This is a genomic window from Acinetobacter sp. CAU_H_60 (assembly GCF_058599385.1).
Genome location: NZ_CM178653.1, coordinates 115,343 through 230,685 on the forward strand (window position 1 = coordinate 115,343; position 115,343 = coordinate 230,685).

Below are 115,343 nucleotides of genomic sequence, written 5' to 3' on the forward strand. Positions count from 1 at the left end.
CCACAAACCATCAGCCGGATTGAACTGACTGAAATTATCATGGCGCGTTATGAAGAAATCATGGGTCTGGTGCGTGATGAACTGGTAAACCATGGCGCGATGCAGGGACTGTATCATGGTGTGGTGCTGACTGGTGATGCCAGTCAGATTGAAGGTATGGTCAGCTTTGTACGCCGTACCTTGGGTGTATCTGCACATCTGGGCAATCCGCCGGTACAGGTCTATGCGGATGAACAGCACCAGGCGGCTTTACGTCGTTCCCAATACGCAACAGTGGCTGGTTTGCTGATGTTTAGTCAGAGTGATACCCAGGAAACCCTCGTTGAAACCGAAGACGGGGACAAATTATCAGTAACACAGCGCATTAAACGGGCATGGTCAGGTTTTAACGAAACGTTAAAAGCGATCTTTTAAGCGATTTTTATTGTGAATATTGTTGGGAAGTTGTAGTTAATCGGGCTTGTACTTGACAAGTGCCTGCTTGAGCAGCATTCTTAAAAACAATTTTTATCAAGATTAAGGCAGTATACGGGCTTAGTGACTGCCAATTATGAATTAGGAATTTTATAGGTCATGGCCTCATTTGAATTTTTCGAAGAAGATCATAGCGATAGCAATGGTCAAGCCCGTTTCACTGTATTTGGTGTAGGTGGTGCGGGTGGTAATGCTGTACAGCATATGTTGCAGTCCGATATCCAGGGCGTAAAGTTCGTCTGTGCCAATACAGACAAACAGGCACTGGATCGCATGGAAGCCGAATTTAAAATTCAGCTGGGCGAGCAAAGTACACGTGGTCTGGGTGCTGGAGCAAATCCACAGGTCGGTCAAGCGGCAGCAGAAGAAAGCCGTGAACTGATCCGCCAGCAGCTTGAAGGTACCGATATGGTATTCGTTACTGCCGGTATGGGTGGCGGTACAGGTACCGGTGCTGCGCCAGTCGTTGCTGAAATTGCCAAAGAAATGGGTATCCTGACTGTTGGTGTCGTGACTACGCCATTCAACTTTGAAGGTAAACGCCGTTTGCAATCTGCCGAGAAGGGGATTGAAGCGCTAGAACAGCACGTAGATTCTCTGATCATCATTCCAAACCAGCGTCTATTGAAAGTCTTCCGTGATATTTCAATGAAGGATGCGTATAAAAAAGCGGATGATGTACTGTTGAATGCAGTACGTAGTATCTTTGATCTGGTGGTACGTCCTGGTCACATTAACCTTGACTTCGCCGATCTGAAAACTGCAATGAGTACGCGTGGTTATGCCATGATGGGTGTAGGCTTGGGTCGTGGTGAAAACCGTGCACGTCAGGCAGCAGAGCAGGCGATTCGCAGCCCATTACTGGATAACGTCACTATCATGAATGCCAAAGGTATTCTGATTAACGTGACTGGTGGTGATGACGTAACCTTCGGTGAAATTGAAGAAATTACTGATGTTGTAAACCAGATCGTGGATCTGGACGAAGGTCAGGTCTTCTACGGTACAGTATTTGATCCGGATGCACGTGATGAAATCAGCGTAACAGTGATTGCGACTGGTTTGACTCGCCATGCTGCAGATTCGGTTGAGCCGACTAAACGCGCGAATGTACAGGCAGCACGTCCATCATCATCACAGGCAGTAGTTGAAGATGATGATGTACCGGCAATTCAGCGCCAGCAAAATGAAGCAGGTGCAGCAGCTAATCCTGCCGCTTCAGTTTCTAGTCCGCGTCCAACGCCAATGAGCATCCAAGATTATCTTAAAAATCAACAGCGCAAATAATATGTAACAGCATGTGTTTACGATGATTGCACAGAAAAGGTGGCTTTAGAGCCACCTTTTGTTTTTTATCAATGGCCAAATATGCTAACGTATAGCGGTTTTATTGGTGAACAGATGATAAAAAGCATGTTGAAACAACGTACCCTGCAACGTATCGTGAAAGCGAGCGGAATCGGTCTTCATAGTGGGCAGAAGGTTATGATTAACTTTGTGCCACACCACGCCGATGGGGGCATTGTGTTTCGTCGTATTGATCTGGATCCACCTGTCGATATTCCTGCGGATGCCTTATTGATCCAAGAAGCTTTCATGTGTTCGAATCTGGTTCAGTCAAATGCCAAAGTGGGTACGATTGAGCATGTGATGAGCGCCATTGCGGGACTGGGCATTGATAACCTGATTATTGAAGTGTCAGCTTCAGAAGTTCCCATTATGGATGGTAGTGCCGGACCTTTCATTTATCTGCTCATGCAGGGCGGCTTGCAAGAACTAGATGCACCAAAGAAATTTATTAAAATTATTAAACCTGTTGAAGCCCTGATCGATGATAAACGGGCGATTTTCAGCCCACATGACGGCTTTCAGCTAAATTTCACTATTGATTTTGATCATCCTGCCTTTAAAAAAGAACATCAGTCTGCCAGCATCGATTTTTCTACAGAAACCTTTGTTTATGAAGTCAGTGAAGCGCGTACATTTGGCTTTATGAAAGACCTTGACTACTTGAAAGCCAATAATCTGGCTTTGGGTGCAAGCTTGGAAAATGCGATCGGTGTAGATGAAACCGGCGTGGTCAATGAAGAAGGTTTGCGTTTCTCGGATGAGTTTGTACGTCACAAGATTCTGGACGCAGTAGGTGATTTATACCTGCTAGGCCACCAGATCATTGCCAAATTTGATGGTTACAAATCAGGGCATGCTTTGAATAATCAACTATTGCGTAACGTGAAAAGTGACCCAAGCAGCTATGAAATTGTAACATTTGATGACGTAACTCAATGTCCAATTAGTTATGTAACTGTGACATAAGTCCTTGTCTTTGTGTCTTTGTGTTATAACTTAGCTGCATCTAATGTGACACCTGTCACATAAAAACAACATTGGAATTTATTACATCTCATTGCAATGTTACTTTTTATTGCTTGCCAAACGTAGTAAAGCTTGGCTAAGCTTAGGGTCGCTTATAAAGTCAGCAGCACCGCGAAGTAATTCCTGTGTTTCTGGACTCAAGGCTCTTTCAGATTTTTCTGGAACCGGTTGAACAGGGGATGGATTCCTTAAGCAAACCTGGATTTTAGTGAGATCTTTTAATTCGTTTATTTGAGAGAGTTGTGAGATGTATTGCTTTTGAAGATAAGCCAATTGAGAAATCATGGCTTGGTTTTCACCAGTAATCGTTAACACACCATTTTGATAGCAGGCAACTTGCCATTGTTCGGGTTGAGGCAATAGCGGTTGTACGAGTTTCGTAAGCTTCTGCCATGCAGAAACTTGTGATGAGAGAAACGAAAAGTTTCCTATTTTTATCTGTTTTCTTGTTTTTTGAAAGACGTTGACAGGTTCCGACATACATAATTCCTACATGTTTATGTCTTAATCTTATGCGCTTCTTAAAGTGGATATCAAGGAAGAGATCTTCAAGAAACTCGATTAGCAGTTTAGAGAGGTTTTTTATGCATATGCCTATGCGACGTATCCTATTGGCATTTTCTATTTCGGTTTCAGCTGCTTCAGTAGCTTTTGCAGATTTAGTGGATCTGAATCAACAAGATGCTACACCTGACCGTCTTGAGCAGTTAACACGTACTTTATCGCAGGGTTCTTATACCCATCCTGAAGATATTGATATTCCCGCACAAACCAAATTAAATGTTCAGCTACGTGAAAAACCGGTTGAACTGAATAATCAGACCATTGCTCAAAAATATAGCAATTCTTCATCCAGCAAAGTTGCATCTTCAAATAACCCTTATTCATGGTTAGTAGCTCATCCATTACCCGACATGAAACGTGTCAGCTCAAATTTTGGCGGCCGTACCATGGGTGGTCGTGCTGAAAATCACTCAGGCCTAGATCTGGCTGCTGCAAGCGGTACCCCGATCTACGCAACTGGTCCTGGTATCGTAACCAAATCGGGTTGGGGTACAGGTTATGGTCAGTATGTCGAAATTAACCATGGTAATGGATACCTTACTCGTTATGCCCATGCTTCACGCTTGATTGCACGTGTGGGAGATCAGGTGCAAGCTGGTGATCATATTGCGAATGTAGGTTGTACAGGTCGTTGTACAGGTCCTCATCTACACTATGAAGTAGTAAAAGACGGTCAACGTAAAAATCCTTCAACTTATTTAGCAATGTTGCCTTAAGCGTAGCTTTGCTCAAAATAACTGAAATACTTTAATACGTCTGATACTTGATACTCATAAAAAATCAATCAAAACGCTTTTAAGGCAATTAGGCTGAACATTTCTTCCAGGGAGTAGAGAAGGAGTTCGGTCTAATTGCTTTTAGATATTATATTATCACCCGGAATTATAACTGTCGTATAAAAAATCGCCATTATTGACTTCTTTTTGTTACTTTGTGTAATAAAGTGTCAATGGATATTTAGATAATAAATAGTACTCCAGAACCGCATTCAGCCAGAGCCATACCTGCATAAGCCGTAAATATGATACATATAAGTGATCAATTTGGCTTTCAGGAACTGTAGATTATGGCGTTTTATGGAGATACCGACGCTCAAGAAACCCAAGAATGGCAAGACGCTTTTGACTCTGTTTTGCAGCACATGGGAACCGAGCGTGCCGCCTTTTTACTTGAAAAACTTTATCAACGCGCAATTGCCAAACATGTTCCTATTCAGCGTTTAAATACTCCCTACTTAAACACTATTTCTGTAGAAGAACAACCTGCGATGCCGGGCGACCAGGATATGGAGCGCCGTATTCGCGCGCTGATTCGCTGGAATGCTTTGGCAATGGTGCTTCGCGCAAATAAAACCGGTGATGACCTGGGTGGTCACTTGGCCAGCTTTGCTTCATCTGCCACTTTATATGATGTGGGTTTTAACCATTTCTTCCGTGCCAATAACGACAGCTTCGGTGGCGACCTGATTTACTATCAAGGTCACTGTGCACCGGGGATTTATGCCCGCTCATTTTTAGAAGGTCGCTTAACTGAAGAGCATCTGAATAATTTCCGTCGTGAAGTCGGCGGCAAAGGCTTACCCTCTTATCCTCATCCTTACTTGATGCCAGATTACTGGCAGTTCCCGACGGTATCGATGGGTCTGGGTCCAATCATGTCGATCTATCAGGCGCATATTCAAAAGTATCTGATGAACCGTGGCTTGATTAAGGAAGAAGACCGTAAAGTCTGGGCATATCTGGGCGATGGCGAAATGGATGAGCCGGAAAGCTTGGGCGCGATTTCACTGGCGGGTCGTGAGAAGCTGGATAACCTGATCTGGGTGGTGAACTGTAACTTGCAGCGTCTGGATGGTCCGGTACGTGGTAATGGCAAGATCATTCAGGAACTTGAGTCATTGTTCCGTGGTGCCGGCTGGCGTGTCATTAAAGTCGTCTGGGGTCGTCATTGGGATCCACTACTGGATAAAGACAAATCTGGTGCACTCAAAGCGATTATGGAAGAAGCAGTGGATGGTGATTACCAGCGCTATCAGGTGAAAGGTGGTGCCTACGCACGTGCACATTTCTTTGGTAAATATCCAGAAGCAGAAGCTTTGGTTAAAGACCTGAGCGATGAAGATATTGATAATCTGAACCGTGGTGGTCATGACCCGTACAAAGTCTTTGCTGCCTATGCAGAAGCGACCAAGGCCAAAGGTCAGCCAACGGTGATTCTGGCGAAAACCGTAAAAGGTTATGGTCTGTCTGATGAAATTGAAGCGGTGAACAAGACCCACCAAATCAAGAAAATGCAGCTGGAATCATTAAAATATGTACGTAACCGTTTCAACCTGCCATTTACTGATGAACAACTGGAAGAAATTCCATTCTACCGTCCAAGTGAAAACTCGCCTGAAATTAAATATATGAAGGCACGCCGTGAGGCACTGGGTGGTTATCTGCCGGCACGTCGCAAAGAAAGCGAATCTTTACCGATTCCTGAGCTTTCTGTTTTTGATGCTGTGCTTAAAGGTTCAAACGGTAAAGAACAGTCCACCACCATGGTCATGGTCCGTCTCATCTCTGCCTTGTTAAAAGAGAAAGCAATCAAGGACCGTGTAGTACCGATTGTTCCGGATGAAGCACGTACCTTTGGTCTGGAAGGGATGTTCCGTCAATTGGGGATCTATGCAGCGCATGGTCAACAATATACCCCTGAAGATCAGGAACAGTTGATGCATTACCGTGAAGCCAAAGACGGACATATGCTGCAGGAAGGGATTAATGAAGCCGGTGCGATGAGCGCATGGGCAGCCTTGGCGACCAGTTATTCAACCAATAACCTGCCAATGATTCCGATGTACATGTACTACTCGATGTTCGGCTTCCAGCGTATTGGCGATATTGCCTGGGCCGCAGGTGATGCACAGGCGCAAGGCTTCTTGCTGGGCGCAACCGCTGGCCGTACTACCTTAAATGGTGAGGGCCTGCAGCATCAGGATGGTCATTCACACATTCTGGCCAATACCATTCCGAACTGTGTCTCTTATGACCCGTGCTTTGGCTATGAGCTTGCCGTGATTGTGCATGATGGTCTGCAACGTATGTATGTGAATCAGGAACGTGTGTTCTATTACCTGACCCTGATGAACGAAAATTATGAACATCCACCAATGCCGCAAGGTGCAGAAGAAGGCATTAAGCGTGGTATGTATCTGTTGGAAGAAGACGAGAAAGCTACGGTTCAGTTAATGGGTTCAGGTGTGATTCTGCGTGAAGTCATCAAGGCCGCGAAAATCCTGCGTGAGGAATATCAGATTCATGCCAATGTCTGGAGCGTGACCAGCTTTAATGAACTGGCTCGTGATGGTATGGCATGTGAGGAATATAACCGCCTGCATCCACTGGCCGAAGAAGCCAAAGAGCCATGGGTATCTCAGCAGTTACGTGACAAGGACGGTATCGTAGTATCGGCCACCGATCACATGCGTGCCTATAGCGAACAGATCCGTGCCTATCTTCCAGATAGCCGTCCGTTCGTAGCCTTGGGTACTGATGGTTATGGCCGTTCAGATACGCGTGGCAACCTGCGTAGCTACTTTGGTGTCGATGCCGCACATATTGTCGTGGCAACCTTGAAGAAGCTGGCAGATGAAGGCGAAGTCGATGCACGTTTAGTGAAAGACGCGATCTCTAGCTTTGAGTTAGATACTGATCGTCCGGTGGCTTGGGCACCTCAGGCGACTCCTGAATTGCATCCAGTTGCTGACTACAAAGAGGAGAACTAATCATGCAAATTACGACTCCAGATATTGGTGTAGATAAGGCAACTGTGGCAGAAATCCTGGTGAAGGTGGGTGACACCATTGCTGTAGATGAAAGTATTGTACTGCTGGAATCAGATAAAGCCTCTGTTGAAGTGCCAAGCACTTCAGCAGGTGTAGTTAAAAGCATCCTGATCAATCAGGGTGATGAAGTATCTGAAGGTACTGTCTTGATTGAACTGCAGGCTGAAGATGATGCCAGTACGGTAGAAAGTCAGGAAGCTGATGCTGCTGACAAAACTTCGGAAAATACTCCAACTGAATTACCTGATGAAGAAATCCTGCAGGAAGTGGCGACACATCAGCCTAAAGCCTCTAATCAAAATGAACAGTCCTCTCAATCGGCTTCTACATCTACTATAGAAGTGAAATTGCCAGATATTGGCGTAGAAAAAGCCCTGGTGGGTGAAATTCTGGTTCAGGTTGGCGATGAAGTTGAGGTAGATCAAAGCCTAGTCGTGGTTGAATCGGATAAAGCGACAGTTGAAGTACCAAGTACAGTTGCTGGTACTGTAGAGGCGATTCATATTCAGGAGGGCGATTCAGTCAAAGAAGGAGTGCTGATTCTAACAGTGAAAACTGCAGATTCGACACCAGCTGCTGAGCAAGCAGCGCCTCAAGCGGAAGAAAAGCCAAAAGCTCAAGCAACACCTGAAGCCAAAACTGAAACAGTGCCACAACAGGCGGCATCCCCTACAGGTAATATTGAAGTAAAAGTACCTGATTTAGGTGTAGACAAGGCTGCTGTAGCAGAAATTCTGGTACAGGTCGGTGATACGGTGGAGAAAGACCAGAGCATCATCGTGGTCGAGTCAGATAAAGCGACAGTAGAAGTGCCAAGCACGACTGCCGGAGTGATTAAGGCGATTCATGTTGAACTGGGTCAGAATGTTTCTGAAGGCGTGGCACTGATTACGATTGAAGCCGAAGGGCAGGTAGCACCTGCTGCTGCTCCAGCGGAAAAATCAGAAGCACCTACAGCTAAAGCTACGCCTGTACCAGTGGCAGCTCCAAAAGCTGACACTGCTGCTGCGACGCCTGAAACGCATAGTGCAGACAAGCTTAGTAAAGAGCAGAACGCTGCCAATGCCAAAGTTTATGCTGGTCCTGCTGTGCGTAAACTGGCTCGTGAACTGGGTGTGGTATTGGCAGAAGTGAAAGCTTCTGGTCCGCATGAGCGTCTAATGAAAGAAGACCTGTTTGCGTATGTGAAAGATCGTCTGACTGCACCGCAAACAACAGCCGCACCTGCGGCAACTGCAGCTCCTGCTGGCTTGCCAAAACTGCCTGATTTCAGTGCTTTTGGTGGGATAGAAGAGAAAGCTTTGACGCGTCTGCAACAGGTTTCGATTCCGCAGTTATCGCTAAATAACTACATCCCACAAGTGACCCAGTTTGATGCAGCCGATATCACTGAGCTGGAAGCTTGGCGTAATGAGCTAAAAGGCAATTTCAAGAAAGAAGGTATTGGCCTGACCATCATGGCTTTCATTATCAAGGCTGTGGCTTATCTGCTCAAAGAAGAGCGCGAGTTTGCCGGTCACCTGTCTGATGACGGTAAATCGGTATTGCTACGTAATGAGATCCATATGGGCATTGCGGTTGCGACGCCAGATGGTCTGACTGTTCCTGTATTACGTAACCCGGACCAGAAGTCGATCAAGCAGATTGCCATTGAGCTGGGTGAGTTAAGCCAGAAAGCGCGTGATAAGAAATTGTCACCTAAAGATCTGCAAGGTGCGAACTTCACGATTACCAGCTTGGGTTCAATTGGCGGTACAGCATTTACACCGTTGGTGAACTGGCCGCAAGTGGCGATCCTGGGCATTTCTCCAGCCACCATGCAACCGGTATGGAATGGGGAGGGCTTTGATCCACGTCTGATGCTGCCACTGTCACTGTCTTATGACCATCGCGTGATTAATGGTGCCGATGCTGCACGCTTTACCAATAAGCTGACCAAGCTGTTAAAGGATATTCGTACGCTCTTGATCTGATTCATGAATGTATGAAAATAAAAACCCTGCTCCGGCAGGGTTTTTTTATATGACAATTTGTAAATATAAACACGGTTGGCTATAATGGGCGCACTTCATTGGGGAGTAGCCGCCTTTTGCGCAAAGCAGAAGGGTGATGGTCAACATATTTGCTCAACAGGGCATGGTCATCATAGCAAAGAACCAAATGAGCTTCTCGAAGCTTTCTTTTGTTGGCAAGACCTTTGATTTACCATTCTGCAGATTTTGGCTGGCGGGAAGGGTGAATCATCGGTAGAAAATGCCAGCCAGAGAAAGACCGCATGTACGAATTCCTGCTTTCCACGGCCATCGTTGCACTTGCCGAAATGGGTGATAAAACCCAGTTACTGGCTTTGCTTCTTGCAGCACGTTTCCGTAAACCAACATCGATTTTAATTGCAATTTTACTGGCAACCCTGATTAACCATGGTCTTTCAGCAGCCCTGGGGCAATGGGTCACTACCGTTATTGGGCCAGAAATTTTACTGTGGATTGTGTCAGTCGGTTTTATTGGGATGGCGATCTGGATGCTGATTCCGGATGAACTAGGGGATGAAAACGACAGTATCAATAAATGGCAAAAGTACGGCGTGTTTGGTGCGACTTTTGTGCTGTTCTTCCTGGCTGAAATTGGCGATAAAACCCAGATTGCGACAGTGGCACTGGCAGCACGTTTTGACAGTGTGCTTTGGGTGATGATGGGTACTACCGTCGGAATGATGATTGCCAATGCACCTGCGGTATTTATCGGTGACAAACTGGCGAATAAACTTCCAATCGGTCTGATTCATAAAATTGGCGCCAGTATTTTCTTGATCATCGGTGTGGGCACCTTGGCACAACATTATTTATTTTAAAAATAAAAATCAATTTCGTATAAATCCTGAGCTAAAAACTCGGGATTTTTTATTAATAAATTGTGCTCAATTTACTGATAAATAAAGTGATATATCTAGTTTTATTGATTGTAAGTTCATTTAATTCCCTATATGTTATATGCCTATAGAAAAACCATCCTAAACGAAAAAAATTGGGGATTACTGATGGCCTTCGAGCGCACCACATCGCAAGTCTTGTTTGATAATGGGACACATAAATGTATTAGTTTTACCAGTCTCGTTAAAGGTGAAGGCGTCCAGGCAAACCAGTTTCTGATTTTAGACAATGAGCGTGCTGCAGTACTTGATCCGGGTGGTGATTTAACCTATGTACCGTTGACCATGGAACTGAACCGCTATACCCGGTTGAGCAATCTGGATTATGTGATGGCATCGCATCAGGATCCGGATATTATTACGTCCATGCCGCGCTGGCTGGTCTATACCGAAGCCAAAGTCGTCGCTTCCAAGCTATGGGCGCGATTCTTGCCACATCTGAATTCAGCCTTTATGAGTGACCGTATGAAAGGTAACTGGCTGGATCGTCTGGTTGAATTGCCGGATCATGGTCAGATCATTCCACTCGGTCAATCCAGCATTATTGCCATTCCAGCGCACTTTTTACATTCAGTCGGTAATTTCCAGTTTTATGACCCGATTGCCAAGATCCTGTTTTCTGGTGATATGGGGGCGTCAATGGTCGAGGATGCTTCAAAACCACTGGAAAATTTTGCAGCGCACATTCCGAAAATGAAAGGATTTCACCAGCGCTACATGTGCAATAACAAGGTGATTCGTTTATGGGTACAAATGGTACGTACCATGGATGTAGATATGATTGTGCCACAACATGGAACACCATTCGTGGGTAAAGAACAGATTAACCAGTTCCTGGACTGGATTGAAACACTAGAATGTGGCACTGATTTAATGGATGAAACTGTTTTTACTTGTCCTGAATAGTTCAAGAAAATTTTAAATTTTTTCTTGAGTAGAAAAACAACATTTTTTATATTTTCCGCCTGCAAAAAACTGTTTTTGATGACGAGAATTTATAAGAAATGTTGTCTCAAGTTCCTACACAAGATGCATGTTTAAGTTGTGGCGCATGTTGCGCCTATTTCAGGGTTTCATTCTATTGGGCAGAGGGGATTCCCATGCCTGAGCACTATATTGAACCTGTCACCTCGGTCTATTCATGTATGGCGGGAACCAATCAAAAAAATCCACGCTGTATAGCACTTGAAGGTAGCATTGGCGAACAGGTGAGTTGTGGCATGTACGAACTACGTAGCTCATCCTGTAAAGAAGTTCAGATCGCTGATGCCCAGTGCAATAAAGCACGAATGGCACACAATATGATTCCATTCATCCAGATTGAGCCGGATGAAGCCGAAAATAATGATAATTTCGAACGGGTGAGCTAAATTCAAACTCAAGATTTAAAAAGCAGGGTATGGACTCTGCTTTTTTTATGGGAGAAAAAATTAGTAAGGGATTTTGTAAACCGAATAAATATGATGACTGCTCTGGCATATTTAAATTGTTGATTGAATAGTCAAATTTACAGGTTTAGATATTCGGATTAAATCTAAGTCCAGATTTAGACAAAATAAATTTTGCAATTGCAATGAAATTTAGAGCTAAATTTGTTTATAATAGCGCACGGAAATTACCAGTGAGACTGTTATGTTGACCATCGTTCAAGACGCGTTAACCTTCGATGATGTCCTATTACTCCCTGCCTACTCTACTGTTCTCCCAAAAGATGTCTCTCTAAAGACACGCCTGACTCGCGGCATTAACCTGAATATCCCACTTGTTTCAGCAGCTATGGATACTGTGACTGAGTCACGTATGGCAATTGCGATGGCACAAAATGGCGGTATCGGTATTCTGCACAAGAACATGGATATTGCTGCCCAGGCCGCAGAAGTACGCCGTGTGAAAAAATTTGAAGCCGGTATGGTGAAAGATCCGATCACAGTTACTCCAGAAACTACAGTACGTGAACTGATCGCTGTGACTCAAGCGAATAACATCAGCGGTGTACCCGTGGTTAAAGACGGTAAAGTGGTTGGTATCGTGACCGGTCGTGATACACGCTTTGAAACCAATCTGGAACAACCAGTCAGCAATATCATGACTGGCCAAGACCGTCTGGTGACTGTGCGTGAAGGCGAATCGAAAGAAAACATTCAGGCCTTATTGCAAAAAAACCGTATTGAAAAAGTGATCGTTGTTGGCGAAAACAATGAATTAAAAGGCTTGATCACGGTAACTGATTTCCGTAAAGCGGAACTTTATCCAAATAGCTGTAAAGATGATTTAGGTCGTCTACGTGTAGGTGCAGCAGTCGGTACTGGTGCTGAAACGCCAAGCCGTGTAGAAGCACTGGTTGATGCTGGTGTAGACGTGATTGTTGTGGACACTGCACATGGTCACTCTGCGGGTGTGATTGAGCGTGTACGCTGGGTCAAACAGAACTACCCACAAGTTCAAGTGATTGGCGGTAACATCGCTACTGGTGATGCTGCGCTTGCATTGCTTGATGCGGGTGCGGACGCAGTAAAAGTAGGGATCGGTCCTGGCTCAATCTGTACAACTCGTATTGTGGCTGGTATTGGTATGCCACAAATCTCTGCAATTGATTCTGTTGCGCGTGCATTGAAAGAGCAGATTCCATTAATTGCTGATGGTGGTATCCGTTTCTCTGGTGATATGGCCAAAGCGATTGGCGCTGGTGCAAGTACCATCATGGTGGGTTCATTAATGGCCGGTACTGAAGAAGCACCAGGCGAAGTTGAATTCTTCCAGGGTCGTTACTACAAAGCTTACCGTGGTATGGGTTCTTTGGGTGCGATGGCAGGTGCGACTGGTTCTGCTGACCGTTATTTCCAGGACTCTAAAGCTGGTGCTGAAAAACTGGTTCCAGAAGGTATTGAAGGTCGCGTACCGTACAAAGGCCCAATGGGCAATATCGTGCATCAGATGATGGGCGGTCTGCGTTCTTCTATGGGCTATACCGGTTCTGCAACGATTGATGATCTTCGTCAAAATGCGAAATTCGTAAAAATTACATCTGCGGGTATGTCTGAATCACACGTGCATGATGTAACCATTACCAAAGAAGCACCGAACTATCGTATGGGTTAATTCCTAAAATAAATCGTTCGTATGAAAAAAGCCGTCATGCAAATGACGGCTTTTTTGTTTTGGTGTAAAGTGTGACTCATTGTAAAAATGGATGATGCAAATCACCCCATAAGAAGTGAGATAATGATGAGTTATTTTGGCACCGATGGTATCCGTGGCAAGTTTGGTGAGTTGCCGATTACGCCTGAGTTTGCATTGAAATTAGGTTTTGCAGCAGGAAAAGTATTAAAACGAAATAGTAAAAAAAACAAACCATTGGTGGTACTGGGTAAAGATACCCGTTTATCTGGTTATATTCTGGAATCTGCGCTACAGGCAGGGCTGAATGCGGCAGGTGTCTATGTGCACTTGTTAGGTCCATTGCCAACTCCTGCGATTGCCCATTTAACTCGTGCTCTGCATGCTAATCTCGGGATTGTGATTTCAGCATCGCATAATCCATACTTTGATAACGGCATTAAATTCTTTTCGAGTGAAGGCAAAAAACTGCCTGATGCTTTGCAGGATGAGATCAACCAGGAACTGGAAAAAGAACTGGTGATTGAAGATACAGCGAACTTGGGTAAAAGCTTCCGTGTCAAGGATGCTAATGGCCGTTATATCGAATTCTGTAAATCGACCTTCCCATACCATTTAGACCTGAATGATTTAACCATTGTCGTTGACTGTGCCAATGGTGCAGCCTATAGCGTAGGTCCTGCGGTTTTCCGTGAGCTGGGTGCTAAAGTCATTTCCATCTATGATGAACCGACCGGTCTGAATATCAATGAGAACTGTGGTTCGACTCATCCGGAAAATCTGCAAAAAGCAGTGGTTGAGCATGGTGCTGATTTAGGCATAGCCTTTGATGGTGATGCTGACCGCGTGATTATGGTCGATAAAAACGGTGAGCAAATTACTGGTGATCATATTCTGTATATCCTCGCGACCCAGAGCAGTAAAAAACCAGTAGGTATTGTTGGTACCTTGATGAGCAATATGGCACTAGAACTGGCCCTCGAAAAAGCCGGAGTAGAATTGTTGCGCGCTAAAGTCGGTGATCGTTATGTACTGCAAGGTCTGGAAGAAAAAGGCTGGTCGATTGGTGGCGAGCCATCAGGTCATATCCTGACTTTAGACAAGAGCACTACAGGCGATGCGATTATTGCTGCGCTGCAAGTCTTAACCGTGATGGTCGAGCAGAAGAAAGCACTGCACGAGTTAGTGGCTGACTTTAAATTATTGCCGAATGTGTTGGTGAATGTACGTCTGAATACCATGTTTGACCCGTACTCAGTGCCTGCTTTGACTGCAGAATTTAACAAAGCTGAAGAGCAGCTCAAAGGTCGTGGCCGTTTACTGATCCGTAAATCAGGGACTGAACCGGTGATCCGTGTCATGGTGGAAGGCGAGGATCTTGCTGAAGTGACCACACTGGCAAATTCATTGGCTGATGCGGTACGTGCCAACGCCGCTTAAATGGGGGAAGAGTGAATGAGCGATCTGATTAAGGATCTGAGTGAACTGCGTCTGAACTACCAAAAAGGCGAGCTACATGAAGATCAGGTCAATCCCAATCCGCATATGCAGTTTTTGCAGTGGTTTAACCATGCACTTGCTGCACAGCTGCATGAACCTTATGCCATGTCATTGGCAACCGCAAATGCACAAGGTCGTCCGCATGTGCGCACAGTGTTGCTGCGTGGTGCGACTGAAGCAGGGTATGATTTCTATACCAATTATGATAGTCAAAAAGGTCTGGATCTGGCCGAAAACCCGTATGCTGAACTGCTGTTTTACTGGCAGGAACAGGAACGTCAGATCCGGATTAGCGGTAAGGTAATTAAAATTTCGGAAGAAGAATCAACTGACTATTATCATAAACGTCCGCGCGAAAGTCAGATCGCTGCGCATATCAGTACCCCGCAAAGCGGTGTGGTTGCGAGTCGTGAAGAATTACAGCAACGTTTCTGGGATCTGCATCAGCAGGTCGCTAATCAGGAAGAACTGGATAAGCCGGGATTCTGGGGCGGCTATCGTTTGCAGCCGGATTATTATGAATTCTGGCAGGGCCGTCCCAACCGTTTACATGACCGCCTGAGTTATGAAAAAATCGATGGGGCGTGGAAACTACAACGATTGATGCCATAACAATGCCTAAACTTGAAATCAAGCAAAGACCTTTACTGACACGCCCTGAATCTTTTCAGGGCGTGCCTTCATTCGTAGCCGAAATTTTGGCACGCCGTGGTGTGGAATCTGAACAGGAGCTGGAGCTTAAACTCAAGCATCTACTGGCACCGACCATGAAAGGCTTAACAGAAGCGATCCAGCTGATTGATCAGGCTATAGATACTGGCCAGAAAATCGTAATCGTCGGTGACTATGATGCTGATGGGGCGACCAGTACAACACTAATGGTACTCGCCCTGCGTGATATGGGTGCCCATGTTGAGTATCTGGTTCCTGACCGGTTTAAGTATGGTTATGGCCTGACACCTGCGATTGCGGATCTGGCTTTTGCCAATTTTACGCCGGATCTTTTAATTACAGTGGATAACGGGATTTCCAGTCATGAAGGTGTGAAGCAGGCGCAGGATCATGGCATGCAGGTGATTATTACCGATCACCACTTAACTACCAAGCCTACCCCTGCAGCAGAGGCTGTGGTCAATCCCAATCAGCTGGGCTGTGATTTTCCAAGTAAGGCCTTGGCGGGAGTGGGGGTAGCTTTTTATGTCTTGGCGAATCTATCGACTCATCGTAAAAAGCTCGGTAAATCTTCAACGGTTATTACCAATTATCTGGATCTAGTCGCTTTAGGCACTTATGCAGATGTCGCAAGTCTGGATTATAACAACCGTATTCTGGTGGATGCCGGCTTAAAACGGATTCAGCAGCATCTTTGCCGACCTGGCATCAGTGCCTTGCTGGAAATTGCTGGTCGTGATGCTGCCACGCTCAAAGCGCAGGATCTGGGTTTTGTGCTTGGTCCACGTATTAATGCGGCAGGTCGTATGGAAACCATGGATATCGGGATTGAGTGTCTGCTCGCTCCGGATCTGGCAACCGCTTATCCACTCGCAGAACAGCTGAATCAGCTCAATGTCGAACGCCGTCAGGTAGAAGGCAAAATCAAACAGGAAGCTCTGACTGAACTGGAAAAAATCCAGCTGGATGAGAATACTTTGCCAGCCGCACTGATCATGTTTGAACAGCACTGGCATCAGGGCGTGATCGGGATTGTAGCGGGGCGCTTAAAAGAACAGTTTCATCGTCCAAGTATTGTTTTCGCAGCAGATGAAGATGGGATTCATATCAAAGGTTCGGCACGTTCCATCGAAGGGATTCATATCCGGGATAGCATTGAACGGATAGCAGAGCAGTATCCGCATCTGGTCAGCCATTTTGGTGGGCACGCGGCCGCAGCGGGATTAACCATTAAAAAGCAGCATTTTGCTGAATTTAAACAGGTCTTTGAACAGCTGATTGCAGAGATGGATGAAAGCCTATTTACCGCTACGCTGTGGACTGATGGGGAACTACCGGCATCAGCTTTCCAAATTGAAACGGTCGATTTACTGCAAAACTTAAGTCCATGGGGACAAAAGTTTCCTCAACCGATTTTTGAAGGCATCTTTAAGATTCTGGATTACCGCTGGCTTAAAGATGTACATCTGAAACTACGTGTTGCTTTAGAAAATGGACAGGTTGTGGATGCGATTGCCTTTAGTGCCATCGATAAATACAAATTTGATCCAATGAAACAGCACGTTCGTCTGGTCTATGAACTGGATAAAAATGTCTTTAACGGCAATGTTAGCCTACAAATGCGAATTGCTTATCTGGAACAATAAATTATTCAAATAAAAAACCGCTCAATTGAGCGGTTTTTTTGGACTTTTAATCTTACAGATTAGAAGCGGTAAGCAGCTCGTATATTGAATACATCAGCATTATCACCAAAATCAATAGAACCTTCTAGGCTAACTTGTTGGTTAAAGAATTTCTTGGCACGAATAGTAAAAACATCCTTACCTTCTAGATCTGAGTCAGAGAATCCTAAGCCAACACTGAAAGTCTTGTCTAAATATAAATCTGCACCGAGATTATAGGCATCAATGTCACCAAAGCTTGCGCCCCCCTCAAAATTCATATCATATTGACCAACTTGAGTAACATATTTGGCACGTAAGGTTGGATCAATTTCATCATCTGCATCATCTTGAGAAATGCCAATAAGACCGATCGCAACTAAGAAGCCAGGCACAGGTAAATAACCGACTTCAGCTGTATAACTAGTCTCATCAACAGCATCATTATCAAAATGAGAAATATTGCCGCTCAAATAAAAATCTGAGTTCGGAACAAAGTATTCAATGCCTGCGCCGATGCCAAAAGTGTCAGAATCATCTTCATAACTTAGAACGCCATTTATATTACTAGCGCGATTTAAGAATGCAGCTTCATTTAATGGAGAGTTTTTAACTTGAACCTGATTAAAATAATAAGTACCGTCAATCGCGAATCTTGTGTCTGAACCACCTTGATCACGATCAATAAGATCAATAGAGCCCCCAACTTCAGTTTGGTAAGCATGAGCAGTTCCTAGGCCAGCAAGAAGTGCTGTAGCAAGAGTAAGTTTCTTAAGCATTTAGAGTTCTCTCTTTGTTATAAAATATGGCTGTTTTATTAACAGTTGTAACAAATTGTACAGATAATAATCGCCCCGTCAATGTGCAAAAACTACCTAAATGCTTGTTTAAAGTGCAATAAAAAACCCATCCGAAGATGGGTTTTTTATATTGAAACTTCTTAGTTTGGATTAGAAGCGGTATTTCGCAGCTAGACCAAATTTGTTGTAGTCTTGGTTACCAATTTCACCAAAACCTACACGACCTTCCAAGCTCACTTGTTCATTAAAGAATTTACGTGCACTTACACCAAATTCATTTGAGTCATATGGGCCATTGTCTTTGCTTTGATAATCAGCACCAACACTTAAAGTTTTGTCGATGAAGTAGTCAGCTTTTAAGTTGTACTCATCCAGGTCGCCAAAGGCAGCGCCAGCTTCAAGGTTAATGTCTTTACCATTACTTAAGGTAGTCACATATTTAGCACGTAAAGTTGGATCTACACCGTCATCATAGTCATTGTCATAACCTTTCACACCTGCTGCAATTAACAGACCTGGTGCAGGTAAATAACCGACTTCAGCACTATAAACGGTTTCGTCAAAATCAGGTGCATAGTCGTATTTAGAATCATCACGACCTACGCTACCACTCAAATAAAAATCTGAGTTTGGTACGAAGTATTCAGCACCTACACCATAACGGTGACGTTCTGAAGAGTCGTAATCATCATATTGATATTGAGCTTTCACATTACTTGCACGATCAAGGAAAGCTGCTTCGGCTAATGGTGCATTACGTGTTTCAACTGGATTAAAGTAGTATGTGCCATCAACACCAAAAGAGCCGCTTGAGCTACCATTATCCGGGTCTGTTAGGCCTGCAGATGCACCCACTTCTACTTGATAAGCATGAGCTGCTGTACCTGTAAGAGCTACGGCTGAAAGTAATGCTGAAGCGATTGCTAGTTTTTTCATGCGGATACTCCCCTCTGAAAAATATGGCTAAAATTAATACACTTTTTGTTACAACTTTAAGTCTAGACCAATTCCAATAATCGTCAATCAAAGGAAAGTTACTACATTGTGAGTAAGGTAATATTATGTAATTTTCATTTAATAACTAATTGAATTCAAAAACTAAAAATGAAATGTTTTGTTTTATTAAAAGTGTGTAGATATTGTGGAATGTATTGAAAATGCTATTTTTTATCTTATTTTGTAGGGGGTTTAGGGTTTTAAAATGAATAAAAAATTGAGTATAAAAATACGGCGAAATATATTTAAGAATAGAATGAGAAAGTATTAAAAATAATATTTAGCTATTTTATCGGGCTGACAAATTTTGTAATTAAAAAATGTGCTAGTGACATTTTCTTGCTTAGCCTTAAAGATGGATTTATCGCTATAAATTGGCGAAATAGACTGTGATATAATATTGACCTAAGAATTTATACCTAATTTTGATTGAGAGTAATTCACGTGGAAATTAATCCGTATCTAAACCAATTAAAAGACTTAAACGAACGTGGTCAAACACTACGGGGGTATCTTTGACTACGATCTGAAAAAAGAGCGTTTAGAAGAAGTCCTGCGTGAATTAGAAGACCCGGCGATCTGGAATGACCAGAGTCGCGCTCAGGCCATGGCCAAAGAAAAAGGCGAGCTTGAAAATGTACTCAATGTACTGGACGGCTTAACCACCCAGCTCGAAGATGCTCAAGCGATGCTCGACCTTGCGGTTGAAGCAGATGAAGAGGCCATGCTGGAAGATGTGCAGGCTGAGCTGAATGCGGCTGAAGAAGAACTGGCGAAGCTTGAGTTCCGTCGTATGTTCAGCAACCCGATGGATCCAAACCCTTGCTATGTAGAAATTCAGGCAGGTTCCGGCGGTACTGAAGCACAGGACTGGGCATCTATGCTGTTACGTATGTACATGCGCTGGATTGAACGTCATGGTTTTAAAGCTGAACTGATGGAAGAATCTGACGGTGATGTTGCCGGGATTAAATCTGCGACGATTCGTGTCGAAGGTGAGTATGCCTATGGCTGGTTACGTACCGAATCCGGGGTACACCGTTTAGTGCGTAAATCACCATTTGACTCGGGCAACCGTCGTCATACGTCATTTTCTGCCGTGTTTGTCTCACCTGAAGTGGATGACAATATCGAAATTGAAATCAATCCTTCAGATGTCCGTACCGATACTTATCGTGCATCAGGCGCGGGTGGTCAGCACATTAACAAAACTGACTCTGCCGTGCGTTTAACCCACATTCCAACTGGTATCGTGGTGGCGTGTCAGAACCAGCGTTCACAACATGCCAACCGTGACCATGCTTGGAAACAGTTACGTGCCAAGCTATATGAGTTGGAAATGAATAAACGTAATGAAGCTGCACAGGCATTGGAAGATTCCAAGTCTGATATCGGCTGGGGTAGCCAGATCCGTTCTTATGTCCTGGATGATTCACGTATCAAGGATTTGCGTACAGGTGTGGAAAACTCTAATACTGGCGCTGTTCTGGACGGTGATCTGGATAAATTTATCGAAGCAAGCCTGAAACAGGGCCTGTAAGAAATCGTTTAAAAGCTGGCGTAACAAAGCTTTAACAGACTGTGACTCTTATATCTAAATTATTCGATATATAAATCGAAAAAATACGATATAATGGTCGCAGACGCTGAATGAAGTTTCGTTGCGCCACTGATTGTGATGTGCCTATGGACCTTGATCTAATTTTTAAAGCCTTAGCCAATCCGACCCGTCGACAAATTCTGGAATGGTTAAAATCTCCGGAGCAATATCTGTCTGCGGAAGAGTGTGGTGGCTTTCAACGTGGGGTCTGTGCAGGTCAAATTGAACGTTTGGGCCAGGTTTCACAGTCCACCATGTCCAATCACCTGTCGGTATTACAGCAGGCTGGCCTGATCACTGCGACCAAGCATGGACAGTGGTCATATTTCTCCCGCAATGAAACTTTGATTCAGCAATTTATCGAACACCTACAACAACACCTTTAACAGGTGGGAGTAACGATGGCTGAATTAAATTCTCCTTTAACGCTTGGTGCGTTAGAGCTTAAAAACCGTGTCATCATGGCGCCGCTGACCCGTAGCCGCGCAACGGCTGATCGCGTTCCAACCCCAATGATGGTTGAATACTATGCGCAACGTGCAAGTGCTGGCCTGATCATTTCTGAAGCTACAGTGATTTCTGAAGAAGCCAACGGTTATTTAAATACTCCAGGATTGTTTACCGATGCTCAGGTCGAAGGCTGGAAAAAGGTCACTCAAGCGGTTCATGAGAAGGGCGGTCTGATTGTTGCTCAGCTTTGGCATGTTGGTCGTGTATCGCATCCGGATCTGTTAAATGGTGAAACACCAGTTTCTGCAAGTGCAGTACAACAGGTAGGTCATGTCAGCTTGTTACGTCCAAAACGTCCGTACGTTACGCCACGTCCCTTAGAAGTTTCTGAAATTCACGCAATTACCGAGCAGTACAAGCAAGCTGCGATTCGTGCTAAAGAAGCCGGCTTTGATGGTGTTGAATTACATGCTGCTAATGGTTATCTGATTGATCAGTTCCTGCAAAGCAAAACCAATCAGCGTGAAGATGAATACGGCGGTTCAGTTGAAAACCGTACACGGTTCCTGCTAGAAGCAACTGATGCACTGATTGAAGTATGGGGTGCGGATCGTGTAGGGGTACATTTTGCGCCGCGTGGTGATGACCATGACATGGGGGATAATGATCCACGTGAAACATTTGGCTATGCCATGGAGCAACTGGGCAAGCGCAAGATTGCCTTCTTCTTTACCCGTGAATATCTGGCTGAAGACAGTATTTCCGAATATATGAAAGAGCGTTCAGGTGGAGTACCTTATATTGCCAATATGCAACTGAGTCGTGAAGATGCGATTGAGCTGTTGGCAGCTGAAAAGGCAGATGCAGTCGCATTTGGTAAAGCCTACATTGCAAATCCTGATCTATACGAACGTCTGCTTGATAATGCACCGCTTAATGAGCTGAAAATGGAAAATATGATCGGCAGTCAGGTGGCTGAAGGTTATATTGATTATCCAACTTTGGCAGAAGTTAGAGTATTAAGCACCATAGAATAATTCGAAATAAGAGCCACATCGATTAACATGTCGATGTGGCTCTGTTATATTTTGCCGATTGAATCTGTTTTGGGGCGCAATGTGGCTACTCCATTCTGGTATAACGCAGCCTTGGCGCTAGCGAAACCGCTTTATCAATCCCGTATACGTAAACGTGCGACCAGTCCGGAACAATTAGAACAAGAACTGTTGGAACGTTTTGGTCCTTTCCAGTCCCCTAAAAATCTGCAGGCGATCTGGTTTCATGTAGTATCCGTAGGGGAAACCAATGCCGCTCAACCTTTAATTGAACATTACTTAAAACTTGGGCATCCGGTTCTAGTGACCAATACCACCAAGACCGGACAGGCACGTGCCAAATCTCTCTTCTTAAAAGAACCTTATTTAGACTTATTCCAAGCTGTATATTTGCCAGCTGACCAGAAAACCCTGATTCGTGATTTTTATCAAAAATATCAGCCTAAATTGCTGTTATTGATGGAGACTGAGCTCTGGCCAAATCTGATTGACCAGGCACCGAATTTTAATGTGCGTTGCCTATTATTGAATGCCCGTCTTTCTGAAAAATCTGCCAAAGGCTATGGCAAAGTCAAAGGCCTAACCCGTGGCATGCTTAAGAATTTAACCGGCCTTTTGGCTCAGGATACAGCAACCCAGCAGCGTTATATTGATCTAGGTATAGCTTCAGAAAAAACTCAGGTCTTGGGCAATATCAAGTTTGATATCACGGCACCGCAGCAATTTATTAATCATGCTGCCCAATTGAAACAGGAATGGTCTCTGCAAGGCCGGAAGATCATTACTCTCGCCAGTACGCATGCGCCTGAAGAACAGCAATTAATGGCTGAACTTAAATCTGCGCTGGATGCAGATTCGACATTAGTTTGTATCGTGGTGCCACGCCATCCGGAACGTTTCGATGAGGTGTTCCAAGCTGCACTATCCTTAGGTTTAAGAACCCAACGCCGTAGCCTGGAACAACGTATCGAAGAAGATACTCAGGTTTATCTGGCGGATTCCATGGGCGAGATGTGGCTCTGGTATGCCTTGAGCCAAGCCTGTTATGTTGGTGGTTCCCTGAATGAACCGGGTGGTGGACATAATATTCTGGAGCCGATTGCGCTGAATGTTCCAACGATTCTGGGTAAAAACTATTTTAACTTTCAGACGATTGTCGATGAGTTTGTTCAGGCGCATGCGGTAGAAGTAGTGCAGGATGCTAAACAGTCTGCTGAGACTTTGCTAGAAATTCTGAATAATTCAACTAAAGCTGAAAGTTTGAATACTGCTGCACAAAAGATTATGCAGCAGAATCAGGGTTCACTTGAAAGGCATATTCAGGCGATTGATCAATATCTTTGATTATATTCTGATTTGTGAAGAAGCCGATTTTCATGGATTGACTGTATAAGGTTAAAACTAGGCTTTATCTTTATAGATTTAATGCTAGGAACTCTTCTTTCTTTTACTTTTGTTTCGGCAAAAGTAACAAAACCATTTGTCATCCACAAAACTCGTCATATACCATCTTTTTGCAGAGATATCGCAGAACCTATATAAGGCAAAAAGAGTCCTGCCTCGGACAATTGTGGATGACGTTTCCGCGTATCCAGTGATGGATTTGTTGAGTTAATTTTTTATGAATATCGTCCTGCTTGATCCCCGCCAAACCGAATCTGAACTATGGCCGATTAGCTCAAAGCGACAACTGGAGCATTTGCAACAGCATCTTGAGATTCAGGTTGGTGACACATTAAAAGTTGGGATTCGGGAAGGGAAACGGTATTTAACTGAAGTTGTCGAAATTTCTGAAAAAGCAGTTTTATTGAAACCGATTCAAGAAGAATCAGTCCCTGCAAAGCTGCCTGTTACCTTGATTGTGGCCTTGCCACGCCCTAAAGTTTTGCGCCGTCTGATCATGGATGCTGTCACCATGGGCGTAGAGAAAATCATTTTATTGCATAGCTATCGGGTGGATAAAAGCTATTGGCAGACCCCATTTTTGCAGCAATTAAACCATTATGTAGATCTTGGGCTAGAACAGGCAGGAGATACGCTTGCTCCGAAAATTGAGCTGTATAAACGCTTTAAACCTTTTGTCGAAGATATCTTGTCTGGACTCATTACAGCAGACTGTCCAGCCTTTGTTGCACATCCTTATGCCGAACAGCCGATGCCATATGCACTTCAGCATCCTTGCACGATTGTCATTGGTCCGGAAGGTGGCTTTATTCCGTATGAGGTCGATTTGCTCATAAAAAACGGCTGCCAGGCAGTGAGCCTTGGCAACCGTATTCTCCGTACTGAAACGGCGATTTCGTATGTTTTAGGTCGACTGTTTAGCGCGAGCTGAGGCATCCTCATGGCCATCGCCACGATAGACTTTCACTTCCTGCACCGGATATGGAATCGAAATGTTATGTTCAGCAAAGGCTTGAATCACCCGTTCCTGAACGGCACTGATTGAGGTGCCTATGCCTGTTTCAGTGGTATTGACCCACCATAAGGCTTTGAGGGTAATCGAGAAGTCTGCCAGTGCAATCACATTGACGCTAAATGCAGGTTGACTCAGGATGGTCGGATCTTTATCCAGAATTGCAGTAATAATATCCTTGGCTTTCTGGATATCATCTTCATAACCGATCCCGACCGAAAATTCACAGCGGCGACGGGTATAAGCAGTATTCACTGTGACTGCACTGGTATAGACCGTAGCATTTGGAATTACGATACGACGGCCATCTGGAGAGCGTAAAAAGGTTGCACGAATCTGGATATCTTCTACGGTACCCTCCAGACCATTCACGATAATGTCATCGCCAATCTTGAAAGGTTCGCCCAGTAAAATCAGTACACCTGAGAGCAGGTTCTGGAAAATATCCTTAAATGCGAAACCGATCGCCACTGAACCAATCCCAAGCGCACTCATCAGCTGACCCGGGGTAAAACCTGGAATCGCAATCACCAGCCCGATTAAAACACCGAAGAAAACAATCACGGTACTACCGACACGGTTCAGCACCAGCACCAGATTCTGTCGGGTATAAGTACGATTTTCTAAAGTCTTACGGACAAAAAACTTAAACAGTTTTGACAGTAACCAGAAAATGACAATGACTGTTAGCGCAATACAGAAATAAGGCACACGCTCCCAGAAACCTTCCATGATCTTGTCAATGGTGCTATAGGCATCATTGTACTTGGAGGTATGTTCGATCACGGTCTGGGCAGTTTTTTCAGTCGCCTGATGCAGGAGCTCAGTCGTCCCTTCAGTTACCTGGCTTAAAGTATTTTCTTGCTCAGCCACAAAAACTCCACAATTTAAATTTCGCTTATTTTGCCTCAACTACAGCAAAAAATTAACAACAGCGAAATTTATACACAATATATTTATGCAAAACAGACACAACTGTCTTAAAAGAACTCAGTCGTTTTCTGCTTCACTTCACTTGGGATTCTTGAAGGCTCACCTTCACTCATATAAGAGAATAACGCAGTCGTCGCCAACAGGCTGAGTACGGTAAAAATGATTACCAGCCAAGCCACAATTTTTTCCCAGACGGGGCTTGTACGTATTGGGCCATACTGATTGCTGCCTCTTGTTCCTGGAAAAAGCAGGATATAGATCCAGACAAACAGATTGATCAAAGGCACGAAGAATAGCAATATCCACCAGCCACTACGGTCCAGATCGTGTAAGCGTCGTACCGTAATCACAATACCGAAATACAGATAGACCAGCATGATCGCTAAGGCAAACAGGCTGGACAGGCCGTGCAGGGAAATTTGCCAGTTTGAATCTACCGATAGGCTGGCAATGTTCACAATATCAATACTTAAACCTAGCGCAATACTGCTGCATAAGAAAATAAACTGTAAAAATGCGGACCAGGCAATAAAACTCAAACGTCCAAATCGGCCCCTGATCGATAAGGGATGATCTGCTGCAGGAAAAGGAGGAGGGAAATAGGAAGGTTCAGTTGAATTCATGGGCAAGATCCTAAGCCTGTATAAAATACAGCGAGAGTGGGAGACTCATTTTATTTGACGATAGCAATATCTAGCTGACTTTGGCCATAGTTGAGCATTATCCGAAGTTATTCTGATTGAATTTGAATAAATAATCTACGACGAAAGCATGATTGTCGGATTTGAAATATGCAGTACATACTGCCATTATGCATAAAAAACAATCAACAAAATGCCATCAAGCTCTCGTGATGAGATAGAACAAGATCAAGGAAGCGAACAATGAAAGAAATCTATCCAGTACCAGCAGAATTTAAGAAAACCGCACGTACCACTGATACAGAGTATTTTGAGCGTTATCAGCAATCCATTGAACAACCGGATCAGTTCTGGGCTGAACAGGCACAGCGCCTGGACTGGATCAAGCCTTTTACCCAGGTTAAAAATACCAGTTTTGATAAAGACAATTTTAAAATTGAATGGTTTGCAGATGGCCAGCTCAATGTCAGTGCCAACTGTCTGGATCGCCATCTTAAGGAACATCCTTATAAACCGGCGATTATCTGGGAAGGGGATCATCCGTCCCGTCACAAGATTATTTCTTTTCACGAGCTTTATGATGAAACCTGCCGTTTCGCCAATGTCCTGAAAAAGAACGGGATTAAAAAAGGCGACCGGGTGGTGCTGTATATGCCAATGGTCTCGGAAGCCGCAATTGCCATGCTGGCTTGTGCCCGGATTGGTGCAGTGCATTGTGTGGTATTTGGTGGTTTCTCACCTGATTCTCTGGCCAGCCGGATTGAAGACAGTCAGGCCAAAATGGTGATTACCGCAGATTCGGGCATGCGTGGTGGCAAAGCTATTCCACTGAAAGCCAATGTCGATGAAGCCCTGAAAATTGCTGGCACCGAATCGGTTGAACATGTCATCGTTGTACATCGCACCGGCAATCCGGTAGAAATGCAACAGGGGCGTGATCTCTGGTATCACATGGAAATCATGACCGTGAATGAGATCTGTCCACCTGAACCGATGAATGCGGAAGATCCTTTATTTATCCTGTATACCTCGGGTTCAACCGGAAAGCCTAAGGGCGTACTGCATACCACAGGCGGTTATCTGACTTATGTGAATTGCACCTTCCGCGAAGTTTTTGACATCAAACAGGATGATGTATTTTGGTGTACTGCCGATGTCGGCTGGATTACCGGGCATTCCTATGTGCTGTATGGTCCCCTCTCTAATGGTACGACTACGGTGATGTTTGAGGGTGTACCACAATATCCAAGCTGGGCGCGTACCGGACACATCGTCGATAAGCACAATGTGACGATTCTCTATACCGCACCTACGGCCATTCGCGCCATGATGCGGGAAGGCGATGCCTATGTACGGGAAAGTGATCGCAGCAGCCTGAGAATTTTAGGTTCGGTCGGTGAGCCGATTAACCCGGAAGCCTGGAACTGGTATTACTCGGTAGTTGGTGAAAGTCGCTGTCCGGTGATTGATACCTGGTGGCAAACCGAAACCGGTGGCTTCATGATTACGCCTTTACCAGGTGCGACAGACCTGAAACCGGGTTCTGCAACCCGTCCATTCTTTGGTGTGCAACCAGCCATTGTCGATGCAGAAGGCAAGGAAATTGAAGGGGTGGCAGAAGGAAATCTGGTGATTAAAGATTCCTGGCCAGGCCAGATGCGCACCATCTGGGGTGACCCGGACCGCTTTATTGAAGCTTATTTCTCGACCTATCCAGGTACCTATTTTACCGGTGATGGTGCACGTCGTGATGAAGATGGCTATTACTGGATTACTGGTCGTGTCGATGACGTACTCAATGTTTCCGGTCATCGTCTGGGTACGGCAGAGATTGAAAGTGCACTGGTGGCCCATGAAGCAGTTGCCGAAGCTGCTGTTGTCGGTATGCCGCATGACATCAAAGGACAGGGGATTTGTGCCTTTGTTACCTTGCAGGCAGGGACTGAAAGTACTGAACAGTTGCGCGGTGAACTGGTAGCTTGGGTACGTAAAATTTTAGGGCCAGTGGCAACGCCAGATGCCTTGCACTGGGCACCCGCTTTACCTAAAACCCGGTCAGGTAAAATCATGCGCCGGATCTTAAGAAAGATTGCTGCCAATGAACTGGACAGTCTGGGCGATACCTCGACTCTGGCTGAACCACAAGTAGTCGATCAGTTAATTGCTGAAGTGCAGCGTAATCAGGCATAAGTTTAGGACGTTCAAATACCGGCATTATTTGCCGGTATTTTTGTCTCAGGAATAAGCTCTGCATGCTTTCGAATATAGTGCCAAGCTGCAATCTGCTAAGCTAAAACCATGCTGAACTTAGGTTAAAAGAATGAATGTACGACAACAATATCTAGATCAATCTCCCCTGAAAATTGCCCAGCAATTGGCAGAAACTTTTGCTCAAACGGCCGCAGTTCGTGACAAGCAGGGCGGTAATCCTAAAGCCGAGCGTGATCTGATTCGCCAGAGCGGTTTACTGGGCCTGTCTATTCCGAAACAGTACGGCGGTCAGGAAGCAGACTGGCAGACAATTTTTAAAACCATTCAAATCATTGCCCGAGTCGATAGTTCATTAGCACATGTTTATGGGTTTCATCATTTGCTGATTGCAACGGTTCAATTATTTTCCCAACCAGAACAATATGGCCCATGGTTTGAACAGACCGCTCGGGAAAACCTGTTCTGGGGCAATACCTTAAATCCGCTAGACCATCGTACTACCGCAACAAAAGTTGCTGAAAAAGAATATATTTTTGATGGGTATAAAAGCTTTTGTTCCGGCTCCATTGATTCCGATATTTTACTGTGCTCAGGCTATAACGACGCTGGAAAATTACTGATTGGGGTCATTCCAACAGCACGTAAGGGCGTAAGTTTTCTCGGTGACTGGAATAATATGGGTCAACGCCAGACCGATAGCGGCACCAGCCATTTTGAGCAGGTCAGAATTCATGAAAATGAATTGCTGTTAAATCCCGGTCCACTGAGTACACCGTATTCAAGCTTACGTCCTTTGATTGCCCAGCTGATCTTTGTACACATGTTCCTCGGTGTAGCAGAAGGTGCGTTTGAAGTGGCCAAACAAACCGTACAGACTCAAAAAGCCTGGTCAAAATCACTGGTAGAAGAGGCAGTGAATGACCCCTTTACCCAGAAGCATTTTGCCGATTTTTATGTGCAGCTGGAAAGCGTGCGTTTGCTGGCTGATAAAGCGATTCAAACTTTACAAGCAGCTTGGGATCTGGGCAATGATCTCACTGCTGAGCAGCGTGGTGAAGTTTCAGTGGCGATTGCCACAGCCAAAATCGCGGCCACCAATACATCTCTCTATATCACCCAGAATATTTTCCAAGTGATGGGCGCGCGTGCGACTACTGCTAAACTGAATCTGGACCGTTTCTGGCGTAATGTTCGCACCCAGACCTTGCATGATCCGGTGGATTATAAGTATCAGGAAGTTGGGGAATGGGTACTGACCGGGAAAGTGCCTGATCCAAGTTTTTATTCTTAATATGAAAATAAAAAGCCTCCGATATTGGAGGCTTTTCATATTAGATGAAGTGATAGTTTCTTCTAAATCTGCTTAAAGGCTTCTATGGCTCGTACACGAGAGGCTTTTAAATCGACAATCGGTTTTGGATAATCCAGTTCCAGATCTGGATTTTTGGCATAAGGTTCATGAATGGATTTGGCATCTAGATGCGCCAGTTCAGGCACCCACTTGCGGATATAGTCTCCATTGGGATCAAACTTCAGGGACTGGCTGACCGGATTAAAAATCCGGAAATAGGGCACGGCATCCATGCCGGTTGATGCGCACCATTGCCAGCCACCGTTATTCGCAGCCAGATCGCCATCAATCAGATGCTGCATAAACCAGCTTTCACCTAGTCGCCAGTCGATCAGCAAGTTCTTACACAGGAACATCGCAGTAATCATCCTGACCCGGTTATGCATCCAGCCTGTCGCCAGCATTTGCCGCATGCCAGCATCGACAATCGGAATTCCGGTCTGGCCTTTTTGCCAGGCAGCTAAATCTTCGGGGGCATTGCGCCACTGGATATTATTAGTATTTTGCTTAAATGGTTGGTGTTTGGAGACACGTGGAAAATCAAACAGGGTCTGTAGATAGAATTCCCGCCACAAGAGTTCATCCAACCAGGTTTGCTGACCCAAGTCTTCAATCTGGAAATAGCCATCCTGAAAAAGAGCTTGCATACACTGGCGAATGGAGAGAATACCGATATTCAGATAAGGGGAGAGGCGGCTGGTACCATCAACTGCTGGCAGATCACGGTTGGTTTTATAATGAGCCATTTTATCCTCGATAAAGTCATCGAGCAGACCCAAGGCAGTTTGATTTTTCGCAGACCAAAGTTGGGCAGCATGCTCTACTACATAATCCGCTGAGAATTTTTCCAGATCAAAATCCGTGAGCTCAGTAGGTAATTGGATTGGATCTTGAGCTTCAATCTCAGGATAGCAGGCGGGTACATCCAGAATCAGTCGTTCATAGCACTTTTTCTTAAAGGCACTATAGACCTGATACGGTTGATTGGACTGGTTCCGGATACTGCCGAGGGGAAACAGGGTGCGATCATGATAGAGCTCGACCCTGATCTGCTGCTGTTCCAGTAATTGCTGTACCTGAGCATCACGTTCCAGTTCGTTGACGCCAACTTCGATATTGGCATGCAAGCTTTCAATCTTCAGACTCTGACACAGATTTAATATTTCCCGAGATATATCCTTCCATAAAGGAACATTCAATATGCTCAGCGGGATATTCAGTTGCTGTAGCTGCTGTTTTAAATATTTGAGCCGGCGCAGATAAAAATCAGTTTTGATCCGGGCATCCTGATGTAATTGCCATTGTCCGGGAGAGAGGACTGCTAGTGCAATACAAGGTCCTTTCTGGGTCGCATGCCAGAGTGCAGCATGGTCATGAATACGGAGGTCTTGGCGGAACCAGATCAACTGCATGGGAATAACGTTCTGAATCGGAATCAGATTATTTTATTCATTCCACCTGAAAATTCTGTATAGAAACGTAGATATGGGCAGAATGATCAGTTAAAAAAGCCGCCTATGGTATAAGCGGCTCTTTCATTTTAACGCTGGTGAATATTTTCTAGGGTATCTACCAAGGTACGCGTAGTCTGATCAATTTCATAATTGACTTCATCATCTACTTTGGCATTTTTCCAGGTGGTCAGACGCAAGGTTTCGGGAATCAGATCAATCGAGATCTCACTCTTGGTGCGATCGACGCGATTGACGGTCAGGCTGCAGCCATTCAGACCAATAAACCCTTTTAAGAAAAAGTATTTGATATTGCCATCCGGGATCTGAATATCGATATGGTAGGTTTCACCACGATGTTCCAGATTTTTAATGATCGCCGTACCTTCGATGTGTCCATACAGATTATGCCCGCCATTTTCTGCACCGACTTTGGCAGAGCGTTCGACATTCACTTCATCACCCACTTGAAGAGATTTTAAGGTGGTGAGGGCAAGGGTTACATCGGAGATATCAAAGTGAATCTGGTTTAGCTTCTGATCAATGGTCGTTACGGTGAGGCAGACGCCGTTGATCGCAACACTGGCGCCAATAAAGACATCCTGAAAAAACTGATTGTCGTTGCTCACAACAATAGTAATGAAGCCATTACCCTGGCAAATATCCACGACTTTTTCCAAGCCTTGTACGATACCGGTATACATAATTTAAATTTCTATCTCATCGAGTTTGGCTTTATTCTAGTCAAGAATGAAGCAGGCGGCTATCTCTATGCCGAGAACACTGTGTTGCACAAAAAAAATCCCTCAAGCCGAGCCTTGAGGGAATGAATCGTTATGCTGAGCATTATTATAGTTTAAACGAGCTCAGCTTCTTGTTGCTGTTCAGCTTGCTGCGCTTCCAGTTCACGCACGAGTGGCAAGACTTTTTCACCGAAATATTCTACTTCTTCAATAAAGTGCAGGAAGCCTGAAAGAACCAGATCAACACCGACTTTTTTCAGTTCGATGATACGTTCTGCAATCTGCTCTGGCGTCCCGATCAGGTTGGTACGGAAGCCATCGTTATATTGCACCAGATCTTCAAATGTGGATTTGGCCCAGTTACCCTCACCTTCTTTACTCGCTGCGCCCGCTTCACGCGTTGCCTCACCGAAAGATTTCACCGCCTGAACATTGGCCTTGGCCACGATTTCTCGCAGTACTGCTTGCGCTTCCTCTTCGGTATCACGTGCAATCACAAACGCATTCACACCAATTTTCACAGAGTGGTTGTTCGCTTTGGCTTTTTCACGAATATCATCGATCTGTTTTTTCAGCTCTTCAGGTGTATTGCCATTGGTGAAGTACCAGTCCGATACGCGAGAAGCCATGTCACGTGCTGCACGAGAACTGCCACCCTGGAAGATTTCAATATGTGGTTTCTGTACTGGTTTTGGACTCAAGGTATAGTCTTTAAACTGGTAATACTTGCCATCAAAACTAAAATTGTTTTGAGTCCAGACCCCTTTCAGGCTGCGAATAAATTCTTCTGAACGTGCATAACGTTCGTCATGTTCCGGCCATTCTTCACCAATTGCATCAAACTCGCCACGGAACCAGCCACTTACGACGTTAATCGCAATCCGGCCATTGGTCAGATGGTCAATGGTGGCCAGCTGCTTCGCTGCCAGCGCAGGTTTCCATGGACCCGGCAAGATCGCGGCAATCACTTTTAAACGTTCAGTTTTCGCCAGGATACCATGACTGAAGCTGACTGATTCATGCTGGTTTTCAGCGTTATAGCCCGCAGTAAAACGGATCTGGGTCAGGGCATAATCAAAACCTGCTTTCTCAGCAGTTTGCGCCAGACGGACATTATAGTCATAGCTCCAGTCAGTACGCTGTTCGATGTCGCTGACCACCAGACCGCCGCTGACATTTGGAACCCAGTAAGCAAATACAATATTTTTATCTTGTGACATTATTCTTACCCTCTGAATGAAGCGGCTATTAAGCCACTTGAGTCTTTGGCGCTTTCTTGCTGTGCAAACGGGATTCTGCGGCATCCAGACTTGGCACTGCAGCGGAAGGTAAAACTTCTTCCTGTTCGATTTGCTTATTGATGCCTAGGTTCTGGTTGGCTTGCTGAGATTTTTCTTTAATGACCTCAGCACGCTGCCCCTTTGCTGGCGCCCATTCAAGGATCGGTAGGGCACGAGCCACTGCCAAGGTAATACGGGCACGGAGTAATTCGCTATGAATGGTGTATTCAGGCGTAAAGTCACGATCTGTGGCATACACCCCGATTGGCAGAGTTTGTGCCTGGAAGAAGCTGAACAATGGACGTAATTGGTGTTCAAGAACCAGCGCATGACGGTCACTGCCACCAGAAGCTGCTAAAAGAACCGGTACATCTACCAGCGCCGTTTGTTCTACGAAGTCAAAAAAGTGCTTAAACAGACCCGTAAATGAAGCGCGGTAAACAGGCGTACCGACAATCAGGGCATCTGCTGCTTCAACGGCTGCCAGATCATCCTGTACGCGTTGCGGTAACTGGTTACGGTAAATTGCACCACCTAAAAGCTGGCCGATTTCGCTGAACTTAATGAAATGTACATTGATTGGCGTCGCTTCACCCAGTTCATCCAGAATGGCTTGAACCAGTGCTTCGGTTTTAGATGGGTGATTCAGGCCGCCAGAAACAGCCACGATGTTTAAAGGTTTTTGCTCGGAAAAATGGGACATGTGAAGTACCTAAAAATGGTTAAGCTCGGAATGACCCTATTAATCCCGATTGCCGCAGTAGGTGTAAAATAACGAAATGCTGAAAAGTTATCTGATTTTTCTATATAAGCGGAAAATTTGCTTCTGAAACATAGAGAGCTGGATAAATAACTGATAACTATATTTATATTGAATAAAGATAAGCTATGCAGAATAGGAATAAATCATATATAAAAAAGTGATGAGAATTAAAGAATTATTGAAATAAGCCAAAATTTAAAAAAATTAAAGAAAAACTCCACATTATTTAAAAAATTGGTGATCTTGCATATCCATAAACTGGCTTGTGTGGTTAGAATAGGAGCTACTGTGCACAAGATCTCTCTCACGTCCTATGAATATTTTAATCGTTGATGATCATCCACTGTTTCGTCATGCTCTGATCCAAGCTGTTCGTTATAGTCTGCCACAAGCGCAGATTCATGAAACTGCAGCAGTCAATGAATTTTATGAACGTCTAGAAAATGGTCCTGAGCCTGATCTTGTCCTTCTGGATTTAAACCTGCCAGGTGCATCGGGCTTTTCTGCTCTGGTCCACGTTCGCGCCCAATATCCTTCGATTCCAATTATTGTCGTTTCTGCTCACGAAGAAGCCAGCATTATCCAGCGTGCGATTGCACATGGTGCAATGGGCTATATTCCAAAATCTGCACATCCAAGCCATATTGGTGAAGCGATTCGTGAAGTCCTTGAAGGTGAAATCTGGTTACCACCAAATCTGCCAGCCAACATGAACTTTGATCCGCGTGCTGCAGATGAAACTGCATTGGCAGAACGGATTCAGTCTTTAACACCACAACAGTTCCGTGTCTTGATGATGGTAGCCGAAGGCTTGCTGAACAAACAGATTGCTTATGAACTGGATGTTTCAGAAGCCACCATTAAAGCGCACGTGACAGCAATCTTCCGTAAGCTGGGTGTACAAAACCGTACCCAGGCGGTGCTTGCCATCAATGCCTTGAATATTGAAGAAAAGAAAATGTAAGTGAGGCAGCTTACAAAATAAAAAAGACCTCACATGAGGTCTTTTTTATTTTGAGAATATTGCAGATTAAGCAATATAATCCTGTTTTTGGGTGACATCGGTACAGAACATGGGGTTCAGTGCAGATTGCAATTCATCTATCTGTTCTTGGGTGACATAGCCTTTGGAGATCAGATATTCCGCCACACGGTCATCACGCAGACTCAGGAAAGTTGCATCATAAACCCCCAAATCTACAAACAGGGCAGCAGTTTCCAGACTGTTAAAACGGTCCAGATAAACTTCATCTTCATACATCAGGAACACATGCTCGTCTGTGCTATTCGGATCGACCTGTAGGTGCTCTGCCAGTTCATGTGGGCAGGTCTTGATAAAGAGCAAGTCAGAGAGTTCATCAAACTGGGTCGTGTCCAGGCAATCTTCTTCATTTTTCACTTTGCCGAGCCACGCTTTAAAGACCAGAACAGCGCCACCACGCAGCAGCATACTCCAGATCTGATAGCGGGTTTTTGCTGGCAAATCTTCGGCTTCCGCTTCCAGAGATTCAATCAGCTTGTTTTCCTGTTCAGCCAGACGTTCAAATAAGCCTAAACCTTGCGGTTTGTAGGCATAAGGTTCAAAGACATCAAAATGCAGTTCATCAAAAACTTGCAGGGCTAAAGGAACCGCATGCTGATACAAGGTTTCAAGTGCCTGAATCTGGGTATCGTCGAGTTTGCTGTATTTAAACATTTGTGCCCAGTCGATGCTGGGTAATAAGGCATTAGCACCATATTGGCGATGGAATTGCTGAGTCTGTGCGGGAAGCTGAGCAATTGATTCATCGAGTTTCATTTTTATAACTCCTATCTAGCAGTGCAAATAGACCAGCTGCCAAAAGGATTTAGGCATTGTCAGATGGAAACTGATCGTTTCTTATATTGTCTATTTTTAGAACTAGGCTGGTTGTATTAAAAATACGACCAAAGTTCTATCTGCTACAAAATAGGATTAAAAATTAATTTAAAACAAATATTTAAATAATTGTAACTAGGTGTACACATGTATATTAATAGAATTGGTGGCTTTTGCCATAGAGAATGCTGAAATGATAATTTTGAGCAATTTATCAGCAGGAATTATGTGAAATTTGGTGCTTTTAGCACATTGGCCTGATTTTTTTGCCAGTCAGGTAAAGAAAGGTATTTGTTCAGTATAAAAAATGCCCACTTTAAATCATTAAAATGGGCATTGAGATGAAAATAAAAAGTTCTAGCTACCTGAGATTTTCAGACCGGATAACCAGGAACGGAGTGAAGCAGGCTTCAACGGTTTTTTCAGCAGGACAATATTTAAATCCTTCAGGCGCTGTGGCAGTTCCGGATCAGAATCTGCGGTAATTAATGCCACCGGAATATCACTACTGCGATGTTCCAGAATAAAGTCCAGACCGATCTTGTCCTGATTTAAATGCTGATCCACCAGCCAGACCTGAATATTTTCCTGCTGGATCATTTCGGCTGCCTGTTCTGGTTCGGTGGCTTTAAAGACCTGATAACCCCATTTGGTCAATAAGGTCGACATGCCTTCCAGAATAGTTTCATCATTGTCCAGACATAGAATCTTAAAGGCCTTGGACTTCAATGGCACAGCCTGAACAGGGGCGGCAACGACTTTCGGTGCTGCGGTCAACGGTACTTCAATCATGAAGCAGGAGCCTTTGCCCAGCTCGGAAGAAACATGAACTGGATAATCCAGTAAACCGGTCATACGTTGCACGATGGCGAGACCAAGCCCCAGACCCTGTTCACCCCAAGGCGAAGTATGGCCACAACGCTCGAATTCCTGGAACAGCTTGATGCGCTGTTCTTCAGCAATACCGGGACCGGTATCCCAAACCCCGATCCGGATATGGTTCGGTCGGTTGCTAGAACGCAGTACACCCACCACAACCTTACCTTTGGCGGTATAACGCAGGGCATTGCTGACAAAGTTCTGGATAATCCGGCGAATCCATTGCGGATCGGTATCGATCCAGAACTGGGCATCATGTACCCGCAGTTTGATGCCACGCTGTGCTGCAATGGATTTGAATTGCAGTTTCAGATCACTTAATAAGTCATGCAGTGGATAAGCCTGACGTTTCGGCTGAATCGTACCGCCCTCCAGTCGGGCAATATCCAGCAGAGCTGAGAGCATGCTTTCTGCCCCATGCAGGGCACGATCCAGTTGCTGCAGGGTCTTGCGATCTTCTTCGCTTTGTACACTTTGCTCCAGCGCCGTACTGAACAGACGTGCAGCATGCATTGGCTGTAACAGGTCATGACTGGCGGCAGCAATAAAGCGGCTCTTGGACATATTGGCTTTGTCGGCTTGTTCACGCGCCAGTTGCTGTTCAGACAGGGCATCAGCGAGCTGCTGAGTACGATCCTGAACCCGGGCTTCCAGTAATGCTTCATTTTCACGGAAGGCAGTAATATCGGCAAAGGTCGTCACGAAACCACCGCCTTCAATTGGGTTACCCCGCATCTGAATCACGCGGCCGTCTTTACGGATCCGTTCAAATTCATGCGCACTACCAACCTGCATCCAGTGAATCCGTTTACGTACATGTTCTTCAACCGAACCTGGACCGCATTCACCGCGTTCAGCGTTATAACGAATCAGATCAGCGATTGGGCAACCGACATAAACAATATCTTTTGGATAATCGAACAGTTTCAGATACTGGTTGTTCCAAGCAACAAGACACATGTTTTCATCGACCACACTCACCCCTTGGGTCATATGGTCGATCATGGTCATGATCAGGTTCTGGTTAAAACGCTGCCATTGTGAGGCCTGATCCAGAATATTCGCCACCTGACCCAAGGCCAGGCCATTATTGACCATCGCGGTAGTCAGCAAGGTACGTGCCGATGCTGCACCAATGGTACCGGCCAGATACTGCTCGGTAAAACGCCACCACATGCCATTGGCACTGCTATTTTCATTCAGTTCCACACTATTTTGAGCACAGAACTGCTGGAAGGCCTGCATGGTTGGACCTTCACCGGTAATGCGCTTGGCCAGCGTAATCAGGTCACCAACTTTTAAACGGGCCACATCCTGATGCGAGTAGCTGACATCAGTAGATGGACTTTGAGAAGGAAGCGGCTTGGTTTCATAGTAAAAGAAACTTTCTGCCTGAATTTGTTCAGCCACACTTGGGCGGAACATCCGGGAAATCCAGATATATAGGAATGTATTCAGGCCTAGCGCCCAGACCACACCATGCGTCAGAGGATCAAAAGATTCGAAACCGATCAGGGCTTCAGGACGTAACCAGTTCCAGCCCAAGGGGCCTTGTTCCAGAAAACTCTGGCTAAACTGCTGATAGGCTTCTGGCAGGCTGCGCAAAATCGTTGGTAATAGCAGGGTATACGACCATAAAGCGAAACCGGTCAGCAGGCCAGCATATACACCTTGCTTGCTCCCGCCACGCCAATACAGACCACCAATCAGGGCAGGGGCGAATTGTGCCACGGCACTAAAGGCCAGCAGGCCAAAGACTGAGAGCTGGTCAATATCATTAAAAAAGTTGAAGAACAGAAAGCCCATCAACATCACGGCCAGAATACAGATCCGGCGGGTAAATTTGAGTACCAGTGGTAAACGCTTGTCATGCCGTGAGATCAGGTTTAACCGCCAGAGCGCTGGCATGATCAGGTCATTACTCAGCATGATCGACAGGGCTACTGAAGACACCAGTAACATACCAGTCGAAGCCGAGAAGCCCCCTAAGAAGGCCAGTAAAGTTAGCCAGTCCTGATTATAGCTAAGCGGTAAAGACAGCACTGCAACATCAGGAATCGCCAGATATTGCGGTGCTGCATGCAGTGCCCAGCTGGCGATCGGGATAATTGCCAGTGTGGTCAGAATCAGATAAATGGCAAACCAGCGACGTGCACCACGGATATGTTTTTCATCCCGTAATTCAACCACTGCTACGTGGAATTGACGTGGCAAACAGATAATCGCCAGTGCAGCCAGTAAAGTCTGTACCCAGAAGCTTTCCGGTACGCCAAATAGCTGTACATCATGGAAGGTAGACTGAATATCGCTACTGATCTGAGGCAGATTTTCTGGTGCTTCAAAAATAAAGAAACAGGCTACGGCCAGCAAGGCAAATAGCTTGACGAAGGATTCAAAGGCGACAGCCAGCATCAGACCGCCATGCTGTTCGGTATTGGCAATCTGCCGGGTACCGAAAATCATCGCTAAAATTGCCAGGACGCCAGTCAGGAACAGTACGCTATTGGTGGTACTGGCAATCCCGGCTGAAGGTTCCAGAATGACCGCCGCACTCAAGGCAATAGCACGTAACTGCAAGGCCAGATAGGGAATGATGGCAATCACCGCCAGAATGGTCACCAGTGAAGCCAGAGGCCCACTTTTACCATAACGTGCAGCGACGAAATCCGCGATCGAAGAAATCGCATGATGCTGGCGTACCCGTCCCAGACGGCGCCAGATATCGTAACCAATCGCGACAAAAAGCAGGGGACCAAGATAGATCGGCAGGAAAATAATCCCTTCACGAACCGCAGCGCCAGTCGCGCCATAAAATGTCCAGGAAGAGCAGTAGACGCCTAAAGTTAAACTAAACAATAGCATGCGGCCACGGGTACTCAGCCGGCTGGCATGTTTTTCCCCATAGAAAGCGCAAGTAAAGAGTAAAGTGATATAGAGGGCGAGCACCCCTATGATGAGCCAACTGTTCATATAGCCTGATGTGTACTGTGCATGACGCTATGATACCGCATCATGCACTCAGCAGTTTAAATTGATCATTTTTTAACGACCAAAGTCTAAATTACAAGTCATTCTAAATGTTGTTATTTTGCAACAGTGATAATTCGAATTAAAAAATAGTAAGCCCATGGTGGGGCTACAGGAGTGTAACTATGGATGAGGCACAAGTAGAAAGAATTCTACAGAATCCCAAATTCAAAGAAATGGTACGTAGAAAAAGTACGCTGAGCTGGACCTTAACCGGCATCATGCTATTTGTCTATGTCGGTTTCATGTTGCTTGTTGGCTACAACAAAGAATTTCTATTGTCTTCAATTTCTGGCGGTGTAACGACCTGGGGTGTACCTCTAGGTATCGGTATCATTATTTTGTCTTTTATATTGTGCTGGGTGTATTCCTACATTGCCAATAACAAACTTGATCAGCTGAACAGAGAAGCAATTCAGGAAGTGGAAGCGATTACAAAAGAAAAGGGGCAACACTAAGATGAAAGGGATTTCATATCAAGCGCTTGCTGCTGCAGCGCTGACCTTGCTCAGCTCGGCAATGGCATTTGCTGGACCAGATCTGGGTGCTGCGGAGCAGCAAGCGACCAACTGGCACGCGATTATCATGTTTGTGATTTTCGTTGGAGCAACCTTATTTATTACCAAATGGGCTGCCAAACAAACCACAAATACCAATGATTTCTATACTGCCGGCGGCGGCATTTCTGGTTTCCAGAACGGTCTGGCCATTGCTGGTGACTTCATGTCTGCAGCATCTTTCCTCGGTATTTCCGCGATGGTGTTCCTGTCAGGTTTTGACGGATTACTGTACTCACTAGGCTTTATGGTGGGTTGGCCAATCGTTTTATTCCTGGTGGCAGAACGTTTGCGTAACCTGGGTAAATTCAACCTGTCTGATGTAGTATCCTTCCGTCTGGAAGAAAAACCGGTGCGTACTCTGGCTGCATTAAGTTCACTGGTTGTGGTGGCGTTCTACCTGATCGCACAGATGGTGGGTGCAGGTCAGTTGATCAAATTACTTTTCGGTCTGAACTACAACATTGCTGTGGTAATTGTTGGCCTGCTGATGATGGCTTACGTAATCTTCGGTGGCATGCTGGCAACGACTTGGGTACAGATTATTAAAGCCGTGATGCTGTTGTCTGGTGCGACATTTATGGCTTTCATGGTCATGAAAGGCGTAGGTTTTAGCTTCACCAATATGTTTGAACAATCGATTCAGGTTTACTCTAAAGTACATGACCTGAGTCTTGCAGATGCAACCAAGATCATGGGCCCAGGTAACCTGGCTTCGAATCCAGTCGATGCGATTTCTCTCGGTCTGGCGCTGATGTTTGGTACAGCAGGTCTGCCACATATCCTGATGCGCTTCTTTACGGTAAAAGATGCCAAAGAAGCACGTAAATCAGTGGTTGTTGCGACAGGCTTTATTGGTTACTTCTACCTGTTAACCTTCATTATCGGTTTTGGTGCGATTCTATACGTAGCGAATAACCCGCAGTTCCTGGACATTGCGAAAATGGCAATCACAGGCAAGCTAGAGCTGGTGGGCGGTAACAACATGGCTGCGGTTCACCTGGCAGATGCTGTGGGTGGTGACCTGTTCATGGGCTTCATTTCTGCAGTGGCATTCGCAACCATTCTTGCAGTTGTTGCAGGTTTGACCTTGTCAGGTGCTTCAGCAATTTCACATGACTTGTATGCAAACGTATTCAAGAAAGGCCGTACTACGCCTGAATCTGAACTGCGCATGTCTAAAATTGCGACCCTTGGTCTTGCTATCTTTGCGATGATTCTGGGAATCCTGTTCGAGAAGCAAAACGTTGCCTTCATGGTGGGTCTGGCATTCTCGGTAGCCGCATGTGCCAACTTCCCGGTACTGGTACTGTCTATGTTCTGGAAAGGCCTGACTACACGTGGTGCTGTCATTGGTGGCGTGGTTGGTCTGGTGACTGCGGTAGTACTGATCGTACTGTCTAAAGCCGTTTGGGTAGATACTTTCGCGATTTCAGATACACCAGTCGTTCCATTTAATGGTCCTGCATTATTTGCAATGCCACTGTCTTTCTTCTGCTGCTGGTTCTTCTCCATCACAGACCGCTCAGTGAAAGCACAAGCAGAACGCAAAGCCTTTGATGCACAGTTTGTTCGTTCACAAACAGGTATTGGAATCTCAGGTGCATCTGATCACTAAGATCTGATGTCCTAAAAAAGCCTCCTGATGGGGGCTTTTTTTATAGCGATAAAATACCTGAGTTATCAAATGGAGAGGAGGACTTTTGGATAGTCAATCTTAAGTAGAACACTCTCACTTTTAACTGAGATTTCAATGATTTTTATACAATCCTGTTTCTATCCATTAGCCAGATCATGCTATGTTAAGCCAGCGATAACAATAATGATGCTCGACAGGACATCAAGACAAATCTCATGAAGCACTCCCTGCTACGATTCTGGACCCATTTTAAGTATCTGCCTTCTGCGTGGCTACTATGCCTACAATTACTGATTCTGATCCTATCGATGCTGAGTTATGACAGTGTGTCTTATCGCGCGGGTACATGGATGCTGGGGGTGATGGTCTTGCTGGTGATTGCCAAGGTAATTCGTCAGACTCCGATGTTTACCATTCTGGGACTCATCTTTGTCGCAGGGGCTATTTTCTTTTCGTCATTAATTGTGTTGGGGCTGCGCTATACCTGGATCATGATCGTCGCCCACCTGTTTGAAGCCAGCGCCTATTTCAGTGCAGCGTATGGCCTGTTACGTTATATGTTTCATGATCGTTATCTGACCAAAGATGAGCTGTTTGCAGCGGGAGCGGTTTTTACGTTGCTGGCTTGGGGCTTTGCTTTTCTCTATAGCATTTGCCAGTTATGGGTGCCTTACAGCTTTTCAGACCCAGATTTAAAAGCTTATCAGCCATGGCTGGATCTGCTCTTTCTGAGCTTTAGTGTGCAGTCTGCTACAGGATTATCTGATGTGATGCCGGTCAGCCCGGTCGCACGGATGCTGGCCATTATCCAGATGTTTGTCGGGGTGATGTATCTGGCCCTGATTGTCTCGCGTCTGATTGCCTTACAGTATATTTCCCATCTTCCTAAACAGACTTATATACAACATAAGCATAGAAAGCCTGAGGAATAGAACGTACAGAGCTGTATAGCTTGGTTACAGTAACTTAACGGCTTTATTTTCCTGTATATTTTAAAATCTTAAGGTCCAAAACGTATCTTTGACCGTAATTCTCTCGGTCAGAATGTTTTTACTTATCAATAATGATTCAAGCCTCCCGGCATTCAATCTATTAAAAAATGGGGGATCTATGCCTTCCAAACCTTCATCCTGGTTTGCCAATATCAATCCGAATGTCTTTATTAGTACAGTGGTGATTATCGCCATTTTTTTGGGACTGGTGATACTGGCACCTGATTCATTCGACCTGTTGACCAAGCAAATGAATGCGTGGATTACCACTTCATTTAGCTGGTTTTATGTCCTCTCCGTGGCGATCTTTCTGATTGTCCTGATTTATATTGCCCTGTCCGATATGGGGAAAATTAAACTCGGGCCTGACCATAGTCAGCCAAAATACAGCCAGGCATCCTGGTTTGCCATGCTGTTTACCGCAGGCATGGGGATCGGTCTGATGTTTTTCGGGGTTGCCGAACCGGTTATGCACTATGTTACGCCACCTGCTGGTGAACCGGAAACTGTACTGGCCGCACAGCAAGCTATTCGCGTGACCTTCTTCCACTGGGGTCTGCATGCCTGGGCGATTTACACCATTGTGGGTCTGTCATTGGCTTATTTTGCGTATCGACATAACCTGCCTTTAAAAGTTCGCTCCGCCTTATATCCATTAATCGGTAACCGGATTCATGGCCCGATCGGAGACGGGGTAGATACTTTTGCCACCTTAGGGACAGTATTTGGGGTCGCGACAACTTTAGGTTTTGGGGTGACCCAGATTAACTCCGGACTGAATTATCTGTTTGGAGTTGAGCAGACACCCAGTACTCAGGTTATTTTGATTATTGCCGTTACTGTAATGGCATCGATGTCGGTATTTTTTGGTTTGGATAAGGGCATCAAACGCCTGGCTGAACTGAATCTGCTGCTTGCCTTACTGCTACTCATCTTTGTTTTTGTTACCGGTCCAAGCATCTATCTTCTGCAGACCACCATTCAAAACTCTGGCCAGTATGTTGCAAACCTGTTCAGTATGACCTTTAATCTGTATGCCTATCAGCCTAGTGGCTGGATTGGTGGTTGGACCATTATGTATTGGGCCTGGTGGATTTCCTGGTCGCCATTTGTCGGGATGTTTATTGCCCGAGTATCCGAAGGCCGCAGTATCCGTGAGTTCATTGTTGGGGTTCTACTGATTCCTACCGGATTTACCCTGATCTGGATGGGCTTTATGGGTAATGCTGCATTATTCAGCATCATGCATGAAGCCAATACCAATCTGCTTGAAGCAGTACAACGTGACTCCTCTGTAGCACTGTTCGAATTTTTAGGCAATCTGCCATTTAATTCAGTTACCAGTATTATCGCTACGGTATTGGTTATCCTGTTCTTTGTCACTTCTGCAGATTCTGGATCATTAGTCACGGATTATCTCACTGCCAAAACCGAGAATTCACCGACCTGGCAGCGTCTGTTCTGGACCGTGTTAATGGCTTTATTGTCCATCATTCTGTTACTGGCGGGTGGCCTAGAGGCCCTGCAGTCGGCTACGATCATGAGTGCCTTACCGTTTACATTTATTATGCTGCTGATTTGCTGGGGACTGATTAAGGCCCTGCATCTGGATGTAACGAAAATGCATGCGCTACAAGCTGCACGCATTACCCCGCGGGCCATTCAGAACCCGCGTAGCTGGCAACAGCGACTCGGTTTAATTATGCATTATCCGCATACGCATGATGAAGTACGTGATTATATTGATACGATGGTCAGTAAAGCCTTTAACAGTTTTCAGGCTGAACTGAAACGTCGTCACATCCAGGTGAAAATCTTTAAACTGGAAGATGGAATCGAGTTACGTGTCGATCATCAGAATGAAATGAACTTTATTTATCAGGTCATTGCTACCCAGACTTTAGCACCAAGCTTTATGCCAGATGCAGATTCTCCGCAGTCTTATCAGGCAGAAGTCTTTTTAAGGGAGGGGGGGCAAAATTATGATGTGATGGAATGGACTCAGGAAGATTTGATCCAGGACATCATTGACCAATATGAACGCCATTTGCATTTTTTAAGTTTGGTCCGTTCTCCAGAATAAATATTTGATCCAATAAAAAAGGACGCTGATGCGCACTGCTGTCCCATAGTTTGCTTTAAATAAAAAAACCTGAGTCCTAACAGTTAAAATATGAGTGCAAACAAACACTTTAACGACCAGGATTCAGGTTTTGTCACATCAGAATACCGTATTTCATGAGCTAATTAAACCTGTTGTGCGACAGGATTTTGAACAACTTGCTAAAGTACACCATGTTGGACAGAAATTTAGAGCAGCTTCCCGGTGGGATCAGTTTATTGCCATATTGATGTCTCAATTCTCTTGTAGGCAAAGTCTGAGAGATATTCAATCCAATTTGGAGTGCCAACAGGAAAAGCTAAGTCATCTCGGAGCAAAGTCTATTCCCCGAAGCACGCTGGCACGAATCAATGAGCAGCAGCCTGCTGCCTTGTATCAACAGCTATTTTACAAGTTGCTTAAATACTATGAACACTCAAAAGTCGCTCATAAATTTCGCTTTAAGAATCCCTTGTATTCCTTGGATGCCAGTCATATTGACCTGTCGCTTTCCTTATGTGAATGGGCCAAAGTTCACGACTCAAAAGCCAGCATGAAACTCAGTATAGGATTGAATCACAGCAATGATATTCCTGAGTTTGTTGCAGTTGAAAATGGCAAAGAAAATGACATGGTACAAGGCCGCAAATTCCAGTTTCCTGCTGGCAGCATTGTAGTTTTTGATAAAGGCTATGTCGATTACCAATGGTATGCAAATCTGACTGCTCAAAACATTGGATTTGTCACACGTTTTAGGCCTAAATCTGTGTATCAGGTGATCCAGCAACATCCAGTGCTTGAATCCAAAGGTATTCTAAAAGATGAAACCATTCAGCTGAATAGCGCACATGCCCTAAAAAGAAAAGCCCCAGTGTTAAGAAGAATTGAATATAGAGATCAGCAAAGTGGCAAGCACTTTAGCTTTCTCAGCAATAACTTTCATTTAGCCGCCTCCACCATTGCGGCGATTTATAAAGATCGTTGGAAAGTTGAGCTGTTCTTTAAGGCGATTAAGCAGAATCTCAAATTAAAAGCGTTTCTAGGCCGCAGCAGGAACGCAATTCAGACACAAATCTGGATTGCGATGATCGCCTATTTATTGGTGAGTTTCGCTCAACATTTAGGAAAAACAGGTTGGACAGTTCAACGTTTACTCAGAATAATTCAAGTGAATTTGTTTGAAAGAAGAACTTTAAAAGCTTTATTTTCACCCGATAAAATACCCATAAAACAAGAGGAAGCTCATTTGAGCTTCCTCTTGTGAAAAATTGTGGGACAGCAATGCGCTGATGCGTCCTTTTTTATTCAGTCACTAATTCAGAAATTAGAAACGGAATTTAGCATTTAAGCCTACAGTTTGTGTATCAAGTGCATTGCCTTCAGCATTAGCATTTACATACGATGCACCTACAGCAACTGCTGGAGTGATGAAGTAGTTTACATTCGCGCCCCAAGCTTTGTCTGGAGAGTTAGCGTAGCTAGATTCCATATAAGATGCACCAACGCTTAACTGTGGGTTAAGGAAAAGAGTTGTACCTAAGTTGTAGGCAGTATCTTCGCCATAAACTAGGCCACTTTCAAAACCAATTGACATGTTAGTACCGTCAATCGCGCCTACATATTTAGTGCGGGCAGTGATTGCGTCTTGGTCTTCATTGATTGTGCCAGATTCAAGAGCAGCTTTAGCAACACCGTTGTTAAACATGTTGAAAGCATCATAAGAAGTTTGGTCAGCAACGCTGGTATAACCCACAGCAACCAAGAAGTTAGGAATCAATAATGCACCAAGTTCTAATGCATAACGGTCGCCATTGTCATCTGCTTTACCAGCTTTATTATCAGCAATTGTATGGCTATAAGAAGCGCTTGCATAAACAGGCACAACTTTAGTTGGGATATAAGTTTCACCTTTCACGCCGTAAGTATGATTTACAGTACGTGAACGTCCAGCTTCTTCTTGACCATTTTCGCCATAGCTATACGCTAGAGCAACATTAGACGCTTGGTTTAGGAAAGCAGCTTCAGCTAAAGGACCTTTAGACGCATCTACATCTTTGAAGTAGTAAGTACCTTGAACAGCGCCAGTGAAGTCTTTGTCATTCGCAGTGTTGTCGATGTACTCTGACTGACCTTGAACTTCAAATTGATATGCTTGAGCACCGGTCATGGCTAATAATAAAGCAGTGGCTAAACCGAGTTTTTTCATGATATTTACCATTTTGTTACAAAAGATGTACAACAGGAACGTATTGTATTGTGACAATTTATTAAGTCAATCCAATTCGAAATCGCTATTTTTTTAAGCTAAATCATTGTATTAATTTTGTGTAAAATTTAAGTATCAGGCTCGGAAGCCATTTTAGATAAAAACTCTTGTATAACAAAAAGCTAGAATTTAAATATAGATTTTGACTAAAAATTAAGGAGAAATTGTGTGATTATTTAAATCACTTAGTACGATCAATTTTAATTTAATAATCTATTAAAACAATTAATAATCGGTGAGCTAATTCATAAATGTGTCAAGAAGTGCAACATGTCTTGACTGGATTGCTTAATTTTAGAGCATAATCAGCTCGAGCTTCAGAATGAATGTCTGTTTTTTAAGCTAGATGGGCATGTTTTATAATCTTGACTGAAGCAATCGACTTTACATTTTTGGGGGAATTTTACATAATATGAAAATCAAGTTAGAGTTCACACTTTCATAGTGATTTAGCCTGATTCTCCACATATTTTTGTTTTTATCGGCCCAGCTTTCCCCAAGGTTGGGCTTTTTTTTACCTAAATTTTCTGGAAATCTCAGTTTACGGATTACTTCATAAAAGAAGATGAAAAAACAAGTATAGAAAGCCGTCAAAGATGATTCTTTAATGCACCTTAATGGTGCATTAATTCAATTTAAAAATAGCCTTGTTCTATAAAATTGCAAAAAAAAACCTCAATTTCTATAAAGAATTGAGGTTTTTTCGCCAAAATTTGCGGGTAAATCAAAAAATCTGCTGAGGAATAATTTAACTCGCCCTAATGCGGTGCATTATGCACCTAATTGTTGCACGTGTAAATAGTTCAGAAAGCGAGTTTTTTAATTTTCTTATATTTTAAATTATGAAATTTTCATTCCTATTTATGTTTTAGTGATAACAGATAGAAAATCCTGAAAATATAAAGAGCTAAAACCTTTAAGAACATAAGAAAAACCTTCTGAAAATCAACGTAATTGGGAAGAAATATTGATGATGAGTAGGTGTTTATTTGTATAATCTATCTACTATTAAATGGGGAGTCCTTGATTGATGTGAAGGACTAAAAATCAAGATGAATACTTTGCGCTCTGAGAAAATCAGCAAACATCTGTACTGGTCGATGTCGATCATTATTTTATGTTTATTGTGTATTTGTATTCCCTTGATTATTGATAGTAGTCAACATTATTTAAAATCAAAACAAACCTATCAGCAGCTTGATGCCTTACAACAGGTCACCGATCTCGCCAATAAGATCTCCCGTGAACGGGCACCCGCCAACAAAGTTATGTCCAGTTCGGTTGAGGAATTTGTCAAATATCAGCAGGAGTTAAGCGATTACCGTCAGGAAGTCGATCAACAGATGCAGATTACAGCTCAGGCACTCGATCAGGTCGGTTTTAATCACCTAAGCCAGCAACTTTTATCTGAGTTAAAGCCTAGTCTGCAATATGGGCGTAAGCAGGTCGATCTCTATACTCAGATACCTCGCCCGGAACGTACTGCACAGGAAATGGATCAGGCCATTCTCGCCATGTTTAGTGCCTGGGAGAGCAGCCGTGAAATTCTGAAAGGAGTAGTGATTGCCTCTGCTACTCCATCTGCACGTTTGGATAATTACATGAGTGAAATCCTGTTTTTATCTGATCTTAGGGATCAATCGGGTCGGGTAGCGTCAAATGTTATGGCTCATGTGACATTTGGAACCCAGATTCCGGAGCAAAACATTACCCGTTCCTTACAGGTCCAGCATCAGGTACGTTATCTCTGGGATATCATTGATACGCTACAGCCTGTTCAGGACAAAACCGATGAATTTATTCGTCTACATCAACGGGTCGGAACTGAATTTATCCAGCAAGGTTTACCGATTGTGGAGCGACTGATTGAAGATAGTCGGCAGCAGCGTCCTTACTATTTAACTGGAACCCAGCTGACTGAAGCCATTGTAGATAAATTTACAACAGTGATTGATTTGCAGAGCTATTTACTGCAATACACCAAAGATGTGGCTGTTAAGGAAATGCGCCACAGTCTGAATCATTTGATTTGGACAGTGGCCTTATCTGGAATTTCCCTGATTACGGCAATTTTGACCATGATTTTTGCGCGTAAACGCATCTTTATTCCTTTAATTCGCGCACGTAAAATTTTATTTGATTTGTCCACTGGGTCTGAACGGAAGCAAGCACCATCAAAACTAAAAACAGACCGGCCTACTGAATCCTTATTTACAGCAATTCAAAAACTGCAGTATACGCTGCAAGAGCGTGAAGCATTAGAATTTCGACTGAAAAATATTGCCCATTCCGATTCCCTGACCGGACTGGCTAACCGTTTTGCGCTCGATGAATATATCCGTTTTATGGAAACGCATCCGACCCAGTTTAAGCGAACCTGCCTGATGATTATTGATATTGATCATTTTAAACAGGTCAATGATCAATATGGGCATATTATTGGTGATCAGGTCATTCAGCTGGTTGCAGAACGCTTAAAAGCCAATGTCCGTGCTTCGGATCTGCTGGTTCGCTATGGCGGAGACGAATTTCTGGTCCTGATTGAAAATATCGAGATGCAGCATGCTTTTATGCTAGCGAATAAAATCCGGACTGAAGTCGCTGAGCATTCTATTCTGACCTCAGCTGATGAAGATATTCATGTATCGGTGAGTATTGGGGTGGCGATTGGCGCAGAGTCGTGGATTGCGTTACTGGAACAGGCCGATGAGGCGTTATTTAAGGCCAAAGCCAAAGGACGTAATGTGGTGGCTGAGGTTTAAACCACTTAACTGAATTTTTTAAACTAAACAATCTGAAGAGTCATAATTTTTATCGTTTATATTGTTAAAAAATAAAGTAAATTTCATTGAAGTTTTTAAAAAATATAAAAATTTAGGGGTTCTTAAAATGAGTAAAAATTGTATTTTCTGTCAAATGGTAAAAGGGGAATTGCCATGTCATTTAATCGATGAAAATGATGATTTTATGGCGTTTCTTACTATATTTCCCAATACATTGGGCGCGAGTGTAGTGATTCCAAAACAGCATTATTCCAGCTATGCCTTTGAACTGAGTGACCAGGTGCTGACAAATCTGATCCTATATACCAAGCAGGTAGCCCTAAAATTGGATCGTTATTTTGATGACGTTGGCCGAACAGGAATGGTGTTTGAGGGATTTGGTGTCGATCATGTGCATGCCAAGCTATTTCCAATGCATCAGACTAAAAATACCCATGAAAACTGGCAGCCAATTAATTCTTCGGTCGATAAGTATTTTGATGCTTATGAGGGCTATATTTCATCGCATGATGCTCGAAGGGCGGATGATCAAGCGCTGGCACAATTGGCTGAAAATATTCGCTCAATCGCATAGTCAAAAATAAAAGCCCCCTCTTTTTAAAAGAGGGGCACTCCCCACTGCTGTCCCATAGTTTACTTTAAATAAAAAAACCTGAGTCCTAACAGTTAAAATATGAGTGCAAACAAACACTTTAACGACCAGGATTCAGGTTTTGTCACATCAGAATACCGTATTTCATGAGCTAATTAAACCTGTTGTGCGACAGGATTTTGAACAACTTGCTAAAGTACACCATGTTGGACAGAAATTTAGAGCAGCTTCCCGGTGGGATCAGTTTATTGCCATATTGATGTCTCAATTCTCTTGTAGGCAAAGTCTGAGAGATATTCAATCCAATTTGGAGTGCCAACAGGAAAAGCTAAGTCATCTCGGAGCAAAGTCTATTCCCCGAAGCACGCTGGCACGAATCAATGAGCAGCAGCCTGCTGCCTTGTATCAACAGCTATTTTACAAGTTGCTTAAATACTATGAACACTCAAAAGTCGCTCATAAATTTCGCTTTAAGAATCCCTTGTATTCCTTGGATGCCAGTCATATTGACCTGTCGCTTTCCTTATGTGAATGGGCCAAAGTTCACGACTCAAAAGCCAGCATGAAACTCAGTATAGGATTGAATCACAGCAATGATATTCCTGAGTTTGTTGCAGTTGAAAATGGCAAAGAAAATGACATGGTACAAGGCCGCAAATTCCAGTTTCCTGCTGGCAGCATTGTAGTTTTTGATAAAGGCTATGTCGATTACCAATGGTATGCAAATCTGACTGCTCAAAACATTGGATTTGTCACACGTTTTAGGCCTAAATCTGTGTATCAGGTGATCCAGCAACATCCAGTGCTTGAATCCAAAGGTATTCTAAAAGATGAAACCATTCAGCTGAATAGCGCACATGCCCTAAAAAGAAAAGCCCCAGTGTTAAGAAGAATTGAATATAGAGATCAGCAAAGTGGCAAGCACTTTAGCTTTCTCAGCAATAACTTTCATTTAGCCGCCTCCACCATTGCGGCGATTTATAAAGATCGTTGGAAAGTTGAGCTGTTCTTTAAGGCGATTAAGCAGAATCTCAAATTAAAAGCGTTTCTAGGCCGCAGCAGGAACGCAATTCAGACACAAATCTGGATTGCGATGATCGCCTATTTATTGGTGAGTTTCGCTCAACATTTAGGAAAAACAGGTTGGACAGTTCAACGTTTACTCAGAATAATTCAAGTGAATTTGTTTGAAAGAAGAACTTTAAAAGCTTTATTTTCACCCGATAAAATACCCATAAAACAAGAGGAAGCTCATTTGAGCTTCCTCTTGTGAAAAATTGTGGGACAGCAATGGGGCACTCCCTCCTTTTTCAAAGGAGGGTTGGGGGGATAAATTACTTCAATAATGGCTTTAAGAATTTCCCTGTATGTGAAGCCTTAACTTTCACAACATCTTCCGGAGTACCTTCCGCGATAATCATACCGCCACCCGCACCACCTTCAGGGCCAAGGTCTACTACCCAGTCTGCAGTCTTGATCACATCCAGGTTATGTTCAATCACCACAATGGTATTCCCTTTATTGCGTAGCTCATGCAGGATGTCCAGCAACTTGGCAATATCATGGAAATGCAGACCAGTGGTTGGTTCATCCAGTACATATAGGGTTTTGCCGGTATCCCGTTTGGCTAGCTCACGTGCCAGTTTCACACGCTGCGCTTCACCACCAGAAAGGGTGGTCGCTGACTGGCCCAGACGGATATAGCCCAGACCAACCTGATGCAAGGTTTCCAGACGACGATGAATCACTGGAATCGCATCAAAGAAATGCATGGCATCTTCAACGGTCATCTGCAATACATCGGAAATATTCTTACCTTTATAGTTCACTTCCAGCGTTTCACGATTATAACGCTTGCCATGACAGGCATCACACGGCACATACATATCCGGCAGGAAGTGCATTGCCACCTTGATCATGCCATCACCTTCACAGGCTTCACAACGTCCGCCTTTCACGTTAAACGAGAAACGGCCAGCCGTATAACCACGCGCTTTAGCTTCCTGAGTCTGTGAAAACAGTTCGCGAATTGGAGTAAACAAACCGGTATAAGTCGCTGGGTTCGAACGTGGCGTACGTCCAATCGGGCTCTGGTCAATATCCACCACTTTATCCAGAAATTGCAGACCATCAATCGAATCAAACTTCTCGGCAGTCAGCGTGGTTGCACCATTCAGCTGAGTCGCTGCCAGTGGCAACAGAGTCCGGTTAATCAAAGTAGATTTACCAGAACCTGAAACACCGGTGACACAAGTCATGATTCCCAATGGAATGGTCAGATCGACTTTCTTCAGGTTATGCCCGGCAGCACCCATCAATTTGATCTGTTCTTCCGGTTTCGGTGGCTGAACCCGTTTTTTCGGCACTTCAATTTTCAATTTACCAGACAGATATTTACCGGTCAGGGAGTCTTTATTTTCAGCGAGTTCCTGATAAGTTCCTTCTGCAATAACATGGCCACCATGCACACCGGCACCCGGACCAATATCAATAATATGGTCTGCTGCACGAATCGCATCTTCATCATGCTCGACCACTAAAACGGTATTACCGAGATCACGCAGACGAATCAGGGTTTGTAACAGGCGATCATTATCACGCTGATGCAGACCAATCGAAGGTTCATCCAGCACATACATTACACCCATGAGGCCGGCACCAATTTGTGAGGCCAGACGGATACGCTGTGCTTCACCACCAGACAGGGTTTCAGCAGAGCGGGATAAGCTCAAATAGTTCAGACCGACAGATACCAGGAAGTGCAGACGCTCACGGATTTCCTTGAAAATCTTGTCCGCAATTTCACCGCGAGCACCTTCCAGATTAATGTCCTGATAATAGCTCTCGGCCTCGCCAATCGACATGCGGGTAACGTCGGCAATGGTCTTGTCCAGAATTTTCACATTACGCGAGATTTCATTCAGACGTGAACCATCACAAGCATCACAGGCTGCATTAGATAAATACTGCGCCAGATCATCACGCACATAATTACTTTCGGTTTCGCGGTAACGGCGTTCCAGATGCGGTAAAATGCCTTCAAATGGCATCACCCGGTTATGACGACGACCACGTTCATCAATATAGCTCAGGTCAATTTTTTCTTTGCCGGTACCGTAAAGGAATTTCTTCTTGGTGTTGGCATCCAGTTCATTCCAAGGCGTTTCTAGAGAAAAACCGAAATGCTCGGCTACTTTTTGCAGCATGCCATAATAATACGGACGCTGACGATCCCAGCCACGAATCGCACCTTGGCTGATGCTGACTTCCTGATTGGGAATCAGTTTGTCCGCACTGAAATGGCTGCGGGTACCCAGACCATCACAGACCGGGCAGGCACCGAAGGGATTGTTAAATGAAAACAGGCGTGGCTCCAGTTCAGCCACAGCGCGGTCACATTCCGGACAGGAGTGTTTGGCAGAAAACACGCGATCATCATTTTCGCCTTTCATCCAGGACAGGATCGCAATATCTCCACCGAGACGCAGTGCAGTTTCAAAACTTTCTGCAATCCGGTTACCGAGATCATCACGTACCTTAAAGCGGTCAACCACGACTTCAATAGTATGTTTTTTCTTTTTGTCCAACTCGGGTGGTGGATCAATTTCCATGATCTCGCCATCAACACGCGCACGCACAAAGCCTTGGCTTTGCAGTTGTTCAAATAGCGCTGTGTACTCACCCTTACGTTCACGCACGACAGGCGCTAGCAATAACAGTGCAGTACCTTCTTCCAGTTCTTTAACCGCATCGACCATTTCAGTTACGGTCTGTGCCACCATAGGCAGGTCGTGTTCCGGACAGTAAGGTGTACCTACGCGTGCATAGAGCAGACGTAAATAGTCATAGATTTCGGTAATGGTACCTACAGTCGAACGCGGGTTGTGGCTAGTCGATTTCTGTTCGATAGCAATGGCCGGGCTTAAGCCCTCAATCGAATCAACTTCCGGCTTTTCCATTTGCGAAAGGAATTGACGCGCATAGGCAGACAAAGATTCTACATAACGACGTTGACCTTCCGCATATAACGTATCGAATGCCAATGAGGACTTACCTGAACCAGACAGTCCCGTAATCACCACAAACTTGTCGCGTGGAATATCAAGGTTCACATTTTTCAGGTTATGGGTACGTGCACCTCGAATACGGATGTGACTTTGGCTCATGCAATGATCCTAGAAAATTCATCAAAAACCTTTATATGATACCGAATGAAAAATGTTCAAGTGCAAATAAAAGTATTTTAAACGTCAAGTTGTGTCGGATATTGGTCAAAAGATCAGTACTAAAGCAACTGGGGGAAAATGTAGATTAGATTTGCTCTTTTCCAAACATCTAATGGATGAAATTTCATGATGCATAACTCCATCGAAATTAGCTTCACTTTCCATCATTTAGGGTTTGGCTTAAAAATAAAAAAGCCCTGTATTAAACAGGACTCAGTCAATAGAAACTAAAATTAATCATCCAGACCTAGCCATTGGCGTTGTTCATAAGCACTATCCCAGAACAGCCATTCCAGACGTGCTGCATGGGTATAGGCCTGATGCATTTTTTCCAGAGTATCAGCATCGACCCGCGCTGCCACCCGATCCACAGTAGCAATTACATTGCGTACCGCTGTATGAAAATCCTCACCGGCATAGGTATCAATCCAGGCCTGATACGGATTATTCGGCGCTGCCTTATCGACAATATCCTTACCCACTTCTGCATAGATCCAGAAACATGGCAAAAGGGCAGCTAGAACCACCGGATAACTTTCTGCCCAGGCCGTTGCCTGTAAATAAGAAGTGTAATGATGGCAGGCCAGAGTCAAAGGTGTATTTTCAAATTGGGTTTTGCTGATGCCAAAATCCTGCATAAAGCCATCATGCAGGCTACGTTCGACCACAATGGCAGTTTTAGCGGCTTCACTGAACTGAATTACATCATCTGCTTCAAAAGCTTTGGCTGCACAGACCGCCAGCGCACGGCCATAGGCCAGTAAATAATGCGCATCTTGAATTACATAATGACTAAAGGCTTCACGGCTTAATGTTCCCTGCGCCAGCTGCTGGTTAAAAGGCAACGCCAGTGTCTTTTGATAAAGTCCGAGATTACGTTGCCATACGTCTTGAGAGAAACTCATACTGAAATCCTTAGCAGTTGAAGTCAAAATATCCAGCACTATAGCAAAGATGAATCTGTTTAAAAGATCAGCAAATCTGAAAAGCAGAAAATACCTAAAAATGGTTCAGGAAGTGCTTTGGTTTATGCGGCAAAAGTTTCATAATTGGGACAACTTTTAGTCTTAGTATTTCTCTACGTTTAAAGAAATGCATTTAATGAAATTTATCTAAGGTCGATATATATGTTGAAACATTTTGGTTTCTCAATCGTATTTTCGATTGTGTGCCTTGGTTTGTCTGCTTATTGGGGATTTACCCATGGTCCGGAAGCGGGCCTGCAAACCATGTTCACAGCACTGACCATTACCGCTATTCTGGCGATTATGGAAGTGTCGTTGTCGTTTGATAACGCGGTTGTCAATGCATCCGTCCTGCGCGGTTGGGATCATTTCTGGAAAATGATTTTCCTGACAGTCGGGATTCTGGTTGCAGTTTTCGGGATGCGCCTGATTTTCCCTGTGGTCATTGTGGCCGTGACTGCGGATATGGGCTTTATGGAAGTGGTGCAGCTCGCCTTAAATGCACCAAAAGAATATTCGGCCAAACTGATGGCACATCATGCCGAAATTTCTGCCTTTGGTGGTGCCTTCCTGATGCTGGTATTCCTAAACTTCTTCCTGGATGAAGAAAAAGACACCCACTGGTTCCGCATGCTGGAACGCCGTCTGGCGCATCTGGCGAACGTTCCGGCGATGTCAGTCTTTATTACCCTGATTGCCTTATTAATCATGGATTTCCAGGTTGAAGAAGCGAAACGTCTGGATGTTATTCTGGCTGGGATCTGGGGGATCGTGATTTATATCGGGGTACAGGTCCTAAGCCATATGCTGGGCGGGGAACCGGAAGTAGACGAAAAGGGTAACGCCGTTCGTCATGATGCTGAAGGTGTGCCAACTGGCGTGGTAAAAGCCGGCTTTGGTGGTTTCCTTTACCTAGAAGTACTCGATGCATCTTTCAGTTTCGACGGGGTAATTGGGGCCTTTGCGATTACATCTGACGTGGTAATCATCATGTTAGGCCTGGCTATCGGTGCGATGTTTGTGCGTTCGATGACCATTTATCTGGTCGATAAAGGCACGCTGGATGCTTATATCTATCTGGAACATGGCGCACACTATGCGATTGGTGCTCTGGCATTTATCATGCTGGCAAGCAGTACCGGTGTACATATCCCTGAAGTGGTAACTGGTCTAATCGGTGTGGCTTTCATTATCTGGGCAGTCATTGCTTCAATCCAATATACCAAGCGTCAGTTATTAAAAGCAGGCAAATAGTCCTGTGATCGCTGAACAGAAGCGTAGCTCCGGCTACGCTTTTTTATCCATTGGAGCGTAAAACCTCGTGGTTCAGCACGAGGATATAAGCGACTGGAGTAAACCACATGAACGACACGAAATGTCGTTTTAAATACTTGTACTATAGTCACTATTAAGAAAAATACTGTTAAAATAATTGGATGAAGACACTCAAATTACGCATAAAAGACAAACATTGCAAGGTGCTAAATCAGTTAGCATCCGAAGTAAATTTTGTTTGGAATTATGTCAATGATTTGTGTTTTAAACATCTTCAAAAAAAACAACAATTCTTTTCAGCATACGATATTGCAAAATACACGAAAGGCACATCGAAAGAATGCAACTTGCACAGTCAAACTATTCAGGCAGTGACAGAAGAATTGGTCACAAGACGCAAGCAGTTCAAAAAAGCAAAACTAAAATGGCGTGTCAGTAATAAAAAATCAGCTAGACGTTCACTAGGTTGGATACCGTTTAAAAAGGTTGCAATCAAATATGCTGATGGCTGTGTTCAATATGGTAAACACCAATTCAAGTTATGGGATAGTTACGGTTTAAGTCAATACAGGGTTAAAACAGGCTCATTCGTTGAAGATAGCCGAGGCCGTTGGTATGTATGTCTTGTAGTTGACAATGCTAAAACAGAGAAAACCACCGCTAAAACCTCAATTGGCATAGATTTAGGTTTAAAAGATTTAGCCACTTGTTCAGATGGTGTAAAACTTAAAGCCCCTCAAATCTATCGGAAATATGAACAAAAACTTGGTATTGCTCAACGTGCAAAAAATAAAAAACGAGTGAAAGCAATTCACGCCAAGATTAAAAATGTAAGACAAAACATGCTGCATCAATTCAGCCATAAACTAGTAAAAGAACATGCAGCAATCTTCGTTGGCAATGTGAATGCCAAAGCATTAGCGCAAACCAAACTAGCCAAGTCTGTGTTAGATGCCAGTTGGACAACACTAAGAACCATGCTCAAGTATAAATGCGAGAACGCAGGGGTATGGTATGAAGAAGTCAATGAAGCCTATACCACCCAAACTTGTTCGTGCTGTGGCTCACGCTCCAGTAGTCCGAAAGGTAGAGCAGGTTTAGGAATAAGAGAGTGGCAGTGTGGTGAGTGTGGTAGCTCATGGGATCGGGATGTAAATTCCGCACTGAATATTCTTGCGCTCGGGCATGAGCGTCTAGCAGTAGGAATCCCCTTGCTTTAGCTGGGGGAGGATGTCAATTTTCAGATAGTCCTCATCTTTATTTCAAATAAAATTCATGCATTCCTTTGAGCGGAATGGCCTATAATCTACGCATCAAGATTAACTAACTCGATCGCCAGACTTTATGATGAATGCCTTAGAACGTCGCTCGACCTTTGCCCTGAGCAGTATTTTCGCACTGCGCATGCTGGGGTTGTTTATGATCATCCCTGTATTCTCGGTAGCAGGGCAGTCATATGAATATGCTACGCCGGCACTGATTGGTCTGGCGGTGGGTATTTATGGCCTGACACAGGCCATTTTACAGATTCCGTTTAGCCTGATTGCAGACCGCTATAGCCGTAAGCCACTGGTGGTTTTGGGCTTGTTGCTATTCGCTCTAGGTGGTGCGATTGCTGCAATGTCTGACACCATTTATGGCGTGATCATCGGTCGTGCGATTGCGGGTGGTGGAGCAGTTTCAGCAGTGGTAATGGCCTTACTGGCCGATGTGACCCGCGAAGAAAACCGCATGAAAGCCATGGCGGTGATGGGCATGAGTATCGGCCTGTCCTTTGTGGTGGCCTTTACCATGGGGCCATGGGTGACAGGACTGGTCGGCATTTCCGGTCTGTTCTGGGTGACCACCGTAATGGGCTTGGCTGCGATTGCGATGTTGTTGATGGTCCCTAAAGTTACCCGTCATCATAAAAATTTTCAGCAGGGCTATCTGGAGCAGCTAAAACAGGTCCTGAAAATGGGGGATCTGAACCGTCTGCATATTTCAGTATTTACCCTGCATTTGCTGCTCACAGCCATGTTTATTTATGTGCCATCGCAACTGATTGAAGTTGCTGAACTGCCATTATCGAGCCATGGTTGGGTCTATCTGCCGCTGCTGGTCGTCAGTCTGTTTTTTGCCTTCCCGAGCATTGTACTGGCAGAGAAATATCGCAAGATGCGCAGTATTTTCCTGACAGCGATTGGCGGGATTATTCTGGGTCTGTTGATCATGATTTTTGGCTTTGAATCCAAATATGTGCTGATCGGTGGATTAGGTTTATTCTTTATTGCCTTTAACGTCATGGAAGCCTTATTGCCCTCATGGTTGTCCAAAGCAGCCCCGATTCAATCTAAAGCCACTGCGATGGGCGTGAATGCCAGTAGTCAGTTTCTGGGCGCGTTTTTTGGCGGGATTATCGGTGGACAATTGTTGTTACTCAACAACACTTCGCTCGGTTGGAGTATTTTATCGGCAATTGCTATAATTTGGCTGCTCATGAGTTTTGGGTTGGCTCAACCACGCTATCTTTCATCGCTCGTGCTTCGTCTGCCAGAGAGTAAACAAACAGATGAATGGACTTCTCAACTTTTGGCGATTCGTGGTATTGAAGAGGTTGTGGTCATGTCTGAACAGCAAGTCGCCTTTGTCAAGGTCGATAAACAGCAGGTTGATGATGTTTCGCGACAACAATTAACGCACTTGTTAGGTAAAGAGGTAGCCATTTAAACATAACTCTTATAAAGTAAAATATAGAAATAAATAGGAAGTGTACGTCTGATGCGTGGTGTTAATAAGGTCATTTTAGTTGGTACTTTAGGTCGAGATCCTGAGACCAAAACTTTCCCAAATGGTGGTTCTCTCACTCAATTCTCTATCGCAACCAGCGATTCATGGACTGATAAAAATACGGGCGAACGTAAAGAGCAAACCGAATGGCATCGTATTGTGCTGCATAACCGTTTAGGTGAAATTGCACAGCAATATCTGCGCAAAGGTTCTAAAGTTTATATCGAAGGTTCATTACGTACCCGTCAATGGACAGATCAAAGCGGTCAAGAACGCTACACAACGGAAATCCGTGGTGAGCAAATGCAAATGCTGGATTCTGGTCGTCCACAAGGCGAGCAGGGCGATAATGGTTTTAACCAGCCACGTTTTAATAACAATAACCAGGGTGGCGGTTATGGCAATAATCCTCAAGGTGGTTATGGCTCAGCGCCTCAGCAAGGCGGTTTTAACAATAATCAGGGCAGTGGTTATGGCAACAATAACCAAAATAACCAGGGTGGTTATGCGCCGAAGTCTGCACCTGCTCCAGTAGCAGCACCTGCAGCCGATCTGGATGATGATCTTCCGTTTTAATCCCGACATTAGAAAGGTAAACCATCATCAAAACCCGCCATTTGGCGGGTTTTTCATATCTGGGTTCTTCTATTTTTTCACGGACACCCACATGGTGATCACCGCCCGAAACACAACTTCTTCTGTAGTATCTTTAATTTCTACATTGACCAGATAATCGCTGCCTTCATTCCATATAAAGTTAGGCTCAGCAGGTGTCGCAATTGCAACTAGGTCAGTGGTGGCTTTTTTGACATATTCGACCTGCATACCCTTGGGAATCCAGCGATGGGTCTTTGGAACGGTTGCATCGGTCATGGTGCCGCCTGCCAGTTCAGCCATATTGCACATGGCAATCGCGTGTACAGTGCCTAAATGATTCAGCACGGCACGATGTTTCTTGATGCTCACTGCGCAATATCCAGGCTTTAAATCTTCAAACAGTGGAGAAATACTGCCGAAATAAGGTGCTTTTAGACAAAGTAATTTAGAAAAAAGATATTTACCGACTGGCTTATTTTCTAAGCTGTTCCAGATTTTTAGGGCTTGGCTCATCTATAACTTCCTGTATATTATTTTTAATCAGAATAATATTCTCATACAGAATATTATTCTGTATTGGCGCATCTGACAAAAACCAGACATCAGGCTGCCAGCCTGCTTTTAAAAATAGAGAGGATTTAAATATTAAAGATGCAAAACATAGAATTGCTGGAAAGGATTTTTAAGGGAAGAAGGGCTTTACTCAAACGTCAGATTCTAGAATGCGCATTGACAGAGTTTCTGCGTACAGGCATTGCTGCGACTACGATTGAAATGATCCGTGATCAGGCCGATACCAGTATCGGGGCGATCTACCATCATTTTAAAAACAAGGAGGGGATCATTGCAGCACTGTATATTGCAGCGCTCACAGATCAGTCGGAGCAGCGTTTGCAGGCTTTGTCACAAGTTCAGGGTATTGAACAAGGCATACAGGCGGTGATTCAGAGTTATATCGATTGGGTCGTAGCGTATCCTGATTTTGCCCGCTTTCTTTATGCTGCGCATCATACAGTTCAAAGCAGTGACTTCAAAAAGGAGTTACAGCAGTCGAATCAGCAGCGCAATCAGGAATTAAAGCAATGGCTGGCTCAGCAGGCAGATATCAGTCAATTACAAGCTGTTCCCTTGGAACTGCTGATGTCACTGATTATTGGACCCACTGAAAGTTATTGCCGGAGCTGGTTATCTAGTCGAGTCCACGCCTCTCCCAAACACTATGCAGCAGCCTTAGCAAAATCGGCTTGGCAATCTATACAGCATTTTCAAGAAAGTGAATCCACCAAAATCGATTAAACAAATCAGAAAGATAAAAATAAAAGGAATTATAAATCTAAAAAAACGATAGTTTTTATGAAAAGTTACGGTTTTACCTATTGGTAGTTTTTGCGTATTCTTAACTACATCAAATGAACACACACTTTCACGAATAGATAGGAATAGACTTATGAGTTTAATCAATACTGAAGTTAAGCCATTCAACGCAACTGCTTACCATAATGGCCAATTTATTGAAGTGTCTGAGCAGGACATGAAAGGCAAATGGTCTGTAGTATTCTTCTATCCTGCTGACTTCACATTTGTTTGTCCAACAGAATTAGGCGATCTTGCTGATCAGTATGCTGAATTCCAGAAACTGGGCGTAGAAATCTACTCAGTATCTACCGACACACACTTCACGCACAAAGCTTGGCATGACACGTCTGACGTGATTGGTAAAATCCAGTATCCAATGATTGGCGATCCAACCTGGACTTTGGCGAAAAACTTTGAAGTACTGATTGAAGCTGATGGTCTGGCGGATCGTGGTACTTTCGTGATCGATCCAGACGGTAAAATCCAGATCGTTGAAATCAACGCGGGTGGTATCGGTCGTGACGCGCAAGAACTGCTTCGTAAAGTAAAAGCGGCTCAATATGTACATGCTCATCCAGGTGAAGTATGTCCTGCAAAATGGAAAGAAGGTGAAGCGACTCTTGCTCCTTCAATTGACCTGGTCGGTAAAATCTAATTCGGTAACACTTTATCGAGTTTAAAAAAACCCAGCCCTCAGCGCTGGGTTTTTTATTGTCTACTGCTCATGACTACTTAAATTAACGTCTTATGAGCAACGCTAAAGTTATAAGTAGCTACACAGAAATCTAAGAGTCGAATCGTCTTATATTTGAAATACTGCATTCTAGAAGTACGGTACTGATGACTGCTGATAAAGCTTAAAATAGCTGCATGTTCATCCTATTGCATATAGGAGTAAAAGATGAAAAAAGTCATTGGTGTTTACCATAATCAAAACATGCATTGGGTCGGTGATGGCTTCCCGGTCAAAAACCTGTTTTCCTATGACCGTTTGGGGCAGGCCATTAGCCCATTTTTATTGCTGGATTATGCAGCGCCGTATCACTTTGCGCCAACCACTGAGCAGCATGGTGTAGGTTCACATCCGCATCGTGGTTTTGAAACTGTAACCTTGGCTTATCAGGGGGCAGTGACCCACCAGGACTCCAGTGGCGGTGGCGGTACGATTCAGACTGGTGATGTACAGTGGATGACAGCAGGTGCCGGAGTGGTGCATGAAGAATTTCATTCTCCAGACTTTGCCCAAAAGGGCGGTCTGTTTGAAATGGTTCAACTCTGGGTCAACTTGCCAGCCAAAGACAAAATGACCGCGCCACGTTATCAGGCCATTACTGCAGCTGAGATTCCACGGATTGAAATGGATGAAGGTGCAGGACATATTCGGGTGATTGCCGGAGAATTCGGAGGTCATTATGGCCCTGCGCATACCTTTAGTCCGGTAAATGTCTGGGACGGCGAGCTAAAAACAGAGTATGAAACAACCTTAGATGTACCTCTCGGACATAATGCTTTGCTGGTTGTACTGGCGGGTGAGCTGGTGGTAAATGGCAGTCAAAAAGTACTGGATAGCTCTATTGTCATGTTTGCGCGTGATGATGATCCTGAAATTCAGCTACAAGCCGATCAGGATACTAAATTTCTGCTTTTGACCGGTGAACCGCTGAATGAACCGATTCAAGGTTATGGCCCATTTGTGATGAATACTAAGGAAGAAATTATTCAGGCATTTCAATATTTTAATCAGGGTAAATTTGGTGAAATCGCGGTACAGGCCGAATAATACAATCGGTCTTAAAACAAAGAAGCCTCTGCACAAGCAGAGGCTTTTTTTTCTAATGCGCTGGAATTTCTTGTCGTTTTTACGAGTTTCTGGGATAAATTCATTTTGTTTATCTCTATGAATTTATCTCTTTCTTGTGCTGCATATTATAGGGTATTTCGCAGCCTTTGTAAACCGATGATTAAAAAATCGGTTAATTAAATCATTTGTTTTTTAAAGATTTATTTTTAAATATTTAAATATAATGGCGGTTTAATTCGCTCTATATAAAGACGTTTTTTGCTATTCAAAAAATGTAATTTATTTGTAAAGTTACGTTAACTCAGACTTACGAAAAAAAAGTATTCTGGAAGATTTTAATAACCTATTTGCCGAAAGCATGGTTCATAATTTCTTTTAGTTTTTCAATGACGGATGATCAGATTGGATATCGCAGTAATTGGTAGTGGCATGGCTGGACTGGCTACTGCCAGAATTCTTCAGGACGCAGGACATCGCATTACTATTTTTGAAGCGCTTCAGGGTCGCGGCATGGACAGTCATAGTCTCGAATTTGAAGGAGGCCTCATTGACGCACCTTTACGTGTGATGAATCCTTATCTGTGGAAAAATACCTTAAGTCTGGCGACTCATCTGGGCATTAAAACTTACCCGGTACGTACTTATATGGCCTGTAGCTGGCTGTTTGAAGACCGGGTAGAAACCTGGCTAACCACATCACGTAGCAAGATTGGCAATATTCCGATTATCAATAACCGCAAAGGCATCCAGCAATATGGCTGGCGTCTGGTTAAAGGTTTGCTGCAACTCAAAACAGCCTTGGCAAAATTCTTTAAATCTAAAAATCAGGACATCAGCCTGGCAGAATTTATCAATCGTAATGAGATTGAAGAAGTGTTCTGGCATGGTGCGGTGATGCCGGTGCTGTATACCATTTGTACCTGTAACCCGAAAACCATTGGTGAATGGCCAGCCAAACCGCTATTGATTTTCCTGCGTCAGCTAACGGATGGTGATGCCTTGTTGCGTATGCAGGGCGGTACTCCGGCTTTGGTAGACAAACTGATTGAAGGCATTCACATTGAAAGTGGTGCGCCGATCGTTTCGGTAAAAGAGCAGAGCGACAAAGTACTGGTAGAAAATGCAGTTGGTCTGTCGAAAACCTTTGATCGCGTCGTGGTGGCGACACCAACCAATCATATTGATGAATTCCTGGATCATGAGCAGTTTGGACGCGATATCGAGCTGTTAAAGAAATTCAAATTCGAACAGGGCGAATTGGTCATTCACCGTGATAGCAGCGTGATGCCTCCAAAGCGTAAGGACTGGGCTGTACTCAGCTATATGATGGATCGCAAGTTTACCCGTCAGCAATTTACGGTTTGGCTGAATGCGGTTGAACCGAGTCTGGTGGGTAAATCACCGGTATTCCAGACCTGGCGTCCTGTGACTGAGATCGATCCGAAAAAAGTGATTTCCTCAGTGACCTTGACCCGTGCGGTAGTGGATGCCAATACTATCGCTCTCAATAAAGAATTACAGCATCGCCATCTGGAAATGAACCGTAAAGTGTTCTATTGCGGTTCATGGTCATCGGATGGTTTGCCAATTCTAGAATCTGCTGTGACTTCTGCTATGAAAATTGCTGCAATTATGGGGGCACCGTTGCCATTTGAAGGACTTAAACCTAAGATCGAGGTAGCACCCCAACTCGGTTATTGATTGATGCAATGGTTTCAGGCACTTCGTCAGCGTCTTCCTCAACATAAATATGCAATTGATGCTTCGTTGCTGGGAGACCACTCGCAGTTGTCTTGGAGCAATCTGGGTTATTGGCGGGCAGGGCAGCAGGATTATGCGGCTGCCTGTCGAACTTTGGCCGACCGATTAGCAGAAACGGTCGGCTTAAATTCAAAAGATAAATTGCTGGATCTGGGCTGTGGCCAGGGTGCCAGCCTGTTGCACTGGCAACAACACTATCAGGTGCAATATCTGGCCGGTGTGGAACTTCAGCCTGCTTGTGTGGCAAATATCCAGCAGCATTTACCTGATCTCAATGCCATCTATCCGGCTTCTTTCCTGCGTTTAAAAGACATACATTTTTCCCAGCGCTTTGATGTGGTGTTGTGTCTGGATGCCGCCTATCATAGTCCCGTTTCCGAACTTCTCGAACAGGTACGCAGTGTTTTGAACACCAATGCACGGATTGGCTTTCATCATCTGATCTTGTCTGAAAAATGGAACAGCTTGAATGCGCTGCAAAAGCGTAAATATCAGTTTCTGCTGAAATCCGCCGATGTTGATTTAAAAAACCTGATGTCGGAAAATGAGCTTTATCATTGTCTGGAAAATTTTGAATTTAAGAAGATTCAGATTGAAGATCTGTCCGAAGCGGTATTTTCAGGTTTTGCTGATTATGTAAATCAGAATTTAAATTCAAAGAAATTGAAACAAAAAGGCAAAAGACTGGATCAGTTTAAAATCCGGATGACGGCAAAGCTTTGCCAGAAGTTATATCAGGATGGGATCGTGCGATATGTACAGGTGACAGCGCAGGCGATCTGAGTATTCAAGGCAAAAGCACAGCTATATAAAAATACCAAGCCCAGAAACATCAAAGCCTCACTAAAAAGCGAGGCTAAGAAAATGGTGCCGGCACACGGATTCGAACTGTGGACCTACTGATTACAAGTCAGTTGCTCTACCAACTGAGCTATGCCGGCGTTGTGGAGTGCATTTTACAGATTTTTCTTAAGGGCGCAAGCCAAAAAATAACCGTTCAATCTTATAACCAATTTTTTATTGCTGATCATTGAATCATCTTCAGTCAGGCATCTACATTTAAATCATGAAATTGCCCACATCAGGGATATGGGCAAGGATAAGGGGTTGATATTTAAAATCTATTATGAGTGAGTTAAAAGGGAATTATCTGCTTTTGAGTATCCGATCCAGGTCTTGTGCGCATTCCTCTAAAGTAAAGGCCATATCAAACTGCATTTGAGGTTTGAGTTCTTGAGCGAGACTTCTCCACTGTTCAATTAGTTTTAGGGCTTTTTGAATCTTATGTTTGTTGACGTCTTTGGCAATGGTTGGGGTATAACCGCCGCGTTTGGCATTTTTTATCTGTTTCATGTAGTTTGCGCTGTTATTCATGTCCACTCTCCGAATAGCAGTGTTTCCACTTTTTTCTAACCCAAATAAGGAAGACTCAAGTAATAACGTTTTCTATCTTTTGGTTTTTATTCTCCTTTTATCCTGTTTTGATTCCACCATAACATAGCGATGATGACAATTAAATTAAGCTATTTTTATGCCAGTTTTTGTCTCTATCATATAAATAAACTAAAAGAAGAACATAAAGTTAAGAAAGTAATAAAAATGGATATATCATAGTTTTATTCAAAGAATTTATTTCAATATATTCCAGCCTATGTGCTCACTTCTTTAAATCTGTCAAAAGAAAAAGCAAGCGATACTTACCTCAAAAATAACCAGTAAAACGAATTATCCTTTTTCAATTCATCTGTCCAAGATGCTCACTTTTAGGGTTTTAGACTATAAAAAAAGCCCAATATAAAATTGGGCTAGGGCTTAAGGCTCGACTTCTAGCGGATCACCATCTTCAGGACGAAGATGACGTGTGCCATCATCTGCAGGATCTACACTTGATCCATCCTTAGTAATCGGGTTGTACATTTCGTCCTCTTTTTTATCATCAGTGAACTCTTCATCTTCGAAATCTAGAGGCTCATTATCATCATCAAAATTTAGGGGCTTTTCATCATCTTTCATAGCGATCCATCATTTTTTACCAAGATAAGATCATGCTCGAATATTCCTCAGTGTCATTCAACAGCCATCCGGCATCATTTATGTAACTTGTATGGTTATTCTTTTATTTTTAATACATCACCTCATAATTTAGGCAACAAAAAAGCTTAAACCCTTTAGATTTAAGCCTTTGTGCACTGCGTTGGATTGCAGTTCTTTTGAATTTGGCGGTGAGAGAGGGATTCGAACCCTCGATACGCTATAAACGTATACACACTTTCCAGGCGTGCTCCTTCAGCCACTCGGACACCTCACCATGGCCGTGGATGATATAGAAAAAAAGCCAGTCTGCCAAGCTTGAAACAATTGATTTGCGGAAAAACTTTGAGCGCAGTGCTATGATTCGCAAAAATGCTTGTTAAAAACGAAGACGATATATGCAAAGCACTGCACAGAAAGCAGCTCTCCCGGTAATTACGCTGGCTGCGCTTGGGGTTGTTTTTGGAGATATTGGAACCAGTCCATTGTATGCACTACGCCAATGTTTTCTGACGTCGCACCTTGCCATTAGTGAAGCTTCGGTGTTGGGCATTTTGTCCTTGATCTTCTGGTGCATCATGCTGACAGTGAGCTTTAAATACGTCACCATCATCATGCGTGCCGATAACAACGGTGAGGGCGGAATCATGTCCTTGCTGGCCCTCAACTTGCGAACCACACGTATTTCTGATGACAAGAAAATTTACCTGATTGCGCTCGGCTTTATTGGGGCATCACTGTTTTTTGGTGACGGAATTATTACCCCGGCGATCTCCGTATTATCTGCGATTGAAGGGCTGAGTATTGCCACACCTGTGTTTAACCAATGGTTAGAGCCTTTATCGATCGGGATTATTGCAGGACTCTTTCTGGTACAACGTCATGGTACTGGAACCATGGGGAAATTTTTTGGTCCACTGACTTTACTCTGGTTCCTGTCAATTGGTGGTTTTGGTTTGTGGAGTATCATCCAGACCCCGACAGTACTGGCCATGGTGAATCCATACTGGGCCTATCATTTTGTGGTCGATCAGCCTTTTGTGGCCTTTTTAACCATGGGGGCCGTGATTTTGACCATGACTGGTGGTGAAGCCATTTATGCCGATATGGGGCATTTTGGTCGTCTGCCGATTCGTCTAGCCTGGTTCATTATCGTATTGCCATGTTTGTTACTGAATTATGCCGGACAGGGGGCATTATTGCTGCGCCGTCCTGAAGCACTGGAAAATCCTTTCTATATGCTGCTTCCGGAATGGGGCTTATATCCAATGATTGGTCTGGCGACAGCAGCTGCTGTGATCGCCTCACAGGCGGTGATTACCGGGGTGTTCTCCATGGTGAATCAGGCCATTCAACTGCGCTATTTACCGCGTCTGAGCGTAAAGCACACATCAGCCGAAGAACGTGGTCAGATCTATCTGCCATTCATTAACTGGATGCTGTTTATTTCCGTAGTGATTCTGATTTTGCTCTTTGAAAATAGCGCCCGGCTGGCAAGTGCTTATGGGGTCGCAGTCACCATGACCATGCTCTGTGGAACCATTTTAATCAGCATTCTGGCTTATGGTTTCTGGCGCTGGCCAATCTGGAAAGTGGTGTTATTTGCCACACCATTCCTGATGCTGGATCTGGTTTTTGTAGCCTCAACGTCTTTAAAAATTGCATCAGGTGGCTGGGTGCCGATTCTGCTCGGGGCGGCATTATTTACGATTCTGATGACCTGGAAAGATGGTCGTGCACTGGTTCTGAACCGTCTGGAAAAAGATGCGCTACCAATTGACCTGTTTATTAAGAGTATTTCAATCGGTGGAGGCACCAAGTTTGTGCCGGGTGAAGCGATTTTCCTGACCGGAACTCCGACCATTGTGCCGCATGCGATGTTGCACAATATCAAACACAACAAGGTGCTACATGAGCGCAATATTCTAGTAACAGTCATTACCCGGGATATTCCTTTTGTCGGTGATGAAGAACGGATTAAACTAGAAAAACTCAGTGAGCATTTTTATCGAGTGACAATGTATTACGGGTTTAAGGATCAGCCTAATATCCCGGAAGCATTGCAGCATGCGTATGCAGAATGGGGTTTTGAATATGACCTGATGCAGATCAGTTTCTTTATCTCCCGGGAAAGGATTATGCATACGGTGGGAGAGGGAATGGCACCTTGGCGGGAAAAACTGTTTGTTTCCATGCAACGTAATACCAGTCCAGTCAGCGACTTCTACCAGATTCCGACCAACCGGGTGGTTGAACTGGGTAGTCAGATCGAGATGTAAAAATAAAAAAACCAGAGCTAGGCTCTGGTTTTTTAGGGGAGAGAATTTAGAAAGCTTTATAACAAATTATTGTTCTGTTGCTTCTGTCTCAGCGGGCATTTCAGGGGCGGCATTTAAAGGTGCATCTACTGCAGGATCGGCTTCAGCTTCTACTGCAATTTCAGTTTGTTCAGTCATCGCAGCCGCTTCAGGTGCAGCAGCTTGCTGTTCTTCAAGAGCTGGTTGCTCTACAGCTTCACCCATAGTCATTTCCTGTTCTGTAGCAGGGGCTGCTGGCTCAGACTCAAGATTGGCTGGAGCTGGATTGGTATCCGGCATTTCGGGTTGTGCAACAGGTGCATCAGGCATGCCTGGTGTTGGCATTGGCTGATTTGGCATTGATTGTTGTGGCTGCTGGCCTGGCTGAGCAGGTGCAGACATTGGCTGGTTTACCAGACGAATCTGTCCAGAATTCACCAGGCTTTCAAGTGAAGCTTGCTGACCATTTACAGTGGTACTAATTTTAGCTTTAGACAAGCTTTCAAGTGTTTCACCCGCTTGTACAGGAGGCTCAGCGAATGCGCCGGCACTGATCACACTTGTAAATATTCCGAGACCTAATAACTTAGATAGTTTGGAATTCATAAATTAACTCCATTGCTAATAATTGTACGTAATTTGAGTAGTCAAATAGCTTTGCACACTCAAGACGAGGTCACAATCAAAGCTACTTAAAGGTCAAAAAACCGAGCTGAAAGCTCACTAAAAAAACGACACTTTGTTACAAGATTTAAGAATATAGGGGTAGATTGTGTAATTATTAGGCAAATAAAGAGGGTAAGATATACTTCATATACATGGCTTGTTAAGCTCGCAAAACCCCCGATTTTGATCTTAAAAGCACGTGTAGCATGGCAAAGAAGCAGCGTAAGTCGAAGAATTCAGTTTTTCAGTTTTTTAATGAAAATAGCGTGAAAGTGATCCTGGCAATGGTCGCTTCCGGGAGTTTTGCGATTGCGTTTGGCCAGGAAAAAATCAGTCAGTGGATTTCTCTGCCTTCTACATCGAATTCGAGCTGTCTGGAACAGTTTTACCGGGACATCCCGCCTTACCTGATGAAAGATAGCCTGAAAAAAGACAGTTATTCACTGTGTTTTAATGGCTTTAATGTGGGTTATTCTGGTGTATCCAAAACGCCACTGTGGGTGGCGGAGGCATTAACACCGAAGCGTCTGAGCCAGAAAATTCCACGTGAAGACAACTTCCATGAAGAAACACGACTGAATGCAGCTCATCGTGCGACTTTGGCTGACTACCGGGGGTCAGGTTATGACCGAGGCCATATGGCGCCAAATGCAGACATGCCAAATAAAGCTTCACAGTCTGACAGTTTCTCGCTGGCCAATATGGTCCCGCAGGCACCAAAGAACAATCAGCAGGTCTGGCGTGAGCTGGAAGAAGCAACCCGGGCAATTGTGACCAAGCAGAAGCAGGACGTGTATGTAGTGACCGGGCCAGTCTTTGCTGCCAAAAAGCTGAAAACTATTGGCAAGGGTGTAATTGTACCAACTGCCGTGTATAAAGCGATCTACATGCCGAAAACTGGTGCCATTGGTGCCTACTATGCTCCTAATGATAACTCGCTCAAGGTTCGCATTGTCAGTGTCTGCTATTTGGAAGAGCAGCTTGGCATTAACCTGTTTCCTCAGTTAACTGAAGAACAGAAACGCAATACCTATCATCTGCCGTTAACTGCAAATGCTGTGAAGGCCAACCAGAAAATTGCCTATTCGAATTGGGATGCAGAAAGCCAGTGTGCTGAAGACGTGCCAAAAGAAGATCTGGAAAAACTGCAGCGTGAGTTCAAACCGTCGGCTTCAAGTTCGGCCAGTACAAGTAATACCAGCTCATCAGTTAATAAGAACGGGATCGATCATGATACCCAGGATACGATTGTTAAACAGCTGATTGAGGCCTTACTACAATACATCCTGCAGCTGCTGAAATAGTGAAAAGGAGCTTGCTGTAAAAAGCAGGCTTCAGGTAGCATGCTGAAGACAGGTGAGTAAAAATAATAAAACAGAGTGGAAATTAATGTTTAAAGCATTTGAAAATGGAACCGAATCGCATGCGATTCATGACCTGACAGTTGAGAATGATCTGGACTGTGTCAGTGTGTATGGCAATCTGCAAATTACCAAAGACCAGGCCGGTCTCAAGGCAGCCAAAGTCTTACAAGCACTGTTAAATGATATTGTGCAGCAGCTCGAAGAAACACCGAATCTGCCAGAAAAAATTGAACGCAATGATGCAGATGAAATTGAAAATCCATTCTTATAGAAATTTTTTAAATCACTATTCCGGCTAGAAAAAAGCTTCTTTGATGAGAAGCTTTTTTATTTTATTCAAACTTTTAGATCTGATATGGGACATTAATCTCTGCGGTAGCAGGATAGTCCAGAAATTTTTCCTGCACTTGGGTTTCCAGATATTCTGAGCGCCATTGTTGTGGGGTTTGAGCCGTCCACTGCTTAAAGGCACGCTGAAATGCGCTCTGCTCAGAATAGCCAAGCAGCATGCTGATTTCCTGCAAACTCAGATGAGGATCTTTCAGATATTGAATGGCCATCATGCAGCGGATTTCTTGCATACGCTGCTGATAGGTTTGACCCTGTTTTTGCAGGTAGCGTTGTAGCTGACGTACAGAAAAATTCATCTGTTTGGCTATATGCTCGATCTGGAACATGTTTTTCTGCAGACCGACCAGAATCGCCTGTTGCAATCGTTGGTCAATTTGGGTGGAGTTCGGAAGTTTTTCCAGCACCGCTTCTGCCTGTTGTATCAGTAATTTCTGTAAGGTCTGATCGCCTTTTTTTAAAGGAGTCGACATTTCACTCACAGGAATCAGTACCTGGTTTCTGGCCTGCCCGAAACGGACCTTGCAGCGGAAATACTGTTCATAGACCGCAATATTTTTATTGACCGGATGCTGAAAATGGACTTCATGCAGATGCAGTTGATGCTGGTCAAGAATGCTTGAGCGAATAAATTCAGTCATGAGCGCGATGGCAATCTCGTCTGTGAGTTGCGTACTCACTTTAAACGGAATCTCGCTCCAGGAAATGGACAGGTAATCTCTATCCAGACTGACCTGTAAAGGACTGCCATCATAGATCAGGCGATGATAGTCATGATAACGCATAAAGGCTTCGCCCAGCGTTTCACTGGATAGTGCCAGATAGCCGATAATACCCAGATGTTTGGCCTGCACCAGTTGCGCGATTTCCAGGCCGAGTGCCGGCCGTTGCAACTCTTGGTCCAGCTCGCTGAGCAGATCGCGCCAGAGAATATAATCAAAACGCTCCAGGTTCTGGATCGCAAACAATTTCTTGGGGATGTCCAGTTGTTTGAGCTGGTAATAGTCCAAAAGCAAATGTCCTAAACCACCATATACCGAACCGACATAATCTTGAGGAACGTGCATTTTTTAATTCTTTTGTTCTGTCGTTTTTTGTCAATGATATTGAAATTATCGGTCAATATCTAGCCCTTTGTTTGACCTATAGTGTAAACAAACAGGGAGGAAAAGATCATGTGGAAAGGCTTTCTAGCAGGACTGGTCGTAGCCAATGGCTTTGAATGGTTTGCGCATAAATATGTACTGCATGGTACGCATCGGGCAGGGCAGACACGTTATAGCCCAGTGCCGGACAGCATGCGTTCCCATTGGGAACATCATCGTGAAGTTCGCAAGACCAGATTTTCTGATTATGCCTATGTGGAAGGTTTGAAAAACTGGCGAATCCGCAATGAAATCGGTTCACTGGCCGTCGCAGCAAGCGTATTCGGGCTGGCTTTTTATCCCTTGTCCAAGGGCATGTTTCTGGCCACGCTATATAGTGCAGGCAATTATTTTTATATGCATCGGCGGGCACATCTGCAACCAGAATGGGCCAGAAAAAAAATTCCCTGGCATTATGATCACCATATGAACAGTAACCAGGATGCCAACTGGTGCGTGACCAAGCCCTGGTTTGATTATTTGATGGGAACTCGGGTGATTTCTTCAGCAGATTTACAGGAAAAAAATCCTCTTGGTATTGCGTTGCCGGAACAGATCTCTACGCGCTTAATCCACTTAACCCAGCGTTATTTCCCGGCTAAATGGGCTAAAGATCGTGATTAAATAACTTAAATTTCGAGTAATCTGCCACATAAAATGTTAACTATTTCTTACTTTGGTTAGCCCTGTCGTGATTTGTCAATAAATTCTGCATATATTGTCAATATTGTGCTCAGGATTTCACCTATATTTGCGTCTGTTGATGATAGAAAGTCTTATCAACCTGCATACAGATTGAGTTATATTGTAAATGTCAAAGATACCAAGTGCTGTAGTTCTTCTTGGTTTTTATAGGGAGTCGCAAGACTCCTTTTTTTTGTCCAGAATTTAAATGATTTCTAAGAATAATGCATAAAAAAAGAGCGTGATATTCACGCTCTTTTTCATTTGAAGGCTGTCGTTTAAAGACGCATTTCAATGCCTTGAGCAGCTAGATAAGCCTTGGCTTCAGGAATGGTATGTTGGCCAAAGTGGAAAATAGAGGCGGCAAGTACTGCATCGGCACCACCATGGATAATCCCGTCAGCCAGATGCTGCAAGTTGCCTACGCCACCTGAAGCAATCGTCGGTACAGTCACACGGTCATTAATGGCACGCATGAGTGGAATGTCATAACCTGCTTTGGTGCCATCGGCATCCATAGAGGTAATTAAAAGTTCGCCTGCGCCATAGCTGGCCATTTTCTCTGCCCATTCCAGGGCATCAATGCCGGTCGGTTTGCGTCCGCCGTGGGTAAAGATTTCCCATTTATTCTCGCCAGTTTTTTTGGCATCAATCGCTACCACGATACATTGCGCGCCAAAACGCTGTGAGGCTTCCTGTACAAACTCAGGATTGAAGACTGCTGCCGAGTTAATACTGACTTTATCTGCACCTGCATTTAACAGTAGACGAATATCTTCCACTTTACGCACGCCACCGCCTACAGTAAGCGGTACGAATACAGATTCAGCCATACGCTCAACGGTACGGTAAGTGGTGTCGCGTCCATGATGTGTAGCGGTAATATCAAGGAAAGTAATTTCATCGGCACCTTGTTCATTATAACGGCGTGCCACTTCTACCGGGTCACCCGCATCACGAATATCAAGGAACTGAACACCCTTGACTACGCGACCGTTGTCGACGTCCAGACAAGGAATAATACGTTTAGCTAGCATAAATTTTTCCAATTATTACAGCCGATTATGAAACTCACCCACGCAAGCGCTACACCTTGGTAGATGGAAACGGTATTCTAGCAAAAATATGTAAGTTTTTTCGCAGGTTTTCTATGTCGGTTTATACCACTTTGACTTTAAAGGAAGTTCAGGATTTCGCAGCACCTTATGGACTTGAGGTGATTGATCTGATTCCCATTCAAGGAGGTATCCAGAATACGAACTATTTTCTGGTCTGCGAAAACCAGCAATATGTGCTGACTGTTTTTGAAGATATGGATGAACAGGCCGCCGGAGAACTGGTGCCGGTCTTGCAGCATCTGGGGCAGGCAGGTCTCGCCGTACCGGTGCCTTTATCCCACTCAGGCAAAGCCATTCACACACTAAAAAATAAACCGGCACAAATTGCGCCACGTATGATGGGCGAGCATCCGATGCCATCTACCGTTGCGCAGGCAGAAGCGATTGCCATTGCTCAGGCCAAAATGCATGTGGCATTGAAAGATTTTAAACTTGAGCGTGCCTTTGTCCGTGACCATGCTTACTGGTATAACGTAGCACAGGAAATTAAACCGAGTCTGAACGCAGCAGATAAAGTCTTACTGGGTAAACTTCTGGGCTTGTATGAAGCTTTAACCGCAGTATATCCGGATCGTCCACGTGGCTTTATCCATTCGGATCTGTTTCGTGACAATACCCTGTTTGAGGGTGATCAGCTGAAAGGAATTCTGGACTTTTATGAGCTGAATAAAGATGAATTCCTGTTTGATATTGCGATTACTTTAAATGACTTCTGTACCAATTATCCAGAAGTCACCTTAAATGAAGAAAAGGCCAATGCCTTTTTAAAAGCCTATGAAACTGTTCGTCCTTTAACTGCAGATGAAAAATCATGTCTGGAGCTTTACCTGGCGATGGCTGCGGGCCGTTTCTGGATGATGCGTTTACAAGTGGCACAGAAAAATGCGGCTGAAGGCCGCACCGGTGAAGATATTCTGCAAAAAAATCCGGAAGAGATGCGTAACATGCTGATTGAACGTTTAAAATTCGTGACAGCTTAAATTTAGAATAAACAGGAACAGGCAAAATGCGCGATCAGGGACGTTTAGTGGAATGGTTTGATGACAAAGGCTATGGCTTTATTCAGCCTAATGATCCGGCCAAAGATCGCGTGTTTTTGCATATCAAGGATTTTGCCCGTCCCGGTCCACGGCCGATTGTTGGTTGTGCGCTGGATTATCTTGTGATTCTGGACGAGCAGGGACGCTATCGTGCCCAGCAGGTTATGTACCTGAAAGCATCGCAAACCAAAACTGCAAAAACAAAAACTAAAACATCAGGCCGAAGTCAGCCAGAAAGACTACAGCCGATGCAGGTTGCTTCTGTGGCCTATATTCTGGTATTAGCGGGACTAAGTTTAGCCGGCTTGTTGAGTGGAATGATCCTGTTGCTGGTGAGCCTGATGAATGTCCTTAGTTACTGGCTGTATGCCCAGGATAAGGAAGCGGCACAACTGGGCAATCGCCGTATTCCGGAAAACACCCTGCATCTGGTGGCTTTTCTGGGAGGATGGCCGGCAGCCTGGCTGGCACAGCAAAAATTACGGCATAAAACACAAAAACAACCCTTCCGGCAAATTTATTTTTGTACTATAGCTTTTAACATCATTTTGATTATATGGCTGATTTCTCCCTTCAACAGCCTGAATATCTAGAAACAACCACAGGAGCGTAGATGAACTATTCAATTGATAAAGACTCAAATCGCACGCTAACCCTGATTCTTTATATCTTATATATCGTGGCCATTTTTAGTGGTGGCTTGCTGGCAGTGATTGCACTGATTATTAACTATGTGAAGCGCTCGGATGTACGAGGTTCGATTTTTGAAAGCCACTTTACCTGGCAAATCCGCAGTTTCTGGTGGTATCTGTTCTGGAATATTGTAGCCTTTGTGCCATTCCTATTCCTGTTCTTTACCCATGAAGATCCGGACCTGTTTGCAGGCGTCGCTTTTGGCGCATCAACTTTCTGTCTGGTTGTGGTCTTTGTTTCCTGGATCTGGATTGTCTATCGCGCGATTCGCGGCATTATGCGTCTGAATGACAATCGACCGATGTATACCAAATAAGATTAGCTATATTTCTCTAGATAAAAAACTCCCCCTTTTCTAAGAGGGGGAGTTCATAAGCTTAGGAAAGATCTTCCTTCAACTCTTCTATTTTTTCTTTTCTGAAAAATTTTGGTTTCCATTCGCTGGCAATTACCCCAAGTACCACCATCAATCCGCCTAGAAGTGCCAGCGCAGGCAAACGTTCTCCCGCCATACGTCCAAATAAACTTGCCCAGATCGGTTCACCCGCATAAATGATCGCAGCTTGAGAAGGATCTACCATTTCCTGTGCCCAGTTCATCACCAGCTGAATACAGGCACTGGCAATACCGAGACCGACCAAAATACCTGCCAGATGCCAGTGAAAGTCAGGTAACTGAGATTCACCCAGTATCGGTGCCATCAGAAAACAAAATAGCGAGGCAAAAATGAGTTGTAGTACGGTGACACGCCGGGTATTCACCTTTGGAGCAAAATGACTGATAAAAATAATCTCAAGTGCAATGGCAATCGAGCCGAGCAAAGTCAAAGCTTGACCAAAATTCAGCTGGATGGCACCAAAGCCATTGCCCGTTAAAAAGACCAGACCGAGGAAGGCAAACAGGGCACCGACCCAGGTCATAAAATGCGGTTTTTTACGGAACAGTAACCACAGCAATAGAGGCACTAAGGGAACATACAACGCTGTTAGAAAGGCCGATTCACTGCTGCTAATCGTTTGCAAACCCACCGTTTGTGTTCCATAACCGATCGAAATCACAGCCCCGATGATGGCACCCGCTGCCACTTCTTTAAGTGTCATGCTTTTCAGATGCTTTAGGGACAGCAGGGTTACGGCAATTGCCGCCGCTGCAAAACGTAATCCGACAAAGATCACCGGACTACTGAAATTCAGGCCATATTGTACGGTAATAAAACTGCCACCCCAGATAATCGTAATCAGGATCAGAGCAAGTTGAGGAACTTTAGTTCTCCAGATAGAGGGAGTTTGGGAAATAGGTGTCGACATGGGAGAGAGGGTCAAAAAATTGAACAATAAAAAAAGAGGTCCACAGACCTCTTTTTCAGCAGACGCTATTATAGCGCTTCTTGTTCATCCAGCAATAATTGTGCTTCACGCAGATTTAAAGTGCCTTCATAGATCGCACGACCGGTAATCGCACCTAAAATGCCAGGCTGATCTTTCAGGTTACGCACGTCATCCATATTGGTTACACCACCTGAAGCAATTACAGGCAGACCTGAATATTGTGCCAGATGTACAGTTTGCTCAATGTTGACACCCTGCATCATGCCATCACGGGCAATATCGGTATAAACAATACTAGACACGCCTGCATCCGCAAAACGTTTTGCCAGATCAGTCGCTTTTACATCAGTCACATTCGCCCAGCCATCAGTTGCTACCATGCCGTTCATGGCATCGATACCCACAATAATGTGGCCTGCAAATTTTTTGCATGCTTCTTCTACAAATTCAGGATTTTGCACTGCTTTTGTACCAATAATCACAAAAGATACGCCTGCTTCCAGATAATGCTCAATGGTTTCCAGTGAGCGGATCCCGCCACCAATCTGGATAGGCAATTCTGGCTGTGATTTGGCAATGGCTTCTACCACTGGCTTATGAATCGGTGTACCTGCGAAAGCACCATTTAAATCTACTAAATGCAAGCGGCGAGCGCCTTCATTTACCCAATGCTGTGCTGTTGCCACTGGATCGTCAGAAAATACGGTATCGTCTTCCATACGACCTTGTTTTAAACGGACACATTTGCCATCTTTCAGGTCAATTGCAGGGATGATCAGCATGCTTTCGCTCCTTGCTTAATCTTTAGAATGAATTTCAGTGAGTTCATCTTAGCAAATAAAGTCGAAATTTCTAACTCTTAAACGGTATGAAAAAAGAAAACCTGTCTGAAGATATGCTGGAGTAACAGGATTTTATTCTTCAATTTTTTTATTTATTCCAATACTCCTGATGGAGTCTAATATCAAAATGATATTTCGCTAGAAAACTGATCTTCTGTTTGTTCAAATTTTTGAATGCGGGCGAATTTTCAATTTTAGTGAAGTATTGGGAACTTCCTTAGGACCCAAGCCACGGTGCAGCAATTCTTCAAAGACCAGTAAAGGTGCATAGGCATCTGCAGCCGCATATTCAATTTGTGCCTGACTGAGATGTTTTTTCGCCCAGTTCGATGTCGTAACCCGTTTCGATTTAGGAAAATTCACCTGAAATAGCAAAGCCATCGCATTTTTTAGTCCAAGAGGATTTTTAATGCCGAATGCACCAAAGCACTTTGACAGTTCAATCACACTGTTCAGCTCAATGCCTCTTTTACGGAAGAGATGCGCATCATTTTTCAGGCCAAAACCAACTTTAATCTGGTCACGATTGGCAAAAATCGGTTTCAGAAAATCCCAAATGGCAGTATTCATTTGAAACAGGTAGGCCTTTTCCAGAGTGGCCAGCTGAATCAGATGCGGACCAGTGGACACTTCACCGACCTTGAAGGTCGGTTTGGACTCAGTGTCCAGACCAAAGACCGCGATCTGCTCAAGTTCTTCGCGTAGAGCTTCACATTGCTGAATACTGTTAATCACCACAATATTTTCAGGCGCGATATTTTGAAAAGGTGGAAAAGTCGCTATTGCCTCTTTACTCGGCAGAATATCATTAAGTTGGGTATCCATGATTAAAGCATCTTCCATTGATGAATATTCAGGTTGAATAGAGCATACCTTAGAGAAGGAAGTTTGGATGTGAATTATTTTTCAAAAATAAAATTTTAAGCTGTAGCCCATAAAAAAAGCCCGCATGATGCGAGCTTTTTGAATGTATTGGATTAGATATTCCAATCCACAAAGTTTTTTAGCAATTGAAGGCCTGCAGTATGGCTCTTTTCCGGATGGAACTGGGTCGCAAACAGGTTGTCTTGATGCAGGGCAGTACAGAAATCAATACCATAGTTACAGGTTGCTGCCACGATGCTTGGATCTTGGGGTTCCACATAGTAACTGTGCACGAAATAGAAACGGGCATCCTGAGCAATGTCTTTCCACATCGGATGGCTTGGATCGGCCTGATGTACCTGGTTCCAGCCCATATGCGGCACTTTTAAACCCGCCATTTCCGGGAAGTGTTTGACTTCACCTGCAAAAATACCCAGTGCATCAGCACCGCCATTTTCTTCAGAGCGTTGCATCAAGGCCTGCATACCGACACAGATCGCCAATACCGGTTTGTTGAACACGGCATTACGCACGACTTCATCAATTCCGGCTTCATGCATGCCTTGCATACAGTCACGCATTGCACCCACACCCGGAAAAACGATTTTGTCGGCTTGGGCGATCAGTTTTGGATCATTGGTTACATCTACCGTTGCACCGACGTGTTCAAGTGCTTTGGCTGCTGAGTGTAGGTTTCCCATGCCATAGTCAAGAAGGGCAATACGGGTCATTACAAGGTACCTTTGGTTGAAGCAACAGTATTCGCAGCACGTGGATCAACTTCACATGCCATACGCAGTGCACGGGCAAACGCCTTAAATACACTTTCGATCTGGTGGTGACTGTTTTTACCTTTCAGGTTATCAATGTGCACAGTTATCAGTGAGTGGTTGACAAAGCCCTGGAAAAACTCAGAGAACAGGTCTACATCAAAACGGCCAATCATGGCGCGGGTAAATGGAATGTCCATGAACAGACCTGGACGGCCAGACAGATCCACCACCACACGGCTTAAAGATTCATCAAGCGGCGCATAGAAGTGTCCATAACGACGTAGGCCCTTTTTATCACCCAAAGCCTGAGCGAACGCTTGACCTAAGGTAATACCACAGTCTTCTACGGTATGATGGTCATCAATTTCCAGATCTCCATCACAATGAATATCAATATCGAACAGACCATGTCGCTTGATTTGATCAATCATATGATCTAAAAATGGAATACCAGTGTTTAAAGTGCCTTGACCAGTACCATCGAGGTTCAAACGAACTCGAATTTTGGTTTCGTTGGTATTTCTTACCACTTCACTGATACGATCTGTCATAGACACGTTCCTCAAATACGTCAAAATGATTGATGTAGAAAATATTTTCGCCGTGACGACGTCACCGCATATTAGATTGCTCAGGAGGGTTTATCAATGCCTATTACCGTACATGCTTATACTTCTCTAGAAAACGACGAAGTGCGCAGCCAGCTTGAGCGACTGTATGACACTAGCCCTGAATTTAGTGATGGGGCAGATGCCATTGAACATCTAGAGCAAAACCTTGCACAGTATACCTTACTTTATACCGCAGAATTTAACACCAAAATCATCGGTGCCATCTGGTGCACGGGACAAGGCGAAAGCCGAACCCTGGAAAATATTGTGGTGCATCCGGCCAACCGTGGACGCGGGGTTGCAGAAAGGCTGGTGAGTGAGGCATGCCGCATGGAAGAGGAAAAAGGAGTAAAAGCATTCGTACCGGGATGTGGAGCCATTCACCGCTGTCTGGCAAATCTTGAAAAAATTTAAATACAGATAAATTTCAAGCAGCCTTCGGGCTGCTTTTTTTGTAAATACCGGATTCAATTTGTTTTATTAGTCAGGTATTTGCTGAGAATATTGAAAAATATTGCTGTATAAACATGCAAATCGATGGAAAAGTAAACATTTGATGATTTTTATACGTTATGTACTTGACGATTAAGAGCTGAAACTGTTTAATACGCGACATCGGCGTGATAGCTCAGTTGGTAGAGCAACGGATTGAAAATCCGTGTGTCCCCAGTTCGATCCTGGGTCTCGCCACCATATTCAAAACGATTTTAAAGTTTTCAATCCCTGATCCCATCAGGGATTTTTTTTAGGCCAAAATTCAGACACTCAATCTTTTTTTTCATAATTTCGATTGACTAATGTGTCCAGATACGGCTTAATACACCGCATCGGCGTGATAGCTCAGTTGGTAGAGCAACGGATTGAAAATCCGTGTGTCCCCAGTTCGATCCTGGGTCTCGCCACCATATTCGAAAAAACCTCAAACAATGTTTGAGGTTTTTTTTCGCCTGTGATTTTTGATTCAGCCTAAGAATTAACTTGTTTTGCCATTCATCTGAGCAAGAATGAGTTCTCTAAATAATCAAGGTAATCTAATAGATAATTAAATTAAATACAGACTTTAGCAACCGGTGAAGGCATTCAGGTTGTGAAATTTGAAGTAGGGGAAAGCCCATGAATAGTCTAAAAACATCTTTATTTGGGATTCTGTTAGGTACATTGAGCATAGCAGTGCATGCGGAAGAACAGAAACCGGTGCTTACCTTGCCTACGATGACCATTATGGCTGAACCTGAAATGAGTAATGAAACCGGCTATGTACCTTTTGTACAGGAAGAAAAGAATCTGCGAGCCTTACAGCATCAGGTGATCCGTGGAACCCGGGATGCAGAGAATTTCATGGTCAATCCTGATGTGGTGGCAAACCTAGATATCCAGCCCATAAAAGCACCTGATTTAGATTCACTGTCACCTGCACTGCAACAGTATGTGATGACCATTGCCCAAGGCTTACAATCCAGTGATCCAACCCAGGGACTGTATACACTGCTGGAGAATGTCGGGATCGATCGTAGCAGCAGCATGCAGCCAGGGCGTGGCCTTCAATTACAGATCAATCTAGACAAGGTAAATCTGGGCTTATTAGAAAACTACAACAATCCATCTCCTGTAGCGCAATTTCCAAGATCTCCTTAAAGGAGAGCCAGTAATGCAAATCAATCCCCGCAAACCGGGGATTTTTGCTTTTTTAAATTTAACTTCTGATTCATTTATGTTTTTTAGGAGCTTTGTTCCTGATTTGCTGGTTGGTTTTATGAGGGTGTAATGGGTTCGATTGACCGTTTATCAAACTTAACAATAAGAAGCTGTATTACTTGTAAGATTTAATCTGACGCTTTCCCTTTTCCAACCGAGGGGTAATAAGATGAATCTCCTAAAATCCATTCAAAGCTTGGGCCTGATGCTGACCTGTACTGCTTTTACTCTCCCTACATTGAGTCACGCAGCTCCTGCTCCTTCTGAAACAACGGTACTTCCCACCTTAACTGTCATGGCAGAGCCTGAGATGCGTGCTGTAACGGAAATTATGCCTTATCAGGAAGGTGCCAGCCAGCGTAAGGCTTTGCAGATGCGCCTGATGAAAATTGAACGCGATATCCAGGCTTATAGTGTCGATGGTGATGTCGTTACAAATATTGACATGGGAGCGGCAGCGCCTAATCCAGATCTGGACAGTCTGCCTACTGTATTCCGGGAATATGTACTGGCAGTAGCACAAGGCTTGCAGTCCTCAGATCCAAGAAATGGAATCTATGTAATTCTGCAACCTTTCGGTATTGACCGGAATGCCACCAATGTACAGATCGTCCTGGAACAGTTTGATCCGAATCGGCTTGAGCTCAGTCTGCCTTTTGGTTCGCGCTAGCACACAATCCGATGGGTCAGGCTGATCAGGTCAGTCAGTTTCGGTATAGCCAGGTCACGACATGAAGAAAGGAAGTCTGAAAACTTATTTCCTTTCTTCAGACTTTTTACTGGGTTCATTTTTTCAGTATTGAGGAAGCACGTTCACAAATGTGAAAAGCTCTATGTCTTGAATTATGCTGGAAAAATAAGCATAGTGTAAAAAATCAACAAGATCTGGATGACAGACCTGGAGCGTGTAGATGCCCCGTGTTTTTATGATTATCGCTGGAGTGGTACTGGCAATTTTGATCTGGTTATTTTATCAAAATTCTGTAGAGCAGAAACAGCAGGCCGATTTGCAAGAATATGAAACGGTACTGGAAGAAAAAACCGGATCTATTTTGCAACAGGCACAGGATTGGTCTAAACCGATTCAGATTGATCTGGAAGATGATCGTTTGGATGGAGATTATGCCGTAATGGCCCAGTTTATTCTGGGTCAGATGCGTGATCGTGCCGAGGCTCGTAATCAGTATTTACGTGACCTCAAAGCAGCGAACTGGGATCGTTTTCTGGACATTGACCGCTTAGCCAAAGATCAGGCTCAAGACTATAAAGAAACTAAAGCCATGCTGAAGCGCGTGCATGAAATTGTCGATAGCTATGAACAGACAATTCAGCAGCGGGCAACCCAGCAGTTAGAGCAGGTGAAACAGCTGGATATTAAAAATCGCTATCGTCAGCAGCTGGCAGATAATCTGAAAGCCAATCAGCAGCAGGATAATGCCCATGCAATTTTTGAAATTGAAAAACAGAGTCTGGCCAAAGCAGACCAGTTATTTCTGGTGCTGAAAAACAATAAATGGGAAAAGAAAAATCAGACCTTTATGTTCTATGAAGATGCACCCTTAAAGCAATTCAATAAGCTGTATCAGGAAATAGTGCAGCTCAACCAGCAAATGACTCAAGTCGATCAGCAGGCACTTAAAGAAGCAGAGAACAAACTCTAAGCATAAAGATCTTATGGCTTCTTATGCCCTAAATTGTATGATGTTTTCCTGTCAGAATCAGTCTTACTGCATTGCTTACATCAAAGATGTACCAGTTCTCATCTGTAATAGAACCAGCTATGCTTGAGAAAAATGAATATCCAGAAGCATGCTTGCAGACGGAAAGCGAGAAGAGGGAGCACAATCTTTTATGCAACAATTGAAATGTTATAAAGAATTTCCGGTCTGGACGCAGCAAGCTATCCCACAAGGGTTCAAGCAGCCACACAATACCAAAGCAGGCACTTGGGCAAAGCTGACCGTTCTTAAAGGTGAGCTGCATTTTGCCATGCTGGATCAGTCAGGTCATATACAGTCTGAACATGTATTTACGCCAGAGCAGCAACCACCGTTCATTGAGCCACAGGTATGGCATAAGATTATTTCTGCCAATGAAGATGCAGAATGTCAGCTACGTTTTTACTGCAAACCTGAGGATTACTTCACTAAGAAATATCAGCTAAGCCCGACCCATTCAGAAATTTTGGCAGCTATGCCGTATTTAAAGGGTGGTCGTGCGCTGGATGTCGGTTGTGGTTCAGGCCGCAATTCGCTGTATTTGAGTCAGAACGGTTTTGAAGTTGGTGCCTGGGATGTGAATGAAAATAGTCTGCAAACCTTGAGACAGATCATTCAGGCCGAAAAAATCGAGAATATTCAGGTTCAGCAACGGGATTTAAATCTTGACCCCAGTATTCAGGGCCAATATGACTTTATCTGCTGTACGGTAGTGATGATGTTCCTACAGGCCGATACCATTCCACCTCTTATTGCACAGATGCAGCAGGCGACAGTGCCGGGCGGTTATAACCTGATTGTCTGTGCGATGGATACCGATGATATTCCGGTACAGTCAGACTTTCCGTTTAGTTTTAAGCCGGGGCAGCTCAGTACCTATTATGAAGGTTGGAATCTGGTGAAATATAATGAAAATGTAGGTGAATTACACCGTGTAGATGAACAGGGCAACCGGATCAAGCAGCATTTTGCGACTATGTTAGCCCAAAAGGTCGAATAAGAGATTTATACGGTCTTTAGATTTTTGACTTTAAAACAGAGAGAGCTAAAAATAAAAAAAGATGTCACTCGGACATCTTTTTTTTTGATGGATTTAAAATATTTTAAGCAGATTTTTTAAACCAAGAGAACCAGCCTTTTTTCTCGGCTTTTACAGCTGCTTCAGCAGGTGCTGCTTTTACTGCTTCTACTGGTTGAGCTGCTGCAGCTTTTACTTCTTCAGCTTTGGCTACAGTGGCTTCTTTTACTTCAGCAGTTTTTACAGCTGCATCAGTTTTGACAGCTTCTACTTTAGTATCCGCTACAGTTTTTGTTGCTACCACTTTAGCGTTCGCTGCTTCTTTAGTTTGAGCAGCTTGTTGTTGAGTTGCTTCTACTTTAGCGACAGCCGCTTGTTTCTCAGCAGTAGCTTTGGCAGCAGAGTCTTGTGCTTTAACAGTCGCAGTCGCTACTTTTGCTTGTGCAGGCGCGGTTGCTTGTTGAGCAGTTTGAGCAGCAACAGTTTTTGCTTGTTCTTTCATTGCAGCAACAGGAGAAACAGTTGCAGAAGCCATAGCAGAAGCTGAAGTTGCAACGATTGCAGTTGCTAGAAGTGTTTTAAGCATTTTCATGCGTAACCCCATAAATAAAGGAGATAAATGTGGGACTATGATACGCCTGCCAAATATAAGTGGCTGATGGATAAGTTTTTATTGGTTGAATATTCAACTAAATTTACAAAGGGATAACATTCTTTTAAATAAAAAAACCCTGTTATTAAACAGGGTTTTTTATTTATTTCTATTTTAAAGACCCAAAGGTTTTAGCATATTTGGTGTCGTTACGCTAACTGGGCCGGTCTGATAAAGTTTTCCATCGAATTTTTGATGCTTAGACCATAAAATTTGTTTCTTATCCAAATCAACATAAGAAAGTACATAGTATTGGCCTTCTGTAGGTACTGGATCATCTGCTACAACTACACCCATTGTCAAAACTGCGAAAGCAGCTGTGCCGGCAATATTACCAATCCGTTTTCCTAAAGAAGGCTGTTGTCCTAAGACCTGGATGACCAGAACCTTAGATGTGCCTAACACAGGCTTGAGATGGTCAGTTAGGCGATCTGTAATATCAATATCTACAGGTTGATAGTTATTGCTTAACGCATAACGCCCATGGCTGGCTTTAAAACTCTTTTGAAGCAGCAGTTGGATACTTGCACCATCCAGATCAGTAATTGCAGGTTGGTTGGCTGCCAAAACAGGATAAGTGCCTAAATATTCAGGTTGCGACTCTAAAGTATTACGTTTTTTATAAGTCTGAATGGTACGCTTTTCAAAGAAACCGCAATGTGTTGGCTGGAAGGTTTTGGTCACTTGAACCGCATTCTGGTTTAACTGTTTTACCAATGATTGAGATATTGCTTCGGCAGTACGATTAGATTGATCCAGTAAAATATGACTGTCACCAAGTTCTTTACGTAGTAGGCAGGCATCTGTCAAGATAGCCACAGGTTGGGTTTTAAATTCTTTTTGAATTCTTGCAAAGTAATCAGATTGTGGTGCTTTTGGTGTGCTGGCACATCCTACCAAGCTCAGACTCAGAACTGTAAATGCTAAATATTTTTTCATAATTATTTTAAATTTGTATTTAATATTTAACTTTATCATAAATAAGGCTATGTGTATTTTACAAAACTTTGAATGAATAGTTCGCAATAAAGAAACCCCGCAATAAGCGGGGTTTTCTGTCTCGAAGTATTTAAGAATTAAACACGTTCGATAATCGTTGCAATACCTTGACCTAGACCGATACACATCGTTGCAAGACCGATTTGAGTATCTTGCTGTTCCATGATGTTTAGGAGAGAAGTGGTAATACGCGCGCCAGAACAGCCCAACGGGTGACCTAATGCAATCGCACCACCATTCAGGTTCACGATATTCTGTTTCTCGTACAGCCCTAAGCCTTTAAGTACAGACAGACCTTGCGCAGCAAAGGCTTCGTTCAACTCAACAGTTTGAATATCTTCAATCGTCAGACCAGCACGTTTTAATGCTTTTTGAGTTGCTGGAACAGGGCCATAACCCATAATCGCAGCATCACAACCTGCAACCGCCATAGAGCGAATCACAGCACGTGGTTTCAAACCGAGCGCTTGAGCACGTTCAGCAGACATTAACAGCATTGCAGATGCACCGTCAGACAATGCTGAAGATGTTGCAGCAGTTACTGTACCGCCTTTAGGATCGAATACTGGACGCAAAGCACGGAAAGTTTCGATGTTAGCATCCGGACGGATGACTTCATCGATATCGCACAAAACTTTATAACCGTCAGCATTATGACCTTCGATGCCTACGATCTCGTTCTGGAACAGACCATTTTCAGTTGCAGCCCAGGCACGGCGGTGAGATTCAACACCAAACGCATCCTGTTCTTCACGAGTAATACCGTTCATGCGACCCAGCATTTCAGCAGTCAGGCCCATCATGTTAGACGCTTTAGCATAGTGTTTAGATGCAGCAGGGTTCAGGTCGATGCCGTGCATCATGCCTACGTGGCCCATGTGCTCTACACCGCCGATGATGAAAATATCACCCTGGTTAGTCGCAATCTGTGCAGCCGCAGTGTGGATTGCCTGCATAGAAGAACCACACAGACGGTTAACCGTTTGACCTGCAACAGTCTTAGGAAGGTCAGCTAACAATGCGATGTTACGCGCAATGTTCATCCCTTGTTCCAGAGTCTGGTTCACACAGCCCCAGATCACATCTTCAACTTCATTCGGATCGAATTCATTACGAACCATCAACGCACGGATAAGTTCAGCTGACATGCTGTCGGCACGTACATTGCGGAACATACCGTTTTTCGATTTGCCCATGGCAGTACGTACGCCATCAACAATCACAACGTCACGTGGATTTAAAGTAGCCATTCACGTCACTCCTTAACCGTAGAATTTTTTGTTGTTAGCAGCCATGTCGCGCAATGATTGCGGCGCTTCATAAGCCTTACCTAAGTGCGCGTATTTGTCGCAAAGCGCAACATACTCAGCTACACCAGTCTGGTCGATATAACGGCATGGACCGCCACGGAATGGAGGGAAGCCTACACCCATGATCATCGCCATATCTGCTTCAGCCGGAGTTGCAACAATGTTGTCTTCCAGGCAACGAACAGTTTCGTTACAGAAAGCTAGCATCATACGGTCAATGATCTCTTGAGGATCAAATTCACGTTTTTCAGCAGTTGCAACAGATGCCACAAGCTCGTATGCAGTTGGATCAACCACTTTGGCTTTTTTGCCTTTACGGTCAAGTTCGTATTTGTAGAAACCAACATCATTCTTTTGACCCAGACGGTTGTTTTCGTACATCACTTGGATTGAACCTTTGAAATCAGGTTTCATACGATCCGGGAAGCCTTCAGCCATGACTTCTGCACCGTGAACGCCAGTATCGATACCGACCACGTCCATCAGGTAAGCAGGGCCCATAGGCCAGCCGAATTTTTCCATCACTTTGTCGATTTGCTGGAAGTCAGCACCATCTTTCAGTAACAGGTCAAATGCACCGAAGTAAGGGAACAGTACGCGGTTTACCAGGAAGCCCGGGCAGTCATTCACTACGATTGGTGTTTTACCCATTTTCTGAGCAAGAACAACAGTCGTTGCAATCGCTTCAGCAGAAGTCTTCTCACCACGAATCACTTCCACCAATGGCATCATGTGTACCGGGTTAAAGAAGTGCATACCCACGAAGTTCTCTGGACGTTCCAGATTTTCAGCCAGACGCGTGATTGAAATCGTAGAGGTGTTTGACGCAATGATCGTGTTTTCACGTACTTTAGATTCAGTTTCTTTCAGTACGATGCCTTTCACTTTCGGGTTTTCGGTTACCGCTTCGATCACGATATCCACTTCTTTAAACTCGTCATAGCTTAAAGTAGGACGGATGCGAGCAAGGGTTTCACCCATTTGCGCCGGTTTCATCTTCTTGCGTTCAACCTGCTTGGTCAGCAGTTTATTTGCTTCAGACATACCCAGTGCAAGTTGCTGGTTACCGATGTCTTTCATGATGATCGGAGTGCCTTTGCTTGCCGCCTGGTAAGCAATACCACCACCCATGATCCCTGCGCCTAGAACGGCAGCCTGGTTCACTGGATGTGCACCTTGTTCATATTTCTTAGAAGTTTTCTTCACCACCTGGTCGTTCAGGAACAGACCGATTAACGCACCCGCTTGTGGAGTTACCGCAGCTTTTGCAAAGCCTTGAGCTTCAACTTTTAACGCTTCATCGCGGTGTAAGCTTGCACCTGCCTGAAGAGAATCAAGCAATAGTTTTGGCGCCGGGTATTGAGCAGGGTTTGCTTTTGCAAGAACCGCACCTTTCGCCGTATTGAATGCCATCATTTGCTCAAGCATGTTCAGCTTGATTGGGTCCAGTTTTTCCTGGCGTTTTGCCTGCCAGTCTAAACGGCCGTGAATCGCCTGTTTCACCAGGTCAATTGCAGCATCTTTCAGTTTGTCTGCAGCCACAACCGCATCAACCGCACCATCTTTCAGTGCAGCAGCCGGTTTTTTCGGAGTAGCCATGGCCATCCATTCAACTGCATTGTCGATACCGATCAGACGGCTTAAACGAACCGTACCACCGAAACCAGGGAAGATACCAAGCTTGATTTCAGGCAGGCCGACTTGCGCCTGTTCTGACATCACACGGTAGTCACAGACTAAGCACATCTCGAAACCACCACCCAGTGCCATACCGTTAATCGCGGCAACTTTAGGAATGTCCAGGTCTTCGAAGCTGTTAAAAATTTCATGAACTGGTAGTGCCCAGTCAACAATTGCCTGTTCGCCTTGAGCAAAGTTATCGCCGAATTCAGTAATGTCAGCACCTACAATAAATGTAGACTTGCCTGAAGTTACGATTAAACCCTGAATTTCAGCAGCGGAAACTGCGTCAATCGCAGCCTTGAAATCTTCAATCGTTGCACGGTTGAATTTGTTAACCGACTCACCTTGTAAGTCAAAGCGGAATTCTGCAATTCCGTCCTCAAGCATTTGGACGGTAATGGCATTGCCAGCGTGGATCATGCCCTGATCTCCTTTATTTTGGAGGACTTCTAAGTTGATGTTGTGAAGCAAGCGCGCATTTCCCGCGCACTTTTTTACTTCGCTAATCTTACGATAACTATATCCAAAAAGAACAACACAAGTTGTATCAAGCCGTGACGCAAGGGTCATCAATTTTCATCGCTCAATCAAGGCGTTGTCATGTCCGGAATACAGTGAACCGTTATCGCAGTGTAATGAAGTTATTGTTTCAATTTCACTTTTTTATTGCTGTCGCGCTGTTTTTATAACGTAAATTGACCAGATAGGGAATGTTTGCTGTGTGGTGTTTTGGTCAAAATAGTCAATTGAGATTCAAATCATTCGATACGGATGTAAGAAAATGTATGCAACGCTGTGTTCTACAAGCGGGTAGGGAGAGCAAAAGCAGCTTTGTTATAATGCGGCCCAGATGTGACTTTTTTATTTTTCCCCGTTCTTTTTTGGGGCTAGGATTTTTTGGGTATTGATATGCTTAAGTGGATTATTTTGGCCATCTTTGTCATCTCAGCGTTATATATTCAGCGACGTGGCACAGTTCGGCATTCTTTTTATCGCCAGTTTTTTGACCATTCGACCCTGTTTGCACCGATCAATTTTCTGATGTACGTCTTTTCACGCGTACCGAATCGGCCTTATATCGATACGCAGCATTTTAAAGACCTAAAAGTGCTGGATGAAAACTGGGAAATGATTCGTGACGAAGCACAGGCACTCTATCAGAAAGGCGGGATCAAGGCTTCGAGCAAATATGATGACCTGGGGTTTAACTCATTTTTTAAGACCGGCTGGAAACGCTTCTATTTAAAATGGTATGACTCGGCGCATCCCTCTGCAGCAGAACTCTGCCCAAAAACTACCGCTTTGCTCAAAACCTTGCCAACCATTAAGGCGGCTATGTTTACCGAGCTGGCACCGGATAGTCGTTTGGTCCGCCATCGTGACCCGTATGCCGGTTCATTGCGTTATCACTTGGGCTTAATGACCCCGAATGATGACCGCTGCTTTATCGATGTCGATGGCCAGCGTTATTCCTGGCGCGACGGTGAGAGCGTAGTGTTTGATGAAACCTATATTCATTATGCCGAAAACAAGACTGACCAGAACCGGATCATTTTCTTTGCAGATGTTGAGCGGCCTTTAAAAACCCGCTGGATGGAGCGCTTCAATCACTGGTTTGGCAAAAAAGTGATGACGGCAGCCAGCTCACCGAATGAAGTCGGAGATCAGACCGGTGGCTTAAACAAGGCCTTTGGTTATGTCTATCAAATCCGGGTCAAGGCTAAAGCTTTAAAAGCACAGAACCGCCAGTTGTACTATTTCCTGAAATGGTTCTTGATGCTGGGTATTTTCTTCCTGATCTTTGTTCGTCCTTATCTGTTTGCCTAAGCTGCAACATAAAAAATAAAACGCCCACATGGGCGTTTTTTATTGTTTGCAGAGATTCGGCACATCATCCTGATTTTGTGTAAGATAAAACAAAATAGGGGGGAAGATGATGCGTGTATTTCGTTCCAAAAAAGACTGGTGGTTGCTGGCATTCTTGATCTGTATGAGTGGTTTGTTATTGCAATTATTACTGACCATGCAGGCCAAAGGGACGATGGCTCAATATCCGGTGCATACCGCAGTTTATATACTCACAATCCTCTTGGTGTGGTGGCCGGTTTGGAGCACCCGTTATATCGTGCAGGATGGGCAGTTGACCATTAAAAGCCTATGGCTAACCTGGCAAATTCCACTTAGTTCGATTCAAAATATCCAGCCTACAGATCATTCAGAAATTGCACCAGCCTTGTCTTTTAAGCGTTTAAAAGTCAACTATATACTGGCAGATCAGCAAAAATATGTCCTGATTTCACCTAAAGACCCGAATGCATTGATTCAGGCGATTCAAGCGCATCAAACAGTTTAATTGGAATCGGATGCTTGAGGCTGAACTAGCAATTGTCCATTAATGCAGTCCAGATGGAGTTGTAGCTGTTCTGGGTGATTCAGGAAATAAATCGCTAAAATTGGTTCCAGTTCGGTCCGTATTTTTCGACCCAAATGACGGGCGCCATAACGGATGTCATGACCCTGATAAAAATGGGCCTTGGCTGCATCAGTGAGGTGAATCTGTCGTTTCTGGTGTTGCAGACGTTGATTTAATTTATCCAGCTCAATCTCAACCAGTCGTGGCAGGGCATCATTTTGGACAGCCTGATAGTGCAATGTACGGTCAATCCGGTTTAAAAATTCAGGATCGAACTTGCGCCGCATGACTTTTTCAATGATCTGCTGGGTCGGTACTTTTTTCAGACATAGTTGCTGCACTTTTTGTGGTAGATAGCTGAGTTTTTCCAGATATTGCTGTGCGGCTTGTGCACCGACATTACTGGTCATAAAAATCATGCAGTTACGAAAATCAATAGTTTTGGTACCAGCAGTCAACGTCAGTCGGCCGGTATCCAGTACATTCATCAGGCCACGAATCACTTCAGTACTGGCTTTTTCCAGTTCATCAAACAGCATGATGCCGGGACGGGTATGGCTTCCGGCAATAGCGGTTTCATCAAACAGGCTATGGCCTTCTTTAGAGCCCACATAACCCGGAGGGGCGCCAGTCAGGGCAGCTGCATAATGTTCCTGCGCTAAAGTATTCATATCAATCCGGCAGAAAGCATCAGGGCGACCATAAATTGCTTCGGCAATCAGACGTACAGTCTCAGTCTTGCCGACACCGGTCGGGCCAAGCATTAAGGTAACCGAAAGCGGACGTTCTGGACTGGAAAAGTCAGCCTTGACTACATGCAGCATTTTTTCAATTTCATTTAAGGCGGTATCCTGACCGATGATCCGTTCCCGTAGCAACTGCATTACAGCCTGAGGTTCAAAATGAAAACGCGGTTTCCCAATCAAACGGTCACGCTCAGACTGACTATGGCTAGAGGTGGCAGGTTGCACAACATGAATACCGGATTGGGAACTTGTCATCTTGGATCATCTCGAGATTGAACCTGTCGAGCATAGCAAAGTTAGTTCAGGCGACTTATAGCTTTTAGCAATCAGACCATATTGGGTTGCCTATAAATACGGCAGTCTGGGCATAACCTGTTTCACTTTGGATGACAGTTCGGATGAATTTTGTGTCATCGCTTGAAAATGATACATTAAACATCACATATATCTGCATATTGCAGGTGAAAAATAGGTTTTAGGTGAACGAGAACGCACGCCCTCATATTGAAAAAATCTTGGCCAATATGACCACCTTACCCGGGGTCTACCGGATGTATGGCAAAGATGGCGAACTCTTATATGTGGGAAAAGCCAAAAACCTGAAAAATCGGGTGTCCAGTTATTTTGTCAAAACCCTTGATCATCCCAAGACTCAAGCTTTGGTGGCACGGATTTATGACATTCAAACCTTGGTGGTGCGTTCAGAAACTGAAGCTTTATTACTAGAGCAAAACCTGATCAAGCTGCATCGTCCGCCGTATAACATCATGCTGCGTGATGACAAATCCTATGTCTATATTTTTGTTTCTGCAGACAAACCTTATCCGCGAATTGCCAGCGGTCGTGGCAAGGGCAAGCATCAGGTCGGCAAGTTTTTTGGACCTTATCCGAGTGCCTATAATGCCCGCGATACTTTGGTTATTCTGCAAAAACTGTTCAATGTACGTTCCTGTGAGAATGGTTTCTTTGCCAATCGTACTCGACCTTGTTTGCAATATCAGATCAAGCGTTGTTCCGGCCCTTGTGTCGGCCTGATTTCGCCTGAGGATTATCAGGAAGATGTCAATAATTCGATCCGTTTCCTGCAAGGCGATACCAAAGAGCTGAATCAGGAACTGATTGCCAAGATGGAAGCAGCTGCAGAAAATCTGGAATTTGAAAAAGCGGTATTTTATCGTGACCGGATGGCGTTACTGCGTGATGTACAGGCCCAGCAAGCGATTTATAAAGTCAAAGGTGAGGCAGATATTCTGGCGATTGCCTATCAGGCAGGGGTGACTTGTGTGCAGATCATGCATGTGCGTAATGGCAAGATGCTGGGCGGTAAAGGCTATTTCCCGGATATGCTAAGTGATGATCTGGGGCAAATGCTCTCAGATTTTATTGCCAATTTCTATTTTCAGGTTGCCGATGAAATTCCGTCTGAACTGATCGTGAATATTGAAATGCCAGACCGGAAGGAGCTGGAAGCCGCACTTTCTCAACATTTTGGCAAGAAGATTCAGATCAAGTCCAAAGTTCGGGAAACCCGTGCCGAATGGCTGGAACTGGCACAGATGAATGTACAACATGCTATTCAGGGCAAGCTGGCTAATCACTTTGAATTGAATGAACGTTTCCATCAGTTAGAAGAAGTCGTGGGACGGCCGGTAGATCGGATTGAGTGTTTCGATATCTCGCATACCATGGGTGAAGATACGGTTGCCTCCTGTGTAGTCTTTGACAGTGGAGGTGCGCGCAAACGTGATTATCGCCAGTTTTCTATCAATGATATTCAGGCGGGTGATGACTATGCCGCGATGCGTCAGGCCTTAACCCGTCGTTATAAAAAAGCCATGTTGCCAGATCTGCTGCTGATTGACGGTGGTAAAGGGCAATTGCATATGGCGATGGAAGTCATGCAAGAACTTGGACTGGATGCCTTTATGGTCGGTGTGTCTAAAGGCGAAGGGCGTAAGCCGGGTCTGGAAACCCTGCATTTTACCGATGGCAGCAAGATTCAGCTTCCAGAAGATCATAAGGCCCTGCATCTGATCCAGCAGGTACGTGATGAAGCTCACCGTTTTGCCATTACCCGCCATCGGGCCAAACGCGATAAAAAACGGGGTTCATCCGTATTGGAAGTGATCCCAGGATTAGGACCGAAGCGCCGTCGTGATTTATTAACCCATTTTGGCGGGATTCAGGGTGTGCTTAAAGCTTCAGAAAAAGACCTGCAACTGGTACCCGGTCTGGGTTCTGTGATGGCTCGGATGATTTATAAAGTTCTGCATGAGTAATCGTTTTATATCAATTACAAGTGCAAAAATGCACATTGACCTTCGAGTCAAAGGTCATTTCTATTCATAGATTTTTCCAGCAATATATCGGTTCATCAGACAAAGTTGAAGGATCGATATGTCGTTGCAAGCACTGTACGCACAAATTGCGCAGCAAGAATGGATTGAAATGCCGACAGGCTGGGGGCAAGGGAGAACCATCTACGGAGGACTTGCAGCTGCAGTCATGATGCAAAAAGCCGTGGTAATAATCAATGATCCTGCTAAACGTTTGCTGAGTACCAGTGTGACTTTTGTTGGCCCGGTACAGGAAGGCAAAGCACGCCTAACTGCGGAAATTCTGCGTGAAGGCAAATCGGTCACTACCATCGAAGTACGTCTATGGCAGGATGAGGCTGTTCAGAGCATTCTGATTGCCAGTTTCGGCGTAGCGCGCGATTCTAGCATTCAGGTACATCAGGAAATGCAGGCCCCAGATTATGCTCCTCCTGAGACCCTGTTCCGAATTCCTGCACAGTTCAAACTTCCAAAGTGTTTTGATCATTTCGAACTCAGATGGGCGGATTTGAATCTGCCGTGCAGTTCAAGTGTACGTCCTGATTTTGAAGGCTGGTGCCGCTTCCATCCAGATCAACATTCTGACCGTGAATTTCAGTTAGCTGACCTGATGGCCATTTTTGACATCTGGCCACCTGGGGTGTTGCCGATGTTTCAGACACTGGCCCCAGCGAGCAGCCTGACCTGGACTGTAACCTATGTGCATCCAGTGCAGCATCAGCTACATGATTGGTTTAAATATAAAGTGATTACCGACCATGCGGCTGACGGTTATTCAACAGAACATGCCTATCTGTGGGATGCAGAAAATCGGCTGATTGCGATGGCCAGACAGACAGTGACGGTGTTTGCCTAGTGACACTTGAAGTCAATTCGTATAAAGTGAAGCGTATTAATGATGGATTAAACCTCGAAAAAAGTGTGCATTTTCATCGTACATGAGGGGAACAATTGGCGGTGTCTATGACTACAGGTCGTATCCTGAATATTCCAAATATCTTGACCTTGGCTCGTATTATCCTGATTCCGGTTTTTTTATTGGTCGCATATTGGCCACCGGCAATGGGATTTAATGAAACCAGTCCTGATGTGACGCGGCATATTATCTTAACGACAATTTTTGTAGTGGCTGCAGTCACTGACTGGTTTGATGGTTATCTGGCGCGTACTCTGAATCAGACCTCTGCTTTTGGTCGCTTTTTAGATCCGGTTGCAGACAAGCTGATGGTCGCTGCTGCGCTTATTGTCTTAGTGCAATGGCAACCTTCGATCTCGATGGCTTTTGCAGCGATTGTGATTATTTCACGAGAAATTACAGTTTCAGCTTTACGTGAATGGATGGCTGAACTCGGTGCGCGTACCAGTGTGGCGGTGTCTACAGTGGGTAAATATAAAACTGCATTTCAGATGATCGCAATTACGGTTTTCCTGCTGAACTGGCCACCGCTAGAAATGCTGGCTTATGCATTGCTATATACAGCCGTGGTGCTGACCTTATGGTCAATGTTTATTTACCTAAAAGCAGCCTGGCCATATCTGAAACAGCCTTAATCAATAAAAGCTCCTTAAAGGAGCTTTTTTTTATAGCTAAAAATAGAAAATATAAAAATAGCAGGCAAAAAAATACCCAGCCTTTGGGGGAAGAACTGGGATGAAATCGGGGGTATTTCTCAGTTATTATTATAGTTATTCAAAGATATCTCATCTTCTTGTTGGTCATTATAGGGAGCACCTTCCACAAAATCATGTGGTTTCTTGTAGCTGAATGTTGTGTTTTGTGAGAGCAATGTATACAGAATTTACAATTGATTATTTTGATACAAATCTGATTGCTTTTCAGTACGATAATGGCTGCTTAAATTTAAAAAACACGGTAAGAAAATGACAGGTTTTGAGCCTGTTTTTTAGGTCAATAATTTTCGATCTCATGAAAATTAAAATAGTTTTTGGAGTGCTTTTAAGAAAAATAGAATATCTATAGAAAAAGAATATTCGAGGAGTCTCTTGCCGGGTATTTAACTCATGATCTGATGAAGAAATACTTTTCAAATTAAAAAGAGAATTCTTTTTATGGATTATTTTTTATAGCATTCGAAGTTATATGTTTCGCTTAATTTACGTAAGAGAAAAGCTTGAGCTTAGATAAAAAATTTCCATATAAGGAGTTTTTTTATTCTATGAACTCATAGCTGCTTGTCTTGTGTAAAAAACAAAAAAAGCAGGGCTTTAAATTAAAAAGGGAATCTTTCATGGATTTCCTTTTTGACAGGTAAAACTACGCGCTTCGCTTGCCTTGCAGAAAAATAAGGCAGTGTCTTAGTTTTTTCACTTGAAGCATAGCTTCTCGTCTTGCGCAAGGGCAGAGCAGTACTCTTTCCAATAAAAAGAGCCTCAAAAGAGACTCTTTTTAAATGCTTGCCTACGCGGACTTCGTCCTTGTCTTGCGTAAAAAAGAAAAGCAGTGCTTTCTTTTTTACTCAGGCTTTAGACCTTCAGCTTTTTCCAATGATTCATCATTGTTAAAGAACTTCTCGCGTTGTTCTTCAAGGAACTTTTTCGCATCCGGTTCAAACACGTTTAAACGCTTTTCATTGATCAGCGTGGTCTGGTGTTTCAGCCATTCTTGCCAAGCCTGTTTAGATATCGTATCAAACAGTTCCTGACCCTTTGCACCCGGGAATGGTGCAAAGTCTAAACCTTCCATTTCTTGTTGATACTTACGGCAAAAAACTTGTCGAGACATATCAATACTCCAATTTAAAGCGAAAGCAATTAAGCGTAAAGTTTCTCTAGGCGAGCATGCGCACGTTCGATCGCAGCTTCAACCTGTGCAGGTGCAGTACCACCGATGTGATTACGTGCATTCACAGATGCTTCTAAAGTCAGGGCTTTTTCAAATACATCTGCCTGAATCAGATCAGAGAACTGTTGCAGTTGCTCAAGTGTTAATTCAGATAAGTCTTTACCTTCCTGCACGCCTAAAGCTACCGCTTTACCCACAATTTCATGAGCATCACGGAAAGCCACGCCATTTTTTACCAGATAATCTGCCAGGTCAGTGGCCGTTGAGAAGCCACGAAGCGCTGCTTCACGCATGATTTCAATATTTGGTACTAGAGCAGGAATCATATCCGCAAATGCCATTAATGAACCACGAACGGTATCGATCGCATCAAATAATGGTTCTTTGTCTTCCTGGTTATCTTTGTTGTAAGCAAGCGGTTGACCTTTCATTAGGGTCAACAGGCTCATCAGATCACCATATACACGGCCGGTTTTACCACGGATCAGTTCAGGCACATCTGGGTTTTTCTTCTGTGGCATGATCGAAGAACCAGTACAGAAACGGTCTGGAATGTTTACGAACTTGAACTGAGCAGATGTCCACAGGATCATTTCCTCAGACATACGTGACAGATGCATCATAATTAAAGATGCCGCAGCATTGAATTCGATACCAAAGTCACGGTCAGAAACAGCATCTAAAGAGTTTTCAGCAACAGCTTCAAAACCTAGAAGCTCAGCAGTATAAGCCCGGTCAATCGGGTACGTCGTACCTGCCAGAGCAGCAGAACCGAGTGGCATACGGTTAACACGTTTACGGCAATCAATCAGACGCTCAGAGTCACGGACCAGCATTTCAAACCAAGCCATTAAGTGATGACCAAAAGTCACTGGCTGTGCAGTTTGCAGATGGGTAAAACCTGGCATGATGGTATTGGTATTTTTAGCTGCCAGACCCAGGATGCCTTTTTGTAATTTTTCCAGTAATTCCAGGATGGCATCGATTTCATCACGGACATACAGGCGGATATCTGTCGCAACCTGGTCATTACGGCTACGGCCTGTATGCAGTTTTTTACCAGTGATGCCGATACGCTGAGTCAGGCGCGACTCAATGTTCATATGCACATCTTCAAGGTCAATGCGCCATTCGAAGTTACCTGCTTCAATATCTGCTTTAATCGCAGTCAGACCTTCGATAATGTCATCACGTTCCTGTTCGGTCAGTACGCCAACTTTTGCCAGCATGGTTGCATGTGCAATCGAGCCTGCAATGTCTTGTTTATAAAAACGTTGGTCAAATTGAACAGATGCTGTAAATTCAGCAACAAAAGCATCAGTCGCTTCAGAGAAACGACCGCCCCACATACCCGAAGTCTGGGCTTGTGATGGATTTGAGGAATTAGAAGATGTGGTCATGTCGGCTCAATCAGATTAAAAGCAGTAGAACGAAAAAGAGTATAACAAATTCAAAGCCCGTTGCCGAAGTCCAAGTCGATCAATCTTTTACATCTCCGACTAGATCAGCGCAAAGCTCCTATTTTTTTAGCCAGATTGGCAAGCTGCACTATTTGCTGGAAATGTTTATTGGCGGTAATGTGCTGGCCATGGTCTTGGCCTTGGCAAAAGCACAGTCCTGGCAGGCGCTTAATCTGGCAGATCTGCTTCAATATATGCTGTATATCAACTGGATACTGTTATGTTTTGCAGCGTTAGTCGAGCTTTTTCATCAGCATTTTCAGCGTATAGGGATTAAGCTGGCATTAATCTGCGGATTTCTGCTATTACAGGCCATTGTTTTGGTGACCACCACCAGCCTGAATGTACTGACTTATTTTGGCAGCAATTTGAATTTTCAGGGACTGAGTCTGGCGATCGCACTGGATCAGGTCGGCCTACATCTGAGTTTTGGTATCCTGTTAGGCATGTTCTGTTTTCGCTATCTGTATTTGCGTGAACAATGGGCGCAGCAGCAGCACAGCGAATTAAATGCACGGATTCAGGCCATGCAAGCCAGGATTCATCCGCATTTTCTGTTTAATAGTTTGAATAGCGTGATCAGCCTGATCAGTATTGACCCGGACAAAGCCGAACAAATGTTGCTGAATTTGTCCCGTTTATTTCGGGCCAGTTTTCAGGAATTGAAGCTGGTCAAGTTGCAGGAAGAAATTGAACTGTGCCAGCGCTATCTGGAGATTGAACAGATTCGCCTAGGAGGGCGTTTGCAGGTCGAATGGAAATTAGAAAACAAAGACTTATACTCACAAGTCCAAATTCCATTATTGACTTTACAACCCCTAGTGGAAAATAGTATTTTCCATGGAGTTGAAAAAATTTTGACAAAGAGTACCATAAGCATATTGATTGAAATCTTGCAAAATCAAATTAATATCATCATAACAAACCCCTATACGCAGGATAATAAAACATTAAAAAAGGGACATGGTATTGCAATTGAAAATGTCAGACAGCGTCTGGAAGCCTATTACGGACCTACGATGACGTTTCAGACTTTCGCCGGTGGAGGGGTGTTTACCACGGTTGTGCAATATCGCTATAAATAAAAAGAAATCAAGGAAATCACAGTTAACTTATAATCAAATGAATAATGTTGACTGGATTAAGGAGGAGAAATGGACGTCCTGATTTGTGACGATGAGCCTTTGGCTGTCGAGCGACTATCACGTTTAGTCTCTCAACTGGGGCATGATGTGGTTGCAACAGCTACGCATGGTCGTCAAGCAATTGATCTGGCTCACCAGCATGAACCTGATGTCATCTTATTAGATATTCAAATGCCTGAAATGGATGGTTTGACCTGTGCGCAGCATTTGCGTCAGCTCGACCCGATGCCGGCTATTGTCTTTTGTACGGCCTATGACCAACACGCGCTGGATGCATTCAAGTCTAATGCAGACGGCTACCTGCTTAAACCGGTGATGCAACAGGAATTGGCACAGGTTTTAGAGCATCTAATTAAACTTACCCAAGCTCAAATGAGCCAACTAAAACAAAAAGAAAATATGGAAGAAATCAATATCAGCCGCCATCAAATTGCGGCAAAGACCTATCGCGGGGTCGAATTGGTGCCAGTTGAAAATATCTATTATTTTCTGGCGGATCAAAAATATGTGACCGTACGCCATAAAAACGGCAGTGTCCTGATTGATGAAACCCTGAAGGAGTTGGAACAGGAGTTTGGACATCAGTTCATCAGGATTCACCGTAATGCACTGGTTTCGGTTCATTATCTAGAGGGGTTGGAAGTGGTGAGTTCCGGCCAGTATCAGGTGCGTTGTCGTGAACTGGAAGAGCGTCTGGCGGTCAGTCGGCGTCATTTGCCATTCTTGCGGGAACGGATTCAGAAACTCTAAACGGATCAATGAGTTCGTCTGGACCAGTATTGAAACTTGCATAAATTCGCTTGCATTTTCAAGTGAGCAGGTTAAGTTTAGACTATTGTTCTCATTGACTGTTTATTGAAATTTATGAAGACCCTAAAAATTGCTACTCGACAAAGTCCGCTTGCGCTCTGGCAGGCTGAACATATCCGTGCACGCTTACAGGACTTGCATGCTGGACTTCAGGTCGAGTTAGTCACTTTTGTTACACAGGGCGATAAAATTCTTGATACGCCATTGGCAAAAATTGGTGGTAAGGGCTTATTCGTAAAAGAATTAGAAGCAGCCTTACTAGATGGTCGTGCCGATCTGGCAGTTCATTCAATGAAAGATGTACCGATGGCCTTGCCTGAAGGCTTATCTTTGGCAGTCATCTGTGAACGTGAAGATCCACTGGATGCTTTCGTCTCAAATACTTATGCCAGTTTTGACGAATTGCCTCAAGGTGCCAAAGTCGGAACTTCCAGCTTGCGCCGTAAAACCCAGATTTTAAAACAGCGTCCGGACCTTGAGATTATCGATTTACGCGGTAATGTGGGTACACGCTTATCCAAACTGGATGCAGGTCAGTATGATGCAATCATCCTGGCCAGTGCCGGTTTAAAACGCTTGGGCCTTGCAGATCGTATTCGTCATAGTATTGTGCCTGAAGTAAGTTTACCCGCAGTAGGACAGGGTGCATTGGGCCTAGAATGCCGGAGTGGAGATCAAGCGGTATTAGATTTAATCCAGCCTCTATTACATGTAGAAACTGATGCGTGTGTCCGTGCCGAACGTGCCTTTAATGCCTATCTGGAAGGTGGCTGTCAGGTGCCAATCGCAGGCTATGCTACTTTAAATGAAGGTGTCATTTCGATTGAAGGCCGGGTCGGTAGTATAGATGGCGCAACTTTGCTACGCGCACAGCAAAGTGGAACCATGGCAGATGCAGAACAATTGGGTGTTCAACTGGCCAAAGATTTGCTAGATCAGGGCGCAGGCGAGTTATTGAAAGCCCTTTATTCAAAATAATGTTGTTCATTAATACCCGTCCGAGTGATCGTGCTGCAAATTTAACGCAAGCCCTACAGACAGCGCAGATTCCGGTGATAGAGTTGCCCTTGCTAGAACTGGTACAGCAGCCTTATACGGATGAGCTGGCCAGTTTATTTAGGCAGCTACCCCAAGCAAAACTGATTGTCGTAGTGAGTCCGACCGCTGCCCAGATTGGCATGCAATATTTGCAGCAGGCAGGTCTATCATTGCATGATCTTGGAAGTATCCAGTGGGTCGCTGTAGGTAAAGCTACCGAGCAGGCTTTAGCAAGCTACGGTATCCAGAGTTATGTGCCTGATGTGGAGACTTCGGAAGGGATGCTGCAATTGCCTGTGCTACAGCAGTTAGCTACCGGATCAACTGTCGCCTTTTGGCGAGGTGAAGGTGGGCGTCAATTTATGATGCAGCATTTAAAGGATCAGCAAATTCATATATTGAATTTCATTTTATATGATCGTCAGTGTCCGCCAGTGACTTCCGAGATATTAGCTAAACATTTGACGAGCCTTGAAGCTAATCCCCATTATGCAGTCTTGGTCAGCAGTGAAGCGAGCTGGCTTAACTGGCTAGCCTTGATGCAGCCGTATCCGCATCTCATTAATCGGGCATTGTATTTGGTTTTGGGGCCGCGTTTGGCTGCCATGCTTGGGGAATATCAACAGCAACATCAGGCTGGTTTTCAATTCGCTCAGTTAGAGGACTTAAGCGGATCGACGATTTTGCAGCAGCTACTGATGTACTAGGAAACGCATGAAAAAATTATTTATTGTTTTTTTCATCTTGAGCTTGGCGTGGATTGCCAAGCTGAGCTATGACCTGTTTGGCTTAAATTCAGCACAGACTGAATTGACCCAGAATTTGAAGCAACTGCAACAGCAGAATGCCAATCTGAATGATCAGATGGTGGCCTTAAAACGTCAGGTTGCTACGGGCCAAGCGTTAAGCCCTGAAACACCGAACAAGGGGACAGTTCAGGATACTCCTAGGGCTGATTTGCAGGATGATCTGCCTTTGGTCGAGCAATATCTGGATCTGGTTGAGTTTGCCTTGCAGCAGCAACAATATGCAATGGCTATGGAAAAGTTGAATCAATTATCCAATCAGCTTGAACATCTAGAACTGGCACCTGCTCTTCTGGGTAGCCTGAATCAGGCGATTGACAAGGATCGGGAAGTCCTTAAGCAGTTCATCAACAATCGTTTAGTACAACAGAATAAATTAAAAGAATTACTGCAACAGATTGATATTGAGATGGAAAAGGAAATCCAGGTGCAGCATCAGCACCGCGCTACAGCCCAAAGCTCATTTTGGCAGCGCTGGATTCAGATTGAATCAGTCGAGAAACCGAGTGCAGTCTTAATGCAGCGTAATCTGGTCTTAAAAGAAGCTCAGCTGCGTTTACTGATTGCAGAAAATAGTGTGCAGCAAGGACAGCAGGTAGCTTTCCAGCAAGCCCTGAAAAGTGTGATCGAGGTATTGGCTCAACTTCCGGATGCGCAAAGCAAACAATGGATTCAGCGACTGGAGCAAATTAAGATAGCACCTCAGACGCCTACTCCTCAGCTCAATACGCGTACCCTGATCGGTTAATTGCTTATGAAACAGATTTTACTTGCTTATTTACTGGTTGGTTTGCTGGGCTTAGCGATCTTGAGCGTACTGAGCTATGGTTATGGTGCGGGCTATGTCTATCTGTATTGGCGCGGACTACAAATCCAGACCACTTTCTGGTTCCTGGTGGGCTTGCTTATCGTAATCAGCTTTCTGATGCATATGCTGTGGTATGCGACCAAGCGTTATCTCAGCTTTAAACAGCGTAAACATGAAACGGTATTCAGCTTTGCCCGCTTGCATCCTTATGAGCAGTTAGCCGTAGTTTGGTTATTAAATGCTGCACAAGATCAACGGGATTTTATCCAGCAGTCTTTTAATCAGTCGGGATTGCTCAAGTATATTATTGATGCCCGATTATCCTGGGGACAGCAACAATATAGCGAAGCATTAAGTAGTTTAAATCAGTCCAATCCCATGGCATTTGAACTGGCAGAATTACAGCGGATTGAAATCTATTTATCGCAGCAGGATGGTCAGCAGGCATTAACTCACCTAGAATTTTTAAATCAGCATGAGTTATCTCCTTGGTTAAGACGGGTCAAAACCGCTTATGAGCAGCGTTTAAATGCTTTATGGGGGCAATTCGCCTTACAGTTTCCCTGGTTATATTTACGTTCAACCAAATATGGACATTTAGACCAAGAAGTAAAAAAAATATGGCTGCAGCAATTATTAATAGCTTATGACCAGGCTACTGAAGACGATTTGGAATATTTAAAACAACGTTATCTGGATTTAAAACAGGACATATTTAACCGTGACTATGAAGTCAAGCTATTATGGTTGAAACTGTTATTTAGAATGCCGGAAATGAGTGTTGAGCATGAAAGCCTTGCTAAACATTTACTGGAACTCCAATTTAATCAGGATGTATTTTATTTATGGTTCCAGCAGCAGTTATTAAAGCAGTTTCCAGATTATGCAGATATTGAGCAGCAGATCTCAATTTGGGATGCAAAATATACTGCACTGCCAATATTAAGTTTTGCCAAATGGCATATTCTACAGGCAACTGGCCGGGTAGAAGAAGCCCAGCAATTGCTGGATCTCTATCCAGATGACATCCGCATGAGCTATTTGAGAATTAAATCTGTATTGCAGGGAAGAGATGATTTAATACAGCAGTTAAATGCCGTATTTGAATCGAATGTTAATTTTATCGAAATCAGAATTTGAGGAAATAATGTCAGAATTACAACAATATCCGGTGATTTATTCGCAAACTGTTGCATGGGGAGACATGGATGCGTTTGGGCATGTTAATAATGCGATGTATTACCGTTATATAGAAAGTGCCCGTTTGGCTTATTTGGGTAAATTAAATATTTTTGATGAAGATATTTTAACAGTGGTGGCTTCAAATCAATGCCGTTATTTAAAACCTGTGGTTTATCCAGATCAATTAAAAGTGGCGGCACGAATTGATGAAATTCGGAATAGTGCAGTCAGAATGCATTATTTATTATGGAGTGAACAGCAGCAAAGTATCGTAGCCACTTCAGAAGCAGTAATTGTATGTTTAAATAAAAATATGCAGAAAACTGAAATACCTGAACATATTCGAGAAAAAATAAAATCGCTGGAATTAACTGTACAACATGAAATTTAATATTGAGTTTCATCTCTAATTTAATGATTAATTTTGTAATGGCCCTTAAGTTTATTGTTATACATTTAAAATTTTATATTGAATATTACACTTAATATAAATATGATGGGTTCGTTATTTATTAAAAGAAATAATGCTATTTATTGGAGAACATGATGCCAGACATTACAAATTTATCAGTTGAAGAGTTAAAACGTTTACAAGCAGAAGCTGAGTCTTTAATTGCTTTGAAAAAAGATCAGGAAATTGAAGATGCTTATCATCAGGTATTGGATATTGCCGACAAAGTAGGCTTAACGATTGAACAGCTACTTGAATTTGGTGCTTCTAAACGTAAAAAAACTGCACGTAAGTCTGTAGAGCCACGTTATCGCAGTAAAAGCAATCCGGAAGACACATGGACTGGTCGTGGTAAACAGCCACGCTGGTTAGTTGCTGAATTAGAGAAAGGCGCAAAACTGGAAGATTTCGTGATCTAATCCTTCTGCCGCATTATTCATCATCAGGCTGTTATGCATACGGCCTGTGATTGATCAGCCAAGCACATCCTGCTTGGTTTTTTTATGCCTATGAATTGGCGTCAGAGAAAAAGTGTGCATAATGTGATTATAAAATGACAAAACTATAAATTTAGGGGTTTCGATTGGATAGGTTGGTCGTGGCGGGATGAGCAATAAGCCGAAAACATTAAAATGGTTGATATTTGCAATTCTAGCCTTTTTTGTCTTTGTGATTCTGCAAGTTCCTGCAGCTTGGTTAATTTCAAAATTTTATAAAAATAATCAGGTTTTACATAATGTAAGCGGGAATATCTGGCAGGGAAGTGCGGACTGGAAAAAAGGTAATCTTCGGGGAAGTCTGAACTGGCAGGTTCGTCCTTTGGACCTGTTGTTGCTGAGATTAGGGGCAAATATTGATCTGCATAGCGGTAATACCCAGTTTTCGGGTGTAATGGGCTATGGTCTGAATAAAACTTTAACCGTCAAAAACCTTGAGGGACAGCTTGCACCTGAAACTTTAAAGAAGATTGCTGACTGGCAATGGCCTACCAACCCGATTCAGTTTAAAGAACTCGATTTTAAATATAAAAAAGAGCAAGGCTTTAGCCATGTAGATGGCCAGATGCAGTGGAGCGGTGGTGAGCTGATTTACACGTTTGCCCAGCGTCAGGAGCGTATGAATGTACCGGTTCTGAGTGGTCAGTTATCCGATGAGAATGGACAGCTGCTGCTGGATGTACGTGACAATCGCGATCAACGTATGTTGAATATTAAACTGGATCCAAGCTTGATGCTGGATATTCAGCTGACACAGCGCTTTTTACTTAATGCCCCTTCTTATACCGGTAAAGCTGGGCTGGATACTTATGTGATTAGTACCCGTCAGCCTTTAATGGGGGGCTTCAACTGATGGCAAGCCCACTCGATTATTTTAAAAATATTGATCTGAAACAGACAGAGCGTGTTGCTCCGATTTTATTGTTCCTGCTGATTCTGTATTTATGCTGGAAATTGGCCGCCTTATTCTGGCTTCTGGTGGCTCCGCCACAAGCGATGCAGATTGATCAGGTAGAACTGGGGTCACAACAGGCTCAAGTGCCAAATATAAGTGCCTTTTCACTATTTCAGGAAAATACTTACGCAGCGAACACTGCTGAAACTGCCAATATTGTCTTGCAGGGGGTTGTGGTGGCGAGCCCAAGCTATAACTCTTCAGCAGTCTTGAAAATTAATGACCAGTCTGACCGTTATCGGGTCGGAGAGGTATTGGGGAATAGCGGTTTTACGCTGGCTGAAGTGTATTGGGACCGGGTGATTTTGCGTAAATCAAGCGGTGCTACCCAAGAAATCCTGTTTAAAGGGCTGGAAAATGGTTTAAACCAGCCGATTGTGCCGGATATCTCAGCAGCATCTTCAAATTCAATGCCTCCGCTGCATACGGAAAGTGGTATGCCTGAACAACCTTCACCACAGAGTGAAATCAATCGGGCCATCCAGCAGATGCAGGAAAATAAGGACCAGTACTTACAGAATATGGGGGTAAGTGCAGCAGATGGTGGTTATGAAGTCACTTCACGAACACCGGCTGCACTGCGTAATCGCTTGGGATTAAGACCGGGAGACCGGATTTTGTCTTTGAATGGTCAGACCCTGTCGCAGGGACAAACCGAAGCACAGTTACTGGAACAGGCTCGACGTGAAGGTCAGGTCAAACTCGAAATAAAACGTGGTGATCAGGTGATGACCATACAACAGGATTTGAAGTGATGTGTCATCACGCATAGGGTTAGGAAACACAAAAGTTTATGGCTTTATTTAATAATAATCGATCAGCATGGGCATTCTGTGTGGCCGCACCATTGGTTGCTATGGTCAGTACGGCAAGTTATGCGCAAACCTGGAAAATCAATCTCCGGGATGCAGACTTAACCGCATTCATTAATGAAGTGGCGGATATTACCGGTAAAAATTTTGCGGTAGATCCCCGGGTTCGAGGCAATGTCACGGTCATTTCCAACAAGCCACTGAATAAAAATGAAGTCTATGACCTGTTTTTAGGGGTCTTGAATGTCAATGGTGTGGTGGCCATTCCTTCAGGAAATACCATCAAGCTGGTTCCAGACAGCAATGTCAAAAGCTCCGGGATTCCCTATGATGCACGTCATCGTGCGACTGGTGACCAGATTGTCACTCGCGTGATCTGGCTGGAAAATACCAATCCGAATGACCTGATTCCAGCCCTGCGTCCGTTGATGCCACAGTTTGCCCATTTGGCTGCCGTTCCGGGCACTAATGCACTGATTGTGTCGGACCGGGCGACCAATATCTATCAGCTGGAAACCATCATCCGTAATCTGGATGGCACGGGCCAGAATGATATTGAAGCCATTAGCCTGCAATCCAGTCAGGCCGAAGAAATGATCGAGCTGATTGATTCAATGGCAGCGACAGGTGCAGCTAAAGATCTGCGTGGTTCACGGGTACGGGTCATGGCAGATGTGCGTACCAACCGGATTTTGATTAAGGGTGATCCGGCAACACGCAAGCGCATTCGTCAGATTATTGAAACGCTGGATGTGCCTGCAGCAGACCGTCTGGGTGGCTTAAAAGTCTTTCGTTTAAAATATGCCAGCGCCAAGAATCTTTCGGAAATCTTGCAGGGGTTAGTGACAGGGCAGGCAGTCAATACGGGTTTGGATAATTCTTCTTCCAGCTCGTCTTCGTATAATCCGACTAATAACCTGAATAACAACAGTACTACTAACTCAAACAGCTCAACCGCATCCAATATTCAGCTCAATACTGGCATGAAAACCGAGCAAGGCGGGATCAGCAGCTTTAATGCCAATGGCGTCAGCATCATTGCAGATGCCACGCAAAATTCATTGGTGGTCAAGGCTGACCCGCAACTGATGCGTGAAATTGAATCTGCGATTGATCAGTTGGATGTGCGCCGTCAACAGGTTCTGATTGAAGCTGCAATTATTGAAGTAGAAGGGACAGATGCGGACCAGCTAGGTGTGCAATGGGCTTTGGGGGATATCAGCAGCGGAATTGGCTTAATTAACTTCGATAAGTTTGGTACTAGTCTGAGAAATATTGCGGCGGGCTATCTCGCAGGTGGTGGCTTAGGTGCTGCAAGTACTGTGGGTGCGGGTAGTTCCATTGTGATTGGAGATTTTCAGGAAGGCAGTGATGGTTCACGTCGCCTGTATGGTGCGATGATTCAGGCCTTAAAAGAAACCACTAAGTCTAACCTGTTATCTACGCCGTCGATTGTGACCATGGATAATGAAGAAGCCTATATTGTCGTGGGTGAGAATGTGCCCTTTGTGACCGGTTCGGTTTCGACCAGTGGCTCAGGCGTGGCTAATCCTTATACCACCATTGAGCGTAAAGATGTTGGGGTGACCTTAAAAGTCGTACCGCACATTGGTGAAGATGGTACGGTACGTCTGGAAGTTGAACAGGAAGTCTCTGCGGTCAATCGAGATCGTGGACAAGCGCAGGATTTGGTGACCAGCAAGCGTGCAATTAAAACTTCGATTCTGGCTGAACATGGGCAAACCGTCGTACTCGGTGGCTTAATCTCGGATAATACTACGTATGGACGTCAAGCTGTTCCAGGTCTGGGAGCGATTCCAGGCATAGGACGCTTATTCCGCGCTGAAGGTAAATCTAATCAAAAACGTAACTTGTTAATATTCATTCATCCAACAATTGTGGGTGATAAAAATGAAGTGCGTAAACTGGCCCAACAACGCTATGGTCAACTCTATAGCCTGCAATTGGCACTTGATTCAGACGGTAATTTTGCCAAGTTACCGGAAAGTGTTGAAGATGTATATCAACAGCGAATTCCGGTATCCAGAACGCCATTGCAAAACTCGACTTATCAAACTGTGCCGACCGCACCGGTTCAGGCGCAACCAGCCAATGTAGTCGTCACGCCAGTAGCAATAGAGCCGGTGATTCAGCGACAAATGGTAGAACCCGTCCAGCAGGTGGAAAAAAGTAAAAATACCGTTACAACAACCACACTTAGACCCAAAAGCTAGGTCATTCGCATTTGCAGACAGCATGTTATGATAATGTCAAAGAGAACAGAGAAGTAACTTTCATGACTTGGAAAATACACGCGATTACAGGCGACTTAACAGGACAGGAAATTAGCATTGACCGTGACATGCTGGTGGGGCGTCATCAGGCTGCGGATATCGTGTTGCAGGCTGCGGAAATTTCCCGTAAACATGCGACATTTTTACTGAAGGATGATGCGCTCTGGGTACAGGATTTGGGTTCATCGAATGGCACTTTCGTCAATGATGTGCAGATTGCGCAGGAAACCTTATTAAAGCAGGATGACATTGTTCAGTTTGCCAGCTTGAAATTTTCAGTACTGGCGCCTGTGGGTGCAGTCGAGGTTCCAGCAGAAATTGAAGCAACGGCAGAAAAAGTCGTGGAACAGGTTGAAGTAGCTGAGCCTACACCTGCACAGCAAATGAATGATCAGGGCATTCCAGAATTGAGAGAGCGTGATGCTTCAGTCAACTTGACCCGTGATGGTATGCCGACCAATGTTGGTATTCCAAAACCTGCGCCTATTGCTGAAGGGGTAGACCTGAGCTCGGTTAAGCCAGAACCCGCACCAATTCCGGTGGAACAGCCTGTTTCTCGTGTAGAGCAGGAAAAAGAAGCACAGAAAAATGCATCTATTGGACTGATTTCACTAATCGTTCTGATTATTTTGGCGATTATCGCTTGGGTGTTGTTTAAATAAGCCCATGATTGGTTACAATCGAGGCATGCATCACGCATGCCTTTTTTATGGCTGCAAATAAAGAAAATGAGGGTCAGGATGTCAATTGCACAACTGGAACAACGTAAGCTGATTTTATTCGATCTGGATGGCACCTTGGTGGATTCAGCCCATGATCTGTATCGGGCCATGAATATGAGCCTGAATGTCTTGCAGCTACCCCTGGTCACTGAGGAGCAGGTACGGGTCTGGATTGGTAAAGGAACGTCCAAGTTCTGTGAAAGCGTACTCCAGCATCTGGTGGGTGAGGTATTACCTGCCCAACATCAGGAATTACTTACGACATTCCTGGAAATTTATAATGCCGATCCTTGTGTGGATACCAAGCCATTTGACGGAATTATCGAGTTTCTGGAATGGAGTAAGGCTAACGACAAAAAACTGATCTGTGTGACCAATAAACCAGAAGAACCGGCACGCAGTATTCTGGATATTCTGGAAATGGCGAAATACTTTGATGACACCATTGGTGGTGATCGCTTTGCCGAGCGTAAGCCAGATCCGCGTCAGTTGTTGCATTGTGTGGAGTATTATGGCGTGACCAAAGAGCAGGTACTGATGATCGGAGACTCGGTCAATGACATTGAAGCTGCACGCCGTGCGGGTATAGATTGTATTGTAGTCAGCTATGGCTATAATCATGGTGAAAATATAGCAGACTGTGATCCTCAAGAAATTGTCGATGATCTACGTGAGTTGCTTGCTTAAATAGGGTACGAAGGAAATAAGATGAATAGTTATAAGGTTTTTCGATGGCGTCGCTCAGTTCAATTCCATTTTCATACTGAGTAACCCCAATTTAAAGAGAAAAACCGAATGACAACTTCAGCTCAATTCCAGCAACTTGCATCTCAAGGCTACAACCTGATTCCTGTATACCGCCAGCGTCTGGCTGATACCGATACTCCTTTATCTATCTTTGCCCGTCTAAAACAGCACCAACAGGCTTATCTGTTCGAATCTGTGGAAGGGGGAGAAAACTGGGCGCGCTATTCAATTATCGGTCTGGGTGAATCGACTGTATTCTCCTGTAATGCGGGTGAACTGACTGTTCAGCATCCAGATGGCTCTATTGAAAAACAGCACTGTGCCGATCCATTCCAGTATATCCGAGACTTTCAGGCACAGTTTAAAGTACCGACTCAGGCAGAACTTCCAGCCTTACCAAGCTTTACCGGTGGTCTTGTCGGTTACTTTGGTTATGACTCAGTACGTTATATCGAACCTAAGCTAAAAAATGTGCCTGAAGCTGATCCGGTAGGCTTGCCAGATATCTGGATGATGCTGTCCAAAACCGTCATCGTATTCGATAATCTGAAAGATACCCTGTTCCTGATTGTCCATGCCGATGCAGCGGATCAGGCAGCTTATGAGAAAGCGCAGCAGCAGCTGGATGAGCTGGAAAATATTCTGGCAACACCAGTGAGCCTGAAAGCAGAAAAACATACAGCACCGCACTTTGAGTCTTTAACTGGACATGACAACTTTATTGCCTCTATTGAAAAGGTAAAAGAGTACATTCGTGCCGGAGATGTGATGCAGGTCGTGCCGGGTCATCGTATGGTTTCTGATTTCGATGGTGAGCCTTTACAGGTCTATCGCGCATTACGTCATCTTAATCCATCACCTTACCTGTTCCTCGTGCAAGGGCAGACCCTAGAAAATAATACGCCGTTCCATATTGTGGGTTCTTCACCGGAAATTCTTTCTCGTCTGGAAAATGGCATTGCGACTGTTCGTCCACTGGCGGGTACGCGTCCACGTGGCAAGACCAAGGAAGAAGATCTAGCACTGGAAAAAGATTTACTGTCTGATGAAAAAGAAATTGCCGAGCACTTAATGCTGATTGACTTAGGCCGAAATGATGTCGGTCGAGTATCCAAAATCGGTAAAGTGCAAGTCACTGATCAAATGGTGATCGAACGTTACTCGCATGTGATGCACATTGTGTCGAATGTACAAGGTGAAGTGCGGGATGATGTCGATGCACTGGATGTTTTTAAGGCAACTTTCCCTGCGGGAACACTTTCTGGTGCGCCAAAAATTCGTGCCATGGAAATTATTGACGAAGTTGAGCCAGTAAAACGCGGAATTTTTGGCGGCGCTGTTGGTTATTTAGGCTGGCATGGTGAAATGGACATGTCGATTGCCATTCGTACCTGCGTGATTCGTGAAAATAAGGTCTATGTTCAGGCGGGAGCAGGGCTGGTTGCGGACTCAAATCCTGAGTCAGAATGGAATGAAACCCAAATAAAAGCTCGCGCAGTGATCAAAGCGGTTGAATTATCATCAAACGGATTGATTTTGTGAGTTTTTGGCGTTTTTTTTGAAAAAAACACTTGCATGGATTCTGAGTTTTGCTAAACTGCACACCGTTCCGATACGAAACGTACGAAACACTAAGAAACGCCGGCATAGCTCAGTTGGTAGAGCAACTGACTTGTAATCAGTAGGTCCACAGTTCGAATCCGTGTGCCGGCACCATCTTAGAGAGTTTGGGGTGCGAAGTAAAGAACGACACTGATGTAAGTGTAAAAATGGTGAGGTTCCCGAGCGGTCAAAGGGGGCGGACTGTAACTCCGCTACGAAAGTTTCGAAGGTTCGAATCCTTCCCTCACCACCAATTTTAAGACTTCAAAGTGGTAAGTACCAACATCGTGCGGGAGTAGCTCAGTTGGTAGAGCGGCAGCCTTCCAAGCTGCATGTCGCGAGTTCGATCCTCGTCTCCCGCTCCATTGTTTGAAGTGCTAATATTTGCTCTTATAGCTCAGTGGTAGAGCACTCCCTTGGTAAGGGAGAGGTCTCGAGTTCAAATCTCGATAAGAGCTCCAGATTACAGTTTGGCAACGTGGTTGCAAAAATATTTCAAAAGCAGGCTATTTAGTCTGCTTTTCAAGTATTTGGTGTTTGGTTTTTTTTAAACGATATGTCGGAGCTGGGTTTTACTCAGAATTGTGTTCGACGTAAACGAGGAAGATTAACATGGCTAAGGCTAAGTTTGAACGTAATAAGCCACACGTTAACGTGGGCACAATCGGTCACGTTGACCATGGTAAAACAACTTTAACAGCTGCGATTGCAACTGTATGTGCTAAAACATTCGGTGGTGAAGCGAAAGACTACGCTGCAATCGACTCTGCACCAGAAGAAAAAGCACGTGGTATTACAATTAATACTTCACACGTAGAATACGATTCTCCAACTCGTCACTACGCTCACGTAGACTGCCCGGGCCACGCCGATTATGTTAAAAACATGATTACTGGTGCTGCTCAGATGGACGGCGCGATCCTTGTATGTGCTGCGACTGACGGTCCAATGCCACAAACTCGTGAACACATCCTGCTTTCTCGTCAGGTAGGTGTACCTTACATCGTTGTATTCTTGAACAAATGCGACCTTGTAGACGACGAAGAGCTTCTTGAACTGGTTGAAATGGAAGTTCGTGAACTTCTTTCTACTTACGACTTCCCAGGTGATGACACTCCAATCATCCGTGGTTCTGCTCTTGCAGCTCTTAACGGTGACCAAGGTCAATACGGCGAACCAGCTGTAGTAGCACTTGTTGAAGCGCTTGACTCTTACATCCCAGAACCAGAACGTGCAATCGACCAAGCATTCTTGATGCCAATCGAAGACGTATTCTCAATTTCTGGTCGTGGTACAGTTGTAACTGGCCGTGTTGAAACTGGTGTCATCAAAGTTGGTGAAGAAGTTGAAATCGTGGGTATCAAAGACACAGTTAAGACTACTGTAACTGGCGTTGAAATGTTCCGTAAACTTCTTGACGAAGGCCGTGCTGGTGAGAACTGTGGTATCTTGCTTCGTGGTACTAAACGTGAAGACGTACAACGTGGTCAAGTACTTGCTAAACCAGGTTCTATCAAACCGCACACTAAATTCGATGCAGAAGTATACGTACTTTCTAAAGACGAAGGTGGTCGTCAC

102 protein-coding genes, 8 tRNA genes and 1 riboswitch (2 of these 111 running past the window's edge) are annotated in these 115,343 nt (G+C 44.2%); of the genes, 76 read left to right on the plus strand and 34 right to left on the minus strand.

Going from position 1 to position 115,343, the window contains the following annotated elements; translation table 11 throughout:
* From ftsA to lpxC, 3 genes are all read left to right on the plus strand, one after another.
* Nucleotides 1-414: the end of a cell division protein FtsA gene (gene ftsA, locus AC4MBN_RS00555; RefSeq protein WP_034170249.1), read on the plus strand. It extends 849 nt beyond the left edge of the window; 414 of the gene's 1,263 nt are visible here — the last part of the coding sequence; its start codon lies off the left edge, out of view; it ends in the stop codon at nt 412-414.
* Between the two features lie 159 nt (nt 415-573).
* Nucleotides 574-1,761, plus strand: coding sequence for a cell division protein FtsZ (gene ftsZ / locus AC4MBN_RS00560; RefSeq protein ID WP_125279164.1), 1,188 nt, complete (start codon nt 574-576; stop codon nt 1,759-1,761).
* A 126-nt stretch (nt 1,762-1,887) separates the two neighbouring features.
* The gene (gene lpxC, locus AC4MBN_RS00565) at nt 1,888-2,790 is read left to right on the plus strand and encodes a UDP-3-O-acyl-N-acetylglucosamine deacetylase (RefSeq protein WP_034170289.1); all 903 of its coding nucleotides are present in this window, start codon (nt 1,888-1,890) and stop codon (nt 2,788-2,790) included.
* A 99-nt stretch (nt 2,791-2,889) separates the two neighbouring features.
* Here lpxC and AC4MBN_RS00570 read toward each other — a convergent pair whose 3' ends face one another.
* Nucleotides 2,890-3,330, minus strand: coding sequence for a DciA family protein (locus AC4MBN_RS00570; protein WP_313584174.1), 441 nt, complete (start codon nt 3,328-3,330; stop codon nt 2,890-2,892).
* 110 nt (nt 3,331-3,440) lie between these two features.
* Between AC4MBN_RS00570 and AC4MBN_RS00575 the strand changes: the two genes are divergently transcribed.
* The 10 genes from AC4MBN_RS00575 (at nt 3,441) to recJ (ending at nt 17,107) form a co-directional block, all read left to right on the plus strand.
* Nucleotides 3,441-4,130: a M23 family metallopeptidase gene (locus AC4MBN_RS00575; RefSeq protein WP_419365471.1), complete on the plus strand. Its 690-nt coding sequence runs from the start codon at nt 3,441-3,443 to the stop codon at nt 4,128-4,130.
* 350 nt (nt 4,131-4,480) lie between these two features.
* Nucleotides 4,481-7,183 (plus strand): pyruvate dehydrogenase (acetyl-transferring), homodimeric type, encoded by a 2,703-nt coding sequence (gene aceE / locus AC4MBN_RS00580; protein WP_125279167.1) that lies wholly within the window; start codon nt 4,481-4,483, stop codon nt 7,181-7,183.
* A gap of 2 nt (nt 7,184-7,185) precedes the next feature.
* Nucleotides 7,186-9,216, plus strand: a complete 2,031-nt coding sequence (locus tag AC4MBN_RS00585) for a 2-oxo acid dehydrogenase subunit E2 (protein ID WP_491880475.1) — start codon at nt 7,186-7,188, stop codon at nt 9,214-9,216.
* Nucleotides 9,217-9,304: 88 nt separating this feature from the next.
* A riboswitch (yybP-ykoY riboswitch) is annotated at nt 9,305-9,446 on the plus strand.
* A 72-nt stretch (nt 9,447-9,518) separates the two neighbouring features.
* Nucleotides 9,519-10,094: a TMEM165/GDT1 family protein gene (locus AC4MBN_RS00590; RefSeq protein ID WP_491880476.1), complete on the plus strand. Its 576-nt coding sequence runs from the start codon at nt 9,519-9,521 to the stop codon at nt 10,092-10,094.
* Nucleotides 10,095-10,280: 186 nt separating this feature from the next.
* Nucleotides 10,281-11,078: an oxygen-binding di-iron domain-containing protein gene (locus AC4MBN_RS00595; RefSeq protein ID WP_159123793.1), complete on the plus strand. Its 798-nt coding sequence runs from the start codon at nt 10,281-10,283 to the stop codon at nt 11,076-11,078.
* 98 nt (nt 11,079-11,176) lie between these two features.
* On the plus strand, nt 11,177-11,542 hold the full coding sequence (locus tag AC4MBN_RS00600) for a YkgJ family cysteine cluster protein (protein WP_491880477.1): 366 nt from the start codon (nt 11,177-11,179) through the stop codon (nt 11,540-11,542).
* A gap of 262 nt (nt 11,543-11,804) precedes the next feature.
* The gene (gene guaB / locus AC4MBN_RS00605; protein WP_034170242.1) at nt 11,805-13,271 is read left to right on the plus strand and encodes an IMP dehydrogenase; all 1,467 of its coding nucleotides are present in this window, start codon (nt 11,805-11,807) and stop codon (nt 13,269-13,271) included.
* A gap of 126 nt (nt 13,272-13,397) precedes the next feature.
* Entirely contained in the window at nt 13,398-14,729 is a 1,332-nt protein-coding gene (glmM, locus tag AC4MBN_RS00610; RefSeq protein WP_491880478.1) for a phosphoglucosamine mutase, read from the plus strand.
* Nucleotides 14,730-14,744: 15 nt separating this feature from the next.
* A complete protein-coding gene (gene pdxH / locus AC4MBN_RS00615; protein ID WP_180011091.1) occupies nt 14,745-15,401 on the plus strand; it encodes a pyridoxamine 5'-phosphate oxidase in 657 nt (218 codons plus the stop codon).
* A 2-nt stretch (nt 15,402-15,403) separates the two neighbouring features.
* A complete protein-coding gene (gene recJ / locus AC4MBN_RS00620) occupies nt 15,404-17,107 on the plus strand; it encodes a single-stranded-DNA-specific exonuclease RecJ (protein WP_491880479.1) in 1,704 nt (567 codons plus the stop codon).
* A gap of 59 nt (nt 17,108-17,166) precedes the next feature.
* On the opposite strand, the gene AC4MBN_RS00625 is transcribed toward recJ, so the two are convergent.
* Entirely contained in the window at nt 17,167-17,904 is a 738-nt protein-coding gene (locus AC4MBN_RS00625) for a putative porin (protein ID WP_491880480.1), read from the minus strand.
* 171 nt (nt 17,905-18,075) lie between these two features.
* Nucleotides 18,076-18,861, minus strand: coding sequence for a putative porin (locus AC4MBN_RS00630; protein ID WP_034703585.1), 786 nt, complete (start codon nt 18,859-18,861; stop codon nt 18,076-18,078).
* Nucleotides 18,862-19,365: 504 nt separating this feature from the next.
* Between AC4MBN_RS00630 and prfB the strand changes: the two genes are divergently transcribed.
* The 5 genes from prfB to AC4MBN_RS00655 all read left to right on the plus strand — a co-directional run bounded on the left by prfB (nt 19,366) and on the right by AC4MBN_RS00655 (nt 24,361).
* Nucleotides 19,366-20,461 (plus strand): peptide chain release factor 2 gene (prfB, locus tag AC4MBN_RS00635; protein ID WP_104426741.1). Its coding sequence is split into 2 segments (ribosomal slippage): nt 19,366-19,437 and nt 19,439-20,461, totalling 1,095 coding nucleotides; the frame shifts between segments, so codons are not numbered across the junction.
* A 146-nt stretch (nt 20,462-20,607) separates the two neighbouring features.
* Nucleotides 20,608-20,907: an ArsR/SmtB family transcription factor gene (locus AC4MBN_RS00640; protein WP_121979733.1), complete on the plus strand. Its 300-nt coding sequence runs from the start codon at nt 20,608-20,610 to the stop codon at nt 20,905-20,907.
* A 15-nt stretch (nt 20,908-20,922) separates the two neighbouring features.
* Nucleotides 20,923-22,008 (plus strand): alkene reductase, encoded by a 1,086-nt coding sequence (locus tag AC4MBN_RS00645; RefSeq protein ID WP_491880481.1) that lies wholly within the window; start codon nt 20,923-20,925, stop codon nt 22,006-22,008.
* Nucleotides 22,009-22,089: 81 nt separating this feature from the next.
* Complete coding sequence (locus AC4MBN_RS00650) at nt 22,090-23,370, plus strand: 3-deoxy-D-manno-octulosonic acid transferase (RefSeq protein ID WP_419365491.1); 1,281 nt, start codon at nt 22,090-22,092, stop codon at nt 23,368-23,370.
* Nucleotides 23,371-23,647: 277 nt separating this feature from the next.
* Complete coding sequence (locus tag AC4MBN_RS00655; RefSeq protein WP_419365477.1) at nt 23,648-24,361, plus strand: 16S rRNA (uracil(1498)-N(3))-methyltransferase; 714 nt, start codon at nt 23,648-23,650, stop codon at nt 24,359-24,361.
* Here AC4MBN_RS00655 and AC4MBN_RS00660 read toward each other — a convergent pair.
* Entirely contained in the window at nt 24,335-25,315 is a 981-nt protein-coding gene (locus AC4MBN_RS00660) for a mechanosensitive ion channel family protein (protein ID WP_159123798.1), read from the minus strand. The two genes, AC4MBN_RS00655 and AC4MBN_RS00660, sit on opposite strands and share 27 nt — an antisense overlap.
* 107 nt (nt 25,316-25,422) lie before the next feature.
* On the minus strand, nt 25,423-25,998 hold the full coding sequence (locus AC4MBN_RS00665; protein ID WP_491880482.1) for a DUF805 domain-containing protein: 576 nt from the start codon (nt 25,996-25,998) through the stop codon (nt 25,423-25,425).
* A 261-nt stretch (nt 25,999-26,259) separates the two neighbouring features.
* Here AC4MBN_RS00665 and acs point away from each other — a divergent pair, with 261 nt between their 5' ends.
* Together acs and AC4MBN_RS00675 are read left to right on the plus strand one after the other, a co-directional pair.
* Nucleotides 26,260-28,206: an acetate--CoA ligase gene (gene acs, locus AC4MBN_RS00670; protein ID WP_104426735.1), complete on the plus strand. Its 1,947-nt coding sequence runs from the start codon at nt 26,260-26,262 to the stop codon at nt 28,204-28,206.
* A 130-nt stretch (nt 28,207-28,336) separates the two neighbouring features.
* Entirely contained in the window at nt 28,337-29,518 is a 1,182-nt protein-coding gene (locus AC4MBN_RS00675) for an acyl-CoA dehydrogenase family protein (protein WP_491880483.1), read from the plus strand.
* 62 nt (nt 29,519-29,580) lie between these two features.
* On the opposite strand, the gene AC4MBN_RS00680 is transcribed toward AC4MBN_RS00675, so the two are convergent.
* The 4 genes from AC4MBN_RS00680 to msuE form a co-directional block, all read right to left on the minus strand.
* A complete protein-coding gene (locus AC4MBN_RS00680; protein ID WP_491880484.1) occupies nt 29,581-30,990 on the minus strand; it encodes a cryptochrome/photolyase family protein in 1,410 nt (469 codons plus the stop codon).
* A 128-nt stretch (nt 30,991-31,118) separates the two neighbouring features.
* Nucleotides 31,119-31,733 (minus strand): riboflavin synthase subunit alpha, encoded by a 615-nt coding sequence (locus AC4MBN_RS00685; RefSeq protein ID WP_419365481.1) that lies wholly within the window; start codon nt 31,731-31,733, stop codon nt 31,119-31,121.
* Nucleotides 31,734-31,885: 152 nt separating this feature from the next.
* The gene (gene sfnG, locus AC4MBN_RS00690) at nt 31,886-32,992 is read right to left on the minus strand and encodes a dimethylsulfone monooxygenase SfnG (protein ID WP_491880485.1); all 1,107 of its coding nucleotides are present in this window, start codon (nt 32,990-32,992) and stop codon (nt 31,886-31,888) included.
* A 28-nt stretch (nt 32,993-33,020) separates the two neighbouring features.
* On the minus strand, nt 33,021-33,755 hold the full coding sequence (msuE, locus tag AC4MBN_RS00695) for an FMN reductase (protein WP_005232646.1): 735 nt from the start codon (nt 33,753-33,755) through the stop codon (nt 33,021-33,023).
* A 373-nt stretch (nt 33,756-34,128) separates the two neighbouring features.
* Between msuE and AC4MBN_RS00700 the strand changes: the two genes are divergently transcribed.
* A complete protein-coding gene (locus AC4MBN_RS00700) occupies nt 34,129-34,779 on the plus strand; it encodes a response regulator (protein WP_004781530.1) in 651 nt (216 codons plus the stop codon).
* 66 nt (nt 34,780-34,845) lie between these two features.
* On the opposite strand, the gene AC4MBN_RS00705 is transcribed toward AC4MBN_RS00700, so the two are convergent.
* Nucleotides 34,846-35,613, minus strand: a complete 768-nt coding sequence (locus AC4MBN_RS00705; protein ID WP_491880486.1) for a hypothetical protein — start codon at nt 35,611-35,613, stop codon at nt 34,846-34,848.
* A 417-nt stretch (nt 35,614-36,030) separates the two neighbouring features.
* Nucleotides 36,031-39,522, minus strand: coding sequence for a PAS domain-containing hybrid sensor histidine kinase/response regulator (locus AC4MBN_RS00710; RefSeq protein WP_491880487.1), 3,492 nt, complete (start codon nt 39,520-39,522; stop codon nt 36,031-36,033).
* Nucleotides 39,523-39,704: 182 nt separating this feature from the next.
* Between AC4MBN_RS00710 and AC4MBN_RS00715 the strand changes: the two genes are divergently transcribed.
* The 5 genes from AC4MBN_RS00715 (at nt 39,705) to AC4MBN_RS00735 (ending at nt 46,132) form a co-directional block, all read left to right on the plus strand.
* The gene (locus AC4MBN_RS00715) at nt 39,705-40,037 is read left to right on the plus strand and encodes a DUF485 domain-containing protein (protein ID WP_004781535.1); all 333 of its coding nucleotides are present in this window, start codon (nt 39,705-39,707) and stop codon (nt 40,035-40,037) included.
* A gap of 1 nt (nt 40,038) precedes the next feature.
* Complete coding sequence (locus tag AC4MBN_RS00720) at nt 40,039-41,754, plus strand: cation acetate symporter (RefSeq protein ID WP_180011055.1); 1,716 nt, start codon at nt 40,039-40,041, stop codon at nt 41,752-41,754.
* A 236-nt stretch (nt 41,755-41,990) separates the two neighbouring features.
* Nucleotides 41,991-42,707 carry an ion channel gene (locus AC4MBN_RS00725; RefSeq protein ID WP_419374861.1) on the plus strand — a complete coding sequence of 239 codons (717 nt, stop codon included), beginning with the start codon at nt 41,991-41,993 and terminating at the stop codon, nt 42,705-42,707.
* Nucleotides 42,708-42,885: 178 nt separating this feature from the next.
* On the plus strand, nt 42,886-44,850 hold the full coding sequence (locus tag AC4MBN_RS00730; protein WP_491880488.1) for a glycine betaine transporter: 1,965 nt from the start codon (nt 42,886-42,888) through the stop codon (nt 44,848-44,850).
* A gap of 130 nt (nt 44,851-44,980) precedes the next feature.
* Nucleotides 44,981-46,132 (plus strand): IS4-like element ISAbe18 family transposase, encoded by a 1,152-nt coding sequence (locus AC4MBN_RS00735; RefSeq protein WP_058951619.1) that lies wholly within the window; start codon nt 44,981-44,983, stop codon nt 46,130-46,132.
* A 60-nt stretch (nt 46,133-46,192) separates the two neighbouring features.
* Here AC4MBN_RS00735 and omp33-36 read toward each other — a convergent pair whose 3' ends face one another.
* Entirely contained in the window at nt 46,193-47,074 is an 882-nt protein-coding gene (gene omp33-36, locus AC4MBN_RS00740; RefSeq protein ID WP_491880489.1) for a porin Omp33-36, read from the minus strand.
* A 1,112-nt stretch (nt 47,075-48,186) separates the two neighbouring features.
* On the opposite strand from omp33-36, the gene AC4MBN_RS00745 reads away from it, so the two are divergent.
* The 3 genes from AC4MBN_RS00745 to AC4MBN_RS00755 all read left to right on the plus strand — a co-directional run bounded on the left by AC4MBN_RS00745 (nt 48,187) and on the right by AC4MBN_RS00755 (nt 51,782).
* Nucleotides 48,187-49,896: a GGDEF domain-containing protein gene (locus tag AC4MBN_RS00745; protein WP_491880490.1), complete on the plus strand. Its 1,710-nt coding sequence runs from the start codon at nt 48,187-48,189 to the stop codon at nt 49,894-49,896.
* Nucleotides 49,897-50,023: 127 nt separating this feature from the next.
* On the plus strand, nt 50,024-50,491 hold the full coding sequence (locus AC4MBN_RS00750) for an HIT family protein (protein ID WP_419365487.1): 468 nt from the start codon (nt 50,024-50,026) through the stop codon (nt 50,489-50,491).
* A 139-nt stretch (nt 50,492-50,630) separates the two neighbouring features.
* A complete protein-coding gene (locus AC4MBN_RS00755) occupies nt 50,631-51,782 on the plus strand; it encodes an IS4-like element ISAbe18 family transposase (protein WP_058951619.1) in 1,152 nt (383 codons plus the stop codon).
* Between the two features lie 61 nt (nt 51,783-51,843).
* Here AC4MBN_RS00755 and uvrA read toward each other — a convergent pair whose 3' ends face one another.
* Nucleotides 51,844-54,675, minus strand: a complete 2,832-nt coding sequence (gene uvrA / locus AC4MBN_RS00760; protein WP_491880491.1) for an excinuclease ABC subunit UvrA — start codon at nt 54,673-54,675, stop codon at nt 51,844-51,846.
* Between the two features lie 293 nt (nt 54,676-54,968).
* On the minus strand, nt 54,969-55,640 hold the full coding sequence (tenA, locus tag AC4MBN_RS00765) for a thiaminase II (RefSeq protein WP_180017533.1): 672 nt from the start codon (nt 55,638-55,640) through the stop codon (nt 54,969-54,971).
* A 222-nt stretch (nt 55,641-55,862) separates the two neighbouring features.
* Between tenA and AC4MBN_RS00770 the strand changes: the two genes are divergently transcribed.
* The 4 genes from AC4MBN_RS00770 to ssb all read left to right on the plus strand — a co-directional run bounded on the left by AC4MBN_RS00770 (nt 55,863) and on the right by ssb (nt 60,320).
* Nucleotides 55,863-56,954: a DUF475 domain-containing protein gene (locus AC4MBN_RS00770; RefSeq protein ID WP_491880492.1), complete on the plus strand. Its 1,092-nt coding sequence runs from the start codon at nt 55,863-55,865 to the stop codon at nt 56,952-56,954.
* Nucleotides 56,955-57,136: 182 nt separating this feature from the next.
* Nucleotides 57,137-58,195 carry an RNA-guided endonuclease InsQ/TnpB family protein gene (locus AC4MBN_RS00775; protein WP_004781556.1) on the plus strand — a complete coding sequence of 353 codons (1,059 nt, stop codon included), beginning with the start codon at nt 57,137-57,139 and terminating at the stop codon, nt 58,193-58,195.
* Nucleotides 58,196-58,319: 124 nt separating this feature from the next.
* A complete protein-coding gene (locus AC4MBN_RS00780; RefSeq protein WP_034170221.1) occupies nt 58,320-59,684 on the plus strand; it encodes an MFS transporter in 1,365 nt (454 codons plus the stop codon).
* A gap of 51 nt (nt 59,685-59,735) precedes the next feature.
* Nucleotides 59,736-60,320: a single-stranded DNA-binding protein gene (gene ssb, locus AC4MBN_RS00785; RefSeq protein ID WP_034170220.1), complete on the plus strand. Its 585-nt coding sequence runs from the start codon at nt 59,736-59,738 to the stop codon at nt 60,318-60,320.
* Between the two features lie 69 nt (nt 60,321-60,389).
* Here the strand turns inward: ssb and AC4MBN_RS00790 are convergent, their stop codons facing one another.
* Complete coding sequence (locus AC4MBN_RS00790; RefSeq protein WP_419375156.1) at nt 60,390-60,854, minus strand: hotdog fold domain-containing protein; 465 nt, start codon at nt 60,852-60,854, stop codon at nt 60,390-60,392.
* A 138-nt stretch (nt 60,855-60,992) separates the two neighbouring features.
* Between AC4MBN_RS00790 and AC4MBN_RS00795 the strand changes: the two genes are divergently transcribed.
* From AC4MBN_RS00795 to AC4MBN_RS00815, 5 genes are all read left to right on the plus strand, one after another.
* Nucleotides 60,993-61,637 (plus strand): TetR/AcrR family transcriptional regulator, encoded by a 645-nt coding sequence (locus AC4MBN_RS00795; RefSeq protein ID WP_419375157.1) that lies wholly within the window; start codon nt 60,993-60,995, stop codon nt 61,635-61,637.
* A 151-nt stretch (nt 61,638-61,788) separates the two neighbouring features.
* The gene (gene ahpC / locus AC4MBN_RS00800; protein WP_005232609.1) at nt 61,789-62,352 is read left to right on the plus strand and encodes an alkyl hydroperoxide reductase subunit C; all 564 of its coding nucleotides are present in this window, start codon (nt 61,789-61,791) and stop codon (nt 62,350-62,352) included.
* A gap of 246 nt (nt 62,353-62,598) precedes the next feature.
* Nucleotides 62,599-63,477: a pirin family protein gene (locus AC4MBN_RS00805; RefSeq protein ID WP_419375158.1), complete on the plus strand. Its 879-nt coding sequence runs from the start codon at nt 62,599-62,601 to the stop codon at nt 63,475-63,477.
* A gap of 414 nt (nt 63,478-63,891) precedes the next feature.
* Nucleotides 63,892-65,199 (plus strand): FAD-dependent oxidoreductase, encoded by a 1,308-nt coding sequence (locus AC4MBN_RS00810; protein WP_491880493.1) that lies wholly within the window; start codon nt 63,892-63,894, stop codon nt 65,197-65,199.
* A gap of 3 nt (nt 65,200-65,202) precedes the next feature.
* Entirely contained in the window at nt 65,203-66,042 is an 840-nt protein-coding gene (locus AC4MBN_RS00815; protein ID WP_491880494.1) for an SAM-dependent methyltransferase, read from the plus strand.
* Nucleotides 66,043-66,124: 82 nt separating this feature from the next.
* Here AC4MBN_RS00815 and AC4MBN_RS00820 read toward each other — a convergent pair.
* The 4 genes from AC4MBN_RS00820 to AC4MBN_RS00835 form a co-directional block, all read right to left on the minus strand.
* Nucleotides 66,125-66,200, minus strand: a tRNA-Thr gene (locus AC4MBN_RS00820).
* A gap of 205 nt (nt 66,201-66,405) precedes the next feature.
* On the minus strand, nt 66,406-66,633 hold the full coding sequence (locus tag AC4MBN_RS00825) for a hypothetical protein (RefSeq protein WP_004781576.1): 228 nt from the start codon (nt 66,631-66,633) through the stop codon (nt 66,406-66,408).
* Between the two features lie 438 nt (nt 66,634-67,071).
* The gene (locus AC4MBN_RS00830) at nt 67,072-67,272 is read right to left on the minus strand and encodes a hypothetical protein (protein ID WP_004781578.1); all 201 of its coding nucleotides are present in this window, start codon (nt 67,270-67,272) and stop codon (nt 67,072-67,074) included.
* 204 nt (nt 67,273-67,476) lie between these two features.
* Nucleotides 67,477-67,567: transfer RNA gene (locus tag AC4MBN_RS00835), tRNA-Ser, on the minus strand.
* Between the two features lie 121 nt (nt 67,568-67,688).
* On the opposite strand from AC4MBN_RS00835, the gene AC4MBN_RS00840 reads away from it, so the two are divergent.
* A complete protein-coding gene (locus tag AC4MBN_RS00840) occupies nt 67,689-69,569 on the plus strand; it encodes a potassium transporter Kup (RefSeq protein WP_005232606.1) in 1,881 nt (626 codons plus the stop codon).
* Nucleotides 69,570-69,635: 66 nt separating this feature from the next.
* Here AC4MBN_RS00840 and AC4MBN_RS00845 read toward each other — a convergent pair whose 3' ends face one another.
* Nucleotides 69,636-70,193 carry a hypothetical protein gene (locus AC4MBN_RS00845; protein WP_180002500.1) on the minus strand — a complete coding sequence of 186 codons (558 nt, stop codon included), beginning with the start codon at nt 70,191-70,193 and terminating at the stop codon, nt 69,636-69,638.
* 266 nt (nt 70,194-70,459) lie between these two features.
* Between AC4MBN_RS00845 and AC4MBN_RS00850 the strand changes: the two genes are divergently transcribed.
* Together AC4MBN_RS00850 and AC4MBN_RS00855 are read left to right on the plus strand one after the other, a co-directional pair.
* Nucleotides 70,460-71,557: a DNA/RNA non-specific endonuclease gene (locus AC4MBN_RS00850; protein WP_005232604.1), complete on the plus strand. Its 1,098-nt coding sequence runs from the start codon at nt 70,460-70,462 to the stop codon at nt 71,555-71,557.
* An 85-nt stretch (nt 71,558-71,642) separates the two neighbouring features.
* Nucleotides 71,643-71,888, plus strand: coding sequence for a hypothetical protein (locus tag AC4MBN_RS00855; protein ID WP_491880495.1), 246 nt, complete (start codon nt 71,643-71,645; stop codon nt 71,886-71,888).
* 73 nt (nt 71,889-71,961) lie between these two features.
* Here the strand turns inward: AC4MBN_RS00855 and AC4MBN_RS00860 are convergent, their stop codons facing one another.
* On the minus strand, nt 71,962-73,032 hold the full coding sequence (locus AC4MBN_RS00860; RefSeq protein ID WP_491880496.1) for an AraC family transcriptional regulator: 1,071 nt from the start codon (nt 73,030-73,032) through the stop codon (nt 71,962-71,964).
* Between the two features lie 108 nt (nt 73,033-73,140).
* On the opposite strand from AC4MBN_RS00860, the gene AC4MBN_RS00865 reads away from it, so the two are divergent.
* Nucleotides 73,141-73,734 (plus strand): hypothetical protein, encoded by a 594-nt coding sequence (locus AC4MBN_RS00865; protein WP_491880497.1) that lies wholly within the window; start codon nt 73,141-73,143, stop codon nt 73,732-73,734.
* 338 nt (nt 73,735-74,072) lie between these two features.
* Here AC4MBN_RS00865 and hisF read toward each other — a convergent pair whose 3' ends face one another.
* Entirely contained in the window at nt 74,073-74,831 is a 759-nt protein-coding gene (gene hisF, locus AC4MBN_RS00870) for an imidazole glycerol phosphate synthase subunit HisF (protein WP_004781588.1), read from the minus strand.
* 113 nt (nt 74,832-74,944) lie between these two features.
* Between hisF and AC4MBN_RS00875 the strand changes: the two genes are divergently transcribed.
* Genes AC4MBN_RS00875 through AC4MBN_RS00885 form a run of 3 tightly spaced genes read left to right on the plus strand, consistent with a single transcriptional unit; the run spans nt 74,945 to nt 76,961 of the window.
* Nucleotides 74,945-75,892, plus strand: coding sequence for a homoserine kinase (locus AC4MBN_RS00875; RefSeq protein ID WP_419375162.1), 948 nt, complete (start codon nt 74,945-74,947; stop codon nt 75,890-75,892).
* 26 nt (nt 75,893-75,918) lie between these two features.
* Complete coding sequence (locus AC4MBN_RS00880; protein WP_419375163.1) at nt 75,919-76,545, plus strand: DUF1294 domain-containing protein; 627 nt, start codon at nt 75,919-75,921, stop codon at nt 76,543-76,545.
* A 20-nt stretch (nt 76,546-76,565) separates the two neighbouring features.
* A complete protein-coding gene (locus AC4MBN_RS00885; protein ID WP_004781593.1) occupies nt 76,566-76,961 on the plus strand; it encodes a DUF4870 family protein in 396 nt (131 codons plus the stop codon).
* A gap of 61 nt (nt 76,962-77,022) precedes the next feature.
* On the opposite strand, the gene AC4MBN_RS00890 is transcribed toward AC4MBN_RS00885, so the two are convergent.
* From AC4MBN_RS00890 to hisB, 5 genes are all read right to left on the minus strand, one after another.
* Nucleotides 77,023-77,952: a DMT family transporter gene (locus AC4MBN_RS00890; RefSeq protein ID WP_491880498.1), complete on the minus strand. Its 930-nt coding sequence runs from the start codon at nt 77,950-77,952 to the stop codon at nt 77,023-77,025.
* A 68-nt stretch (nt 77,953-78,020) separates the two neighbouring features.
* On the minus strand, nt 78,021-78,755 hold the full coding sequence (gene hisA / locus AC4MBN_RS00895; RefSeq protein WP_005232592.1) for a 1-(5-phosphoribosyl)-5-[(5-phosphoribosylamino)methylideneamino]imidazole-4-carboxamide isomerase: 735 nt from the start codon (nt 78,753-78,755) through the stop codon (nt 78,021-78,023).
* 222 nt (nt 78,756-78,977) lie between these two features.
* Entirely contained in the window at nt 78,978-79,640 is a 663-nt protein-coding gene (locus AC4MBN_RS00900) for a 3'-5' exonuclease (protein WP_034702719.1), read from the minus strand.
* A 152-nt stretch (nt 79,641-79,792) separates the two neighbouring features.
* A complete protein-coding gene (gene hisH / locus AC4MBN_RS00905) occupies nt 79,793-80,410 on the minus strand; it encodes an imidazole glycerol phosphate synthase subunit HisH (RefSeq protein WP_180104676.1) in 618 nt (205 codons plus the stop codon).
* Nucleotides 80,410-81,003 carry an imidazoleglycerol-phosphate dehydratase HisB gene (gene hisB / locus AC4MBN_RS00910; RefSeq protein WP_491876275.1) on the minus strand — a complete coding sequence of 198 codons (594 nt, stop codon included), beginning with the start codon at nt 81,001-81,003 and terminating at the stop codon, nt 80,410-80,412. Before hisB ends, hisH begins: the two co-directional genes overlap by 1 nt.
* 96 nt (nt 81,004-81,099) lie before the next feature.
* Here hisB and AC4MBN_RS00915 point away from each other — a divergent pair, with 96 nt between their 5' ends.
* The 7 genes from AC4MBN_RS00915 (at nt 81,100) to tehB (ending at nt 85,476) form a co-directional block, all read left to right on the plus strand.
* Entirely contained in the window at nt 81,100-81,477 is a 378-nt protein-coding gene (locus AC4MBN_RS00915; protein WP_004781604.1) for a GNAT family N-acetyltransferase, read from the plus strand.
* A gap of 203 nt (nt 81,478-81,680) precedes the next feature.
* Nucleotides 81,681-81,756 (plus strand) — tRNA-Phe (locus tag AC4MBN_RS00920).
* A 136-nt stretch (nt 81,757-81,892) separates the two neighbouring features.
* Nucleotides 81,893-81,968: transfer RNA gene (locus tag AC4MBN_RS00925), tRNA-Phe, on the plus strand.
* 208 nt (nt 81,969-82,176) lie between these two features.
* Entirely contained in the window at nt 82,177-82,698 is a 522-nt protein-coding gene (locus AC4MBN_RS00930) for a hypothetical protein (RefSeq protein ID WP_491880499.1), read from the plus strand.
* 229 nt (nt 82,699-82,927) lie between these two features.
* Entirely contained in the window at nt 82,928-83,428 is a 501-nt protein-coding gene (locus tag AC4MBN_RS00935; protein WP_419365802.1) for a hypothetical protein, read from the plus strand.
* Between the two features lie 241 nt (nt 83,429-83,669).
* The gene (locus AC4MBN_RS00940; protein WP_491880500.1) at nt 83,670-84,419 is read left to right on the plus strand and encodes a hypothetical protein; all 750 of its coding nucleotides are present in this window, start codon (nt 83,670-83,672) and stop codon (nt 84,417-84,419) included.
* A gap of 190 nt (nt 84,420-84,609) precedes the next feature.
* Nucleotides 84,610-85,476: an SAM-dependent methyltransferase TehB gene (gene tehB / locus AC4MBN_RS00945; RefSeq protein ID WP_491880501.1), complete on the plus strand. Its 867-nt coding sequence runs from the start codon at nt 84,610-84,612 to the stop codon at nt 85,474-85,476.
* A 103-nt stretch (nt 85,477-85,579) separates the two neighbouring features.
* On the opposite strand, the gene AC4MBN_RS00950 is transcribed toward tehB, so the two are convergent.
* The 4 genes from AC4MBN_RS00950 to fadB all read right to left on the minus strand — a co-directional run bounded on the left by AC4MBN_RS00950 (nt 85,580) and on the right by fadB (nt 90,558).
* A complete protein-coding gene (locus tag AC4MBN_RS00950; RefSeq protein ID WP_419375169.1) occupies nt 85,580-86,086 on the minus strand; it encodes a hypothetical protein in 507 nt (168 codons plus the stop codon).
* Between the two features lie 174 nt (nt 86,087-86,260).
* Entirely contained in the window at nt 86,261-87,085 is an 825-nt protein-coding gene (locus tag AC4MBN_RS00955) for a hypothetical protein (RefSeq protein WP_166136827.1), read from the minus strand.
* 137 nt (nt 87,086-87,222) lie between these two features.
* A complete protein-coding gene (gene fadA, locus AC4MBN_RS00960) occupies nt 87,223-88,395 on the minus strand; it encodes an acetyl-CoA C-acyltransferase FadA (RefSeq protein ID WP_419375170.1) in 1,173 nt (390 codons plus the stop codon).
* 12 nt (nt 88,396-88,407) lie between these two features.
* The gene (gene fadB / locus AC4MBN_RS00965) at nt 88,408-90,558 is read right to left on the minus strand and encodes a fatty acid oxidation complex subunit alpha FadB (RefSeq protein WP_491880502.1); all 2,151 of its coding nucleotides are present in this window, start codon (nt 90,556-90,558) and stop codon (nt 88,408-88,410) included.
* Between the two features lie 489 nt (nt 90,559-91,047).
* Here fadB and lpxO point away from each other — a divergent pair, with 489 nt between their 5' ends.
* Nucleotides 91,048-91,965: a lipid A hydroxylase LpxO gene (gene lpxO / locus AC4MBN_RS00970; RefSeq protein ID WP_491880503.1), complete on the plus strand. Its 918-nt coding sequence runs from the start codon at nt 91,048-91,050 to the stop codon at nt 91,963-91,965.
* Between the two features lie 109 nt (nt 91,966-92,074).
* Nucleotides 92,075-92,491: a PH domain-containing protein gene (locus AC4MBN_RS00975; protein WP_491880931.1), complete on the plus strand. Its 417-nt coding sequence runs from the start codon at nt 92,075-92,077 to the stop codon at nt 92,489-92,491.
* Here AC4MBN_RS00975 and AC4MBN_RS00980 read toward each other — a convergent pair.
* On the minus strand, nt 92,488-93,552 hold the full coding sequence (locus tag AC4MBN_RS00980; RefSeq protein ID WP_419375174.1) for an AAA family ATPase: 1,065 nt from the start codon (nt 93,550-93,552) through the stop codon (nt 92,488-92,490). The genes AC4MBN_RS00975 and AC4MBN_RS00980 overlap by 4 nt on opposite strands.
* 224 nt (nt 93,553-93,776) lie before the next feature.
* Between AC4MBN_RS00980 and uvrC the strand changes: the two genes are divergently transcribed.
* From uvrC to pgsA, 3 genes are all read left to right on the plus strand, one after another.
* A complete protein-coding gene (gene uvrC, locus AC4MBN_RS00985) occupies nt 93,777-95,576 on the plus strand; it encodes an excinuclease ABC subunit UvrC (protein WP_491880504.1) in 1,800 nt (599 codons plus the stop codon).
* A gap of 118 nt (nt 95,577-95,694) precedes the next feature.
* Nucleotides 95,695-96,489 (plus strand): thioesterase family protein, encoded by a 795-nt coding sequence (locus tag AC4MBN_RS00990; protein ID WP_491880505.1) that lies wholly within the window; start codon nt 95,695-95,697, stop codon nt 96,487-96,489.
* A gap of 107 nt (nt 96,490-96,596) precedes the next feature.
* Nucleotides 96,597-97,184 carry a CDP-diacylglycerol--glycerol-3-phosphate 3-phosphatidyltransferase gene (pgsA, locus tag AC4MBN_RS00995; protein WP_004781631.1) on the plus strand — a complete coding sequence of 196 codons (588 nt, stop codon included), beginning with the start codon at nt 96,597-96,599 and terminating at the stop codon, nt 97,182-97,184.
* A gap of 922 nt (nt 97,185-98,106) precedes the next feature.
* Here the strand turns inward: pgsA and AC4MBN_RS01000 are convergent.
* Nucleotides 98,107-98,376: an oxidative damage protection protein gene (locus tag AC4MBN_RS01000; RefSeq protein WP_005232563.1), complete on the minus strand. Its 270-nt coding sequence runs from the start codon at nt 98,374-98,376 to the stop codon at nt 98,107-98,109.
* Nucleotides 98,377-98,405: 29 nt separating this feature from the next.
* Complete coding sequence (argH, locus tag AC4MBN_RS01005; protein WP_491880506.1) at nt 98,406-99,836, minus strand: argininosuccinate lyase; 1,431 nt, start codon at nt 99,834-99,836, stop codon at nt 98,406-98,408.
* On the opposite strand from argH, the gene AC4MBN_RS01010 reads away from it, so the two are divergent.
* From AC4MBN_RS01010 to tuf, 19 genes are all read left to right on the plus strand, one after another.
* Nucleotides 99,827-100,981: a sensor histidine kinase gene (locus AC4MBN_RS01010; RefSeq protein ID WP_491880507.1), complete on the plus strand. Its 1,155-nt coding sequence runs from the start codon at nt 99,827-99,829 to the stop codon at nt 100,979-100,981. The two genes, argH and AC4MBN_RS01010, sit on opposite strands and share 10 nt — an antisense overlap.
* Before the next feature lie 69 nt (nt 100,982-101,050).
* Nucleotides 101,051-101,791 (plus strand): LytR/AlgR family response regulator transcription factor, encoded by a 741-nt coding sequence (locus tag AC4MBN_RS01015; protein WP_005232557.1) that lies wholly within the window; start codon nt 101,051-101,053, stop codon nt 101,789-101,791.
* A 114-nt stretch (nt 101,792-101,905) separates the two neighbouring features.
* The gene (hemC, locus tag AC4MBN_RS01020) at nt 101,906-102,829 is read left to right on the plus strand and encodes a hydroxymethylbilane synthase (protein WP_419365815.1); all 924 of its coding nucleotides are present in this window, start codon (nt 101,906-101,908) and stop codon (nt 102,827-102,829) included.
* Nucleotides 102,829-103,596, plus strand: a complete 768-nt coding sequence (locus AC4MBN_RS01025; RefSeq protein WP_419375178.1) for a uroporphyrinogen-III synthase — start codon at nt 102,829-102,831, stop codon at nt 103,594-103,596. The genes hemC and AC4MBN_RS01025 overlap by 1 nt, the downstream gene beginning before the upstream one ends.
* Before the next feature lie 7 nt (nt 103,597-103,603).
* Nucleotides 103,604-104,443: a hypothetical protein gene (locus AC4MBN_RS01030; RefSeq protein ID WP_004781647.1), complete on the plus strand. Its 840-nt coding sequence runs from the start codon at nt 103,604-103,606 to the stop codon at nt 104,441-104,443.
* A 6-nt stretch (nt 104,444-104,449) separates the two neighbouring features.
* Nucleotides 104,450-105,643, plus strand: a complete 1,194-nt coding sequence (locus AC4MBN_RS01035; protein WP_491880508.1) for a heme biosynthesis protein HemY — start codon at nt 104,450-104,452, stop codon at nt 105,641-105,643.
* Between the two features lie 7 nt (nt 105,644-105,650).
* The gene (locus AC4MBN_RS01040; RefSeq protein WP_004781650.1) at nt 105,651-106,076 is read left to right on the plus strand and encodes an acyl-CoA thioesterase; all 426 of its coding nucleotides are present in this window, start codon (nt 105,651-105,653) and stop codon (nt 106,074-106,076) included.
* A gap of 152 nt (nt 106,077-106,228) precedes the next feature.
* Nucleotides 106,229-106,555, plus strand: a complete 327-nt coding sequence (locus tag AC4MBN_RS01045; RefSeq protein WP_079281036.1) for an H-NS histone family protein — start codon at nt 106,229-106,231, stop codon at nt 106,553-106,555.
* A gap of 187 nt (nt 106,556-106,742) precedes the next feature.
* The gene (gene gspN / locus AC4MBN_RS01050) at nt 106,743-107,486 is read left to right on the plus strand and encodes a type II secretion system protein N (RefSeq protein ID WP_004781653.1); all 744 of its coding nucleotides are present in this window, start codon (nt 106,743-106,745) and stop codon (nt 107,484-107,486) included.
* Nucleotides 107,486-108,343, plus strand: coding sequence for a type II secretion system protein N (locus tag AC4MBN_RS01055; RefSeq protein WP_491876266.1), 858 nt, complete (start codon nt 107,486-107,488; stop codon nt 108,341-108,343). Before gspN ends, AC4MBN_RS01055 begins: the two co-directional genes overlap by 1 nt.
* Before the next feature lie 38 nt (nt 108,344-108,381).
* Complete coding sequence (gspD, locus tag AC4MBN_RS01060; protein ID WP_419365820.1) at nt 108,382-110,634, plus strand: type II secretion system secretin GspD; 2,253 nt, start codon at nt 108,382-108,384, stop codon at nt 110,632-110,634.
* A 62-nt stretch (nt 110,635-110,696) separates the two neighbouring features.
* Nucleotides 110,697-111,356, plus strand: a complete 660-nt coding sequence (locus AC4MBN_RS01065) for an FHA domain-containing protein (protein ID WP_419365821.1) — start codon at nt 110,697-110,699, stop codon at nt 111,354-111,356.
* A 78-nt stretch (nt 111,357-111,434) separates the two neighbouring features.
* The gene (gph, locus tag AC4MBN_RS01070) at nt 111,435-112,103 is read left to right on the plus strand and encodes a phosphoglycolate phosphatase (RefSeq protein WP_491880509.1); all 669 of its coding nucleotides are present in this window, start codon (nt 111,435-111,437) and stop codon (nt 112,101-112,103) included.
* Between the two features lie 108 nt (nt 112,104-112,211).
* Nucleotides 112,212-113,705, plus strand: a complete 1,494-nt coding sequence (gene trpE / locus AC4MBN_RS01075) for an anthranilate synthase component I (RefSeq protein WP_179991966.1) — start codon at nt 112,212-112,214, stop codon at nt 113,703-113,705.
* 98 nt (nt 113,706-113,803) lie between these two features.
* A tRNA-Thr gene (locus AC4MBN_RS01080) sits at nt 113,804-113,879 on the plus strand.
* Nucleotides 113,880-113,934: 55 nt separating this feature from the next.
* Nucleotides 113,935-114,018: transfer RNA gene (locus AC4MBN_RS01085), tRNA-Tyr, on the plus strand.
* A 36-nt stretch (nt 114,019-114,054) separates the two neighbouring features.
* A tRNA-Gly gene (locus AC4MBN_RS01090) sits at nt 114,055-114,130 on the plus strand.
* 21 nt (nt 114,131-114,151) lie between these two features.
* Nucleotides 114,152-114,226, plus strand: a tRNA-Thr gene (locus tag AC4MBN_RS01095).
* Between the two features lie 151 nt (nt 114,227-114,377).
* Nucleotides 114,378-115,343, plus strand: partial view of an elongation factor Tu gene (tuf, locus tag AC4MBN_RS01100; RefSeq protein WP_491876263.1) — the 5' portion only. The gene runs 225 nt beyond the window's last position; 966 of the gene's 1,191 nt are visible here — the first part of the coding sequence; its start codon is at nt 114,378-114,380; its stop codon lies off the right edge, out of view.

Coding starts and splice junctions, on each gene's coding strand:
- ftsZ (WP_125279164.1), top strand. CDS start 574: ATGGCCTCATTTGAATTTTTCGAAGAAGATCATAGCGATAGCAATGGT.
- lpxC (WP_034170289.1), top strand. CDS start 1,888: ATGTTGAAACAACGTACCCTGCAACGTATCGTGAAAGCGAGCGGAATC.
- AC4MBN_RS00570 (WP_313584174.1), bottom strand. CDS start 3,330: ATGTCGGAACCTGTCAACGTCTTTCAAAAAACAAGAAAACAGATAAAA.
- AC4MBN_RS00575 (WP_419365471.1), top strand. CDS start 3,441: ATGCCTATGCGACGTATCCTATTGGCATTTTCTATTTCGGTTTCAGCT.
- aceE (WP_125279167.1), top strand. CDS start 4,481: ATGGCGTTTTATGGAGATACCGACGCTCAAGAAACCCAAGAATGGCAA.
- AC4MBN_RS00585 (WP_491880475.1), top strand. CDS start 7,186: ATGCAAATTACGACTCCAGATATTGGTGTAGATAAGGCAACTGTGGCA.
- AC4MBN_RS00590 (WP_491880476.1), top strand. CDS start 9,519: ATGTACGAATTCCTGCTTTCCACGGCCATCGTTGCACTTGCCGAAATG.
- AC4MBN_RS00595 (WP_159123793.1), top strand. CDS start 10,281: ATGGCCTTCGAGCGCACCACATCGCAAGTCTTGTTTGATAATGGGACA.
- AC4MBN_RS00600 (WP_491880477.1), top strand. CDS start 11,177: ATGTTGTCTCAAGTTCCTACACAAGATGCATGTTTAAGTTGTGGCGCA.
- guaB (WP_034170242.1), top strand. CDS start 11,805: ATGTTGACCATCGTTCAAGACGCGTTAACCTTCGATGATGTCCTATTA.
- glmM (WP_491880478.1), top strand. CDS start 13,398: ATGAGTTATTTTGGCACCGATGGTATCCGTGGCAAGTTTGGTGAGTTG.
- pdxH (WP_180011091.1), top strand. CDS start 14,745: ATGAGCGATCTGATTAAGGATCTGAGTGAACTGCGTCTGAACTACCAA.
- recJ (WP_491880479.1), top strand. CDS start 15,404: ATGCCTAAACTTGAAATCAAGCAAAGACCTTTACTGACACGCCCTGAA.
- AC4MBN_RS00625 (WP_491880480.1), bottom strand. CDS start 17,904: ATGCTTAAGAAACTTACTCTTGCTACAGCACTTCTTGCTGGCCTAGGA.
- AC4MBN_RS00630 (WP_034703585.1), bottom strand. CDS start 18,861: ATGAAAAAACTAGCAATCGCTTCAGCATTACTTTCAGCCGTAGCTCTT.
- AC4MBN_RS00640 (WP_121979733.1), top strand. CDS start 20,608: ATGGACCTTGATCTAATTTTTAAAGCCTTAGCCAATCCGACCCGTCGA.
- AC4MBN_RS00645 (WP_491880481.1), top strand. CDS start 20,923: ATGGCTGAATTAAATTCTCCTTTAACGCTTGGTGCGTTAGAGCTTAAA.
- AC4MBN_RS00655 (WP_419365477.1), top strand. CDS start 23,648: ATGAATATCGTCCTGCTTGATCCCCGCCAAACCGAATCTGAACTATGG.
- AC4MBN_RS00665 (WP_491880482.1), bottom strand. CDS start 25,998: ATGAATTCAACTGAACCTTCCTATTTCCCTCCTCCTTTTCCTGCAGCA.
- acs (WP_104426735.1), top strand. CDS start 26,260: ATGAAAGAAATCTATCCAGTACCAGCAGAATTTAAGAAAACCGCACGT.
- AC4MBN_RS00675 (WP_491880483.1), top strand. CDS start 28,337: ATGAATGTACGACAACAATATCTAGATCAATCTCCCCTGAAAATTGCC.
- AC4MBN_RS00680 (WP_491880484.1), bottom strand. CDS start 30,990: ATGCAGTTGATCTGGTTCCGCCAAGACCTCCGTATTCATGACCATGCT.
- AC4MBN_RS00685 (WP_419365481.1), bottom strand. CDS start 31,733: ATGTATACCGGTATCGTACAAGGCTTGGAAAAAGTCGTGGATATTTGC.
- sfnG (WP_491880485.1), bottom strand. CDS start 32,992: ATGTCACAAGATAAAAATATTGTATTTGCTTACTGGGTTCCAAATGTC.
- msuE (WP_005232646.1), bottom strand. CDS start 33,755: ATGTCCCATTTTTCCGAGCAAAAACCTTTAAACATCGTGGCTGTTTCT.
- AC4MBN_RS00700 (WP_004781530.1), top strand. CDS start 34,129: ATGAATATTTTAATCGTTGATGATCATCCACTGTTTCGTCATGCTCTG.
- AC4MBN_RS00705 (WP_491880486.1), bottom strand. CDS start 35,613: ATGAAACTCGATGAATCAATTGCTCAGCTTCCCGCACAGACTCAGCAA.
- AC4MBN_RS00710 (WP_491880487.1), bottom strand. CDS start 39,522: ATGAACAGTTGGCTCATCATAGGGGTGCTCGCCCTCTATATCACTTTA.
- AC4MBN_RS00715 (WP_004781535.1), top strand. CDS start 39,705: ATGGATGAGGCACAAGTAGAAAGAATTCTACAGAATCCCAAATTCAAA.
- AC4MBN_RS00720 (WP_180011055.1), top strand. CDS start 40,039: ATGAAAGGGATTTCATATCAAGCGCTTGCTGCTGCAGCGCTGACCTTG.
- AC4MBN_RS00725 (WP_419374861.1), top strand. CDS start 41,991: ATGAAGCACTCCCTGCTACGATTCTGGACCCATTTTAAGTATCTGCCT.
- AC4MBN_RS00730 (WP_491880488.1), top strand. CDS start 42,886: ATGCCTTCCAAACCTTCATCCTGGTTTGCCAATATCAATCCGAATGTC.
- omp33-36 (WP_491880489.1), bottom strand. CDS start 47,074: ATGAAAAAACTCGGTTTAGCCACTGCTTTATTATTAGCCATGACCGGT.
- AC4MBN_RS00745 (WP_491880490.1), top strand. CDS start 48,187: ATGAATACTTTGCGCTCTGAGAAAATCAGCAAACATCTGTACTGGTCG.
- AC4MBN_RS00750 (WP_419365487.1), top strand. CDS start 50,024: ATGAGTAAAAATTGTATTTTCTGTCAAATGGTAAAAGGGGAATTGCCA.
- uvrA (WP_491880491.1), bottom strand. CDS start 54,675: ATGAGCCAAAGTCACATCCGTATTCGAGGTGCACGTACCCATAACCTG.
- tenA (WP_180017533.1), bottom strand. CDS start 55,640: ATGAGTTTCTCTCAAGACGTATGGCAACGTAATCTCGGACTTTATCAA.
- AC4MBN_RS00770 (WP_491880492.1), top strand. CDS start 55,863: ATGTTGAAACATTTTGGTTTCTCAATCGTATTTTCGATTGTGTGCCTT.
- AC4MBN_RS00775 (WP_004781556.1), top strand. CDS start 57,137: ATGAAGACACTCAAATTACGCATAAAAGACAAACATTGCAAGGTGCTA.
- AC4MBN_RS00780 (WP_034170221.1), top strand. CDS start 58,320: ATGATGAATGCCTTAGAACGTCGCTCGACCTTTGCCCTGAGCAGTATT.
- ssb (WP_034170220.1), top strand. CDS start 59,736: ATGCGTGGTGTTAATAAGGTCATTTTAGTTGGTACTTTAGGTCGAGAT.
- AC4MBN_RS00790 (WP_419375156.1), bottom strand. CDS start 60,854: ATGAGCCAAGCCCTAAAAATCTGGAACAGCTTAGAAAATAAGCCAGTC.
- AC4MBN_RS00795 (WP_419375157.1), top strand. CDS start 60,993: ATGCAAAACATAGAATTGCTGGAAAGGATTTTTAAGGGAAGAAGGGCT.
- ahpC (WP_005232609.1), top strand. CDS start 61,789: ATGAGTTTAATCAATACTGAAGTTAAGCCATTCAACGCAACTGCTTAC.
- AC4MBN_RS00805 (WP_419375158.1), top strand. CDS start 62,599: ATGAAAAAAGTCATTGGTGTTTACCATAATCAAAACATGCATTGGGTC.
- AC4MBN_RS00810 (WP_491880493.1), top strand. CDS start 63,892: ATGATCAGATTGGATATCGCAGTAATTGGTAGTGGCATGGCTGGACTG.
- AC4MBN_RS00815 (WP_491880494.1), top strand. CDS start 65,203: ATGCAATGGTTTCAGGCACTTCGTCAGCGTCTTCCTCAACATAAATAT.
- AC4MBN_RS00825 (WP_004781576.1), bottom strand. CDS start 66,633: ATGAATAACAGCGCAAACTACATGAAACAGATAAAAAATGCCAAACGC.
- AC4MBN_RS00830 (WP_004781578.1), bottom strand. CDS start 67,272: ATGAAAGATGATGAAAAGCCCCTAAATTTTGATGATGATAATGAGCCT.
- AC4MBN_RS00840 (WP_005232606.1), top strand. CDS start 67,689: ATGCAAAGCACTGCACAGAAAGCAGCTCTCCCGGTAATTACGCTGGCT.
- AC4MBN_RS00845 (WP_180002500.1), bottom strand. CDS start 70,193: ATGAATTCCAAACTATCTAAGTTATTAGGTCTCGGAATATTTACAAGT.
- AC4MBN_RS00850 (WP_005232604.1), top strand. CDS start 70,460: ATGGCAAAGAAGCAGCGTAAGTCGAAGAATTCAGTTTTTCAGTTTTTT.
- AC4MBN_RS00855 (WP_491880495.1), top strand. CDS start 71,643: ATGTTTAAAGCATTTGAAAATGGAACCGAATCGCATGCGATTCATGAC.
- AC4MBN_RS00860 (WP_491880496.1), bottom strand. CDS start 73,032: ATGCACGTTCCTCAAGATTATGTCGGTTCGGTATATGGTGGTTTAGGA.
- AC4MBN_RS00865 (WP_491880497.1), top strand. CDS start 73,141: ATGTGGAAAGGCTTTCTAGCAGGACTGGTCGTAGCCAATGGCTTTGAA.
- hisF (WP_004781588.1), bottom strand. CDS start 74,831: ATGCTAGCTAAACGTATTATTCCTTGTCTGGACGTCGACAACGGTCGC.
- AC4MBN_RS00875 (WP_419375162.1), top strand. CDS start 74,945: ATGTCGGTTTATACCACTTTGACTTTAAAGGAAGTTCAGGATTTCGCA.
- AC4MBN_RS00880 (WP_419375163.1), top strand. CDS start 75,919: ATGCGCGATCAGGGACGTTTAGTGGAATGGTTTGATGACAAAGGCTAT.
- AC4MBN_RS00885 (WP_004781593.1), top strand. CDS start 76,566: ATGAACTATTCAATTGATAAAGACTCAAATCGCACGCTAACCCTGATT.
- AC4MBN_RS00890 (WP_491880498.1), bottom strand. CDS start 77,952: ATGTCGACACCTATTTCCCAAACTCCCTCTATCTGGAGAACTAAAGTT.
- hisA (WP_005232592.1), bottom strand. CDS start 78,755: ATGCTGATCATCCCTGCAATTGACCTGAAAGATGGCAAATGTGTCCGT.
- AC4MBN_RS00900 (WP_034702719.1), bottom strand. CDS start 79,640: ATGGATACCCAACTTAATGATATTCTGCCGAGTAAAGAGGCAATAGCG.
- hisH (WP_180104676.1), bottom strand. CDS start 80,410: ATGACCCGTATTGCCCTTCTTGACTATGGCATGGGAAACCTACACTCA.
- hisB (WP_491876275.1), bottom strand. CDS start 81,003: ATGACAGATCGTATCAGTGAAGTGGTAAGAAATACCAACGAAACCAAA.
- AC4MBN_RS00915 (WP_004781604.1), top strand. CDS start 81,100: ATGCCTATTACCGTACATGCTTATACTTCTCTAGAAAACGACGAAGTG.
- AC4MBN_RS00930 (WP_491880499.1), top strand. CDS start 82,177: ATGAATAGTCTAAAAACATCTTTATTTGGGATTCTGTTAGGTACATTG.
- AC4MBN_RS00935 (WP_419365802.1), top strand. CDS start 82,928: ATGAATCTCCTAAAATCCATTCAAAGCTTGGGCCTGATGCTGACCTGT.
- AC4MBN_RS00940 (WP_491880500.1), top strand. CDS start 83,670: ATGCCCCGTGTTTTTATGATTATCGCTGGAGTGGTACTGGCAATTTTG.
- tehB (WP_491880501.1), top strand. CDS start 84,610: ATGCAACAATTGAAATGTTATAAAGAATTTCCGGTCTGGACGCAGCAA.
- AC4MBN_RS00950 (WP_419375169.1), bottom strand. CDS start 86,086: ATGAAAATGCTTAAAACACTTCTAGCAACTGCAATCGTTGCAACTTCA.
- AC4MBN_RS00955 (WP_166136827.1), bottom strand. CDS start 87,085: ATGAAAAAATATTTAGCATTTACAGTTCTGAGTCTGAGCTTGGTAGGA.
- fadA (WP_419375170.1), bottom strand. CDS start 88,395: ATGGCTACTTTAAATCCACGTGACGTTGTGATTGTTGATGGCGTACGT.
- fadB (WP_491880502.1), bottom strand. CDS start 90,558: ATGATCCACGCTGGCAATGCCATTACCGTCCAAATGCTTGAGGACGGA.
- lpxO (WP_491880503.1), top strand. CDS start 91,048: ATGCTTAAGTGGATTATTTTGGCCATCTTTGTCATCTCAGCGTTATAT.
- AC4MBN_RS00975 (WP_491880931.1), top strand. CDS start 92,075: ATGCGTGTATTTCGTTCCAAAAAAGACTGGTGGTTGCTGGCATTCTTG.
- AC4MBN_RS00980 (WP_419375174.1), bottom strand. CDS start 93,552: ATGACAAGTTCCCAATCCGGTATTCATGTTGTGCAACCTGCCACCTCT.
- AC4MBN_RS00990 (WP_491880505.1), top strand. CDS start 95,695: ATGTCGTTGCAAGCACTGTACGCACAAATTGCGCAGCAAGAATGGATT.
- pgsA (WP_004781631.1), top strand. CDS start 96,597: ATGACTACAGGTCGTATCCTGAATATTCCAAATATCTTGACCTTGGCT.
- AC4MBN_RS01000 (WP_005232563.1), bottom strand. CDS start 98,376: ATGTCTCGACAAGTTTTTTGCCGTAAGTATCAACAAGAAATGGAAGGT.
- AC4MBN_RS01010 (WP_491880507.1), top strand. CDS start 99,827: ATGTGGTCATGTCGGCTCAATCAGATTAAAAGCAGTAGAACGAAAAAG.
- argH (WP_491880506.1), bottom strand. CDS start 99,836: ATGACCACATCTTCTAATTCCTCAAATCCATCACAAGCCCAGACTTCG.
- AC4MBN_RS01015 (WP_005232557.1), top strand. CDS start 101,051: ATGGACGTCCTGATTTGTGACGATGAGCCTTTGGCTGTCGAGCGACTA.
- hemC (WP_419365815.1), top strand. CDS start 101,906: ATGAAGACCCTAAAAATTGCTACTCGACAAAGTCCGCTTGCGCTCTGG.
- AC4MBN_RS01025 (WP_419375178.1), top strand. CDS start 102,829: ATGTTGTTCATTAATACCCGTCCGAGTGATCGTGCTGCAAATTTAACG.
- AC4MBN_RS01030 (WP_004781647.1), top strand. CDS start 103,604: ATGAAAAAATTATTTATTGTTTTTTTCATCTTGAGCTTGGCGTGGATT.
- AC4MBN_RS01035 (WP_491880508.1), top strand. CDS start 104,450: ATGAAACAGATTTTACTTGCTTATTTACTGGTTGGTTTGCTGGGCTTA.
- AC4MBN_RS01040 (WP_004781650.1), top strand. CDS start 105,651: ATGTCAGAATTACAACAATATCCGGTGATTTATTCGCAAACTGTTGCA.
- AC4MBN_RS01045 (WP_079281036.1), top strand. CDS start 106,229: ATGATGCCAGACATTACAAATTTATCAGTTGAAGAGTTAAAACGTTTA.
- gspN (WP_004781653.1), top strand. CDS start 106,743: ATGAGCAATAAGCCGAAAACATTAAAATGGTTGATATTTGCAATTCTA.
- AC4MBN_RS01055 (WP_491876266.1), top strand. CDS start 107,486: ATGGCAAGCCCACTCGATTATTTTAAAAATATTGATCTGAAACAGACA.
- gspD (WP_419365820.1), top strand. CDS start 108,382: ATGGCTTTATTTAATAATAATCGATCAGCATGGGCATTCTGTGTGGCC.
- AC4MBN_RS01065 (WP_419365821.1), top strand. CDS start 110,697: ATGACTTGGAAAATACACGCGATTACAGGCGACTTAACAGGACAGGAA.
- gph (WP_491880509.1), top strand. CDS start 111,435: ATGTCAATTGCACAACTGGAACAACGTAAGCTGATTTTATTCGATCTG.
- trpE (WP_179991966.1), top strand. CDS start 112,212: ATGACAACTTCAGCTCAATTCCAGCAACTTGCATCTCAAGGCTACAAC.